A 115,343-nucleotide genomic window follows, 5' to 3' on the forward strand; every position below is an offset into this window, starting at 1 on the left:
ATCCGGTCGCCGAGGCGCATCGCCTCGTTGAGGTCGTGGGTGATGAAGACGATCGTCTTGCCGAGCTGGGCCTGCAGGTCCAGCAACTGGTCCTGCACCTCGCGGCGGATCAGCGGGTCGAGGGCGGAGAACGCCTCGTCCATCAGCATGATGTCGGTGCCGGCGGCCAACGCCCGGGCCAGGCCGACCCGTTGGCGCATCCCGCCGGACAGCTCCTGGGGCAGTTTGTCCGCCCAGCGGTCCAGACCGACCAGGCGCAGCGCCTCCATCGCCCGCTCCCGCCGTTCGGCCCGGGGCAGACCAGCCGCTTCCAGCGCGTAGCCGGCGTTCTCCAGGACCGAGCGGTGCGGCAGCAGCGCGAAGTGCTGGAAGACCATGCTGATCTTCTCGCGGCGCAGCTTGCGTAGCGCGGCCGGCTTGAGCTTGGTCAGGTCGACGCCGTCGATCTCGACCGAGCCGCCGGTCGGGGTGAGCAGGCCGTTCAGCATCCGGATCAGGGTGGACTTGCCGGACCCGGAGAGCCCCATCACGACGAAGATCTCGCCGCGCTTGACCTCGAAGTTGGCGTCGACGACGGCGGCGGTGGCACCACCCAGGTTCGCCGGAGCGTCGGGTTGGCTGGTCTTGAGGCGCTCGAGCGCCTTGTCAGCACGTTTGCCGAAGATTTTGTACAACGATTTCACGACGATTGCGGACACGATCTCCATTCCAACGAATGTCGTGACGCTGGTCCCAATCGACGCACACGGGAGGTGTTCATCGACCGAAATCGAGTCGTCGGACGGTCGGTGGGCAAGTCAAACCAGGTCTGTGGTGGGGGTTTGCACTCGACCATACCCGACGGTCTGCCACGAACGAAAAACATCCCCGTACGGGATGTTTCGGACATCTCGTACGGGGGTCGACTGAGATCAGTCCCACCATTCCAACCCGTTCCATTGTCGACGGTATCGTCACCGAATCAGGTATGTGGCGACCGGCGCGGCAAAGCCCGTACCGCGCGCACCGGCCCGAGATGCGAGGTATGACGGGGAACCTCCGGGTATCCGGGCAGGGCTGCTGACCTGCGGCGGCTCTGCCCGGGGCGCCCCGATGGAAGGCCCGTGCCACGGTTGCCGCCTCTCGTTTCATCCACCTGGATAACCGTTTCTTCGGCAGCCGGGCAAGGCCCATGCTGATCTGCGGAAAGAACGGCAGGTGAGACGGTTTACGTGGAATGCACCCCGCTGACAATTAAATCAATCGCCGAGGTGCACGCCAATTGCTGGCAGTGTGGGGGAGTGTGGCGTCCGGGAGTGCTGCACAATCGTCTCAGGTGGCCCGTATAAATGAGCGGACAGGGGTTTGTCCGGTGATGAGTGCGTGACCGTTGTCCCACGCGTACCGGTCATCGCGACGCCGCCCCCGATCGCCTGCCGCCGCCCGCCGCCTTCCCTCAGCTCGCCTACTCTGCGGCCCTTGTGCCGCTCCACCGCCCTGGCCCCTGCCCCTGCCGCACTGCCCCTGCCGCACTGCCCTCGCCCGAGGTGCCACCTCCGCCGAACCGCTGCGTCCGACACCGTCGCCCACGCACCCAAGCCGCGCTGGCTCGGTCGGGTCCGCAACCCGAAGGCAGTTTCGGAGAAAGGCATCCCTTACCTGATGGTCAAGAAAGTTGCATGATCAGTGTCGGTCGGGCACCGCGACAATCGCGGCGCCCGACCCCGCGTGGATCATGAACCGGCGGCGATCCCGATCTGCCGGGTGATCGTCACGTCGGTGATCTTGGTGTCCCTGGCCAGCAGCATGGCCTTGCTGAGGATGACAGCGAGAACGTTGTCTCCCTCGAACGGCAGGAACTCGCTGTGGCCGCCCCCCGACCGGGTCGACGTCCGGTCCGGCACGATGCACAAATAGGTGTCGTTCGGGCTCATCAGAATGTTCCCCGAACCCAGGTGGATCTTGTAGGTGCGCAGCTCACCTCGGACCACCAGGAACCGGCCGTCAATGCTGGCCTGGCCGCCCACCGCCAGCCGGGGCAGCAGCCGGGCCAGCAGATCCCGGCGGGTCTGCGCCGTCGCCGACAACTCCCCGAAACTGTAGGAAGACCAGTAGTCCCGGAACCGGCCCTGAGGGCCGCCATCGGACCAGGTCGGGTCATTGCCGACGCTGGCCACCCCGACGAACAGGTCGACGTCGCGCATCACCTCGCTGAACACCACCGGTGGCACCTGGTCCAGCGGCAGCGGCTCCGCCGGTGCTCGCTGCTCCCGCGCGCCCCACCGGCCGGCGGTGTACCCGCCGCCGGTGGCGTGCGCCTCGTTGCCGGGGGCGTCGATCGGATAGAACCGCACCTGGTCGGTGACCAGCCGCAGGTACGTACCGCTGTCGGTGGTGTCGGCACCATAGTCGTCGCCGACCCCCTCCACCCAGTACTCCGCCCGCAGCCCCCACTGCGGCAGCTGCCGTAACGTCGGCGGACAGGTGTCGTCGACCATCAACCGCAGCTTGTCCACCCAGCCCCGGGCGGCGGCGAGCGCGTGGTACTGGTGCTGGCGCAGCACGTGCCCGGCGAACCGGTTCGAGTAGCTGCCGGTCAACTCCTCCGCCGGGGTCAGCAGGTACACCTCGCGGTGGGCCTGCTTGAACGGCTGCACCACCCGGTGCCGCTCCAGCCACTCCCGCCAGGCGACCACCTCCGGCACCGGCCGGCCGATCGGATGCCACAGCTGCACCACCGCATCGTCGGCGGCGGACACCGGGGCGTCGTCGACGGTGCGCAGCGCACCGTCCGCCCAGCCGCACGCCACCCCGTTGACCAGCCAGACCAGCCGCCGGGCCAGGACGCCGACCAGCGGATGATCCAGGTAACGCTCCCGCCACGCCGGCAGGCTCCAACTGCGTCGGGCCACGAACAGCCGGTCCAGCCGGGCCGACTGCGCCGCCAGCATCCCGGAGACGTCCTTGGCCAGCGTCTTGACCTCGGCCACGACCTGCGGATGGTCACGCCGGACCGCCGTCGGCGGCGACTTCACCACCCGGCCGGCGTCGTTGTGCCAGGTCACCGCAGTGGCGCCGACGCCGGCCAGCAGCTCGACCCGGCAGCCACCGACCGTCACCTCGTGCCGACCGACGTCGGTCAACCCGTAGTCGGGGACCGCCAACTCCTCGATCTCGTCGCGGCCGATGCCGAGCGCGGCGGCCCGCGCATCGAGCGCCTTGTCGACCTCGTTGCGGGTGCCCTTGTACGTCAGCCGCGCCGACAACCGGGCCAGCTGGGCCAGCGCGGCGTCACCATCGAGCCGCCCCAGCACCCCGACCGCCGCGTTGGCGACCTTCGGGCCGGCCGGCCCGATCCCGGGCAGCCGCCGCAGCATCACCTCGACCAGTACGCCGACCTGGCGTACCTGGTCGGCGGTCGGCCCGGTCAGCTCCACCAGCCAGAGCAGACCACGCAGCACGTCCGCGTTGCCGGCGTCCGGCACCCGCTGCGGGGTGACCGACGCCGCGGCCAGCCACCGGCCCAGCACCGCACGGGCCTGGTCCGGGTCGACCTGGGTGAGTAGCTCCCGCGCGGCCTTCACCCAGGCCGCCGACGGGCGGGCGGCGGTGGCGGTGCTGGCGTGCGCCAGCAGCCGCGGCCAGGCCGGGTCGAGAGTCGGCAGCTCGGTGAGAATCTGCTCGGCCCATGGGTCTTCGGTGGACAGCGGCGCGATGCCCAGCTCGATCGTCAGCCGCCGCAGCTGAGCGTTCTCCCCGGACAGGTGGATCGCCAACCGCAGCAACGCCTCCGGCAGCGGTCCCTCGGCAGCCAACCTGCGGGCCACAACCTCCAACGCGCCGGGCGGGATTGCGCGCCACTGCCGGACCGCGAAGTCGGCGATGACCCGGGCGTCGGCCTCGGTGAGGTCGTCGGGCAGCCGCCTGGCGAGCCGGGAGATGACCTCCACAATCGTCCACGATCGCCTGCGCTGGTCGGAGGCCGCCTCGATCATGAGGCGCAACAGGCGTACCAGATCCGGCCGGGCCAGCAGACGCAGCGACTTCCACGCGTCCTTGTCGTCCAACGCCTGCTTCGAATGTGTCTGCAGGTACCACGACAGGTCGACGATCTCGCCAGCGGTGACCAGCTCACGCAGCCGCTCGATGCGCCACGGTTCGGTGTTGTTCCTGACCGACATCAGCCACCGACCAGCGGTACGAGTTTGAGGAAGGTGACCTCGGTGTCGCGGCGCAGGTCGACCTCGTCATCGAGATTCTCCACCTGGCGGTCGCCGACCAGGACCACGAACCCGTTGCGGCTGAACGCCGTCTCGGCGAGCGCCACCTGGTTGTCCGGGTCGACCCGGGGACGGCGACGGGTGGTCGGGTCGCCGTTGAGGGCCCGCTCCACCGGGGTCGGCTGCACCAGTGAGCGCGCCGGCGCCGTCCCGGCGGCCTCGGCGGCGTGGTACTCGGCCACCTCCTGATGGATCCGCCGCCGGATCAGCTCCCGCAGCGTCAGCCGCTCCTCGAATATCTGCAGCGCCCAGGCCGGGGTACGGGCCCCGGCCGTGCTCTCGTCGACAAAGGTCACCATCGCCATGGCGCCGCAGTGTAGGCCCGCCCTACGACAGCAGCTCTACGACAGCGGCGCCGCCCCGGAGGGGCCGTCCGGACAGTGTGATGTGAGGTCTCCGGCGCGTAGCCGGTAGAGCACGCTGGCGACGTCAGCGTGCCAGGACCGGAGCTCAGCGACAGTGGGTGCCAGCTCGTACGAGTGGTGGTGGGTGGCCCGGGACAGTCCGTGCCACGCCGTACGGGCGGTCGTGGCCACGTCGGCATCGGCGAAGATCGGCAGCGCCAGCAGTTGGTGACGCATCGGGCACCGGGCGACGGTGGGTGACACCCGGTCCCAGTACTCGCGCAACCCCTGTTCGAGGGCGACCCGGGTGAGGCATGCGCAGCCGCGTTGCCAGCACCGGCGCAGGCTCGGCCGGGGCTGTTCCCACAGGGCGGCGGCCTCGTCGAGATACTGCTTCGGCATCATCGCGGGCTCAACTTCCGTACGATCCGTCGGGCGTCGTCGACCAGGTCGGCGAGCGGCCCGGGGTCGGTGCCGTGTGCGCCGGTGTTGGCCGCCCTGACCACCCTCGGCGCCGCCTGGTCGAGCCTGCGCAGCTCGGCGGTCAGATCGTCGACCCGTTTGCGGTCACCGAGCAGTGCCAGGGCGAGGGTGGGCCGCAGCCCTTCGGCCTCACCGATGGCAGCCTCGGTCTCGGCGACAGAGGTGCCGCTTCGCAGGCCGGCGACGTAGACACGTTCGTGACAGGCGGATTCGAGGGCCTGGCGGATCTGGTTGCAGACAATGGTCCGCCGGACCGTGTCGACCATGTCGCGGTCCTTGGTGATGGCGTCGGCGTCGGTGAGGTAGCGGTCGGCGGGGCTGGCGTCCCGGCCGCCGGTGACGACGACCTTGGAGCAGGTGTGCCGGGCAACGGCCAGGATCCGGGCCGGAATGCCCAGGTGCCGGACGGCGGCGGGCAGCCGGTCGTCGTGGGTGAAGACCACGACCTGCCGACGTTTGGCGACGTCGGCGAGGACCTGGGCGAGCCCGTAGACCTTTGCGGGGTCCATGGACTGCACCGGGTCGTCGATGACGAGGAAGCGGAACGGGCTCTCCGGCATGGTCGCCCGGGGCAGGAACAGCGCCAGTCCGAGGGAGTGCAGCTCGCCCTGGCTCATCACGCCGAGCGCCGCACCGGGGACGCCGTCGACCGCCACGTCGAGGTCGACCCGCCGCTGCGTGCCGTTGCCGGCGAGGGTGATCGAGCCGAGTTCGACGTTGCTGTCCTGGCGCAACATGTTCCAGATCCGGGTGGCTTCCGTGGCGACCGGGGTCAGTCTGGCGTTGCGGATCTGCGCGCTGATCCGCTGCATGGCACGGATCGCCGTCTGCAGTGCCGTGTACGTCGCGGCGGCCTCCCAACTGTCCCGTGCTGTGCCGGTCCAGGTGCCGATCAGGTCGGCCAGCGGTTGCCAGGCCTGCCGCCGCCGGTCCAGCGCCGCGCGGGCGGCGGCCTGCGCCGGGATCACCGCGCCCACGAGGGCGTCGTACGCGGATCCCGCGCCGTCGACGATCGCGGTGGCGTCAACGGCGGTGAGCAGGTCGTCCCACGCCTGCCAGGCGGCGCGGGCCGGCGCGGTGTCGACCTGTTCGCTGGTCAGGTCGACGGTGAACGCCGGGGGCAGGGTGGGCAACTGTCGGCGCAGGGCCTGCCGGGCGTCGCGTACGGCGCGGTGGGCGGCGTCGAGGTGTTCGGCCTGGTCGGTGAGCTGACGCAACGCGGTGGTCGCCTCGCTGACCCAGGCCTCGTCCAGGGTGCGACCCCCGCACACCGGGCAAGGCTGGTCGGGGTGGTTCTCCCGGTGCCGCAGCGCGTCGCGCAGCAGCGCGGCGAGCTCCCGGGCCTGCGCGGCCGGGGTATCGGCCAGGTCCGCGACGCGGTCCAACCCGTCGCGGAGCCGGTCGACGGCGGCGGTGACGTCGTCACGGTTCGGCACCGGCAGTACGTCGATCTGGCGCAGCGGCTCGACGTTCGCGTCGTCGGGGGCGGCGTCGCTGGTGACCAGTGACGCCAGCTGTTCCAGGTCGGCGCGCTGGCCGGTGAGGGCCTGCTCGGCGGTGCGGGCGCGCGGGTCGGGGTGGGCGGCCAGCGCGGCTTTCAGCTCGGGCAGCGCGAGGGTGGCTGCCTTGCGGCGCTGGTCGGCTTCCCGGCGGGCGGTCTTGAGCAGGGTCTCGATCTCGATGAGCCGGCCGAGGCCGAGGATGCGCTGCAACGAGTCGTGCATTTCGCTGGGGCTGCCGCCGAGCAGGCCGCCGAGCTCCGAGTAGGACAGGAACGGCCGGTAGAGGCTCAGCGGCTGTTCCCAGCCGAGATCGGTGACCGGCTGGCGGGGGTCACCGTAGGTCTGCATGAAGCTGGTGTGTCCGGTCAGCTCCGCGTCACCGGCCCAGTGGTATTCCACTGTGGTTCCACCACGACGTCCTTCGACGCCGAGCCGTACCCGGATCCGGGGGTCGTCGGTGGTGTGCAGGTTGCGCCAGCCGTCCTTCCAGACGCTGGTGCGGCCGTGCCAGCGCATGTTGCGGCCGGTGAGGGCGAGTTCGGCCGCTTCAGCGAAGCTGGACTTGCCGGAGCCGTTGCGGCCGGTAACGACGGTCAGCCCCGGTCCGGGGGTGAGGTTGAGGGTGGCGGTGGGTCCGATGCCACGGAAGCCGGTCACTTCGATGGTGTCGAGGTAGGTGCCGACCGGTTCGGCGGTGTCGGTGTCGGTGCCGGCCGGCTGCGGGCGGCGCGGCGGCGCGCCGCCGAGGGCGGCGGCGAAGTCGTCCGCGCCGGACAGGGCGGCGAAGATGAGGCTCTCTGCCGCCTCGGGCAGTTCGGCGTCGGCGAGGTGGTCGAGGATGAGCTGGTCGACGGTGTCGGTGTTGTCGGTCATGTCATTACCTCCTGTCGGACAGCTGCGCGTTCGCGGCTACCGGCCGCGGATCTTGCGGCCGGTCTCGGTGTCGGGGTAGAGGATGGCGTCGGCGACCCGGCCGCCGGAGTCCTTGGCACCGCCGCCGAAGTTGAGGACGCCGGCGGCGTTGGCGCTGGCAGCGACGCCGTCCCAGTAGCGGGCTTCCCGCTGCCACTGGACGCCGTCGAGCAAATCGAGCAGGTCGGTGTCGGTCAGCGGGATGCCGGTGGCGGCCCAGCCGGTGGCCTGGTGGGCGGCGATGCCGATGCCGGCGAGTACGGCTGGGGCGGCGACGGCGGACCGGGCGGCGAGCTGCGGGTGCAGGTGGGCGAGCAGGCTGGCCAGCAGCGGCACGAGCCGGCGTTCGACCTGGGTGGCGGTGGTGCCGGCGGGCAGGTCGGTGGCGCTGACGCTGGCCGAGGAGAGGCCGATGCCGCGCCGGCCGTGCAGGGCGGTGACGACCAGGACGCGCAGCGCTGAGAGGGTGATCAACTCGGGGTCGGTCTTGGTGAGCTGCCGCTTGCGGGCCTGCACGAGGGTGCTGAACGGGACGATCTTGCCGTCGTGTTCGACCTTTGCGGCGTCGGCGACCCGGCGGGCAAGCTGGGTGGCGAAGTCACGCTGGTCCATGGACATGGCGAGGTTCTTGTCGACTGCGACGCCCTCGACGTTACGGTCGTAGAAGATCTGCCGGGCCTCGTCAGCGCCGAGTCCCCAGTAGAGCTCGAACGGCAGCCGTACGGTGTTGAGCTTCTGGTGGGTGATGCCGAACCGGGTCGGGTCGTCGTACAGCTCGTGCAGGGCGGTCACCTGCGTCTCACCGTCGATGGCGACGACCGGGCTGCCGGCGAGCAGGGTGATCCGGCAGATGCCGCTGCCGGGGACGAGCTCCGCGCTGACGTCGCCGATCTCGTCGGCGAGCCAGAGGGTGATCGGCGGGGTGGACCAGCCGGAGCCGTACTCACCGTTGACGCCGGTGGCGATGTAGCGGGCGTAGTCGGCGACGTTGCGGCCCTTCTGGCTCGCCTTGAGGGTGCGCTGGACCAGGGCGCGAATCTCGGCGTGGCGGCGCATCGCCCCGGAGGAGAACTTCATCGCCCGCTTGTCTTCTTCGAGCCGGGGCGACGGCACGAGCTGCAGCAGCGCCGGCAGCGCGATCGTGCCGATCACGGCGTCGGGGCGGAACGGGATGACGGTGAGCTGGATGCCTTCGACGGCGGCGGTGGGCATGGTGATGGACATGAGGGTGCTCCTCGGGGTGACAGGGGTGTTGGCGCGCAGGGCAGGTCGACCGTGACGAACCGCTGGCCGCGCCCTGCTGAATACAGACCCTAGCACACTCAGACGTGAAAGCGGTGTCAAATCTGTTTACACGCTTCGGCGTTGATGTAGCGTGTGAACGTACCAGCAGCTCAACGACAGGACAGCGATGTCACAGCCCGCCCAGGTGACCGCCGCCGAGATCTCCCGGTTAGCCGGGGTCACCCGTGCCACCGTCAGCAACTGGCGGCGACGCCACCCGGACTTCCCCGCCCCGACCGGAGGGACGGAGACCAGCCCGGCGTACGACCTGGCGCAGGTGCGGGCCTGGCTGTCGGCCCGTGGCCAATGGCCGACCAGCTCCGCCGTCGACGAGTTGCGGGTCGCGCTGCGGGCCACCACGCCCGGTCCCGATCACCGAAGCAGACTGTTACCGCTCGTGGTCGCCGCGAGTCGCGTAGCCGACAGCGAGCCGGCGAAAGCTGCCGAACTGTCCGACAAGGAGCTGTCCACCTGGGCCGGACAGACGGTCCGAGCGCACGCCGCCGACCTACCGGACGGTGACCGGGTGGCGTACCGACCGGCCGACGCCGAGCTGCTCCGGCCGGTGCTGCGCTGCCTCACCGAGACCGGAGCAGCCACCACCATCGACGTACTGACCGAGATCGACAGCCACGACGCCACGGCGAGCGGGCAGTACGACACCCCGGCGGCGCTCGCCGCGCTCGCCGCCGACCTGCTCGCCGGCCCGGACACGGCGTACCCGGAAAAGATCTTCGACCCGGCGTGCGGCACTGGCGGACTGCTGCTGGCCGCCGCAGCCCGCGGCGCCACCGCCCTTCACGGCCAGGACATCGTGCCGCTGGTAGCCGTCGAGGCCGCCGCCCGCCTCGCCGTTCAGGCACCACAGGCGGCGGCACAGGTCCGAGCTGGCGACAGCCTGCACGCCGACGCGTTCGCCGGGCTGGTCGCCGACGCGGCGCTCTGCGCACCACCGTACGGCGACCGCAGCTGGGGTCATGAGGAGTTAGCCGGCGACCCACGGTGGGTGTTCGGGCTGCCGGCCCGCAACGAGTCGGAGCTGGCCTGGTTGCAGCACTGCTACAGCCATCTGCCGCCGGGTGGCCGGGCCGTGCTGGTGATGCCCCCGGGCGCGGCGGTACGGCCGTCGGGGCGGCGGATCCGCGCCGAGCTGGTCCGCTCCGGCGCGCTGCGGGCCGTCATCGCGCTGCCGGCCGGGGCCGCACCACCGCTGCACATCGGACTGCAGCTGTGGATCGTTCAGCAGCCGCAACCGGAGGCAGGGCAGCCGTCGACGGTGCTGATGGTGGACACCGACGGCCGCCGCGCGCCGAACCGCCCGACGCACACCTCGGACGACAGCCCAGGCCGGCGTACCCCGCCGGAAGGCTGGGCCGAGGCGGCGCTGACGGCGTGGCGGGCGTTCGAGCGCGACCCCGCTGGCTTCGCCCCGGAGCCCGGCGTCTCGCTCGCGGTCGCTGTCGTCGACCTGCTCGACGAGACGGTGGATCTCACCCCGGCCCGGCACGTCCGAGCCGCCCCGGTGCCGGCCGACCCCGGCGCGGTCGCCAAACAGGTGTCCGCGCTGCACGGGCGGATGCGACAGGCCGCCGCCACGCTGGCGGCCCACGGCGACGACGCGCCGTGGCAGCCGACCGGCGACACTGCGCGCACCTGGCGTACCGCCGCCGTCGCGGACCTGTTGCGCGGCGGCGCGCTCACGTTGCTGCGACCGCCGGTGACGCCCCGCGACACCGCCGCCCACCCCGACGACGAGATCATCGTCGAGGCCGGGGACGTGCTCCTGCCGGAGCTGCTCAACGGCCCGGACCGAGCGGTGCGGGTCGCCGACGCCGACGACGCCGGCACGCTGCTCGACCGGCGACGGCTGCTGCTGCGCCCGGATCCGCAGCGGCTCGACCCATGGTTCCTCGCCGGGTTCCTCGCCGCCGAGGACAATCTCAGCGCGGCGGCGACGGGCTCGACCATCGTGCGGGTCGACCCCCGCCGGCTGCGGGTGCCGCTGCTGCCGCTGGCCGAACAGCAGCGGTACGGCCGAGCGTTCCGCCGCATCGACCTGCTCCGCCGAGCCGCGCAGCAGGCGGGCAGCGTCGCCGAAGAGACCGCCCGTACGCTGTCGGCCGGCCTCACCGGCGGCGCGCTGCTGCCGACCGCTGACCCCGACCGTCAGGACGAACCGCAGCGTCCCAGCTGACCGCGGTTTGCCAATCGGGGTCGCCAGATCGGCAAAGTTTGCCAAGAAACCCCGGTTTGCACATCACTGGCAAACCCCGGTTCCGTGGCAAAGTTTGCCGATTGGAAGGGCCGCTGAGCGCAACTGGGTGCCACGCCACGCGGGGCGTCACAGACAAGGTGTCAAGATCCCGGCCCGCTACCCTGCTCACCGTGGGGCGGGCGGCGACGCCCGCCTGGCGATGGCGCGTCGGAGGGGACCCGTTGAGCACGAGCAGACACACCGAGTTGGCCAACCACGCCTGGTCGGTCGCCGACCTGCTGCGCGGCGACTACAAGCAGTCCGACTACGGCAAGGTGATCCTGCCGTTCACGGTGCTGCGGCGGCTGGAGTGTGTGCTGGCACCGACCCGCGACAAGGTGCGGGAGACAGCCGAGCGGTTCCAGGGCCAGGACGACGTGGACATCGACCGGTTCTTGGTCCGCGCCGCCGGGCACAGCTTCTACAACGTCAGCGGCTACACGCTGAAGTCGATCGCCGCCGACCCAGCACAGACCGCCAAGCACCTGCAGCAGTACATCGGGGCGTTCTCCCCCAACGCACAGGCGGTGCTGCACCGCTACGAGTTCCCGCAGCACATCCGCCGGCTCAGCGACGCCAACCTGCTCTACCAGGTGGTGGCCCGCTTCGCCGACCTGGACCTGCAGCCGGCGACGGTCGACAACCACCAGATGGGCTACGTCTTCGAGGAGCTGATCCGACGCTTCGCGGAGCAGTCGAACGAGACCGCCGGTGAGCACTTCACCCCGCGTGAGGTGATCGAGCTGATGGTGAACCTGCTGATCGCCCCGGACGACGACGCGTTGAGCGTGCCGGGCGTGGTCCGCACGGTGATGGACCCGGCGTGCGGCACCGGCGGCATGCTCAGCGCCGCCGAGGAGCACATCACGAAGCTGAACAAGTCGGCGAAAGTCAAGGTGTACGGCCAGGAGCTGAACCCGGAGTCGTGGGCCATCTGCCGCTCCGACATGATGATCAAGGGCCAGGATCCGGAGAACATCAAGTTCGGCAACTCGTTCAGCGACGACGGCCACCGCAACGAGCGCTTCGACTACCTGCTGGCCAACCCGCCGTTCGGCGTGGAATGGAAGAAGGTCAAGGACGCGATCGAGGACGAGTACGAGCGGCTCGGCGACAGTGGCCGCTTCGGTGCCGGCCTGCCCCGGATCAACGACGGCTCGCTACTGTTCCTGCAGCACATGATCTCGAAGATGAAGCCGGTAACCGACGACGGCAAGGGCGGCAGCCGGGTCGCGATCGTCTTCAACGGCTCGCCGCTGTTCACCGGGGCCGCCGAGTCGGGCGAGTCCCGCATCCGGCGGTGGATCCTGGAGAACGACTGGCTGGAAGGCATCGTGGCCCTGCCGGACCAGCTGTTCTACAACACCGGCATCTCCACGTACTTCTGGATCCTGACGAACCGGAAGCTGCCCGACCACCGCGGCAAGGTGATCCTGCTGGACGCCCGCGAGCACTTCGCCAAGATGCGCAAGTCGCTCGGCGACAAGCGCAAGTACCTGACCGGCGAGCAGATCGCCGAGATTACCCGGCTCTACACGGCGGCGCTGCAGGTCGCCGACGACCCGGAGCATCCGCTGCACGCCAAGGTGAAGGTCTTCGCCAACGAGGACTTCGGCTACCGGCGGATCACCGTGGAACGGCCGCTGAAGCTGCGCTTCGAGGTCACCGAGGAGACCTTCACCCGGGTACGGGAATCGAAGCCGATCGGGCGGGCGGTGGACGTCGAGGCGTTCGTGACCGCGTTGAAGCCGCTGATGGGCCGATCGTGGGGCACGAAGCGGGCCGCCTGGGACGCCGCCCGGCAAGCGATGGCCGAGGCGGGCGTGCTGTGGCCGTCCGGCGCACCGTTCCAGAAAGCGATGCGCGAGGTCCTCGGGGTGCGCGACCCAGACGGCGAGGTGCAGATGGTCAAGGGTGAGCCGGAGCCGGACACCGAGCTGCGCGACTACGAAAACGTGCCGCTGCACGAGGACGTCGACGAGTACCTGCGCCGCGAGGTGATCCCGCACGTCCCGGACGCCTGGATCGACCACGACAAGACCAAGATCGGGTACGAGATCCCGTTCACCCGCCACTTCTACGTCTACAAGCCACCCCGCCCCCTCGCCGAAATCGACGCCGAACTCAAAACCCTCGAAGCCGAAATCCAGGCACTCCTCGGCGAGGTAACGCGGTGAAGACGGTGCGCCTCCGCCACGTTGCTCAGGTCAACCCACCGTCGCCTGCTTTCGACAGACTTTCACCCGACGCCGAGTTGACATTTCTGCCGATGGAATCAATCTGGCCCGATTCCCGACTAGATACATCACAACGCCGTACAAAGTCAGCTGTAGCCACGGGATACACGAGGTTTCAGGACGGCGACGTCCTGGTGCCAAAGATTACGCCAACCTTCGAAGCATGTCGATCTATCCTCGTTCGTAACCTATACAACGGCGCTGGAGCCGGAACGACGGAGCTTCACACTCTGCGCGCGGGACCAAAACTCGATCCCCGCTTTCTCCTCCACCTCACCCGTACGCACCCATTCCTGAAGCTCGGTAAGGCCGAGATGTACGGCGTCGCCGGCCAACAACGCGTGCCGGACGAGTTCATTCGGAACCTCGAGGTTCAACTTCCCCCTAAGACCGAGCAGCGACGCATTGCAGACATCCTTGATGCCCAGGCCGACCGGGTCAACAAGGTGACGGATCTTCTGAACCAGATAATCGCGCGTCTTGACGAACGTAATGCATCGGTTCTTGACACAGAACTTGATGAACTTGCAAAGACTGCAGGGACACGACCTTTCCGGAGATACATTGCCGGCTTCGACCAAGGCTCCAGCCCGCAGTGTGAAGCTGTTCCCGCAGGCAATAACGAGTGGGGAATACTGAAAGTAAGCTGCCTTCGACCAGGACAGTTCTTTCCGGATGAAAATAAGCGCCTACCAGAAGAACTAACACCGAGCCCTAGGCATGAAGTACAACCCGGCGATCTCCTCATCACCCGAGCGAATACTCCCGAACTCGTCGGCGCAACAGCCGTGGTTCCTCCCAATACTCGCGCAAAATTGCTACTCTCGGATAAGATCTTTCGCGTACGAACCTCGTCTCAAATTGATCCGTCTTATCTTGCCACCGTTGCGCGCGGACGCCGGATACGCGCTCTTTGCTCCGCCTCGTCGAACGGAGCCTCACAGTCGATGGCAAACCTCCGATTCGAGGAGGTGAAAGAATGGCCGATACCGGCGATCGACCTGGATCTACAGCGCGATCTGGTCAGCCAGACGGGTCAGAATTGGGAACTGACCCAAGCAGTACGCGAAAGGGTAAGGCGCCAGATATTCCTACTGAAGGAAAGACAACAGGCGTTTGTTACTTTGGCGATAGCAGGGAAGATCGACGTGACAAATACAGCAGCAACCACTGGAAGGTAGATTGTCACGCTACCCTTCTGGGGGCCATTGCAGTGTCGCGACAACATGCCAGCCCATCCGCCTAAACTTGGCATGTTCATTAGCGGCCAGGACTCCGATTGACGCTGCCATCCTCGGAGGCGTTGCCGTCCAGAAGACCTCGCTCCAACGCGTCAGAGCGCACGTCGAACAGGGTTACAAGCCTGCCACTCCGCCGAACCTTCCAGTAGCTCCATCCGTTCATAGTCCGCTTACCGGTTACCGCCGATCCCGCAGGGGACGGTGAATCAAACTGCTCACCCGTCGCCAACTCGAGTTTTCGCTCCGCGTTGACATGAGCGACGTAGCGAATGCCCCGATATACCAGTTGTAGCTCTTCGCCCGAGCGGAGGACTCCGGCAGAAACCAAGTGCCCAATAGTGATCCCACCGAAGTAGGCGCGGGTTCGCCGTGCGGCTGCCTCTGCAGTTGTCCGTTGGGGTACGGAGACCTGAGGTGGGACAATAAACCCTAGACGCTGCGGATGCCAAACGATCTCACACAGCCGTTGAAATAGTTGCTGGCGAGTATCGATTGCCGCCGTGTCGAACTTTTCGAACGGACGGAATAGCTTCTCCAGCCCGTTTTTTTTGATAAAACCAGTGAAAGGCTTATTTCGTTCGTGATGCACCTTGTGAAGAGATGCAGCCAGATTGTTCTGGCTGCGGTACCACTCGACTTTATCTTCATACGCCGCCGCCTGATAGGCTGCATTATGGGACTTCTGAAGCAACAACAGGGCACCAATGCGGTTCCGTTGATACCGAAACCTGTCCTCGGTTTTAACTTCCGCCTGATGCCTCTCGAATTTGTTGGCCCATATGTGCTCGATTTCAAACGGCTCCGATCGATCAAGATAACGCGCCACTTGATCAGAACGCCCAATTTCTTGTTCGACGAACGCCGTAATCCGGGCTAGCAGATATCTAACCTGTGCACGGTTGTCCGGACGCAGTCCGTATTGTCGAATGTCGGAGAACGAGGAATCGAGGACGCTGCCCTGAGCACCCAACAGGTTCTTTAACCGATCAAGGTCACCACAGACACGAATCTCGCAAAGCAGCGCGAAGAACTCGGGAGCCGCAGCATGCGGGCGATCATCTCCATTTCTAATTATGGTTTTCACGTATGCCAGATCAAGGTACCTGGCAACCAGTCCAGCTTTTTCACGAAATTGAGAATCGGTATCTTCCGGCGTAAGCGCAGCCAAAAGGAAGGGCATCTGGTCGATTTCATTGACCGAATTGAAAAACACCGCCTCCAGACCTCGCTCCAAGGTAGTGGTAGCCGCTGCGAGCGTAACGAAGCGCTCTGACAGTTTGGGAAGATCTCGCTCGATGAAGCGGGCAAAGTCGGCAGGATACTCGAGCTGAAGTCTCGATTCCGCATTAAGCTGGACCCAACCATGGAACGATATTCCGATATCCATGACGTCAGCTTTATCACTTGCGTACTTCCCAACAAGCAACGCTTGCAGGAACCGTGTCGTTGCCTGGCCACCAATGCCATGAAGCCGAGTAAGCATAGACCGCCAGATTTCACCCAAACGGCCACGGTTATGCACGTTATCGGCTCGTCGCAGCAAAAAGCTCTTAAGAAGGTCTGCCGGGCCTAACTGCACGCCGCGGTCGTTCATGGTTTCGAATATCGACCAGCCCTGACGGCGGTCCACTGCGTCGATACCTACCAGACAGACACGATTTAGGAGCCAGTGGATAAATAGCGGCAGAGCCTCGTCACGAATGACCTCAGGAAGCAGATCCTCGATATCTTCACTACGATCGAATAAGTTTACAACCGACGGACTCGCACCAATAGGGAGACTATAAAGTTTATCATCCAATATAGACTCTAGCAAAGGTGACCGCTCAGGCTCATCGATAGCGTAGGCGCGTTCGCCGTATGAAGTTCCGGCGATGAGCGGCTCAAGAGCCGCGATGTCGTTCGCGTACTCGCGGCGATTTGCTTCGATGGCCAGCCTGCGGAGGTGGAGCATGAGTAGGTGGAGTGTCGTAATACGCTGCTGCCCGTCCACGAGTGCAGCGAATCCGTTATCGCGGTAGTAGACGAAGGGGCCGAGAAAGTAGGGGTCGAATAGCCGAACGTCGCGACGCTCCTGACCTGCAGTCCAATGCTGAAGGAACCGGCTCGCAAGATCATCGATGAGGGCTTTGACATCCTGCCTACCCCAGCTGTACTCGCGCTGGAACGAATCCAGTTTAAACTGGAACGTGCTGAACAGCCCTTGCACGGTGAAGCCGTCGCCACGGATGGGCGCGTCGGACACGGCCTACCTCCCTTGCATCCGCTTTTGCGATGCCGCAAAGTGTAGCTGTGCTTTGGCTTGACCTTGAACCCGCCTCACATGTCCACAGTCGCCTGAACCGGTCGCCGCGATCACGGTTCGCACAAGACCACGAGTCATCGGTACGCCACGAACAAGCTGGGAGGACGCACGCCTGGTCAACGATCTGCCGGTCCGATCCATGCCTCACACGGCAAGGCCGCCTCTGGCGCGGTTATCAACAGTCGATCCGCCGGCACTTCGGCCATCCCGCCATTGATTCCGTCGCGTTGGGCCAGGGCAACCACCCAGTTGATCTCGGCACTACGACGTTCGGGGTGGGTTGATCGGTCAAGACGCCAGAGTCATGGCATGCGTCCGCACCCGACACGTAATGGCTGCTCCTCTTGCGCAGCCATGCGCCTTGCCGACACTCGTGTGGGTTGCGAGGCAGTGCGCCGCAGTTCTCGAGGGCGGGTACGGTCGAGGTAGCGAACCGCCGGCCAGGCCAGCGGTCGGTGGTCCGGCCCGCTATCCAGGAGGTTTGCGACAGTATGTCCGAGAAGGCCGACACCGTCGGTTCCCGGATCCGGTACTGGCGGATGCGTCGGGGTGGGATGAGCCAAGGCGTTCTCGCCGGCTTGGCTGGTGTCAGCCAGCCGTACATCTCGCAGCTGGAGTCCGGTAGCAAGAGTGTCGATCGGCGGTCAACGCTGGTCGCTATCGCGGGTGCTCTTCAGGTGACCGTGGCCGACCTGCTGGGGCAGGGCGCCGAGCCGGGGGATCCGGCGCGGGACCGGGCAGGGGCGTGTGTTCCGGAGATCTGGTCGGCGCTGATCGAGATCGAGGATGGCGAACGGCAGGCACCGACTGGCAGCGCTGAGGAGCTGGCGGGGCGGATTGCTCGTGTCGACCAGCTCAGGGCGAGCGCGAACTACCCGGCTATGGCACCGATGCTGCCTGGCCTGCTGCACGCTGCCGCCGCTGTTGGCGAAACCACGCTCGCTCACGCCGCCTATCTGACCTCGACGTGTCTACGGAACCTCGGTTACCGGCATCTCGCGCTGAACGCCGCCCGCGTAGCGGTGGCAGCCGCTGAGGAGGCCGAGGACCCGGCCTGGATTGGCGCGGCACGGTTCGCGTACACCCAGAGCCTGCCGATCGAGTCCGCCGCGCTCGCCGCACGAGCCGCCGACCGCTCGCTCGCCGAGGCCCAGGCCGCCGCCGCTGATCTGCGGGTCCGGCAGGTACTCGGCCAACTGCACCTCGCGGCCGCACTGACCTACGCTGTCAGTGGCCGGGCGGACACCGCACACGATCACCTGGCGGAAGCGGCCAGGGACGCGGCAAGCGTCGGGGATCCAGCCGACGGCGCGGGCTTCAACGGCTGTGGCTTCGGCCCGACCAACGTCGGCCTCTGGGAGATGTCGATCGCCGCCGAGCTGGGTGAGCACGGCCGCGTCATCGAGCTGTCCCGTACGGTACGTCCACAAACCCTCGTCGCCGCCAACCGTCACCAGTCCTACTGGCTCGACCTCGGCCGGGCGTTCTCGGCCAGTGGGCGGCGCGACGCCGAGGCATTGGCGGCGTTCATCCAGGCCGAACGGGCCGCGCCGGCACCGTTCGCGTTGAACCCACTCGCCCGCGAGGCGGTCGTCGCCATCATGCACCGCACCCGACGGCGCGCGGTCCCCGACGACCTGCGCATGCTGGCCGGTCGACTCGGCATCACACTGCGGCCATAACTGCAAGTAATAGATCAACTACAAGTCACTTTTACCGTCCTGTGTGGCGCATGCAACCGCATGCCCAGACAGCCAGGCGGCAGTGAGCGCAGTTCGCTCCGAGTGCCGCCGCGCACGACAGCGGAGTGCCTGTGATCGCCAGACTGCTACCGATCGTGTTCGCCGGTCTGATGCCCGGCTTCCTCCTCGGCCTGTTCGCGTTCCGGGTCAAGTCCCGGTGGTGCCCGCGCTGCGGCGCGACCACCGAGGAGATCTACCGGAGCATGCACCGATGACCGCGCCCGGCCGCCACCGCATCGCCGAACTGCCCATTGGCCGGCGGATTGCCCAACTGCGCGCCCGGCGTGGCCTGACCCAGCAGGTCTTCGCCGACCGGATCGGCAAGTCCCATTCGTGGGTCGACAAGGTCGAACGCGGCATCCGATCCCTCGACCGGATCTCCGTCGTGCACACCGTCGCCGCCGTCCTCGGCGTCACCCCCGAAACCATCCTCGCCCCCACCACCAGCAGCCGACCCGAACCCACCACCGACACCACCACGGCCGCCGTCGAACACCTCCGCGCCGCCCTCGCCCGCTACGACACCCCCACCCCCGACCAACCCGCACCGTCCGTCGAGGAGCTGTACCGCCGCATCCAGTACGCCCACAGCGCCTACCAGCACGCCCACTACCCACAACTACTCCGGACGCTGCCCGACCTGCTCACCCACACCCGCCACACCACCACCGCCCACGCACGATCCGACGCCGACCACCTGCGCACCCGCGTCTACCGGCTCACCGCGCATTTGCTGACCAAACTCGACGAACCCCACCTCGCCTGGCTCGCCGCCGACCGCGCCATCGCCACCGCCGCCGGCCACCCCCGGCACACCGCCGCAGCCGCCATCGCCCTCGCCCAGGCACTCCGAGCTCTGCACCGACCCACCCTCGCCACGCGAGCCGCGCTCACCGCCGTACCGCTGATCGACCCGGCCGCGACCAACGACGCCGCACCGGACGACCACGCTCTCGCCGGCACCCTGCTCATCGAAGCCGCCCTCGCCGCCGCCACCGGCAACGACCCCACCACCGCCCACCAGCTCACCGACCGCGCCGACAAACACGCAGCCACCAGCCACGACCAGCGGCGCCCCGACGACGGCGACACCACCATGACCGTCTTCGGGCCGACCGCCGTCGCGCTCGCCCGCGCCCAGGTCGCCGCAGCCCTCGGCAACCCTCACCAGGCCATCACCCACCACCAGCACGCCACCGCCGGTCACGGCTGGCGGGAACTGCCCGCCGAGCACCGCGCCGCCCACCTGATCGACATCACCCGCGCCTACCTCGACACCGGCAACCCCACGGCCGCCGCCCGCGCCATCATCGCCGCCGACCAGATCGCCCCCGCCGAAACCCGCACCCGACCCACCGCCCACGCCGTCGTCGCCACGCTCCTACGGACCGCACCCACCCCCGACCTGACCCGCCTCGCCACCACCATCGGCCTCACCCCACGCTGACGCGGTGATGGGGTGCAGGTCAGGCGATCGCGGCGATGTCGCCGTCGTCGAAGTAGATGGCCTGGTGAAGCCGGCCACCGAGCGCGGCGGCGTAGCGGGCGACGACATCCTGCCCGGAGATCTTGCCCTGTTCGATCTGGGAAACCCGGCCCTTGGTGACGCCCATCCGGTCGGCGACCTGTTGCTGGGTCAGGCCTCGGGCCTTGCGTACCTCGGCGAGGCGGTGCCCGACGACGGTGGCCAACAGCTCCCGCTTGCCTGCCTCGACTGCGTCCTCACCGCCGGCCCGTGTGACATAGGCGCTCCGGACGTCGCTCCAGCGCATGTAGCTCGTCATGGCTTGACCTCCTGCATGGCACCTTCTCCTCGATCAGTCCCGCAGCCGGGCAGACCCCACCACTGATCTGCTGTCAGCCTCGTCAGGCAGCGGCGTCGCGGGGCTCGAAACCGACCTTCAGGATCACTCCCAGCGCCGCTGCCAGCCGCTCCAGCACCACGAGTGTCGGCACGGTCCCGCCAGCCTCGAACCGGGCCACCGCAGACTGCGTCATCCCTGACGCCGTTGCCAACTGCGTCTGACTCCAACCGCGACGCTCGCGCAACTCACGCACCGAACGACCGAGCTCGAACGCCAAGCGCGCCGCCTCGTACGCCTCAGCGGCACCCGGCTCAGCCAACCGCCGCTCCCGCATCGCAGCCCAACCGCCACCCTCACCCATGACTAGACCTCCTCCTCGCCCTCAACCTGGTGTGCCTCGTCGATACACCGCGCCAGCGCCTGCCGCGCCCGGTCGATCTCCCGCTCCTCGCGCATCCGGGTCTTGAAGAAGACCGTCAGCAAGATGATCCGCCTTCCAGGCCCGATCCAGTAGGTGACCCTTACCGCGTGCTGCTCAAGGTGGAACCGCAACTCACGGAGCTTCCGATCAAGCTGCTTCGTGTAAGGCTCGCCCAGTAGCGGCCCCTGCTCGGCCAGCAGGTCGACGTAGAACGCGGCTCGGGCGAACAGGGCACTCGGCAGACTCTCCAACCACTTTTCTACTTCCGGCTCCAGCTCCACGACACCCCAGGACATAGCATAGATGCTATAGCAGCACGGCGGCCACAGCTGGCCCGACGCCAGCTGGACTGCACGGCCCACTTGACGCATTCCGTTATGGGAATATGATGGCTGGCGTGGCACGAGCAGCGACGACGTCGGACGTCTTCAACGCGATCGCCGAGCCGCAGCGCCGGGACATCCTGGCGCTGCTGCGGGCGGGCGAGTGGCCGGTGACCGACCTGGCCCGGGAGCTGGGGATGAGCCAGCCACGGGCGTCCAAGCACCTGCGGGTGCTCCGGGAGGTGGGGCTGGTGCGGGTCCGCGAGGCGGGCAAGCAGCGCCTCTACGGCCTGGACGCGCGCGGCCTGCGGCCGATCCACGAGTGGGTCGGCGGATTCGAGCAGTTCTGGAACGGGAGTTTCGACCGGCTGGACGCCTACGTGCAGGACCTCAAGCAGACACGACAGGAGAAATGACCGATGGCAGGAACAGAGCAGGAAACACCGGCGGAGCCGGCGACGGCCGACCGCGAGATCATGATCTCCCGGGTCATCGACGCCCCGCCGGAGCTGGTGTTCGAGGCGTTCACCGAGTTACGGCACCTGGCGCAGTGGTGGGGCCCGGAGGGGTTCAGCACCACCACGCGGTCCTTCGAGTTCCGCCTCGGCGGCGAGTGGGACTTCGTGATGTACGGCCCGGACGGCACCGACTACTCCGAATGGATCACCTGGACCGAGATCGTCCCACCGGAGCGGATCGCGCTGCTGCACGGTGAGTCCCGCGACGACCCGAACGCCTTCGAGTCGACCCTGGCCTTCACACCGGACGGCGCGGCGACCCGGATCAGCATGCGTACCGTCTTCCCCACCCGCGAGCTGCGCGACCAGGCCGTGGAGAAGTACCACGCGATCGAGGGCGGCGAGCAGACGCTGAGCAACCTGGCGGCCTACGTCGCCGACCTCGCCCAGCGGCGGCAGGAGGATCGCTGATGGCCGGCAAGGTGTTCTTCAGCGTGTCGATGTCGCTGGACGGCTACAGCGCGCCCGAGCAGCGAGAGCAGGACCCGAAACTGGAGCGCTGGATGGCGCAGTGGATGGAACTGCAGGCGTGGGCCTTCCCGCTGCGGTTCTTCCGGGAAAACCTGAAGCTGGGCGAAGGCGGCGAGCAGGGGCGCGACAACGATATCGCCCGGGAGACGTTCGAGCGCACCGGCGCGAGCATCATGGGCCGGCGCATGTTCGACCTCGGCGAGCGGGCATGGCCGGCAGAGGCGCCCTTCCACACCCCGGTCTTCGTGCTGACCCACAACAGGCGGGACCCGTGGGATCGGCCGGGCGGCACCACATTTCACTTCGTCGACGACGGCATCCACCGCGCACTGGAGCAGGCCCGCGAGGCCGCCGGCGACCGAGACGTCCGCATCGCCGGCGGCAGCGAGACGATCCTGCAGTACGTGAACGCCGGTCTGGTCGACGAGTTCTCGATCGCGCTCGCACCCGTGCTGTTCGGTGCCGGCACCCGGCTGTTCGATGGCGTGGACGCGGCCAAGGTCGCGTTGGAGCCGATCCGTTCGGAACCGTCGACACGGGTGACACACCTGACCTACGCCGTACACCCTCGGTAACGCGCGACGGCGGCAGCGCGGCCCGTTCGGTGACTGTGCGGTAACCGCGTACGCCGGTACGCTCCGGCGGTGGGTCCGGCCGGGAAACCGGGCCCGGTGCGGGAGGCAGCATGGCGGTCCACCACGAAAAGGTCTTCGGCGACGCGATCATCGCGGCGATGTGCGCCGGCGGCTGGATCGAAGGCGACTCGGCCGACTACCGGCCCGAGCTGGGGCTCGACACCCGACAACTGTTCACGTTCATCGGGGCGACCCAGCCTGACGAGTGGGAAGAACTCGTCACCTACTACGGCGGCGACCGCAACGAGGCCCAGCGCGGCTTCGCGAAGCGGCTCGACAAGGCGATCGCCGACGACGGCCTGCTCGACGTGCTCCGCAAAGGAGTCAGGGACCACGGGGTACGGATCCGGCTAGCCTACTTCCGTCCGTCGTTCGTGGAGTCCGACGCGATCCTGGACGACTACCGCAGCAACCGACTCACCGTGGTCCGCGAGCTGGCGTACGCCACCAAGCAGGCCGACCGCGGCAACCGGCTCGATCTGGCCCTGTTCCTCAACGGCATCCCGGTCGCCACCGCCGAGCTGAAAAACCCGCTCACCGGCTCCGGAGTCGAGCACGCCAAGGCGCAGTACCGCACCGACCGCGACCCCACCGAGTTGATCTTCGCCCGCCGGGTCCTCGCCAACTTCGCCGTCGATCCCGACCTGGTCTTCGTCACCACCGCGCTGCGTGGAGCGAAGACCCGCTTCCTGCCATTCAACACCGGCAGTAACGGCCCCGGCCGACCCGGCGGCCGAGGCAACCCGCCCGCCACCGGGCCGGGCCGCTACCCCACCTCGTACCTGTGGGAGCAGATCTGGCAGCCGGACAACTGGCTCGACCTGCTGGAACGCTTCGTCCACCTGCAGCAGGAAAAGGGCGTCGACGGGCGTACCCGAAAGGTATTGATCTTCCCGCGTTATCACCAGTGGCACGCGGTCAAGCAGTTGACCGCGCACGCCGCCCGGCACGGAGCCGGCCACAACTACCTGGTGATGGCCTCCGCCGGCTCCGGCAAGTCGAACACCATCGCCTGGCTGGCGCACCGGCTGTCGTCGCTGCACACCCTGGGCGACCCGGCGGCGCTCGACCCGGCCGCGCTCGCCGCCGGCGTCAAGCCCGGCAGCCCGGTCTTCGACAAGGTCGTGATCATCACCGACCGGCGCAACCTCGACGCGCAGCTGCGCGCCACCGTCGGCAGCTTCGAACAGACCGCCGGGCTCGTCGTCAAGATCGACGAGAAGTACGGCGCCAAGTCCGAGCAGCTCGCCCAGGCGCTGTCCCGGGAAACCGGCAAGATCGTCACGGTCACCCTGCACACCTTTCCCGCGCTGGTCGACTACCTGCGGCGCAGCCCCACCGAGATCCGGGGCAGCCGGTTCGCGATCATCGTCGACGAGGCCCACTCGTCGCAGTCCGGTGACGCCGCCACCGCCGTCCGGGCGGTGCTCCGGGACCTCGGCCTCGACGCCGACTCCGACGACGCCGGCGCCGTCGAAGCACCCGGCGGCACCGGCACCGGCAGCGGCAGCGGCAGCGGGGCAGCCGGCAGCGACAATGGGGCAGCGGCCGGGGCGGCCGATGTGGACGCGCTGTTGGTGGCGAAGGCCCGGCAGCGGCAGCGCAGCGCCAACCTGTCCTACTTCGCCTTCACCGCCACACCCAAGCACAAGACCCTGGAACTGTTCGGTGCCCTCGGCGACGACGGCAAGTACCACCCGTTCCACACGTACTCGATGCGCCAGGCCATCGAGGAAGGCTTCATCCTCGACCCGCTGCGCAACTACGTCACCTACGAGACGTACTGGAAGCTGGTCAACGAGAACCCCGACGAACGCGAAGTCGACTCGTCCAAGGCCAACAAGGAACTCGCCCGCTACGCGCTCACCCACGCCTCCACGGTGGCCCAGCACGCGCAGATCGTCGTCGAGCACTTCCGGGCACACACCGCCGGCCGGCTCGGCGGCCGGGCCAAGGCGATGGTCGTCACCGCGTCGCGGCACAGTGCCGTACAGATGTCCCGGGCCATCAAGCGTTACCTCGGCGACCGGGGCTACCCCGACCCGGGCGTACTCGTCGCCTTCTCCGGCACCCTCAGCTACGACGGCGAGGAAACCACCGAGCCGAAGGAGAACGGCGGGCTGCCGGAGACCGCGCTACCCAAAGCGTTCGCCTACACCCGCGCTGACGACCGGTCCGCCCGCGCCGGCACCGCCGCCGGGCAACGCGAGTACCGGATCCTCGTGGTCGCCGAGAAATATCAGACCGGCTTCGACCAGCCGCTGCTGACCACCATGTACGTCAACAAGAAACTCGCCGGGGTCTCCGCCGTGCAGACCCTGTCCCGGCTCAACCGCACCGCCGAACGCAAGAGCCAGGGCGACCTGGCGGTGCTCGACTTCGTCAACGACGCCGAGGAAATCAGAAAGGCGTTCCGGCCGTACTTCGAAGAAGCCGAGACCTTGCCCTCGGACCCCAACCTGCTCTACACCGCACAGAGTCGGGTGATGTCCGCGCAACTGCTGGTCGACGCCGAAATGCAGGACTTCGTCGCGGCATACCTGGCCGCCGAGGAACAGGCCGCCGGCAACGCCGCCAAGTGGCAGCGGCTGCACGCCGAGCTGTACCGGCACCTCAACCCGGCCGCCGAACGCTTCGCCGACCTGCTCGACAGCGACGACGACGCCGACCGGGACACCGCCGAGACCTTCCGGTCCGACCTGATGGACTACGTCCGCAAGTACGGCTTCCTCGCCCAGATCGTCCCGTACACCGACCCGGAGCTCGAACGGCTCTACCTGTACGGCCGGCACCTGCTCAACCGGCTGGAGCGACGCCGCGACGGCAGCGTCGACATCGGTGAGGTCGACCTGACCCACCTGCGGGTCGAGAAGACCGGCGAGGTCGACATCAGCCTCAACCCGGAAGGCCCCGCCGAGATGAAAGGCTTCGGCGACGGAGCCGGCGGGGCGGCCGATCCGGACAAGTCGCTGCTGTCCGAGCTGATCGAGCGGTTCAACGAACGGTTCGGCACCAGCTTCACCGACGACGACGTGGTCCGCCCGTTCAACGAGGCCGTCGCCGACCCGGCGGTACGCCTCGCCGCCGTCGCCAACGACGTCGAGAACTTCGGGCACGTCTTCGACGAGGTCTTCGGCGACAAGATGATGGACCACTTCGACTCCGTCGCCGACCTCGGCCGCCGCTACTTCGGACCCGACCGCGACTTCCGCAGCTCGCTCAACCGCAGCGCCCGCAGCGCCGCCTGGCGGATGATCCGCGAACAGGAAGGCGTCACCGACGACGCGGCCTGACCGCGAGGGTGGAGGACCGAGTGCCAGCGGCGCGACCCGAGCCGGTCAAGCGGCCCGATCCGATCCGACGACCGGAGCCGATCAACGGGCGGTACGAACTGGTCGAGCAGATCGGCCCCGGTGGGATGGGCCAGGTGTGGCGCGGCTACGACGCCGTGCTCGACCGGGAGATCGCCGTCAAGCTGATCCGCACCGACGTGATCAGCTCAGCGGAGGAGGCCGACGAGTTCGCCCGCCGGTTCCGCCGCGAAGCGCGCATCACCGCCCGCATCGGCCACCACGGCGTACCGCAGGTCTACGACGCTGTGCTCGACGAGTCGTACGACCGGGTCTACCTGGTGATGGAGTACGTACGCGGCACGTCGCTGCGCGCGTACGTCCGGCCCGACGCGCCGCTGCCGGTGGCCTGGGCCGCCGCCGTCGCCGCGCAGATCTGCACCGTGCTGTCCCACGCACATGCCATCCCGGTCGTGCACCGCGACCTCAAACCCGACAACGTGCTGGTCACCGAGACCGGCGCGGTGAAGGTCCTCGACTTCGGCATCGCGGCGATCCTGCGCACCGACGTCACCCGGCTCACCGTCACCGGCCAGCGGCTGGGCACCTACCGGTACATGCCGCCGGAACAGATCCGCGGCGGACAGGTCACCCCGCAGACCGACCTGTACGCCCTCGGCTGCCTGCTGCACGAACTGCTCGCCGGAGCGCCGCTGTTCAGCGGCGGCAACGAGTTCGAGTTGATGCAACAACATGTGTACGCCGAGCCTGTCCCGCTACGGTCGCTGCGCGCCGACGTACCCGAAGATGTCGAGCAGTTGGTGCTCGACCTGTGCGCGAAGGTTGCCGAGCAGCGACCGGCCGACGCGTTCGACGTATACGAACGGCTGCTGCCATACCTACCGCCGCCCGGAGCGCCACCGGCCGTCGCCGGCAGCGGCAGGGAGCCGGCCGGAGTGCCGGACCCGACGCTGCTGTACCGCCGCCCCAACGCGCCCCGCCCACGTGCCGAGCCGACAGCAGCAGTGGACAGCGCAGCGGCAGGTGCGTCCGTTGGGCCTGAGGTCCCGATGCCGCCGCAGGCCGGCGCAGCCGCCACCGCGCTACGGGACGCGATCAACGCTGCCATGGCGCGCTCCAACGACCTACTCGGGGAGGAGCGATACACCCAGGCCGCCGCAGCTCTCGCCGAAGTCGCTACGGCTGCTGGCAAGGCGCTCGGGCTCGAACATCCGCGTGTACTGGGGCTGCGTAAGCAGCGCGCGGCAGTCCTCGTTCTCGGTAACGACTTTCGCGCGGCGTTGCCCGAGTTCGACGCGCTCGCCGACGCGTACGCCCGTTTGAAAGGTCCGGGCAGCGACGAGGCGATGGCCTGTCTGCGGCAGGCGGCGCACTGCCGGGCCGGGCTCGGCCAGGCCACGGCTGCGCTACGCCAGTTCCGTGAGGTCCTCGCGTACGTGCGGGACGCCGAAGGCGATGCATCCGACACCGCGCTGGACCTGCGCCGCGATATTGTGCTACTGCTGCTCGCCGAGCAGGACATCGACCAGGCTGCGGCCGAGCTGGAGCAGTTGCACGCCGACCTGCGCGTGGTGTACGGACCAGAGCACGAGGACACCCTGGAAGTCGGCGACCTGCTGGCCCGGCTTCGCCTGGCCAGGCAGGGCTGCGGGCCTGCGCATCGATCAGCTGGACGCCAGCAGCCGCAAGGGCCGGATCACCGCCGTCGCTGAGCGCTCCGGTGTGGAGTATCCACTCCAGAAACGCTGCCCCGGGGCACGTTCAGCGGCTATGGGCCGGAACGTCACGGGGTTGCGGTGCGTCATCGGTTGTGACTAATGTGCGCTGTCCTCTGTAACCATCTCAGCTGATCCGCTGCTTCGACATTCCATCGGGGGAAACCGCAGTATGCCCAGAAGGACAGTCTTCGGCCGGCTTGCCGCCGGCTGCGCGGCCACCAGCCTGGCCGCTCTTTCGATCGCCACGCCGGCACAGGCCGTGGAGACCGACGAAATCGCCTGGGTCTCGCCGTCCATCGAGTACGTGACCAACATCGCGATGGACGCGACCACGCCGAAGCCGATCGAGGTCACCATCGACAACAGTGTGCCGACCCCGGCGATCGACGTGTCGGTGACGATCGACGCGTCCGCGGTGTCGGACGCGTTCCGGATCGACCTGCCCGGCGCCAGCCAGGGCTGCACGGTCGCCGGCAAGGTGGCCACCTGCACGCTCGAGGAACTCGCCGGCGACTCGACGCACGTCTACCGGGTCGACGCCCTGCCGGGTGACCTGGACGTCCTGGAGTACTCGGGTGTCATCGAGGTCACCACCTCCGCCGCGAACATGCCCGAGGAGCAGCAGACCACCGGCATCGTCCAGCTCGCCTGGCCCGGGGTCGACCTCGTGGTTGGCGACATCGACGACGTGACGCTGCAGCCGGGGGAGAGCACGAGCGTGCCGGTCCAAGCCGCGAACGTCGGCACGGTGGCCGCCGCCGGCGTCCAGGTGGTGCTGAGTACCGGCCTGGACCTCGAACTGCCGGACCGGTACGACAACTGCGAGTACAACGCCGACTTCCTCGAGCTGACCTGTCAGATCCTCGGCGAGGTCGGCCCGGGTGACGTGTTCACCCTGCACGACGAGACCCCGCTGCGGGTCAAGGTCAACGAGACCGCACCCGGCCCCTCCGAACGGATCGTCACGGTGTCGGTGCTGCCGTTGGGTGACGACGAGGTCGCGGCCCTCGGCACGATGTCCGCCCGATCCGCCGGCAACGAACTCCGCCTGGCCACCCTGGAGCCGCTGCCGGACCTCAACGACACCGATAACTGGACCGACTTCCTGGTCACCATTCCGCACCAGCCGGCCGACTCGGTGGCGATCGGCGCGACGGTGCAGGGAGCGGTCGGCGACGTGGTCGACATCGAGGTCGGCATGCGCAACGACGGCCCGGCCGACCTGATCCTGCCGGGCCAGGCGTGGGCCCCGTCCGCGCTGGTGACGCTGCCAGCCGGAGTCGAAGCGGTCGCCGTCGGTGACCGCTGCGCCCCGGTCGTCGACGGAAACCCGGTCTGGGAAGACCGCGGTCAGCCGAACGGCCTGGTCTACTTCTGCCGGCCCACGCACAGCCCGGCGGCGGGGGAGACGTTCCACTACCCGTTCCAGGTGGAGATCATCGGTACGGCCGGTGCCGCCGGCTCGATCGTCATCGACGGCGGCGTGCAGGACCCGGACACCGACAACAACACCGCCGAGATCACTCTCGGCAGCGGCGGCGAAGGCGCCGGCGGCGGGCTGCCGGTGACCGGAGCCAACGCCGGGTTGCTCGCTGGCCTCGGCGCGGTCCTCGTCGTCGCAGGTGCGGCGGCCGTGGTGCTGTTCCGTCGCCGTCGGATCGTCACCGTCGTCGACTGACCTCCATAGGAGCATCCGACCGTACGCCGTCCATTCGGACCCCGCCGGGCTCACCCGGTGGGGTCCGAATGCTGTCTGTCCAGAGCGATAGACAGTGAAATATCACTTCACGCACGTATAGCGTGATTTATCCTGGTCGTGCATCGGGCGTCGACTGATTCGGACATCGTGATCAGAGATGAACTTCGAGACAGCTGTCCTGGTCATCGGTACGACGGTCGACGCCCTCGGCGTGCTGATCATCCTCACCGGGCTGGTCGCCGGCACGGTGCTCTACCTGCGTGGCGCGTTGCGTGAGCGGAACATGCGGGCGACCTACCGTCGGTACCGGCAGGACATCGGCCGGGCGATCCTGCTCGGGCTGGAGTTCCTCGTCGCCGGGGACATCATCCGTACCGTGGCGATCTCGCCGACCTTTCAGTCCGTCGGCGTGCTGGCCATGATCGTCGCGGTGCGTACCTTCCTCAGCTTCTCCCTGGAGGTCGAGCTGGACGGCCGGTGGCCGTGGGGAAAGCGGCGTGCCACCGGCGACGACGCCGCAGCGACGGAACCGCGGGCATGACCGGCGGCATCGCGGGTATGGGATGCGGTACGGCGTGATTCAGTGCCGTCCCCGGTGCCGACGACGCCCGTGAGGAGGAACCATGGCCGCCAAACGTGAAAAGGCCGACAAGCACCAGCAGGCCGAGCAGATGCGCGACGACGTGCCCAGCACGATCGCGCGCTCAGACGACAAGGCCGTACGGACCTACAAGAAGACCCTGGAGTCGGCCGAGGAGAGTTACGGCGACCCGGCGCGGGCGCACCGCGCGGCGTACGCCTCGTTGAAGCACAGCCACGAGAAGGTCGGCGACCACTGGCAGCCAAAGGACAGCCTGGGCCCGTCCGATCCACAGGCGGCCCAGGGGACACCGCGGTCGCTGCGCGAGCCGCGCGAGACCGCCCAGGGGGTCGACGCCAACGCCAGCAAAGGTCACCTCGACGACGTGGCGCGCCAGGTCGGCATCGACCACCCGCAGGACATGAACAAGGACGAACTGGTCAAGGCAATCGAGAAGGCGAACGCGCGGGCGACCGCGAAGGCCCGAAAGAAGTGACCGCCTGACACACCTGAACGTCCGCGACTGACCGTGTGACCCGGTCCCGGCTGTAGCCGGGACCGGGTCACACGACCTTGCGGGTGGTCCGAGGGGCTGCGGACCGCCATCCCGGAATTCTTCCGGACCGGGCTCCAGCGCGTCCTCTCCCAGAATGCCGTTACCTGCCGCCCGGTCGGCGATTGTGGGCAATATTCGGCAAGCGGTGCGGTGAGTCATGCCGTATCGGCCTTGACGGTTCACCGGGGCAAGGCAACACCAAAGAAGCGTGCCGGATCGGTACTTGTGATGCTCGTAGCGCGGCGGGCCTACCGGAGGCTGCACTATCTAAATCCGGTTTGTACGGCCGAGCGAGCGGCCAAGGTCACGTGCGCGCATTTTTCGTTGCCCGACCGGAAAGAGGGAACCGAGATGATGGTGCTGGAAACCGTGAACCTCGAGATGGACGGCCCGGTGGCCACCATCTACATGAACCGCCCGGCCAAGAAGAACGCCATGAACCCGCAGATGCACCGGGACATGAACCAGGCCCTCGACACGATCGAGGCGGCCGGCAACGTCAAGGCGGTCGTGGTGACCGGCGTCGGCGACAGCTTCAGCGCCGGGATGGACCTCGAGGAGTGCTTCCTGCAGCCGTTCGACGACCCGCAGCTGTTCTACCGGACCAACCTGGTCGCGCTGAACTGGTTCAAGCGGTTGAAGGCGTTCCCGGCGGTGACCATCGCCAAGGTCAACGGGTTCGCGTTCGGCGGCGGCCTGCTGGTCACCGGCCTCTGTGACCTGGCGGTGACGTCGGAGACCGCGCTGTTCGGCCTGTCGGAGATCAACTTCGGGATCTTCCCGGCCGGCGGCGCCACCTGGGCGGCCACCCACAACCTGCCCCGCAAGCAGGCGCTCTACTACATCCTGACCGGCGACACCATGACCGGCCAGCAGGCGCAGGAGTACGGCCTGGTCAACAAGGCGGTGCCGGCCGACCAGCTGGACGCCGAGACCGACCGGATCGTGCGGAAGATCGCCAAGAAGAACCCGATCACCCTGGAACTGGCCAAGCAGGTGTACGAGCGCACCACCACCATGGACCTGCCGACCGCCATCGACTACGACCAGGCCAAGCTCTGGGAGCTGTCCCGGCTCAGCGGCAACGAGTGGGTCAACGTCGCGCTGAAGCAGTTCGAGAAGCGCGCCTACCAGCCGGGGCTGAGCACCTACAGCCGCGCGGAGGCGAAGTCATGACCACCACCACCCCGACGCCGACGACCGTCGACATCCCGGACCTGTCGCTGCCGGCGTTCGTGCTGCAGCGCGCCGAACAGTACGGCGACCGTACGGCACTGGTCGACGTGGCCGGCGGCGACGGCTACACGTACCGCCAACTGGCCTCGATGGTTCGCCGGCTGGCCGCCGGGCTGCACGCCCGCGGCTTGCGCCGGGGCGACGTGCTGGCGATGCTCGCGCCGAACGTGCCGGAGTATCCGATCGTGGTGCTCGCCGCGTCGCTGGCCGGCGGCACGGTCGTCGTGCTCAACCCGATCGACACGCCCGACGACCTGGCCGGCCACCTCACCGACGCCGGCGCGAAGCTGCTGGTGACCGTACCGTCCGAGGTGCCCAAGGCGGCGGCGCTTGCCGCCCGTACCAAGGTCGAGGAGATCGTGGTGATGGGCGAGGCGGACGGCGCGACGCCGCTGTCGGAGCTGCTCAGCGACGACCCGCCGCCGGAGGTGGCGATCGACCCGGCGCAGGACGTCGCGGCGCTGCTGCACTCCAGCGGCAGCACCGGACGTCCCAAGGGGGTGATGCTGACGCACCGCAACATCGTCGCGACCGTGCTGCAGACCAGGACGGTCACGCCGCTCGGCGCGGACGAGAAGGTGCTCGCCATGCCGCCGTTCCACCACGCGTTCGGTCTGATCATGGTGATGAGCGCCAGCCTGCTGCAGGGCGCGACGATCGTGACGATGCCGCGGTTCGACCCGGAGGGGTACGTCAAGGCGATCCACGACCACCGGATCACCCGCCTCTACATCGTCCCCACGCTCGCCGTGCTGCTGGCCCGGAGCCCGCTGCCGGACCGGTACGACCTGTCGTCGGTCCGGTCGATCGTCTCGGGCGGCGCCGCGCTCGACCCCGAGATCGCCCGGCTCTGCCGGGAACGTCTCGGCTGCCACATCGCCCAGGGGTACGGCCTCACCGAGGCGATGACGTCGTTCATGCAGCTCGAGGAGCCGTTGGTGCCCGCGTCGGTGGGCCGGACGGCGCCCAACGTCGAGTGCCGGATCGTCGACGTGACCACTGGTGCGCAGCTCGGTGCGCACCAGCGTGGCGAGATCCTGATCCGGGGTCCGCACGTGATGAAGGGTTACCTCAACGCCGCCGAGGTGACCAGCAAGGTGCTCCGGCCGGACGGGTTCCTGCACACCGGTGACCTCGGCTACCTCGACGACGACGGCGAGTTGTTCCTGGTCGACCGGATCAAGGAGCTGATCAAGTACAAGGGCCAGCAGGTCTCCCCGGTCGAGCTCGAAGCGGTCCTGATGACTCACCCGAAGGTGGCGGACGCGGCGGTGATCGGTGTGCCGGACGAGGAGGCCAGCGAGATCCCGAAGGCCTTCGTGGTCGCGAAGGAGCCGACCACCGCGCAGGAGCTCATGGCGTTCGTCGCCGAGCGGGTGGCGCCGTACAAGAAGGTCCGGCAGATCGAGTTCATCGAGCAGATTCCCCGTACCCCGGTGGGCAAGATCGAGCGGCGTCGGCTGAAGGAGCGGACGTTCAGCTCGTAGTCGGTGCCGGGCAAGCGGGGAGAAGTCCCGGCGACCAGTTTCCTGTCATTCTGGCCATGGATGGTTCCGGCCGAAGTTCTGAGGAGATCTGATGAACCCTCCGAAAGTTGTCTCCAGAGATGAATGGCTGGCGGCTCGTACAGCGCTGCTGGAGAAGGAGAAGGAAGTCACCAAGGCGCGGGACATGATTGCGGAGGAGCGCCGCAATCTCCCGATGGTCAAGGTGGAAAAGGAGTACCTCTTCGAAGGGCCGAACGGCACGCTGACGCTGCTCGACCTGTTCGAGGGGCGTCGCCAGCTCGTCGTGCGGCACTTCATGTACGCCCCGGGCGACAAGGAGGGCTGCATCGGCTGCTCGATGCAGGCCGACAGCGTCGGCGAGCTGTCGCACATGTGGGCCCGGGACACCACCTTCGTGATGATCTCGCGGGCTCCGCTGGCCGACTTCCAGGCGTTCAAGGCCCGCATGGGCTGGGAGATCCCCTGGTACTCGTCGTTCGGCAGCGACTTCAACTACGACTACGAGGTCTCCACCGAGCAGGGCGAGTCGCCCGGCGTCAGCGCCTTCTACCGCGACGGCGACGACGTCTACTTCACCTACTCGATCTTCGATCGGGGTGGTGAGATCTTCAAGAACTTCTACAACTACCTGGACATCACCCACCTCGGCCGGCGCGAGGACGAGCTCGAGCACCCGTGGGACTGGTGGCGTCACAAGGACCGGTACGACGCGGAGAACGCGGCGGTGCCGGGCACCAACTGGTGGAACGGCACCAGGTTCCAGAAGTAGCCCCTGATCCGGGCGGGACGGCTCCGGCTTCTGGCGAATCCACGGATTCGCCAGAAGCCGGAGCCGTAGGCCTGTCCCGGCCGTCCCGCGTTCCACCGGCCACCACCCAATGGCCGGTGGAACGTCGGGCCGGAGCAGCCATCCAGCAGCCACCCCATCATTCAACACAGTGGAGGAACCATGAGTGACATGTCTGGCCGGACCACGATCGTGGTCGGGGCGAGCCGGGGCCTGGGCCACGGGGTCGCCACCGCCTTCGCGGACGCCGGTGCGCCGGTGATCGCGGTGGCCCGTACCGCGATGGACTTCCCGGCGCCGGCCAACGGCGCCGGATCGATCCAGCCGGAGATCGCCGACGCCGGTGAAGCCACCGTCCCGGCCACCCTGATCGACCAGTACGAGCCGGAGGCCGTGATCCTGGTCGCCGGGGCCACCCCGCACATGCGCCCGCTGCAGGAGCAGACCTGGGAGACGTTCTCGGTCAACTGGGAGACCGACGTGCGGATCACCTTCCACTGGCTGCGCGAGGTGCTGCTCAAGCCGCTGCGTCCGGGCAGCCGGGTGATCGTGATCAGCAGCGGTGCCGTGCTCGGCGGATCGCCGCTCAGCGGCGGCTACGCCGGCGCGAAGGCGGCTCAGCGCTACATCACCGGCTACGCCCAGGACGAGGCGAAGCGGGCCGGTCTGGACATCACCTTCACCACCGTGCTGCCGAGGTTCGCGCCGATGACCGGGGTGGGCCTGCCCGCCGTACGGGCGTACGCGGCCCGCGCCGGCAAGTCGACCGAGGAGTTCGTCAACCGGATCGGGCCGCCGCTGACCCCGCAGATCGCCGGTGCCGCGCTGCTGGACCTGGTCCGGGCGGACGCCGCGGCGGTCGAGCCGGGCTACGAGCTCACCGGGGCCGGGCTGAAGAAACTGTCCTGACCCCGGACCGACGGTGATGCCCCGCGGGTAGCGTGCTACCCGCGGGGCATGTCGTGTCACCCCGGTCGGTGCCGGCGGTCAGGAGGCCGCCAGCCAGTCGGCGAGCCGCTCGCCGATCATGATCGAGGTCAGGTTGGTGTTGCAGTTGACGATCGACGGCATGACCGAGGCGTCGCCCACGTACAGGTTCTCCGTGCCGTGCACCCGCAGTCGTTCGTCGACGACCGCTTCGGCGTCGTCGGCGGTGCCCATCCGGGTGGTGCCGACCGGGTGGTAGCCGCTGTCCAGGCTGAGCCGGACGTAGTGGCCGAGGATGTCGTCGTCGGCGACCATCTCCTCGCCGAGGACGACGAACCGGTCGCCGCGGTCGACGATGCCCGGGGTCTGCATCAGCTGCCAGCAGGTGCGGACCGCGTCGACCAGGATCTTGATGTCCTGCTCGGTGGCGAGGAAGTTCAGGTCGATGTCCGGCGGTGACGTCGGGTCGGCCGAGGCGAGCACCAGCCGTCCCCTCGACTGTGGCCGCTGGTGCACCACCATCACCCCGAAGATCGTCTTCGCCGCGGCCAGCATCTGCAGCTCGGGGAAGAGCGTCAGATCGAAGTGGTTGATCATGTAGTACTGCAGGTCGTTGAACTCGTCCGAGCCCGGTGCGGTGGTGCGCACCATGGTCTGCAGGAAGGCGTCCTGCGGGTCGAACGTGCCCTCCTTCGGCACCATGAACGCGCCGGTGCGCGGGTGGTCGATCAGGGTGCCGCCGACCCCGGGACGGTCGAGGAGCACATCGATGCCGAGCCGGCGCAGATCGCTGGCCGGACCGATGCCCGAGCGCATCAGGATCGCCGGCGAGTTGACCGCTCCGGCGGCCAGCACGATGTTGCGGGCGTGGATCTCCTCGGTGCCGCCGGCCGGGTTGGTGACCTCCACGCCGTGCGCCCGGGTCCCGGTGAACAGCACCCGGTTGACCTGCGCGCCGGAGTAGATGGTCAGGTTCGCCCGGCCGCGGGCCATGCCCAGGTAGCCCATCGCGGTGGAGAAGCGGGTACGGGTGTCGTTGCGGTTCGACGGGATGGGACCGACCCCGGTGGCCTCGGGGTGGTTGTGGTCCTCCACGTCGGGGAAGCCGGCCTTGAGGGCGGCTTCGTGGAAGACGTGCTGCACCGGGGCCAGCTCGTCGGGCCGCCACCGGCGGATCGGGATCGGACCGCCCTGACCGTGGTACTCGTTGTCGAAGTCCAGGTCGTTTTCGAGTCGCTTGTAGTACGGCAGGACCTCGTTCCAGGCCCACGCCGGATTGCCCATCGACGCCCATTCGTCGAAGTTGTTCGGCGTGCCACGCAGGGCGATGGTCGCGCCGACCGCAGACGATCCACCGGTCAGTTTCCCGCGCGGGAAGATGATGCGCCGGCGGTCGGTGATTTCGGCCTTGAAGTGCCAGTCGTACGTGGACATCGACATGGCGCTGCCGTCGAGGATCTCGTCCGGTGTCTCGTCGACGGTGGCGTAGTCCGGACCCGCCTCCAGCAGCAGCACCCTGCGCTGCGGGTCTTCGCTCAGGCGGGCGGCGAGTGCGGCTCCGGCGGACCCGGCTCCGACCACCAGATAATCGAATTCGTTCATCAGCGGCGTCCTTCGGCAGTGTCGAGTTGGCGATCCTGGGCGTTTTCGCAGGAGTGGATGCGCATCCATCGCAGGGACCTTCACGTCCCCCGATGAGCATCACATTTGCCAATTCGCGGTGCTTCTCCGCCGTTGCTCAGGGTGTTACTTCTCCGGTATTGCTCAGGGCGCTGTTTTTCTGGCTCGGTGGTGCCGACGCCGCAGGCGCCGATGCCGATGCCGATGCCGACGTCGACGCCGACGCCGGCCGTGGCGGTCGGCGTCGGCGGGCCCGGGCCAGCGAGATCATGGTGGCTTCGTGTTTGTCGCCGGCGCCCACCATCAGCGAGCGCAACTGGGTCTCGAAGCACAGGTCGGCGTCGTACGGGTCGATCAGGTAGCCGCCGAGTTCGAGGGCGACCAGGCCGTGCAGCGCGATCCACATGGTCTGCCCGACGAGCAGCGGGTCGGCCGGCCGGAACCGGCCCTGCTCGGTGGCCCGGGACACGGCGTCGACCAGCGGCTCCAGGGTGTACCGGCCGTGCTGGCGGTCACCCTCGCCGAGGGCGAACCCGCCGAGTGCCGAGCTGCCGAACATGACCAGGTAGAGCTGCGGGTGGTCGAGGGCGTTGGCGCGGTACGCGTAGCCGAGCGCCATCACGTCGGCCACGGCGTCGTTGGTGGCCCGGACGGTCGCCATCCGCCGGTGCAGCCGGGCGAAGCCTTCGTGCACCATCGCCCGGACCAGGTTGTCCATCCCGCCGTAGTAGGTGTAGACGACGGTGGTCGACGTGCCGACCTCGGCGGCCAGCCGGCGGGTGGTCAGCGCCGCCGTGCCGCCTTCGGCCAGCAGCCGCGCGGCTGCTTCGAGCAGGGCGGCGGCCAGCTGCGGATCGACCCGGCGCGGACTCACATTGACATGATCTCACGCCCGGCGTACCGTCGAGACATAACGTTGTTACGTAACTGCGAAACGTAACGCTGGTGCGTAACGATGCCGTCCAGGTCGTACGGCCGGTGGAGGCCCCGATGAGCGTCGTCACCCACTCACCCCTGACCCCCGCGACCGTCCGCCGGGACAACCGGCGACCCGTCGCCTACGAGACGACCGGGAGCGAGACCGACCTCGTCGTCACCGGCCGGCTGCCCGCCGAACTCGACGGCTGCCTGGTCCGGATCGGCCCCAACCCGACCCGGCCCGACCCGCGGGCACACCCGCTGGTCGGCGACGGCATGGTGCACGGCGTGCGACTGCGGCACGGCCGGGCGCTGTGGTACCGCAACCGGTGGGTACGCAGCGACAGCGTCGCCCGTACCCGCGGTGAACTGCCCATCCCCGGCCCCCGGCACGGGCTGAGTGACAACGCCAACGCCAACGTGATCCGGCACGCCGGCCGTACCCTCGCGCTCGGCGAAGCCGGCGTCCTGCCGATCGAGCTCGACGGCGAGCTCGACTCGGTGGCCCGGACGGACTTCGACGCGACCCTGCCGCACGGCTTCACCGCGCACGCCGAGACCGACCCGGTCACCGGGGAGCTGTTCGCCGTCGCCTACTACCACGACCTGCCCTACGTCGAACACCTGGTCGTCGGCGTGGACGGCCGGGTACAGCGCAGCACCCGGATCGAGGTGGTCGGCACCCCGCTGATGCACTCGGTCGCCCTGACCGACCGGCACACCGTGCTGTTCGACCTGCCGGTCGCCTTCGACCCGGCCCTGGCCCACGCCGGATCCCGGTTCCCGTACGCCTGGTCCGCCGGTCGGCCGGCCCGGATCGGCCTGCTGCCCCGGGCCGCCGCCGGGCCGGACGTGCGCTGGTTCGAGGTCGATCCGTGCTACGTCTTCCACCCGGTGAACGCCTACGAGACCGCCGACCGGTGCGTGATCGACGTCGTACGGCACGAGCGGGTCTTCGACCGGGACCGCCGGGCGCCCGGCGAGTGCGCCCCGACGCTGTGGCGCTGGACCCTCGATCTGACCAGCGGGTCCGTGACGGCGGAACAGCTCGACGACATTCCGCAGGAGTTCCCGCGCATCGACGACCGGCGCAAGACCACCCCCTACCGCTACGCGTACACGGTGGCCATGCAGGACGGTGCCGGCGCGCTCGGCGGCTCGGCGCTACTGCGGCACGATCTGGACCGTCGGGACGTGGCGGTGCACGACTTCGGGCCGCACCGGGAGGCGGGGGAGGCCGTCTTCGTGCCGCGCGGCCCGGTCGGCGCGGAGGACGACGGCTGGCTACTCACCTTTGTGTACGACGGCCGGGTCGACCGCAGCAGCCTGGTGGTGCTCGACGCCGCCGACTTCACCGGCGAGCCGGTGGCCGTGGTGCACCTGCCGGTGCGGGTGCCCAGCGGCTTCCACGCCAACTGGCTCGCCGGCTGATTCAGCGAACAGGGCAATTTCCGCTATCCACGATGTCATATTGCCGGCTAGCTTCGCCACAGGATGTCATGCCTGTCTCACGGAAGGTATGTAAAATGGCCCATTCCGCCGCCCACCCCACCCCCCACCCCGCCCGTTCCGGGTCTACCGGCATGCTGGCCCGGCTCAACGGCGCACACCACAAGCTGGCCCTGAACGGTTTCCTCGTCGTCGTGCTCGCGCACTGGGCCGAGCACCTGGTCCAGGCGTACCAGATCTGGGTGCTCGGCAACCCCCGGCCGCAGGCCCGTGGTGTGCTCGGCCAGTGGTTCCCCTGGCTGGTCAGTTCCGAGTGGCTGCACTACGGGTACGCGATCGTGATGCTCGTCTTCCTGTTCCTGCTCCGCCCCGGGTTCACCGGGCGGGCCCGGACCTGGTGGACGATCGCACTGGCCATCCAGTTCTGGCACCACATCGAACATCTGCTGCTGCTGATTCAGGCGCAGACCGGCACCATCTTCTTCGGTCAGCCGGTGGTGACCAGCGTGGTGCAGCTGATCGTGCCCCGCGTCGAGCTGCACCTGTTCTACAACTCGGTGGTCTTCATCCCGATGGTGGTCGCCATGTACCTGCACCTGCGCCCGAACGAGCGGGAGCGGGAGCAGATGAGGTGCAGCTGCGCCGGCCATCGGTCGGGAGTCCGACCGCTCGCCCCCCATGCGGCCTGACCCCCGCCCAGGCGTACCAGCCGGCACCTTCGGGCTGACCGGCATCGTCGCGGCGGCCGCCGTGGTGGCGGTGGCCGCGGTGGCCGGCGTCGCCGTGGTCGCCGCGGTGCTGCTGGCCACTCCCGGCAGCGCCCGTGCCGACGACGGCAGGCTGCTCCTGGCGGACCCACCGGTCGACGCGGCGCTCAGCGTCGCGCCGACCGGCGTGACCCTGTCCTTCACCGACACCGTGCAGCCGGAACTGTCCCACGTCGAGGTGTTCGACGGGGCCGGCGACGAGGTCACCGACGGCGACTACCGGCAGGTCGCGCCAGACCGGGTGCACCAGCCGGTGCAGATCGGTGCCGACGGTGACTACACGGTCGCGTACCACGTGACCTTTCCCGACGGTTCGGACGTGACAGACGTCTACCGGTTCAGCGTTGGCACCGGCGTGCCGCCGGCCGCGCTGGACGCCGCGACCCGCGAGGCCCGTACGGACGCGGTATCCGAACACGCGCACGAGATCGACGGATTCAGCGCGACCCTGCTGGTCATCGACGGGCTGGTGCTGTTCGTGGTGATCGCGCTGCTGTGGCTGCGCCCGCGCGACGGCCGGCCGACGTCACTGCGCTACCGCGATCCTGACTGACCGATCAGGCAGCGGGCGGAGCGCGCCGTCCGTCGCCGTGCCAGACCGACCGATCGGCGCCGGTGGGCGGACCCGCCGGCGCCGATCAGTCGTTGGTCATGGTCAGGTCAGGGGATAGGGAAGAACGCGCGGACGAACCGGTCCCAGTTGCGGTCACCGATCGTCGCCCGCATCCGGGTCAGCAGCCGGGCGGGTATCCCGAGCCGGTACCGGACGCGCGGGTTGGGGTGGGTGACCGCGGTCTCGATGACCTTGGCGACATGCTCGGCGCGGACCGCCATCTTGCCGCGCAGCGGCGGGTTGTCGCTGAGCCGGTATGCCTGGTGCCACTGTACGAAGTAGTCCCAGAAGTCCTTGTACAGCGCCGGGTTGCCGTGCGACTGCATGCCAAGGTCGGCGACGCTGTCCGGGACGAAGCCACCGAGGATCGGCGACGGCTCGATCAGCACCACCTTGATGTCGAACCGGGCCACCTCGTGCCGCAGCGAGTCGCCGATCGCCTCCAACGCGTGCTTGGTGGCCTGGTAGTAGCCCCGACCCGGCGTCGCGAACAGCCCGAAGATCGACGACATCAGCACCACCCGGCCGCCGCCCTGCTCCCGCATCCCGGGCAGGACCATCTGGGTGAGCCGGCACAGACCGAAGACGTTCGTCTCGAACTGGGCCCGCACCTCGTCCATCGGGGTCTCCCCGATGGTGCCGTTGAGGCTGTACGCCGCGTTGTTGATCAACGTACCGACCGCGCCGTGCTCATCGGTGATCCGTTTGACCGCGGCGGCCATCGACTCCTCGTCGGTGACGTCGAGATGCATCACGGTGATGCCCTCGGCGGCCAGATCGGCCAGCGCGTCGACGTTGCGGCCGGTGGCGTAGACCGGCCAGCCGGCCCGGTGCAGGCGCAGCGCGGCCGCCCGGCCCGAGCCGGATGACATGCCGGTGCCTGACGACGCACCGGTCAGCAGGATCGCGCGGGATCGTGTCACGACCGGACTCCTTTCCGACCGGAGGTCACTCGTCGCCCTGTCGGGCGATCCGGCTGCGGTCGGTCGACGTACCCAACCCGGTCGCGTCGACCAGCCGGTTGATGAAGGCGAACAGGCTGGCGCAGAAGACCGCCTCGAGCATCTCGGCGTCGCTCCAACCGGCGGCGGCGGCCCGTTCCCAGTCGGCGTCGGTGATCTTGTACGCGCCGGTGCTGACCTTCTCGACCAGCTTCATCAGCGGCCGAGTCCGCTCGTCGACCGGCAGTTCCTCCGCGGTCGAGGCGGTCGAGACGGCCTCGACCAGCTCCTCGCTGCCGCCGAACTCGCTGAGGAACCAGCTGTGCGTGCCCACACAGTACGGGCAGCCGTTCAGCTTGGATGTCCAGGCCGAGATCAACTCTTTGAGGTCGCGGGGCAGGGTGTCGCCCTTGAAGATCCCCCCGTAGCCAGCGACAACCACCTCGAGCAGCCGGGGATTGGTCGAGGTGAGCCGGAACATGTCCGGCACGAACGGCAGCCCGGTGACCGCCTTGATCTGCTCGTAGAGTTCGGCGGTGCGGCCTTCGGCGTGCTCCTCGTCAATCAGCGGGACCCGGATTCCCGGCTGCTTTGTCGTCGTTTCCATTGAGTGTTCTCCTCAGTGGGTGAGCGGGTGCCGGGCCTGCCCGTGCGTCAACTCTCCACACCAGACCCGAACCGGGGACGACACCTGCCGTGCCAGCCGCGACGGTGGCGCACGGCGGAGCAGGCAGCACCTGTGGCAACGGTCGACAGGCATTTTGGTCGCCTCATGATGGCACGTGTGGCAGGGCGCCGTGCTCTCCCAGATTGCCTAGTCGGGGCACCATTTTGAAGACCGGCGAAAGAGGGGCGCGATCTCCGATAGCTCTGGCTACGTGGCAGTATCAACCGATAGCCTGTCACCAATCAATTGGAACGGATGAGGTCATGATGCCGGGAAGTCTGATGCGTCCGGTGCTGAGCGGCCTGGGGCTGACTCAGATTCGCTACGTCTCCGCAGTGCGGCGAGGAAGGGCGAGTGGTCTCGTATCTCAGGTGTACCGACAGATGGAAGGCGACTTCGGGGTGCTCGCGCCGCCGGTGGCCCTGCACGCTGCGGCGCCCGAGATGCTCGCCGCGGCGTGGCTGGTGCTGCGCGAGACGTTGATCGTGCCCGGGCTGGCGTCCCGGGCGGCCAAGGAGGCGGTGGCCACCGCCGTTTCGGCCGGTAACGCCTGCCCGTACTGCGCGATGATCCACAACAGCGCGCTCACCGTGCTCGGTCCGGGCCGGCGCGACCAGCCCGCGACGAATGACCCGGAACTGGACGTCGTCGTCGAGTGGGTGATGTCGGTGGATAATCCGGGCAAGCCGGTCGATCCCCAGTTTCCGGACGAGCAGTTCGCCGACCTGGCCGGTGTGGCGGTGCTGTTGCACTACCTCAACCGGATGGTGAACGTGTTCCTCCGTGACGTACCGCTACCGCCCGGGGTGCCGGAGTTCACGCTGCCGCCGGTGCTGTGGATACTCGGTCGGCAGATGGCCGCGGCTGCCCGTCAGGCGCACGTACCCGGTGCCGCCCTCGGGCTGTTGCCCGCCGCCGATCTGCCCGCCGACCTGTCCTGGGCGGCCGGCAACGACACCGTCGCCCAGGCGTACGCACGGGCCTGCGCCGTGATCGACGACGCCGGCGCCCGCGCGCTGCCGGCGAACATCCGCGCCCTGGTGTCGGACAACCTTGCCCGGTGGCACGGCGGGCCACGCGGGATCAGCCGGGTCTGGGTCGAGGAGCTGATCGCGCCGTTGCCCGCCGACCAGCGGCCGGTGGCCCGGTTGGCGCTGCTGGTCGCCTTCGCCTCGTACCAGGTGGATCCCGCCGTCATCGAGCGCTGCCGACAGGTCGGCACCAGCGACCGTACGCTGGTCGAACTCTCCTCCTGGGCGGCGATGGCGGCGGCCCGCCGGGTGGGCAATTTGCTCCCGATGCGGGGGTAGGCGACATTCCGTTCGGACAGAAAGGGCATCGCCGAGTAATGCGGGTATCCGCTACGGATGGTGATCGACGCTCGGCCATTGATAGAGCAAGAACGTCGAAATTTGGCTGCACTTATTGTTCTCGATTTATGGTAGGGTCTTAACTCATCCAGACCGGTCAGGGCCTAGATGGTGGAGCGTTGTTCGACACTTTCCTGCCTCCCGTGAGCCGTCGCGCAGCCAAGCAGCGTGTTGGTGATTACCCTCAGTGCATCACTACCGTCGCCCCCAGCCAGGGTGGTGGCGGCACGGTGATGCGCCTGAGCTGGGACAATAGGTGTGTGTCGATGCTCCCGGAATCTGTAGTGGGTGACCAGCGCGCGAGCGCACTGTTCGAGAGGCGACCTCGTCGTCTACAGCCGAATGGAGTTGATCCGCAGTGCCTAACGCCGTCGAACGGGCTATTGCCATCATGTGGGACCGCTACCACGAGCCACTCTCACTCGACGCTATGGCCGATTCTGCCTTTCTGAGTCGTTTCTACTTTTCTAGATTGTTTCGGTCCAAGACGGGCACGTCGCCCGGCCGCTTCCTGACCGCGATCCGGCTGTACAAGGCGAAACACCTGTTGCTGGAGACCGACATGAGCGTGACCGACATCGCCTACGCCGTCGGCTACAACAGCCTGGGTACCTTCATCAGCCGGTTCACCCGCAGCGTCGGCATCTCACCGGCACGCTACCGGTGGCTCGCCGAGCACGGCATCCCACAGCTGTCCCAGCCCCGGTCGGCCGGCAGCCGGCGAGCCGCCACGATCAGCGGAAAGGTCGTGCTGCCGCCGATCGACGTCCCGGTCAAGGTCTACGTCGGAGTGTTCGACAGCCCGATCGTGCAAGGGCTGCCCGCGGCCTGCGACATCCTCGAGGCGTCCGGCGACTACCTGCTCACCGACGTCCCGGAAGGCGAATGGTACCTGCGGGCCGCCGCGATCGCGCTGGACGACATCAGCGCCCGCCCGTCGACCCGACGTCCGCTCGCGGTCGGCGCGCACGAGCCGCTGTCGGTGACGGTCGGCACCGATCTCACCGTCGACCTGGAGCTGCACGCCACCGGCGTCTTCGACCTGCCCATCCTGATCGCACTGCCCGAACTCGACGGACACGTGACCGGGTCTCGGGGCCGTCGGTCCCGCAGCCGTGACGAACGGCGCGTCGCCGGTCGGACCCGGGTGGTCGGCGCGATCCGATCGTGACCCGAGGGCCTGCCCTCGCCCGGCCGGCGGCACCTGCTGCCGGCCGGGCGACCGAGCGACGTCGATACGTGTGCTCCCCGACCGCCGGGGACGAGGGATCCTCAACGACGCCTCCGGTAAGTGCTTCCGAAGACGTGATGCCGCAGGTGCATCAATATGCACCTGCGGCATCAAGCTCAGTCAGGTACCTCGACCCGGCGAGGTGACACTGCGTCCACCGGCCGAGGCAACCGCCCCGGGCCAGGCAGCGACGTCTGGCGGTGACGTCAGCGGCCGGGGACGACGAACGGTCCCCAGGTGAACGCCGCGATCCACGGTGCCGGGTCGGCGCTCCAGCGCAGCGCGCGGATCCGTTCCTCGGTCAGCCGGCCGGACATCGCCTGGTAGACGTCGTGCCAGGAGCCGGCGACGGTGATCGCCGGCGCACCCTCGCCGACCGGCCACTGGCCGAGGTCGGTCTCGACCCGCAGGGCCGGCAGGCCACGGTTGCGGGTCGACAGCGAAAGTCCTTTCGCCAGGATGCCCATCGCCACCGGCAGCGCCGGGTGCTCCGGTGCCGGCGGATCCATCCCGAGCGCCTGGCGCAGATCCAGCTCGTGGGTGAACGCGTCCATCACGAGAATGCCCCGCCGGACGGAGAACGGCTCGCCGAGGAACTGCTCGACCGGCCCGCTCAACCGCGTCCAGTCGTCGAGGAGCTCGCCGATCCCGCCAGCCGGCAGCGGTGCGGTCGCGCGGTCCGCCGGCAGCAGCGAGAACTGGATGCCGGCCGGCGGCGGTCCGCCGCCGGTGCCTTCCGCCGCCGCCTCACCCGAGACGATCCGCTCATGCACCCGGGCACAGACCTGGACCAGGTGGCTGGCCAGGTCTGCGATGCTCCAGTCCGGGCAGCCGGGTACGGCTGCGGCCAGGTCCGGCGAACCGGCGGTGAGCAGCTCGGCCACGTTCCGGCGGACCTGCCGGTACCCGGCCGCGGCCGGTCCGGCCGGGGTCGGTCCGGCGCCCGAGGCATTCGACTCGGCGCGGACGGAGTCGCTTACGGACATGCTTGCCTCCCTGGTACGGCCGTGTCGCCACGGCGGATCACTGTCGGTCGGGCAATGGCTGTCCGGCCGGGTCGGTCGACGCCCGCCCGGCCTGTTCGGCAGAAAGCCGCCCGGTCCGGTGCAGCCAGCGCACCGTGTCGGCGACCGTCCGGTCGAACGGGCGGGCGGGCGGTCCGATCAACGGCGCGTCCTGCGGCGGGTGGGCCGCGCAGGCGCAGACGTAGCAGGCTCCGTACTCGGCCGGGATGTGCCACGGCCAGACCCGTTGCACCAGGTCGGTGAGCCGGGCGAACGGCAACATCGCCCGAGCCGGCAGGAACACCGTCGGCAGCCGTCGCCCGGTCACCGCACGGACGGTGGCCACGTAGTCGCGGGTGCTGACGTACCGTCCCGGCCCGAAGTGCCGGTCCAGGCCGTCGCTCGGCGCGGTGAGCAGCGCCGCGTGCAGGGCGGCGGTGTCGCGGACGTCGCCGACCGGGAAACCGCCGGTCGGCCAGACCGGCATCATGCCGCGCAGCACGTACCGCAGCCGGGCGGTCTGGTCGCCGATCTTCGGGTCGTCCGGACCGAGCAGCGCCGGGGGATAGCTGATCACCACCGGCGCGCCCTGCTCCTGGTGCCGGCGGGCGATCCGTTCCGCCGCCGCCTTGCTGGCCAGGTAGGTCTCGCTGGCGGTGCCGACCGGCGAGCGCGGGCCGAGCGGCGAGCGCGCGCCGAGCGGTGAGCCGCCTGCCGGCAGCAAAGCACCCACTGTGGACACGTACACCGTGCGGGCCACCCCATGGTCACGCGCCGCCGCCAGCACCAGTTCGGTGCCGCGTACGTTGGTCCGCCGGGTAGCGGCGTGCCGCCGGCTGTCGAACGAGTAGACCGAGGCGGCGTGCACCACCGCGTCGGTGCCCCGGACCGCCCGGTCGACCGCGGCCGGGTCGGTGACGTCACCGACCACCACGTCGACCGCCGTGTCGGGCACTCCCAGCGGTGCCACCGCCCGGGCCACCCCGGCGACGTCGCGGGCCAGTACCCGGACCTGGTGGCCGGCGGCCAGGATGGCCGCGACCGTGTGCGCGCCGACGAATCCGGTGCCACCGGTGACCAGGACCAGCATCGGTCTCCTCCATTTCTGGAATCCACCCATGCGCCATGGTCGGATATCGTGCGCCGACCGGGCCGATAACGGCGCCTGGGCAAAACAAATCTCCCGTACCGGCGTGGAGTGCCCGCACAGGTCGTCGCTCGGTGTGTCGTACAACAATTTCGTTGGTGTCGGTCCGGTCCGATCGTGCCCCGGCGAGCGACGGTGGTCTTCTCTCATCGTGCCGTTGTTGACGCTACTTAGCCGCAGGTCACAGGGCAATCGGGAAGTGGCGCCCGCACTGCCGCGCCGGCACGATCAATGATGATGCTTGTCTGATCTGGATGAATGGGAGCGATAGGTGACCGGAATCATCCGAGGACTCCGGCAACGGGTCCTGACCCCTGACATTTCGCAGACCCGGGTATCCGTTCGCGGCTTCCACGACAAAGGGCCGGAAGCAGTTGAGGTCCTGGAATCCGTCGGTGCCGCGTTCCTCGCCGGGCTCTCCTCGGCCGCCGGCGCCCGGCGGGTCACCGACGTCGACACCGACCTCGCTCCGTTGCCGACCCGCTTCCAGGGGTTCGCCTACGAGGGCGCGGCGATGGGCTTCGCCCTGGTCGACGCGATCACCCCGGGGAAACCCCGGCGCAGCGCCGAGTTCCTCGCCGGGACCGGCGACCGGCACGTCTACATGGCGTACGTCGGCATCGGCTGGGCGATGGCCCGGCTGCCCCGGTTCCTCTGGGGCCGGGCCAGCGCCGCCGCCACCGACCCGTTGCTGCGCTGGCTGGTGCTCGACGGGTACGGCTTTCACCAGGCGTACTTCCACACCACCGAGTACGTCGTCAACCGGCGGACGGTACGCGGCTTCCCCTGGCCGGCGGAAGGCCCGACGTGGTACGCCGACCGCGTCGTGGACCAGGGCATCGGCCGGGCCATCTGGTTCGTCGCCGGCTCCGACCCGACGCGCGCCGCGGACCTGATCGACGCGTTCCCGGTCGCCCGGCACCAGGACCTGTACAGCGGTGCCGGCCTGGCCGCTACGTACGCCGGTGGCGCCACCGAGGCGGAGCTCGCCCTCTTCCTGCGCCGCTCCGGTGACCATGCCCCGTTCGTCGCCCAGGCGAGCGCGTTCGCGGCCCAGGCCCGGATCCGTGCCGGGCTGCTGACGCCGCACACCGAGCTGGGCACCGAGGTGTTCTGCCGGACCAGCGCGGCCGAGGCGGCCAAGATCACCGACGAGGAGATCCCGCCCGTCGCGGCGGAGTCCGACCTGCCGGCGTACGAGGTGTGGCGGTGCGCCGTCGCCGCACGCTTCCGCGCCGACGTCGGGGCGCAACCGTGACCGCGCTCGCCGACCAACCCAGCCGGTTGCGTCCCCCCGGGCCGTCACCCTGGTCGGCACCGGCCCTCCTGGCCCGGATGGCCCGCAACCGGCTGGACGTGATGCGGTCGGTGTCGGCCCGCTACGGCGACGCCGTCCGGCTGCCACTGGGGCCGAAGACGCTGTACTTCTTCAACCACCCCGACCACGCCAAGCACGTGCTCGCCGAGAACCCGGGCAACTACCACAAGGGGATCGGGCTGGTCCACGCCCGCCGTACCCTCGGCGACGGCCTGCTCACCAGCGAGGGTGAGCTGTGGCGCAAACAGCGCAAGACGATCCAGCCGGTGTTCCAGGCCCGGCGCATCGCCCGGCAGGCCGGCGCGATCGCCGAGGAGGCGGTCGGTCTGGCCGACCGACTGCACACCATGGTCGGCCGCGACGAACCGGTCGACATCCGGCACGAGATGACCGACCTGACCCTCGGGGTGCTGGGGCGGACACTGCTCGACACCGACCTGGGTGAGTTCGGCGGCATCGGCGACGCGTTCGAAGCCGTCCAGGACCAGGCCATCTTCGAGATGATGTCGCTGGGCGCGGTGCCGACCTGGGTGCCGTTGCCCCGGCAGCGGCGGTTCCGCCGGGCCCGCGCCGAGCTGCAGGACGTCGTCGATCAGCTGGTCGCCCGGCGCCGCGCGGCCGGCGGCATCGCCGAACGCGACGACGTGGTGTCCCGGCTGATCGGATCGACCAGCGAGGAGACCGATCCGCAGGTCGCCCGGCAGCGGATGCGCGACGAGCTGGTGACCCTGCTGCTGGCCGGCCACGAGACCACCGCCAGCACCCTGACCTGGGCGTTCCATCTGCTCGACCGACACCACGACGTCTGGGAGCGGGTGCACGCCGAAGCGGTCGAGGTGCTCGGCGACCGGACACCGGTCTACGAGGATCTGCACCGGCTGCGGTACACCGCGATGGTCGTCGACGAGGTGATGCGGCTCTACCCACCGGTCTGGCTGCTGCCCCGGATCGCCCAGGGCGACGACGTGGTGGGCGGCTACCACGTGCCGGCCGGCGCTGACCTGGTGCTCTGCCCGTACACCCTGCACCGGCATCCGGAGTTCTGGCCGCATCCGGACCGGTTCGACCCGGACCGGTTCGACCCCGACCGCGGCACCGACCGGCCCCGGTACGCGTACATCCCGTTCGGTGCCGGTCCGCGCTTCTGCGTCGGCAACAACCTGGGGCTGATGGAGGCGGTGTTCGTGATCGCCTGCGTGGCGCGCCGGCTGCGGATGTCGGTGCAGCCCGGCTACCGCCTGGTCCCCGAACCGATGCTGACTCTGCGGGTCCGGGGCGGCCTGCCGATGCGGGTCCACGAGGCCTGACCGGGCCGCCCACCTGACGCAGCCGGCGCTCGCACCTGCGAGCGCCGGCTGCGTCGTGTCCGGCCGGCGACGGGCACCCGATCTCCGGTGTGGACCCGGGCCGCATCGAAGAACGGGGTCGCATCGAAGGACCGGGCTGCAACGAAGGACCGGGCGGTCCCGCTGTGCGCGGGACCGCCCGGTCGGGTGGCGGGTCGGGTCAGCCTCGGCCGGCGACCTCGACGAACCGGCCACCGTGGAACAGCAGCGCGTCGTGGCCGTCACCGCGGCCGGTGCCGAGCACCGAACCGAGGAAGATGGAGTGGTCGCCGCCGTCGTAGACGGCGGCCAGCTTGCACTCCACCCAGGCCAGGCTGCCGGAGATGATCGGGGCGCCGGTGTGCCGCCCCGCCCAGTGGTCGACCGTCTCGAACTCCCGCTCGTCACGCGGCCGCGACGAGCTGGCGAAGTAGCGGGCCAGCCCTTCCTGGTCGGCGCCGAGGATCGACACCGCGAAGGTGCCCTGGGCCAGGACCGTCGCGTGCAGCACCGCGGTGCGCTTGACACACACCAGCACCAACGCCGGCTCCAGCGACACCGAGGAGAACGCGTTCGCGGTCATCCCGTGCGGCAGGTCGGTCCCGGACGTCACCAGGGTGACGCCGGTGGCGAACATGCCCATCACGGTGCGCAGCTCGGCGTGGTCACCCCTGCCCGTACCGTTGGATCCGGCCGCCCCGACCGTACCGTTGGAACCGGCCGTTGCGACGCCCGGCACGGTCTGCTTGTCGGTAGCCACGGTCAGCCCTCCCTGACGTCTTCGAGCACCCGGCGCTGCCCGTTGCCGTTGCCGTTACCACTGGCGACGGCGTAGTGCGACAGCGCGATCCGCAGCGGGTCCGGCACCCGGGCCGGGCGGGTGTCGGTGTTCGGCCCGCGCATGCACGCGATCCGCTGCCGGCCGCGGGCGACCAGCTCCTCGAACCCGTCCCGCAGCCGGACGTAGTCGAACGCGAAGCCGATCTGGGTCTGGGTCAGATCCTCCAACCGCATCCGGATCGACAGCTCGTCGAAGGCGCTGATCTCGGCGAAGAACTCACACTCGCACTTGAGGGTGAACAGCTTGAGATCGTCGCGGATGTCGGCCAGCACCTCCGGCGCGCGGTCCCGGAGGAACATCTCCCGGCACCGGCCCTGCCAGCGTAGATAGTTGACGTAGTAGACGTTGCCCACCAGGTTGGTTTCCTCGAAACCCACCAGGTGCCGGTACTCGTAGTAGGACTCCATGACTCACCTGCCTCCGTCGGCGGACATCGCGAAGACCACCGGGTCGTCGACGCCCTGCAGCGCGGTGGTGAAGGTGACGATCCGGGTGGTTCCGGACCGCAACGCCACCCAGCCAGCCGGTGCGTTCGGCTCAGCGGCCAGGTCGACCCGCGCGTGGCCGTTCTTGCGCAGACACTCGATGGCGCCCCACACCCGGGTCGCCGACACCGACAACTCCTCGCCGTGCTCCCGGGCGACCAGCCTGGCCAGCGCCAGGTTCTCCGCGCCGAGCAGGTCGGCCCACTCCTCGTCGGTGCGGCCGGCGGCCACCTCGACGTCGCAGCCGACCGCCGCCGGGCCGGTGACCGCCACGGTCACCCCGGCGCCGTGCGACGCCGAGATCTGCGGCCCGCCGGTGACCTCCGGTTTTCCGTCCGGCCGGTAGCGCACCTGCGTGTCGCCGCCCAGCGCCCAGCTGACCGCCTTGCGGGTCTGCTCCCGCCGGTCGGCCACCTCGGTCGCCTGCGGGTCGTCCGGGCGGACCACCACCCGCAGGTCGGTCGGCAGGAACGCGCCGACCCGCCGCTCCAGGTAGGGCCCGACCAGCGCCGGCAGCCACGGACCGGAACCGTCCAGTTTGCGTACGGCGTGCAGCCGCAACCCCACCCACCGCTCGACGAGGTTGCCGTCCGGGTCACAGACGTCCACGTCGTACAGGTAGGTGTCGCCCTCCCGGGACCGCTCCAGCGCGTGGATGGTGACGGCGTCCAGGGTGGCGGCGACCTTCGCGTCGGCCAGGTGCAGCCGTTCGATCGCCCCCGGCAGCAGCGTGGCGTCCGGTACGCAGCACTGCAGGGCGTGCATCACCGTGTCCCGGGTGCCGGGGTCACCGAGCACCAGCTCACCCGGCCGGAACCGGGCGAACCACGGCGCCACCGACCGGTTCGACACCCGCGCCACGCAGCTGGTGGCGGCCAGATCCAGATAGCCCTGCAGCCGCTGGAACCGCGACCCCTGGAACAGCACCGGCCCGTACAGCTCGTTGGCCGGGTCGATGGGCAGCAGCTCGGTGGCCGCGGGCGCCGGCCGTACCTCGGGACGGGCCGGCAGGTCGTAGCGCAGCCGGGCCCGGAAATGGTCGGCCGCGAACCCGGTGTCGCTGCTGCGGACCACCGCGTCGACGGCACCGTCCGGCGCGGCGAGCACCGCGATCCGGATGGTATTGCTGCCGTCGGGCGGTACCACGATCGGCCGGAGCAGTTCGACGTTCTCCAGTACCGGCGTCTCGATCCGCCCGGTCAGCGCCCGCGCCGCCTGGGCCATCGCCTCCATGCCGAGCACCGCCGGCAGCAGCAGGTCCCCGTCGAGCAGGTGGTCCGGCAGGTAGAGGTCGTCGTCGGCGGTCAGGTCGGCGTCGACGATCAGCTCGACGCCCGGGTAGTGCACCTGCGGCCGGTCGACGAAGCGCAGCAGCGGCAGCTCCCGCCGCTCCATGGTGACCGTCGGCAGCCCGTCGGAGCGGCTCATCACCACCATCGCCTGCGGCGCGGACGGGCTGGCCAGCACCTCCTTGAGGATCGCGATGCCGTCCTCGACCGGGATCGGGGCGATGCCGTCGCGGGTCAGCGACTCCAGCACCCCGAGCCGTTCACCCATACCGGCACCCGACCACACCGACCACTCCAGGGCGAGGCAGCGGATGTGCGGGTGGTCCTCGCCGACCTTGCGGGTCAGGTCGGTCATCCAGTCGTTCGCGGTGGCATAGTGCGCCTCGCCGCGCAGACCGGCCCGACCGATGATGCTGCCGAAGGTGATCAGCAGCCGCAGCGCCTGCGGGTCGGTAGCGGCGAGCACCGCGTCCAGGCCGTCGATCTTCGGAGCCAGGGTACGGCGGAAAGCGGCCTCGTCGAGCGCGGCCAACGGTGTCGGTTCGTTGCGTCCGGCGCCGTGCAGCACCCCGGTGACCTGGCCGAGCGCCTGCTCGACGGCGTTCACCGCCGCCTTCACCTGGTCCACCGCGGTGATGTCGGCCCGGGCGTAGTGGAACCGGACACCAGCGGCCCGCAACCGGTCCAGGTTGGCGGCCAGTTCGGCGTCGTCGGCCGGGTCGGAGCGGCCGAGCAGACCGACGGCGGTGCCGGTGTCCCGGCCCAGCGCCAACGCGCACTCGGCGGTGATGCCCTTGCCGCCGCCGGTGACCAGCAGCACGTCGTCCGGGCCGATCCCGGCGCCGCCGTTGGGCGGCAGCTGGATCGGCCGCAGCACCGGCTCGTACCGCTCACCGGCGGCGTCGTAGTGGACCTCGCTGAATCCGGTCGTCGCACCGACGTCGGCGACGAGCCGGCGCACCACCTCGTCGAGTCCCTCGTCGCGGGCCGCCGGATCGTCGTCGGCCGCCGGGTACTCCGGCAACGGCAGCAGCACCACCGTGGTGTCGATCTCCGGATGCTCCTGGTGCAGCGTCTTGGCCAGACCGGCGGCGGACCGCCGGTCACCGACCGCGACGAACCGGACCGGCCCGCCGGCGGACAGCGCCGCGCGGGCGGCCCGCAGCAGCACCGGGACGTGCTCCGGCTGACCGTCGCGGGGCAGACAGAGCAGCACCCCGTCGCCAACTCCGGCCGTCCGTAGCGCCGCCGCCAGCGGCTCGGCGAACGGATTGTGGCCGGCGGTGAAGACCTGCCAGTCACCGTCGACACCCGACCCGGCGGACGGGGCAGGCGAGGTCGGCACCAGGTCCACGGCGAACGCCCGGACCCAGGGGGCCACTCCGGCGACGACCGGCTCCGCGTCGTCGCCGGCCGGTGCGGCACCGGCGGCGTCGTCGAGGATCTGCGCGATCTCGGCCACCGTCGCGGTGGCGTAGCTGGAGGTCAGCGTCGGCGCCGGAACGTCGAGCTCGCGGGCCGCCTGGTTGACGATCTGGCCCACGGTGATCGAGCTCAGATGCAGCTCGTCAAGGGGCCGGCTGTCCGGGCGTACCGCCTCCAGCGGCAGCTCGGCCCGTTCGGCGGCGAGCCGACGGAGCACCTCGAGACTGTCGGCACCGGAGCGCCCCGCCGCTTGGTCCCGGGAGCTGTTCGCGGATCCCGGGGCGTGATCGGCCGGCTGGGCTCCGGCCTGCCGGGCGACGGCGAAGTCGCCGGCCGGGGCCGACTCGGCCGGGCTGGCGAGGAAGCGCAGCGGCCGACCGGGTTCCAGCGGTCGGGTGAACCGGCCCTGAAACAACGCATCGTGGTCGATCGAAGCGCCCAGTGCGTACGCCGCCCCGACGGCGTTGAGCAGCCCGGACAGCGACAGGCTGTCGGTTTCCAGCGAGATCGTCGGCACGTCCGGGGCGATCTCACCGGCCAGGCCCCGCAGGATCCGACCCGGGCCGACCTCCAGCAGCAGGTCACTGCTCTGCGCCAGCCGGCTCACCGCCTGGGTGAACCGCACCGGGTCGAGCACCTGCCGGCGCAGCAGGTCGACGACGTCGGTGTCGGCCGGCAGCGGCTCACCGGTGACAGTGGAGACCATCGACCTGGCCAGCGGGGTGAACGACTGACCGGCCAGGTGCTCGCCGAACGCCACCGCGGCCGGGGCGACCGCCTCGGAGTGGAAGGCGTGCGACACGGCGATCCGGGTCCAGAACAGGCCCTGTCGTTGCGCCCGGGCACCGACCTCCTCGACCGCGGCGACCGGGCCGGAGACCACGGTCTGCTGCGGACTGTTGTAGCCGGCGATCACCGCCGCCGTACCGGACAGCAGCGGCTGCACCACCTCGGGCGCGGCGGAGATGCTGGCCATGGTGCCGTCACCGGCGCTGGCGTCGGCCATGATCCGGCCCCGGGCGGCGGCCGTGGCGAGCAGCGTCGGCTCGTCCATCGCCCCGGCCCAGTGCAGCGCGGTCAGTTCACCGAGGCTGTGCCCGGCGGCGCCGGTGGCCTCGATGCCCACCATGGACAGCACCCGCAGCCCGGCGACCGATCCGGTGACGATCCGTGGCTGGGCGACCGCCGTGGCCACCAGGTCGGTGCCGGCCGGCGGCTGGTACGTCCGGTACAGCGCGTCGACGTCGGCGAACCGGCGACGCAGTGCGCCACCGTCGGCCCGCCGGCCGGCACCCTGCCCGGGGAACAGGTACCCGATGCGCGGGTTGCCGCCGGCGGCGCCGAGGAACACGCCGTCGGTGGCGTCGATCACCGTACGTTCGCCAGCGGCGACCGCCTCTGCCAGCCGGCTGAGCCGGGCGGCGGCCTGCTCCGGGGAGCCGGCGACGACCGCGGCCCGGACCGGCTGGCCGGCCAGCTGCCCGGCCAGCGCGGCGGCCAGGTCGCCGAGCTCGGCGTAGGACAGCCGGGCCACCCACGGGGCCAGCCCGCCGAGCCGTTCGCCGAGCTCCTGTGGGCTCCGGGCGTCGAACAGCAGCAGTTCGGTGTCCTGCCGGGACCGCACCAGCGCCGTCGTCGCGGTGCCGACCCGGGTCCGCCGACTGGTCTCGGCGGTCTCCACCACCACGTGGGCGTTGATCCCGCCGAAGCCCATCGACGAGACCGCGGCCCGGATCGGCTTGTCCGCCGGCCACAGCTCGGCGCTGTCCGGCACCCGCAGCGCGGGCTGCTCGACGTCGAGTTCCGGGTGGGTCTCGACGTGTCCGGTTGCCGGCGGGATCACCTGCTGGCGGACCGCCAGGATCGCCTTGAGTAGACCGGCGACCCCGGCGGCGGCCTTGGTGTGGCCGAAGTTGCCCTTGACCGTACTGATCGCGGCCGGCTCGGCCTCCGGCGCCGCCTCCCGGCGGGCCTCGGTGAACGCGCGCAACTCGGTGGCGTCGCCGACGGCCGTCCCGGTGCCGTGCCCCTCCAGGTAGGCGACCGAGTCGATGCCGAAGCCGGCCCGCTGGTACGCCCGCCGGATGGCCAGCCGGTGGCCGCTGGCCTCCGGCCGGGTGATGCCGCCCTTGCCGTCGGAGGAGTAGCCCCAGCCGGCGATGACCGCGTGCCGCCGCAGCCCCCGGGCGATGGCGTCCTCGTCGCGCATCAGCACCAGCATGCCGCAGCCCTCACCGGGCCAGAAGCCGTTGGAGTTGCGGTCGTACACCCGCATCTCGGCGGTGGCCAGCGCGCCGGTCTTGGCGAACCCGATCACTTCGAACGGGTCGATGCTCAGGTCCACCCCGCCGGCGATCGCCGCGTCCAGTTCGCCGTTGCTCAGCGCGTTGCAGGCGGTGGCCACCGACAGCAGCGACGACGAGCAGGCACCGTCGACGGTGTACCCGCCGCCCTTGAAGTCGAAGTGGTTGCAGATCCGCCCGGCGATGGTGTTGGCCAGCCCACCGGCGAGGGTGTCCTCGTCGATCGGCGGGAACGGCGCCTTGTAGCGCGGCTCCAGGTCGTCCAGGAAGGCGGTCACCGCGGTGTCGTCCCAGCCCTGCTCGCGCAGGGCCGCGCCGACCGTGCGTCGCACGTACGGCCAGCGCAGCCGCAGCAGGTTCGCCCGGCTGAACTCACCGGTCAGGGTGTTGCCGATGACCACGCCGGTGCTGGCCGCCGGCAGCCCTTCACCGTCGGCGAAGCCGGCGTCGGCCAGCGCCCGGGCGACGGTGTCCAGGGCCAGCCAGTGGGTCATGTCGGTGGACCGGAACGTGCTGCCGGCGATCCGGTACTTGACCCGGTCGAACTCGAACCCCTCCAGCACCGCCGCCTTGGCCGAGTAGAACCGGTCCGGTGCGGCCGGGTCGGGGGAGTAGTAGTCCTCGTGGTTCATCCGCTCGTCCGGCAGCCGGCGGAAGGCCCGGCGGCCGGTGAGTACGTTCTCCCACAGTTGGTTGGGGGAGTCGGCGTCGGGATACCGGCAGGCGATCCCGACCACCGCGATACGGTCAGTCATCAGATACCTTTCCTCACGCCGCCGCGCCGGCCACCGGCGCGGGGGCGGGTGCCACCGCCGCCTGCTGCTGGGCGCGCTTGCGCAGGTGAACCATCCACCAGTAGATGCCGCGGGCGCCGCAGACCACGACGACGGCGAAGAACAGCGTGTAGACGACGTTGAACAGCATCAGTACGCCGTAGACCATGGCCACCGACGACCCGAACATGAACTGGTGGATCGGCTTGACCGGGGTGGTCCCCGGGTCGGTGATCATGTAGTTGGTGAACAGCACGAACGCCACCCCGGCCATCACGCCGAGCGCGGAGAACAGCGCCACGTCCCAGATCCAGTGCCGCAGCAGCGCCTGGATGGCGAAGCCGCCCAGCCAGCCGACGATCAACGCCACCTTGCGGGTCAGCATGGCGTTGATCACCGTACCGGCGGTGACGATGATGATCGGGATCATGATCCGGAAGAAGGTGTTGGCACCCTCGGTGAACTGGTACGGCGGGGCGATCGAGATCCACGAGCCGAAGCAGACCAGGGCCGCGGTGATGCCCAGGTTGGACGGGTTCATGTAGTGCCGCATCCGGCCGTACACCGGGGCCTGGAAGACGTACTTGCCGGTGACACCGACGATCACCGCGAACGCGATCGGCAGGAACATGTCGTTGGCGTACAGCAGCATGTTGCAGGCCAGCGCGGTGATGTGGGCGGGCAGCAGGAACTCGTACAGGCCGCGTCCGCCGCGCCCGGCGTACCGGGGTGCCCGCTGCTGCATCCGGGCGCTGAAGGTCTCGAAGACCAGGTCGGTGGCGTAGCCCACCAGCACCGCCAGGATCGGCCACAGCCAGGGCTGCTCGAAGCCCAGGACGGTGTATCCGAGGATGTTGAACACGGTCATCGAGATGGCGAAGTTGCGCAGCGCCAGGTAGCGGCGGTCCGGCTCCTTCGCCGCCGGCGCTGGTGGGCCGGCGGGGGCCGTCGTCGTGCCGACGGTCTGTTGGCGTTCGGCGGTCGTGGTCATCGGTTCGGAACCTCCTGGACACGGTCGGTCAGCACGAGGGTGTGCGTGCCGGCCGACAGCTGCTGGGTGGTGCTGTGCAGATCGCCGTCGAGGTCACGCCAGCGCAGGTCGACGGTGACCGGGCCGGTGGCGTCGCCGAGCCCGAGGTGGACCTCGAAGCTGCGCTTGCCGCCGTGGCCGCTGCCGCCGTCGAGCTGGGAGACCTGCCGGCGCCCGTCTGCGGTGGTGACCGTGACGGTGGCGCCGTAGGCCGGCGTACCGGGCAGGTCGGCGTCGGTGCCGTCCAGCGTCGGCCGGTACAGCCGCAGGTTGAGGTAGTCGCCGAGGTCCGGTGCCTCGTTGGTGTAGAACGCCGGGGCGGCCCACTGCCGGGCCACGGCCAGGTCGAGCGCGCCGGTCGCCCGGGTGTCGGCGGTGGCGATGCCGCGGGTCGGGATCGGCACGTCCAGGCCGAGCTGCTCGGTGATGTTGGTGAACTCGCCGCTGTCGGTCCGGGCGAAGAAGGCGAGCGGCTGGTCACCGGCGATGTCGTCGCCGGGCTGCATGTTCGGCCACATCGCCGGGTTGGACAGCAGGTTGTCGTTGGACATCGCCATCTCCTGCAGCCACGGCCACCGGTCGATGTCGCCCTTGACGAAGCCGAGCGTCTGCACGACCTCCAGGTCGCCGTCGTTGCGGAAGTCGGCGAACTTCACGTCCCAGCCCCAGCCGCTCCAGGCCATGCCGAGCGGCCGGGCCTGCTGGATGAACGGCGCGGTACCGGCGGAGAGGCTCTGCAGAGCCTCCTCCTCGGAGCCGGCCTGGTTCACCCAGACGAAGTTGCTCTCCTCCAGCCCCCAGGCGGTGGTGATGTTGGAGACCACCATGTCGAAGCTGCCGTTGGCGTTCAGGTCGCCGAAGTCGACGCCCATCCCCTTGAACGAGTCCTTGCCCAGCTGGAACGACTTCGGCGTACCGTGGCTGCGCTCGCCGTAGACCGCCTCGAACTTGATCCGACCGGGGCGGGAGACGTTGTGCAGCAGGGCGTCGAAGGTGAAGTCGTTCGCCACGTACATGTCCGGCAGGCCGCGACCGGTCAGGTCGGCGGAGCCGAGCGCCAGGGTCCAGCCGGTGCTCTTGGCGAACGGGACCGCGCCCCGCTCCGGCACGAACGTCACCGACGGCGTGTCACCGGCGGTCGCCGCATGCCAGCGCAGCACCTGCAGCCCGCCGCCGTTGGTGGCGGTGGAGAGCGAGTCGTTCATCTCGACGTTGTCCTGGCCGTCCGGGTCGAGCACGTCGGACTCGGGGAAGTAGTTGCCGATCACCACATCCGGCTTGCCGTCGCCGTCGAAGTCGTTGACCGTGGCGGCGTTGGTGTGCCACTTAGGACCGTGGTAGCGGCCGTCCGGCGAGTCCTGCGGCAGGATCTCCTGTCGGTGGTACGCCTCGTTGGCGGGCAGCTCGGTGCCGGCCTTGCGCAGGAACAGGATCGGCACCCGACCCCAGTAGGTCACCATGATGTCCATCCGGCCGTCCAGGTTGTAGTCACCCGGTACGCAGCCCATCGGTGCCATCGTGTGGTCGATCGGCAGCGGGGCCGGGTCGAGCAGGAACGGCTCGAACCGGTCGGCGGCCGGTGCGGTCGGCGCGTAGGTGACCACCACCTCGTTGGTCCGCACGTCGACGAAGCACAGGCTGTTGGCCACCCCGTGGCCGGTCAGGTCGTTGACGGCGATGCTCGCGCCCACCGAGGAGATCCAGGACCGGATCTTGTGGTACGACTCGTTGACCTCACGGATGTTCCGTTTAGGTAGTTGGTCGTAACCCTCCGGATAGTCGATCTCAAGCTCGGTGAACCGGTACTTTTGGGCAACCTCGTCAGCGCCGGCCACCGACACGCGAGCGTCGATGACGAAGAACATCACGGCGAGGAGTAAAATCGCCGCTATTCCGGGGCTGATCGAGCGCAGGCGTTGACCCAGCACGGTCTGGTCTCCTTACTGCGGGAACCATCGGCTGTTGTCCAGGCCGACGGAGTTGACAGGGCGGACGTCGTTGCCGCAACGCCGATCCGATGAATTTCCGGAAATGGCGTGCGGTGAACGGGAGCCCTTGTGGCTCCCGGCTCGCCGGGGATCCTCCTGAAGCCGAGGGTGGGTGGAGATGGGGAGGCCGCACGGCACGGTCGGCCACCGGGATCATCGTCCGACGGTCGTACGGCGGAGCGCTTCTTTCACATTGCCTCCGATGATTCGCTGCATTCCCTGGATCTGTCACAATCCGTCGACGATCCGGTCGGACGGAAAGACGGCAATATTGCGAAACCCTCGGCGGCGGGAGCTGGCTAGCCTGAGTGAGGTGTCGCATGACGCGTCATCCGGACACCGTGCACCGTCGTATTGCGGTCGGCTGTCCGGCTCACCGCGCAGAGAAGGAGCCGTCGTGTCTGTCGAGGGATTCTGGAAGGTCGCCGTGGCCACCCCGCTGGGTACCCGGCACACCGTGCTCGAATTGTTCACCAAGGACGGTGCGCTGCAGGGGATCTCCCGTGGGGAGAAGGAGGAGTTGGTACTGCAGGACCTGCAGCTGGCCGGCGACCGGTTGTCCTGGTTCCAGTCGATCACCAAGCCGATCCGGATGAACCTGGTGTTCGACGTGGTCGTCGACGGTGACGAGATGTCCGGCACCGCGAAGGGCGGCCCGATGCCGCCGGCGAAGGTCAGTGGCCGGCGCGAACCGGCGACCCAGGCGGCCTGACCTCGGCCGCAGCGGCGATCCCGGGCGCCCGGCCCGTCCACCACGGCTGGGTATCCGGGTGCCCCGGGTCGTCCACCGTGGCCCGGCGACCGGGATCCCCGGTGGGGCCGCGCAACCGCCCCTCGGACGGTCGTCGATGATCCGTACGACCGATTGACTTATTCTCATTTATCATTAAAAGTCATGGATATTCCGACCGGGGAGAGATCCATGACCGACGCGTCGCCCGCGACCATCCACCATCGGTATCTGATCGTCGGCGCCGGCCCGGCCGGCTTGCAGCTCAGCTACTACCTGCAGCAGGCCGGCAGCGACTACCTCGCGCTGGAGCGGTCCGACGCTCCCGGGGAGTTCTTCCGGCGGTTCCCCAGACACCGCGGCCTGATCTCGCTGAACAAGGTGCACACCGTCAGCACCGACCCGGAGATCCGGCTCCGCTGGGACTGGAACTCGCTGCTGCACGAGCCGTTCGAGCTGCCCTTCTCCGACTACAGCCGGGAGTACTACCCGAGCGCCGACGACCTGGTCCGCTACCTGGCCGACTTCGCCCGGCACCACCGGCTGGCCATCCGGTACGGGGTCGGCGTCGACCGGGTCGAGAAGACCGACAAGGGCTTCCTGGTGTTCGCCGGCGACCAGACGTACAGCTGCGAGTGCCTGGTCGTGGCCACCGGCTGGGGCCGGCCGAACATCCCCGACGTGCCCGGCATCGAACACGCGGTCGGCTACGAGGCGATGAGCACCGACGCGGCGGACTACGCCGGCCACCGGGTGCTGATCCTCGGCAAGGGCAACTCCGCGTTCGAGACCGCCTCGGCGATCCTCGGCCACGCCGCCATGGTGCACCTGGCCAGCCCGCGGCCGATGCGGCTGGCCTGGAACACCAAACACCCCGGGGACGTACGCGGCCACCACGGCGCGGTGCTGGACAGTTACCAGTTCAAGACCCTGCACTCGGTGCTGGACTGCGTCATCGACGAGATCCGCCCGGTCGGCGACCGGTACGAGGTGCACCTCACCTACACCCACGCCGACGGCGAGACCGCGGTGATGGAGTACGAATCGGTGCTGCGCTGCACCGGCTTCGCCATGGACACCTCGATCTTCGGTGACAGCGCGCGGCCGAGGCTGGTCCCCAGCGGCCGGATGCCGGCCACCGACCCGGACTGGCAGTCGGTCGACGTCGACGGGCTCTACTTCGCCGGCACCCTGGCCCAGGACCGCGACTTCAAGAAGGCCTCCTCGGCGTTCATTGACGGGTTCCGGTACAACCTGCGGACCCTGACCGCGTTGCTGCGCGAGCGGTACGAGGCGGCGCCGCTGGACTTCGACAAGGTCTCCGCCGACGCCGACTCGTTGACCCGGGCGGTGCTCGACCGGGTCAACTGGAGCTCGGCGCTGTGGACCCAGTTCGAGTTCCTGGTCGACGCCCTGGTCGTCGACCAGGCCACCGGTCACGTCCGGCACTACCACGACCTGCCGGAGGACTACGCGGTACGCCGATTCGGCAGCGAGAGCCACTACTACACGTTCGGGCTGCGGTGGGGGCGGGACGACTACCCGGACGTCTTCTCGATCGAACGCCATCCGCAGCCCGACCGGGCGTCGGAGAGCGCCTTCATCCACCCGGTGGTGCGCCGCTACCGGGGCGGTGAACTCGTCGAGGAGCTGCACCTGCTGGAGGATCTGCTGGCCGAGTGGCGTCGACCGGACCGGCACGTCCAGCCGCTTCTCCGGTTCTTCGCCGCCGACCTGCACCGCTGACACCAGGGAAGCTGCCATCCGGCCACCAGGGAGCCGGCGTCGCTGCCGGCTACCGGTGGACCAGGACCTCGGACAGCGGCTTGCGGGTCAGCTGCGGCACGGTCACCCCGGCCGCCGGGTAGCCGACCGGCATCACCACGCAGGCCCGTTCCTCGGCGGGGCGGTCGCAGATCTCGTTGAGGAACTTCATCGGGCTGGGCGTGTGGGTGAGGGTGGCCAACCCGGCCAGGTGCAGCGCGGTGATCAGCACCCCGGTGGCGATGCCGACCGACTCCTTGACGTAGTACGGCTTGGGTGAGTTGGGGCCCCGGTGCACCTCGAACACCACGATGACCACCGGGGCGGTCTCCAGGAACGGCTTCTGCCAGTCGGTGCCCATCGGGGCCACCGCCCGCAGCCACTCGGCGGACGCCCGCCGGGTATAGAACTCCAGCTCCTCCGCCTCGGCGGCCTGACGTAGCCGGCGTTTGCGCTGCGGGTCGGTGACCACGACGAACCGCCACGGCTGCAGGTTCGCCCCGCTGGGCGAGCAGGCCGCCGCGCGTACCGCCTCCTCGATGACCTCAAGCGGCACCGGGTCGGGCGCGAAGTGCCGCACCGAACGGCGGCTGGCCATCTGGTCGGCGAACCGGCGGGCGGTGGAACCCATCGCGGCCGGGTCGAGCCGGTCGAGATGGAACGGGACCGTCGCGACGTTCTGCACGGGGACCTCCAGGGCCGGTCGGGCTGTCCTTCAAGGATCACCCACCGTGGGCCCCGATAGTTGCCACCGATTGCCGTTGTCGCCGCTGTCGTTGTCGCTGCCGCCGGCCCGGTCGCGCGTGCGTGCGTCAGCTGGACGTGCGCTCGGCGAGGTAGTCGACCACGGCGGCCAGCCCGCCCGGTCGTTGCGCGGCCAGCCGCTGCCGTCGCGCGCCGGTGCCGTCGGCCAGCAGCCGGTCCACCCCGTCGACCACCATCCGGTGGGCGCGTTGGGCCCGTAGCTGGCCCTCCACCGCCGCGACCAGGTCACCGACCAGGTCGGCGGCCGGCCGGAGCCGGCCGGTGGCCGGATCCAGGCCGGCGCCGTCCAACCCGTCGCGCGCCGCCCGCCAGTACGCCACCCGCAGCAGCTCGTCCGGTACGTCGGGCGCGGGCACACCCTGCTCGACCAGCGCCGACAGCCGGGTCACCAGGGCGCGGACCACGGCCGCGTACAGCGCGGTCTCCTCGACGGTGAGCGCGGCGTCGGCGACCCGGACCTCCACGGTCGGGCTGTGCTCGGACGGGCGGACGTCCCAGAAGATCGTGCCCCGGTCGACCAACGCACCGGCGGCCAGCAGCGAGTCGACCACCCGGTCGTAGTGCGCGGCCGAGTCGAACCGGGGCGGCGGACCGGCCACCGGCCAACGCGGCCAGGTCATCGTCCGCCAGCTGGCGTAGCCGGAGTCCCGGTTGTCCCAGAATGGCGAGTTCGCCGTGAGGGTCAGCAGCACCGGCAGGTACGGCCGCAGATGGTTGCCGACCTGCACCGCCCGCTCCCGGTCGGGCATCTCCACGTGCACATGCAGCGCGCAGATGGCCAGCTCGTCGTGCAGGCCGCGGAACGTCTCGATGCCCCGGTCCTGCCGTGGCCCGGTGGTGATCGGCGGCGGCACCGGCCCGGCGACGGCGGCCGAGCCGGTGGCCACCAGCCGCAGTCCGCGCTCCCGGGCGCATCCGCCAGCGACCTTGCGGGCCTCGGCCAGCTGCGCCGCCAGCTCGGTGTGCCCGACGCACGGCTCGGTACGGGTCTCCACCTGCAGCGGGGTGATCTCGCCGGCCACCCGTCCGGGCAACCGGGACGCGGCGCTGGCGACGACCTCGGCGGCGCGCGGCACCGGAGCCCGGGTGACCGGGTCGACGACGAGGAACTCCTCTTCCACCCCGAACCGCGGGGCGATGTCCGGCTGGCGGTTGGTCGGACTCATGGCGGCGGAGACCTCCACGGCTGGCTCGACGTCGGCCGCGATCCCGGGCCGTCCGGAGCCTAACCGGTCGGCGCGTGGTCCCGCGCCGTCGAAAGTGCACTAAGCCGATGATCGTCCAGAATGTCGATCATCATGGCAGCCAGCAATGCCGTCCTGTCCGACATCTGTGACAGGTCAGCCCATTCGCTACGGGCGTGCGACCCGCCGCCGACCACCCCCAGTCCGTCCAGCGTAGGTATGCCCATCGAGCCGGTGAAGTTCGCGTCGGACGCGCCCGGCGCGCGTACCCCGACCAATGGCGGCAGCCCCATCCGCCGGCCGACCCGCTGGGCCACCTCCAGCAGCGGCACCGCTACCGACTCGGGCAGCGGGTACCGGTTCACCCCGCCGTCGACGTCGAGCGTGGCCTCGGCCAGCCGCGCCGGCAACGCCCGGATCATCCGGTCCACCCGGTGCAGTTCGTCGCGGGTCCAGGCCCGTACGTCGACACTGAACTCGGCGGACTCCGGCACCTGGTTGGTCATCGCGCCGCCGTGCAGCACGGTGGGTGTGACCGTGGTGCCGTCGGCGGCCAACGACCGTACCGCCAGCACCTGGTGGGCCAGCTCGACCGCCGCGTTGACCCCGCGGTGCGGCTCCACGCCCGCGTGCGCGGCCCGGCCACGGACGGTGATCCGGTAGACGGAGCCGCCCTTGCGGGCGACCTTGAGCCCACCGTCCTCGCTGCTCGGCTCGCCGACGAGCACCGCTCCGGATCGGCCGGCCTGCTGCTCGATAAGCTGCCGGGAGGTCGGCGACCCGCTCTCCTCGTCGCAGGTCAGCAGCAGCCCGACCCGGGACGGATCGGGCAGCAGCGCGAGCGCGCCGAGCAGCTGCACGATCCCGCCCTTCATGTCGCACACGCCCGGCCCGGTGGCGATCGGGCCGGACACGGTGAACGGCCAGTCGGTGACGGTGCCCGCCGGCCAGACCGTGTCGTAGTGGCCGAGCAGCAGGATCCGCTGATCGACCGCCGGCCAGAGCAGATGTGGCAGCCCGTCGCGGACGATCCGGCGGGCCGGTCGGCCGAGCACCTCGCTGCCCCAGGTGTCGAGCAGGTCGGCGCAGTCGTGCAGCAGCCGTACCGCGCCGGGCGGGGACTCGGCGGCCACCAGTGTGCCGAGTCGCCGTACCATCTCCGTCGCCTGGTCCCCCGCAGCGCGTCGGAGCTTGTCCAAGTCAGCCATGCGGCGATCGTGGCATCGGCTGATGGCCGGCGTCATCCGCCAGCGTGCCCACCTCGTCGCTGTCCGTGCCCAAGTTGGATGGTGTGGCCGCCGGGCGACAGTCGGGGCACTTTGGAAGAACCTCGTCGATCGAAGTTGCGGCATCATCCCGTTGGGACCGTGCCGCCGACCGACGGCGGACGACCGCCTCAGGAGGCCGCCGGATGGCGCACATCGATCTTGGTCTGGACGAGACGGAACACCCGGGAATCACCGGCCTGTTCCGGTACCGGCCGGAGACCGCCGCCCCGCTCGGCGCGCTCGCCGAGGTGCTGCTGCACGCGCCGCACCCGACACTGACCCCGGGCGAGCGTGAGCTGATCGCCGCGTACGTGTCGCAGCGCAACGAGTGCTCGTTCTGCTCCGCGTCGCACTCGGCGTTCGCCGCCGAGCAACTCGACGGTGGAATGCCGATGGTGCAGGCGGTCCAGGTGGACGTCGACGGCGCCGCGATCACGCCGAAGCTGCGCGCCCTGCTGAAGATCGCCGGCGCCGTCGCGCGGTCCGGCCGACAGGTCGACGCCGCGCTGGTCGACGTCGCCCGGGCGGCCGGCGCCACCGACCTGGAGGTCCACGACACGGTGCTGATCGCGGCGGCGTTCTGCATGTTCAACCGCTACGTGGACGGACTCGGTACGGTGCTGCCGGCCGACCCGGGCGTCTACGCCGAGCGGGCAAAGCAGGTGGCCGCCAACGGATACGGCGGTTGACCCTGCGCACGCGTCAACCGGTCACCGCGGCCGCCGGCAGGTCAGCGGCTGTTGTACGGCATGGTGGGGAACCAGCCGTAGTCGAACATCGCCGGCAGTCGCACGTCCCAGTAGACGACCATGAAGACACCGAGCGCGATCAGCAGCCCGCCGGTGACCGCGGCGGTGCGGGCCGGATCGCTGGCCAGCCAACGGATCAGTCCGCCCCGGGTGACCACGACCAGCAGCGCGAACACCGCCGACACGATGACGATGTTGCCCAGCGACTGCAGGACGAACGCACCGGCCCCGTACAGCGGGTTGCCGCTGTCGACCGCCCAGATGAACAGCTTGTTGAACAGCGGGTACGGCCGGCCGATCAGGAACCCGCCGACGAGCGCGCCCAGGGTGACCACCCGGGCCACCGGGCGGCGGGCGAACGGGTCCGGCAGTACGCCGAGCGCCGCCAGCCCGAGGTAGGCGAAGGCGAGCCCGATCAGCCCGAAGACCACCATCGACTGGACCAGGCGTACCGGCAGCCCGCCGACCGAGCCGGTGGACAGTTGCGGCAGCCGGTCGCCGATCAGCACGCCGACGAAGCCGTACGCCCCGGCGACGGCGACCATGCCGAGGGTGAGCCAGCCGATCGGCCGCAGCAGGCTGCGCAGCCCGGCCCGGGTGGCCGCGCTGCCGCTGGCCTGGCTCATCGGCCCGATCGACGCGGCCATCGCGACGTTGCAGGCGGTGAAGGTGCCGGCCAGCCCGGTGACGAACGCGAACACCAGACCGGCTACGGTGCCGCCGATCGCGGTCGCCTTGGCGTCGTGGCCGAGCAGCGCGTTCGCGACGTTGTCACCGATCACGTGGTCGACGAACTCGTACGACCAGAGCACCGCGAGCAGCACCCCGGCAGCGGCGCCGATCAGCGCGATCCGGGTCCGGGAGGCCGCGGCCGGATAGCCGGACGCCGGTTGGATGGTCTGGGGCTGTGGAGATCCACTCCTGGATATAGTCATGCGTTGATCATTTGGGCGGCGGGAAGTGGTGTCCTCTCAGATCTTGCCCCACTGCGGTGCCGGTCGATGCGGATGACGCCCAAGACGGCAATCCACGACAACTTCGCGACAGCGGGGAAACCCAGAATGAAGTCATGTCGGTCACCTCGGACCAGTGGCGGTGCGCCGCCACCTCCGCCCCGGACCTGTCGCGACGGCTGCTCACCCTGGTGGACGGACTGCCCGCCGACCATCCGGTGACCGCCGACTGGAGCCTCGCCGACACGATGGCTCATCTGGCCACCATCACCGCGATGGACATCGCGCTGGTCACCGGCGGCGTCCCGAACCTGCCGGTGCCCGAGATCAACGAGCTGCGGGCGAACACGACCGTGGACACCGTCGCCGAGATGAACCGGCGCGTGCTGGCGCAGTTCACCGAGCGCGACGTGCCGGCGCTGTCGGCCCGGATCCGCGCCGACGTCGCGGAGCTGACCCGACTGGCCGACTCGGTCGACCCGCAGCATGAGGTGAGCTGGCTCGGCGCCGCTCAGTTGCCGGTCGCCGGCCTCTACTCCCATCTGCTCAACGAGATGAACATCCACGCCTGGGACATCGCCCGGTCGGTCGGTGCCCGGTGGCACACCGACCCGCACCAGGCCGCCCTGTTCGTCGACGTTTTCCTGGCCGGAGTCACTCGCTGCGGCTACGGCCGGCTACTCGACCACGACCGGCCGGTCCGCGCCGGGCGGATCTCGGTGACCTTTCACCCGCGTACCGGTGGCCCGACCACCCTGGCCCTGGTCGACGGCCGGGTACTGCTGGAGCCGGTCGACCCGAGACCGGACGTGCGGCTGCGCTACGACCCGGCGACGTTCAACCTGATGCTGTTCGGCCGGGTGGGCCGGCTGCGGGCGGCGCTCGGCCGCAAGGTGGCGGTCGGCGGTCGGCGGCCGTGGCTGCTGCCCACGTTCATGTCGACGATGCGACTGCCGTCCTGACGTCAATCCGTCACGGTCGCGCTGACCGCGCCGCGTAACAGCCTTGACGCAGACGCGTAGTGTGACGTACACAACCATCGCTGTTTGTCGATCATGGTGGGAGTCACCGTGATCGGCGGCGGAGGGAGCGTACGCCCATGTCTGACCAGGCGCCGTACAGCCGGCGCTCATTTCTCAGTGGAGTGATCGCCACCGGGACCCTGGCGGCGGTCGCCACCTACGCGGCCCCCGGCGGCCGGCTGCAATCGCGGGTCGAGCTGCGACTGTCCACAGGCGGAGACCCGACCGGCGCCCGGGACCTGCTGGTGAGCATGTGGAACGAGACCAACCCGCAGACCATCGTACGGGTCGACCCGATCGACAGCGGCTCCGGCGACGAACGCCGGATCATGCTGGAGAAGGCCGCCGCAGGTGAGGCCGATCTGCTCAACCTCGACATCGTCGACGTGCCCGAGTTCGCCACCAAGGGTCTGATCGAGAAGATCCCGCCGACCGGCGGGCGGCAACTCATCACCCCCCTCGACCAGGTCAGCCGGGTGCCCGACGAACCCGGCGCGTACTGGGCGGCACCGTTCAACACCGACGTCGGCATGCTGTTCACCCGGCTCGACGGCGACTCCACCGAGGCGCCGCCCCGCCGGCTGCCCGACCTGCTCGCCACGATCCCGGACGGGTCGCAGCAGTTCGTCGGCCAGCTGCGCCCCAACGTATCGGCGTTCTACGAGGCGTTCGTGGTCAACGTCCTGGAACACGCCGTCGCCGAGCGGCCCGCCGTACTGAAACCACTGGGTACGCCCGGTGTCGAACGGCCCGCCGACCGGATCTCCACCGACGTCGAACTGTGGAAGGCCGCGCTGCAGCCGTTGAAGGATGCGATCGACGCCGGAAAGGTGCTGACGTCCGGCGGCGAGCCCGAGTCACTCGAGGCGTTCGGCGCGGCCGACTCCACGATCCGGTACCTGCGCAGCTGGCCGGTCGAGTACCGCAAGCTGCAACTGGCCGGCAACCGGGACGTGGCAACCGGACGGATCCGGGTCGACCCGCTCAGCCAGGGCATCCTCGGCGGCCAGAGCCTGGCCGTCGTCGCCGATTCGCGGTACGTCGACCGCGCCCTGGCGTTCATCTCGTTCGCCACCAGCGAAGGTGCGCAGAAGATCCTCGCCTCGCACGGCATCGCGCCGACGGCGATCGGCGCGTACAACGACCCCAACCTGCGGGCCTCGATCCCGCACCTGGTCAGAGTGCGCGAGGCGGTGGAGAACTCGCTGCCCCGGCCGGTGCACCCCGGTTACCGGCGGTTCTCCGACGTGGTCAAGGAGCATGTCGAACGGTTTCTCTACGAGGACCAGGACCTGTCGCCACAGTTCACCACGGAGATGGCAAGTGCGCTGGCCTGACCCCGGGGCTGGCGGCATGGTCCGGAGAGGTACGTCGTGCAGATAGAACCATGGCACGTCCCGCTGCTGGTGATGGCGGGCATCATCGTGCTCGAACTTCTCGCCGTCCTGGTGCTCCGCGACGCCGGACCGGCGGTACGGCAGTTCCTGCGCACCGCCGGCCTCGGCACGCTCGCCCTGGTGCTGCTGGTCGTCGTCGTGGTCAGCATCGGTCCGTCGCTGGCCGACCAGCTGGCCAGCGTCGCCGCCGCGATCGCCGGTATCGCCGCGCTGTGGCTGACCTACCGGTCACACCGTCCGTCGGCGGAACGCGGCGGCGGGCAACGATCCGCCGGGGAGGACGGCCGCGACCGTCAACAGGTGAGCTGACCCGCCCGTGGGCTACGCCGCCGCGCTGTGGGCGGTGCGCAGCGCGGACGCGAACGTCTCGACCGGCTGGGCCCCGGAGATCCCCCACCGGTCGTTCAGCACGAAGAACGGCACCCCGGTGGCGCCCAGCCGGCGGGCGGCCCTGGCATCGGCGTCAACCTCGGCGGCGTACCCGTCGCCGTGGACCACCTGCTCGGCGGCGGCCCGGTCCAGGCCGACCTCGACGGCGAGCCGGACCAGGGTCTGCGGGTCGTCCAGCACCGCGGCTTCGGCCAGATGCGCCCGCATCAGCCGCTCGTGCAGCGGCCCGCCGAGCCCGTTCGCCGAGGCGAACTGGTTCAACCGGTGCGCGTCGAAGGTGTTCACCGAGACCGCGCGGTCCAGTGCGTAGGTCAGGCCCTCGGCGGCGGCCAACTCGCTGACCCGCTGGGTCATCGCCCGGACCTGGGCCGGTGACCCGCCGGTCCGGCGGGCCAGCATCTCGGGCACCGGCAGCGGCTCACCGTGCGTGGGGTCCAGCTGGAAGCTGCGCCAGCGCACCTGCACCCGGTCGGCGTCCGGGAACTGCTCCAACGCGGTATCAAGCCGTCGCTTCCCGATGTAGCACCACGGGCAGATCACGTCGGACCACACGTCGACCCGGACCAGTGGGGTGGCGGCGGCGTCGGCCCGGCCGCCGGTCGTTGAGGTCGTCATCGTCACCTTCCAGGCACGGGTTGGTCCCGCCGAGGCTAACCGGGTGCCGCGTCGCCGCCGGGGGCAACGTGCGAGACACCCTCGTCGGTGACACCCCTCGGGACACATTTTTGGGGTACTGCCCAGTAACAGGTGGAGCGGCCGGCGCCCGGCTGACACGATGACGGCGCGTCAGGTGGGTATGGGTTGACCAACTGAGCCATGTGCAGCGGGTAGTTTATCGACCGCAGTGCGCGATAACCGGGCCTGAAGTGGGAACAACCGGGCCGAAGCAAGCAACAACCGGGTCGAAGCAAGCAGAAAATGGACTGCCGAATGAGCAGTCGAGCCGGGCAACGTACCTTTTGTGGAGACTGCCAGCATCACCAGCGTTGCCCGTACGGAACCCGGCCTGGCAGCCGGCGCCGACCCCGACCTGATCGGTGGGCTCCGGCTCCGGCCCGACGCCCGGGCCCTGCAGCTCGACCGGTACGGCCGGGTGGTGCGCGTCTCGGCCGGCCTGACCCGGTGGATCGGCTGGTCGGGCGCGCAGCTCGCCGGACGTCCGTTCGAGCTGGTGCTGCACCCGGACCGGCGGGCCTGGTTCCGCCACCGGTTCAGCATCCTGCTGACCGACGCGTACCCGCACTTCGTCGGCCTGGCCGAGGTGACCACCACCGACGGCCGCCTCGCCTCCAGCCACATCACCGCCGTGGCGGTACGCGGGACGGAGCCGCCGGCCGACTCGGTGCTGGTGCTGCTCACCCCGGAGAACCGGGTACGCCGCCCGCAGCTGACCGAGGTCGGTGCCCGGGTGCTGGAAGGGCTGGCCGGCGGCGCCTCGACCGCCGAACTGGCCGCCAGTCTGCACCTGAGCCGCAAGGGCGTCGAGTACCACGTGACCGCGCTGCTGCGCCAGGCGCGGGTCACCAACCGGACCGCGTTGGTCGCCTGGGCGTACCACTGCGGGGTCCTGGTGCCCGGCAGTTGGCCACCCCGGCTGGCACCCGAGGCCCGGGAGCAGGTCCGGCCGCGCGCCCGGACCTCAGCCGCCGCCCAGCACGGGTAGGCCGGCAGCGCCGACGGTCGGGCCCGGCTCAGCGGCGGCCCGGTCAGAGTCGGACCGGCTCAGCGTCGGCCGGGCGGCGCCAGCGGTGAATAGCGGATCCTCGGCCCCGGGGCCTGCTTCGCTCGGGTCTGCTTCGGTCTGATCTGTTCCGGGTGTGCCTGTTCCGCGCGCGTGCGGGTCTGCTCCGGGTGGCGGGCTGCCCGGTGCCGCATCAGCAACCAGACGCCGAGGCCGCCGAGCAAGGCCCCCATCAGGACCGCCAGCACCAGCCGCACCGTGCCGCCGAAGACGATCTGCCCGAGCGCCGCCCCGACGATCCACCGGGCAACCCACGCGCCGACCGTCGACTCCGTGACCGAACTGGTGTCCGCTGCAACCGGCATGACCGCCTCCCCTGACCACGGTATCGATCCTTGGCGTTCCCGTGCGGGGGCAGCGGAAACCGTGTCGGCAACTTGACGGCGGTCACACCCCTGCCGGCCGGACTATCCGGCCGTACCGTAGATGGTGTCCTTCAAGGAACGTACCTGGGCAAACTGGTCGCGGATCAACGCGGTGGCGGCCTGCTGCACGCGTACGGAGAATTCGTCCTCCCGGAACCGGCGCAGGCTGCCCGGCACGATCCGCACCGTCCAGTCCCGCATCCCGCGGACCTCGATCTGCACCGAACCGTCGTCGGAGCGGCCTTCGGCGACGATGCCGCCCCGGGCCGATTGGTAGTCGACGTCGCGCGGCCCGACCGGTGGGTCCTCGCCGGACACCGAGGTGCCGAGCGCCTCGCTGACCGCCGCCCAGTACGCCTTCATCCTGCCCGCCCACAACAGCCGGCCCAGCCCGGCCAGTTGCTGCTCGACGTAGCGTTCGTCCAGCCACTGGTAGCGGCCGGCGGCGAAGGTGACCCGTACGCAGTCGCGGCCGCGCAGCTCACCGGAGATCGCGCCACCCGGCGCGACCGCCGTCACGTGCATGTTGTCGAGCCGGTCTGCCAGCAGTCCCACGATCCGTTCCCCAGTCATTGTCGTCGTCGAAGTGGGCGTGTGGAGGGTCGTTGTGGATGGTCGAGCTAAACGGTCGAGGTGAACGGTCGCCGTCAGGTCGAGTAGCCCATGAACAGCGGCCCGGTCACGTCAGACTGGGTCGCGTCGGCCAGCGCCGGCCGTTTCGCGACGAAGCTGTCCCGCTGCTGCGCCACGGCCTGGCAGCAGTTGGTGAGCGCGTCGGCGATCTTCTGCTCCTGCTCGGCGATGTAGCCGTGCAGCAGGCGGATGGCGTCGCGCATCGAGTCGACGACCGCCGGCGCCGTCTCACCCTGGAACCGGACCGCCGGCGGGTCGTCGGGCACCCCGGCAGCCGCCACCTGCGACGAGGCCCCGACGGCGGTCAACCCCAGCGAGAGCCCGAAGCTGACCGGAGCGAGCGCCACGCCGGCCACCGCCGCCACCGACGACACCACGGTGAAGGTCATCACCCACTCGTTCTTGCCGCAGTCGTCCATCCGGTCCAGCGCGGTGATCGTGTCGTGGGCGATCTTGTCGATGTCGTCGCGCGCCCGGACCCAGATCTCCCGCTCCGCGTCCAACGCCGCCCTGAGGACCGCGATCCCCATGAACTGGTTGTAGACGATCGACGGGAACGGGGAGATGAAGTTGCTCTTGAACTCCATGGCTGCCCGACCCGTCCAGCTCTCGATGTGGCTCTCCGCGTCAAGCATCTCGTCGAGATCGTGGTTGGCGCGGTAGCTTGCACGGGTCACCGGATCCTCGGAGATCCATCCCGACGACAATTGCTTGAGCGCTTGATCGACAACACTGATCCGGCTGCTGAACGCTGCCGGGTCGGGCATCTCGGCGAACGCCTGGAACAGCTCCGGAATGTCGCCGAACATCTGCTCGACCCGATGGCGGGTCTCCTGCTCACCGTGCCGCGGTGCCAGCTGCGGTTCACCGGCCGGGGCAGCCGGGCGCGCTCCGGACTCGGTCAGCGCCTTCAACGTGGCCTGCTGCCGGATCTCGTACGCGTGCTGCATCAGGTTGTCGAAGCTCATCCGATGTCGGCCCTCGGCTCGCCGTTGACCTCCAGCAACCGGGCGAACTCACTGGCCGCCTCGTAGTCGGCACGGGCGTACTCGACGGTGGCGACGCAGAGCGCGTCCGCCGTCGCTTCGATGTTGTCGGCCGTGTCGTGGCAGATCTTCGCCAGGATGTCGTGCAGCTCGACCCAGGGTTGGTACGCCGGACCGTACGGCACCCCGGGCAGATTGCCTGACCGGACGAACGCCCCGGCGACGCCGACGGCGGCAGCGTCGAGGGCGTCACCAGCCGCCGAGTAGACCGCCGCCACGGTGGGGAGATTGTCCCGGCCGGCACACCAGAGCCCGTACAGGTCCGCGCCCAACCTGGTGCCGCTGTTGGGCTCACTGTTCGTCACGTGATCCTCCCTCTGCCCGTCGAGTGCCCGTCGAGTGGCCGACCCTGCCAGCCGGTTAGTTGAAGGGAGCTGCCGTCGACCACCCCGGCGAACTGGGCGCGGGGCCGAAGTCGCAGTACGGGTAGCTCTCGGTCCGCGAGTCGTCGATGTTCGACGGGATGCCGGTGTCGATGTACGTCACCTGCTCGCGCTGGTCAGTGCCGCACCGGCCTGGCCCTTTGTCGCCGTCGATGCTGCCGCCGACGATCTGGCCGGTGGCGTCCCGGAAGATGGTGCCGACGCCCCGGGTGAACAGGCCGGTGCAGTACGGCGACACCATCCGGTAGTACACGATCCCACTGTGCGACTCCGCGTCGACAATGGTGGTGCGGTCGTGAGTGGTGGTGACGCCGGCGACCTCGTCCGGCCGGTGCTCGACCCAGGTGGTGGCACCGAGGGTGGTGTCCACCTCGACCCGGTCGGCGGTGCCGGCCGCTCCGTCGACGTACACGGCGGTGCCGACGCCGGACCGGGCACCGGGCAGCAGCAGCGGCACTTCCAGCAGCACCGTCCCGCCGCCGTCTCCGATCACGACGGTGTCACCGACGCCGTCGAGCACGTCAAAAGAGACCCGGGTGCGGTAGGCGACGTACCCGCTGGTGTTCTCGACGATGACCCCGATGCTCGCGGTCGCCGAGCCGAGTCGTCGCACCGGTGGGACGATCGTCACGCCGGATTCGACGACTCGCAGCCCGCCGCCGTCTGGTGCCTCGGCGGACGGGCCGGCGGTGCCGGTGAGCGGGCGGTCGGGTGCCTCGATACAGGAGGCTGCCGGGTCGGGCTCCGAGTCGGGTGAGCAGGCGGCGGTGACAGCGGCAGCCGCGACCAGGACGACGGCGAGCGCCGCCGGCACGGTTGGCCGGAGCCGGATCGATGCGGGCATGGCGCGCCTGTTCCCCACTCTTGAGCCGATGGACTGCCGCGGTTACCCCAACGTACTACATGGACACATTCCGTACGTGGCGCAGGGAGGTTGCGGTGACTCTAGGTGAGGATGATCAGTCTGCTGAGCTCCTGTCGCCAATCCGTCACTTTCCGGTACGGCTCAATCGGCGATCGCCTGCTGGCCCTGCCGCAGCGCGGCGGCCATCGCATCCCGGTATCCGGACAGTTCGGCACCGTGCCGGTCGACCGCAGCGTCCAGCGCCTTCTCCCACGCCAGCCGCTGTGCCTCACGCAGGCCGGTCCGGTCGGCACATCCGGCGTCTGCGACGGCGAGCCCGATCTCCTTCTCCCGAGCCACCTCGGCCGGCCACGGGCCGCCCTCCGGCACCGGACCGCCCGGCCGCTCACCGACCGGGTAGTGGAAGTACTGGGCGAAGCGCCGGGCGTCCGCCGGGTCGAGCAGCTGCGGCTGGCCGGCCTGCTGGAGGCAGTCCGACCAGGCGGCCGTCGCCGAGGTCACGGTCGGATCGGCGGCGTACCCGGCGCGCGCCGCCTCGTCGATCACGGTCACCGGGCTCGGCGGTGCGGCGACCTCGCCGTACACAGCGGATCTGGCCTCGCCGACGCAGCCGCCGAGTGTCGGGTTGCCGGCGTCGTCGGTGAGCGTCTCGCCGTCCGCTGCACCGGTCAGCGCCTCCTGGTAGCGACGCTCCTCGGCCGGTGACGGCCAGGTGAACCGTTCGGTGGTGGCACCGGCACCGGCACCGGCGTCGGCGTCGGCCTGGTCGGCGGTCTCGGCAGCTCGGATGCCGTACCCGTTCGCTTCTGCCTCGTCCAGCGTCGGTGACTGCTGCGGTGGCACGACCACCGGCCCGGGAAGCCCGGCCGGGAGCTGGGCGGGAAACCGGTCGATGCCGGCATCGCGCAGACACGCTTCGGTGAGCCGGCCGACGACGGCACGTACCTGCGGGTCCATCTCCAACGCGGCGGCGAGCAGCGGATGCTGGCCCGACGCCGGATCGGCTCCGGCGGGCTGCCCGCCCGAACCGGCCGGCGGCTCGGCTGCCTCGTCGGATGTCGACGGCTCCGGTGAGCAGGCCGCCAGCATTGCCAGTACGCCGACCATCGCGGCGGTGGGCAGCAGCTTGCCGAGGCGTTCGTGGTGCAGCATGTTCAGACCGTCTCCGTTGATCATTGTTGCGGGTCGTCAGGGGGCGCGCAGTGCTGGTAAACCTCGGTCCGGGTGTCGGCTGCGGCCGGCGGCAGACTGCTCGGCAGCAGCGTCGACCCGGGGTGCTGGCCGGGCAGGCAGGCGGACGGCGAGACGGTGGGGTCGAAGCCCCCGCCGACCACCGTGCCGGCGTCGTCGCGGAACACCGCGCTGGTGCCGACTGAGGTCCACTTTCGGCAGTACGGTGAGTGGACCTCGTAGGTGACCGTAGCGTCGATCTGGTCCGTACCGTGCCGCCGGGTCTCCAGATGCCGGGTGGTGATTCCGCCGGCCGTGTTTGCCGCAGCGTCTACGGCCGTGTCCGCGGCCGCGGCCCGGGTCGCATCTGGCGTGTTTGCCGTCGCCGTCGCGGTCGCGGTCCAGTTCGCGCCGGAGACGGTGGCGTTCACCCGGGCGACCTCGACCCGCTGGCCGTCCTCGGACCGGATCCAGAACTGGCCGCCCACGCCGACGCGTTCGCCGGGGAGGATGACCGGGATCTCCCGAGGCTGGTCGAGGATCGTGGTGAGGACTGCGGACTCACCCGCACTGTCGAGGACGTCGAAGGTCACCAGGGCACGATGCGCGGTGTGCGTACTCGTGTTGGCGACGACGGCGCCGATGCTGACCATGGAGTTGCGGGTGATCGGCGCCGAGCTGCTGCCGAGCTGGGTGAAGCCGGACTCGACCACGTCGAGCCCGTTGCCGTCCGGCGCGGCAGTCGCTGTCGCTTCCTCCGCCGCCGATGGTGCCGCTCGATCCGGCGGTCCGACGCACGGCGCGGTGGGGGTTGCGGTCGCGTCCGGCTGGCCTCGCATCTGCAGGGCGACAGCCGCACCGGCGGTCACCACCGCGACGAGCACCACTACGGACAGAGGCATGAGGATCTTTCGCCTTAGTCGGCTGGGATCAGGGGCATCCACGGTCGGTGTGGCCATGAAGCGTACTCCCACTTTCCAATGCGGACTGAAGGCGGCTCTGCCACGGTACAGCTTGGCAACCGTCGATGCCGACCGCCGCGCGACCGGCTGCTCGCCGCCGCCGGTCGCAGGTGCGGGTGGGCGGCGTGCCGCTCGTCATGGCTCCCGGGGCAGATGTCGCCACAGTCTTGATGCCACAGGTGCATCAAGATGCACCTGTGGCATCAAGCCCGAGAAGCACACCAGCCCGGTAGTCGGTAACGCTGCGTACAAGTTTCGGGCGGGCCGGGGTGGTCCGTCGGTCAGCTGACTCCGTACGCCACCGGCCCACGGGCCGGTCTCGGCTGCGAGCGCCAGCGTGGCGTGGAGCTCTCCGTGTACGACCTCGCCCTTCACCGACTTGAGAAGTCGATCTCCGTCGGGGGCGGGCGGCTGCTGTTAGTGCCGGACGACGCGCACCTACGGACAGCGATATCCGGCCCCAGAGCCAATCAAGTCATAGTGGCTCAACCGCGAGCGCCGGCCGCCTCGCCAGGGTGGCTGGCGAGGCGGCCGGCTGCGGGAATAGCAGCAGGGGGGTCAGTCAGCGGGCGGGGTGTGGGTGAGGAAGCTGGTCCAGGCGGTGGGGGAGAAGGTGAGGATGCCGCCGTCCCGGTCCTTCGAGTCGCGGACCAGGACCCGACCCGGCAGATTGCCGGCGACCTCGACACAGTCGCCACCAGTGTTAGTGGAACGGCTGGACTTGCGCCACCAGGCGGCTACCTCCACACAGTTGCCACCGGTGTTGGTGGAACGGCTGGACTTGCGCCACCGCAGGCCGTCAGGAGTCGTCATGGCGTCAGCCTATATTTGGCGATGATGCTCAGCGATTCACTCGTGGAAGCGGCGTCGCCGAGCAGGCTGTCCCACTGGCGGTTCAGTAGGTCGATCGTCTCCTCGTCGTCGGCGACCTGGCCCTTGGTGGCGGTCTCCAGGTAGGCGATCGGGTCGAGGTCGGGTAACTGGGCGAGAGCGAAACCGCCGCCGAGCGCGGCATGCGCGCCAACTCCAGTCGGCAGGATGTGGATCCGCACGTTTGGTAACTTGACGGCCTCCTGCAGGTGCTGAAGTTGCCGGTCGAGGATGGCGTGGTCGCCCACGGGGCGGCTCAGAGCACTTTCGTCGATGATGAAGATGCACTCGGGCGGTTCGTCGCGGGTCAGCAGCTCCTGCCGCTCCATCCGGACCCGGACCAGCTCCTCGGCCTTGGCCGGCGTGTGCAACCGGCCGCCCGCGATGACTGCTCGGGCGTACTCCTCGGTTTGTAACAGGCCCGGGATGACCGTCGGTTGGAAGGTGCGGAGGCGCTTGGCCTGGGCTTCCTGTTTGCGCCAGGCAAGGAACCAGGCGGGGGTGCGTTGGCGTTCGGCGCGGTCCAGCAGCTCGGTCAGCAGGCCGCCGGTGTCCAGAGCTACGTCGGCTTCTTCGGCAAACTTGAAGGTCGGCTTGCGTCGGCCGGTCTCGATCGCGGCAATTGTCGACGCGCTCCAATTGATCTTCTCGGCGAGCCCGTCCTGGCTTACTCCGGCAGCGACCCGCGCTGCTTTGAGCGCGCGTATCCACATGATCATGTCCACCGCTTACCCCTCCGTACGTGAGTGATTTCACGGGTATGCCGATCCATCCTTACGGGAGAGTGCCGGCGGAGTCCAGAGTGTTCGCAGGACAAGTTTCCGAGGATCAGCGGAGGGCAGAAATGAGTGTCTTGGTACCAGGTTCCCAACCGCCGGCCATCCCCGAGTTGAGCGAGGAGCAGACCCGTGACGTCGCCATCCGGTACGCGACGAGCGTCGTCACCGATCACTGGCCTTCAACGGAGTGGGCAGGCTGCCCGGTCTGTCTGACCGACGGATGCCGCCCGATGGACACCGCGCTGCAATTTCTACGTGTGGAAGACTTCAGGGCGTACGAGCGGTTCGCCGAGTTGCTGCGCGACGGCAAGCCGGTGGAAATGATCAACAATGAGAAATGATCCGCTGGTCAAAGTCGGCGACACGGTTTCGCTGAATACCGGCGACTACTGCTACGGCCTCGGCCGACTCGTGCTGCGGGTCACCCGGGTCGACGACGGCGTACAGCATCCGGGGATCGAATGGGTCCACCTGGTCGGGGTCGAGGTCGTCGGCGGTGAGGATCAACGCTTCCGCTCGATCGTCGTACGGGCGGACGCGCTGCGCCCCCCGGCGCGGTGACCCGGCCGGCCCGTCGCCGCCCGTGAACTTGTCGAGTGGAGGGCTGGGGTACCTAACTTGTCGAGAATTACGTACCCCAGCCCTCCACTCGACGCGCCGGTGGCGCAGCGGCGGTGCGACTACGCGGACAGCCGCTGCGAGAAGCGGATGTTGTTGCCGGACGGGTCGCGGACACCGCAGTCGCGTACCCCGTACGGCTGGTCGATGGGCTCTTGCATGACCTCCGCCCCGGCGGCCCGGACCCGCTCGAACGTCGCGTCCACGTCGTCGACCAGGAAGATCAGCCCACTGAGCGAGCCCTTGGCGAGCAGCAGCTCCAGGGTCTCCTGGTCGGCGGCGCGACCCATCGCGGCGACTTCGAGCACGATCTCGACGTCCGGCTGTCCGGGCGGGCCGACGGTCAGCCAGCGGACGCCCTCGAACGGCACGTCGGTGCGGACCTCCAGGCCGAGCACGTCGCGGTAGAACTTCAGCGCCTCGTCCTGGTCGCGGACAAGCAGGAACGTGTGGGAAAGCTTGATTGTCATGCCAGCGACGCTACGCCGGCCGGCTGACCTGGGCTTCTCCAAACCGACTTGATACTCCACCCGGGCGGGTCGGGCGGGTGACGGCCTTGACGTAGCAAGCCGGGATGGCCGCACCGACCGTATGTGACCTGGCCCGGTACGCGCTGGGCGTCTCACCGACCAGCTCGGTGAAGCGGGAGCTGAACGAGCCGAGCGAGGTGAACCCGACCGCCATGCAGACGTCGGTGACGCTCAGGTCGCCACGGCGCAGCAGCGCCTTGGCCCGCTCGACCCGCCGGGTCGACAGGTAGCCGTATGGGCTTTCGCCGTAGGCGGCCCGGAACAGCCGGGTGAAATGCGACGGCGACATGTACGCCGCCCGCGCCATCGCCGGTACGTCCAGCGGGCGGGCGTACTCTCGGTCGAGCAGGTCCCGGGCGCGGCGCAGTCGGACGGCTTCCTCGACGTTCACCCCGTCAGGGTGCCACGCCCCACCGACGGACTCTCCCCGGTTTCAACCTCTCACCGGGGTCGGACCTCGGTGACGTTGGGTCGACGAAGGGCCCGGGAGCGGGCGGCGCGCCACCCTGGGCCGACGACCGCCACCAGGCCGATGGCGCCGACGCCACCGAGCCACGCTGTGGTGATCGTTCGTCCCGCGTCCCGCCCGGGGATACAGGAGGTGGTCAGCGGCTCTCGCGTCCGGTGATGACGACCGTCGTCAACCGGCTGGGCCCGGTTACCGGAAGCTGCGCGAGCGGGCCAGATGGCGGCGACCACGTAGGCGGCTGCAGCTGCCCACAGCACCAGGACCGCCGTGACGAAGGCGAGTCCCGGTTCCTGGCCCAACAGGAAGCCGCTGAGCAGAGTCAGCAGCACCGCTGCGCCGAGCCACAGCATCGCCATGCTGCCGATTGTCTGCGCTGCCGGGCCTGCCGCGCCAGGGCAGCCGGCCCAGCGCAATGATCAACGTCAGCTATCTGACATCGTGCACAGATTCAGGCCGTACTCCGTTGTTCTTGACCGCCATACCTCGCTTTCCCGGCACCACCACCTGTCCGTCGGTGACGAGCATGAACCGCTCCAGGCCGGGGACGAAGATGTTGACCACGGCCAGGTTGCCGGTGACGTAGTGATCACGCTGCAACGGTGTGAAGCCGTGTCTGGCGAGGGCGTCGACGAGCGCGTCGAAATGGCCGTCGGCAGTGTCCGGCGCTTCCGTCTCCGCGTACGGCACAAGGGTGGCGTCGGCGAGCCGGGTGCTGAAGTCGCTTCGGTAACAGGCCTGGAGCGCGGGATAGGGTGTCGTCCAATCGTGCCGGGTGGGCGTCATGGCGGCGAACGCGGAGTGGATGTTCCCGAGCGAGGAGGCCAGGTGGACCTGGACCAGCTCGCTCACCGCACGGGCGACCGCATAGTGGCGGGAGAGTGAGGCGCCGCAGCCGCGAATCCGGGCCGGTTCGCCGCCGGGCGTGGGAAGGTAGGCGAAGATCGCCGGTACGCCCAGGTCGGTGGTCATGTCGATCAGGTACAGCCGCTGACCGGTGATGGTTTCCGCCGCCGACACCAGGGCTGCGAGGTCGTCCGGCAACGTGTCCGCCTCGATGAGGATCAGCGGTGACCTGCGCCGCCCCAGGAACTGGTCGACCAGCAGGAGGGAGAGGGCATCCCGCTCGATGGTCTCGTTGAGCGCGTGGACCGCCGCCTCGACCGGGTCGGTGCCCGCCGCCCAGCCGTTGTTGCAGGAGTAACGGCTCACCCCGGTGTAGTCGTAGTGGTCACCCAGACTGTCCCGCAGCGGGTCGGCTTCCTCGTCGAGGTAGTCCGGCACGGAAAGGAACAGCGGCACGTCAATTTCGGCTCCGCTGGTCACCACCCGGAAGGGCAGGCATCCCAGCGGCCCGTCGGGCAACTCCCCGAGCAGACCGAGCGCCACGTCCTGGCTGAGCGTCACGTCGCGGGAGATCTCACCCGCGCGGCGCAGCGTCGTCCCGCCGCCAGCAAGGCCCTGCAGCCCACTGAGGTGGTGCTCCAGCGCTTCGAAGATCGCGCCGACCCGCGCCGCCGCCGAGTTTCCCTTGCCGAGTCCCAGCCCGCTGGGCACCGGGTCGTCGCCACGCCACAACGTCGCGGTCCAGACTGCCGGATCACCGTCGAGCACCGCCGTGCAGTCCACCCGGAGATCGAGCTCGGCCGCCGCCGCCAAACCCCGCAGGTGGGCCTCGGACAAGCTCAGCGTCCGCTCACCGTCCTGGACCACCGAGCCGGCCGCAAGATCCGTTCCCGACATCACTGCACCTCCGAGTCACTCCACCTGAGACTTGACGCACTGCGGGACCGGGTGGGGCCGGGCGGGCGAGCCGCCCGGCCCCTGTGACGTCGACTCAGCCGGCGGACTCGGCCGCCGCCACCTCGGAGTCCTGGTCACGCTCGGCCAGCTCGTCGAGGACCAGCTGCTCGGTCTCGGCGAGTTCCGGCTTGTCCTGCTGGGCCCGGTAGATCGCGTCGTGCAGTCCCATCTGCTTCCTCCTTCATCGAGAGGTGCCTTGGATCGAGCTTCGGGTACGCCGATAGACACCGGATACGCGATTTGATATATCCGCAGTCAGGCACTGCTGTCGATCGATGCCGCCGTCATCCACGCCCCCGTCTATGGGTTCACCTACAGCCGGGTCCGCCGGCCGCTCTGGTTTGCCAGGATGGCGAGATGAGGGTGGATTTGCGGTACGCCGCCGACGCGATCGTCTGCGGTTGACATGGAATCCCTTCGATTCAACCTGCTCGGCGTGGTGCGCGGCCGCCGAGGCTCCGTCGATCTCGACATGGGAAGCCCGCAGCAACAGGCGCTGCTCGTCGTCCTTCTGCTGCGGCCGGGACAGGCGGTGAGCGCGGCCGTTCTGATGGAAGCGCTGTGGGGCGACGACCCGCCGGCCACGGCGACGAAAAGCCTTCGCACGTACGCCTGGCGCTGGCGCAAGGTGCTGGAGAACGACGTTGCCGAGCCCCGGCTCCTGACGACCGTCGGTGACGGCTACCGCCTGGAGGTGCCCGAGGACGCGGTCGATGTGCGGTACGCCGAGGCGCTGGCCCGTCGCGCCCGTCGCGCCCGCCGGGCCGGCGACGCGAGGAGCGCCCGCGCGATGCTGGCCGAGGCGCTTGCCCTGTTCAACGGCGAGCCGCTGGCCGGGGTGCCCGGCCCGTTCGCGCAACGGCATCGTCGCCGGCTGAGTGAGCTGCACCTGGACCTGCTGGAGGCGCGTCTGGCGTTGGACATCGACCTCGGCCGCGCCTCCTGGTGCGTGCCCGAGTTGCGGGCGCTCACCGACGAGAACCCGCTGCGGGAAAGCCTTGTCGTGCTGTTGATCCGGGCGCTGCACGCCAGTGGCCGGACGGGGGAGGCCGCCGCGGTGTTCCCGGCGGCTCGCCGCAGGATCGTGGACCGGCTGGGGCTGGAACCCAGCGCCGAGCTTGCCGACGCCCACCGGCGGCTTCTGGCCAGCGAAGGGCCCGCCGCCCTGCCGCTGCGGAGGAAGGAACCGGCGCGCACCGACGTGCTGACACGCACAAAGGAGCTGGCGCGGGGTGAGGAACCAGCAGGCAGTGAGGAACCAGAAGGCAGTGAGGAGCCGGCGGGCAGTGAGGTGGCGGCGCCACGGCCGGCTCAGGTCCCGGCCACCACAGCGGACTTCACCGGTCGCGAGGCGGTGGCCCGTCTGATCACCAACGCGCTTATCCGGCCCGACCGCGATTCGTTGCCGATCGTCGCCGTGGCCGGCATGGGCGGCCTCGGCAAGACCACCCTGGCTCGGCACGTCGCTCACCGGCTCGGCGCGCACTACCCGGACGGTCAGCTGTACGCGGAGCTCAGGGGCGGAGACGCCAGGCCGGCATCGCCGCAGGACATCCTGGACGGTTTCCTCGCGGCACTCGGGGTGGAGTCCGTCCCGGACTGCCTGGACAGCAGGTCTGCGCTGTTTCGTTCGGTGACGTACGACCGCCGGCTGCTCGTGGTGCTGGATGACGCGCACAGCCTGACCCAGATCACCCCGTTGCTGCCGGGCGCCGCGACCTGCGGCGTGCTGGTCACCTCCCGATCCCGGCTGGCCGGCCTGAACGGTGCCGTGCACGCCGATCTCGAGGTGTTCGACGAGACCGAGGCGATCGAGCTGTTGAGCCGGGTGATCGGTCACGACCGGGTGGCCGCCGAGCGCGAGACGGCGCGGGAGCTCGTGGTGGCCTGCGGCCTGCTGCCGCTGGCGGTTCGCATCGTGGCGGCCCGGTTGGCCGCCCGGCCGGGCTGGTCGATCGGCATGCTTCGCGACCGGTTCACCGGGGAGCGCCGGCTGGGCACGTTGCGGGCCGGTGACCTTGACGTGAGCGCGACTTTCCTGGCCAGTTGGCGGCAGCTCACTCCGGAGCAGCAGCGTGCGCTGGTCCTGTTGGCCGTCACCGACATGCCGCACTTCGCGCTGCCCATCGCGGCGCGGATGCTGGACCGGCCCGAGTCGGACAGCGAAGACCTGCTGGAGGAGTTGGTCGATCTGGGGTTGCTCGAGTCGGACACCGCCGGGCGGTACCACCTGCATCCCCTCGTGCGGTCGTTCGCCCTGGCCCAGGACATCGCCGGATCGGCCGGAGCAGCCGAAGCGGCTGGACCGGCCGGATCGGTCGGGGAGATCGCCGCCTCCCGGGGGCGGCTGCTCGACGCTCTTCTCAACACCGCGGTCAACGCGTTCCGGTGGGCTGCTCCAGACGACCCGGTCGCTGATGCCCTGGCTGCGGACGGGGCCGCCGGGCAGCCGTTGGACAGCCTCGCCAGCGCCCGGCGCTGGGCAGCCGTGGAATTGCCGAACATCGTCGCGCTGGTCAGGCAGCTGGCGGCCGACGAGGCGGACCTTCTTCGTCGTTCGGTGGATCTGATGATCGCGATGTCACCGTTCGGGCCGGATCCACGCGCCGAACCGACGACCGAGTTGTTGTCCGTGCTGTGCGCGGCGGCGGACCGCGCTGGCGACGGGAAGGTGGCCGGGCGCGCGCACTTCCTGCGCGGCAACCTGGCGATAGCGACGGTACGCCGCCAGGAGGCCGAGCGCGAGCTCAGGATCGCCGCCCGCCTGTGCGCCGAGCACGACGACATCCCCATCTTGCGGCAGGCGTTGGACACCCTGGGGTTGCTGGCGCTGCGTCTCGGTGACTTCGACGGTGCCGTCACCCATTTCGAGGAGGCGATCGGGCTGGCCCGCCGGCTTCGCCACCGCACCGGCGAGTTCATGTCGATCGTCAACGCGGCACTGGCCGAGATCTACCGTGGACGGTCTGCCGAGGCGGAGGCCACCTGCCGGGAAGCCCTGGACTCGTTCGACGATCAGTCGGACGACGACGCGACCGCGTACGCGTGGTATGTCATCGGGCTCGCGGTGTTCGACCAGCAGCGGTACGAGGACGCCGTGTCATGGTTCGGCCGGTGCCTCAATCTGTGTGTGTCGGCGGGTCTGCACGTGCGGGAGGCGAGGGCCCGCTACCGGCTGGCGGACGCCTTGCGGGAGAGCGGCGAGCTGGAGCTCGCTCTCTGGCATGCCCGACTGGCGGCCGGTCACTGCGAGCGGCTCAGTGACCAGCGAGATCAGGCCTACGCCTATGCGGTGCTCTCCCGGGTGCTGCACGCGCTCGGCGCCGACCACGAATCCCGCGAACAGCTGATCCTGGCCCACGACCTGTTCACCGTGCTCGGCCTGCCGGAGGCCACCGAGACCGGACGGCAACTCGCCCGGCGTCCCTGACCGACCGCAAGCGACCGGGCTAGCCGCGCAGGACGACGGTGTCGAGTACGTCGAAGCGGGTCGGGGCGTCGCGACGGCTGCCGACCAGGAACGCCACCTCGCGGCCGGGCTGGCACAGCGGCCCCCAGAACTCGCCGGCCAGCGCGCGCCGCAGCGGCAGCCCGCAGTAGCGCTGCCGCTGGCGTTGGTAGGCCACCACGTCCCGGTCACGCAATTCCTGTACGTGACTGCGGCAGACCGGATGGTGGCAGTGGTAGCGGTAGGCGACGGTGAACGGCGGCCGGCGCAGCAGGTCGCGCACCACCGGGCGGAACAGGTCGGGCTCGGTGCGGCGCCAGGTGGCGGCGGACCAGCGTTCGGCGGGCGGTGCCACCGGGGTCCGGTTGACCCGCACGTAGCGCAGCTCGGCGACCCGGATCAGGGCCAGCGACTGGGCATCGGGGCGCCGCGCCGCCGAGTCTTCCAGGTCGCACATGGACCACTCGGCGTGTCGGTGCAGGATCGCGGCGCGGCCGCGCCACCGCCGGGCTTCGTGGCGGACCCGCAGAGTTCCGGCGTGGACCCGCCAGCTTTCCGGGCGGGGGTCGTCCGGGTCCGGCTGGGCGACAGCCGTGACGATGTCGTAGCGCCGTACGGGCGCAGCCTGGCTGAGCGGGTGGGCGGGGATCTCGTCGAACCGGATCCAGTGCTGGGGGCCGTCGAGGCGGAGGCCGACGAGGGTGGTCATCGCGCCGTGTGTCGCGGACGGCACCGGCGGGGTGACGCCGGTGACCAGTACCTGCATCCGGGTCGCACCGCTGTCCTTGCCCGGTGGTGGTTCGTAGTGTGGCGTCCGGTACAGCTCGCTCACGCACGCCTCCGGCTGAGGGGTAGCCATTGGTGATTGGGCGACTACTCATTGCGAACAGGGTTGCACGGGTGGGCCCTCGAATCCAGAGCTGATTTCGCGGACCGGGTTGGCGTGGTAGCGTGTTGGTCATTCGCCCAGTGCAAACGTTCAGGGCGAGCGCCCAACGGCTGCTGCCCCGGAGGTGGGAGATGACACAGACCGCCGCCGAACGCGGCCGGCAGGTGCGGGCCCGGCTGCGCGCCGCCGCTGTCGCGTTGATCGCCGAGCGCGGCTGGGCCGCGGTCAGCACCCGGCTCGTCGCCGAGCGGGCCGGGGTCGCCCCCGGGCTGGTCCACTACCACTACGCCTCGGTGCGGGCGCTGCTGATCGAGGCGGCCACCGGCACGATGACCGACCTCGTCGGCGAGCTCGACACGCTGCTGACCGGGGCAGCCAGCCCCGAGGCCGGCGTACGGGCCCTGCTCGCCGCTCTCGACGGCTATTCCGGCACCGACCCGACCTCGCTGCTGTTCGCCGAGGCGTACCTGGCCGCCGCCCGCGACGCCGAGTTGCGCCAGGTGCTGACCGGCATCCTCGACGGGCTGCGCGGGCGGACCGCCGACTGGCTGGCCGGCCACGGCGTCGCCGACCCGGCGGGCAGCGCCGCCGTGCTGGCCGCCGCCCTCGACGGCCTCATGTTGCACCGTCCACTGTCATCCGACCTCACCTCGGACGCGGTCGCCGGACTGCTGATCCGCCTGGTTACCACCGACACACCAGCATGAGCGCCACGGTCAGATCAGCATGAGCGCCATCGACAACGCCACGACGGAAGGGGACCGACAGTGAAGGCGGTCATCTGCGGCGCCGGGATCGCCGGGCTGGCCCTGGCCCACCGGCTGGACGCCGCCGGCTGGGCGGTGACCGTCCTCGAACAGGCGCCGGCACCGCGTACCGAGGGCTACATGATGGACTTCTTCGGGCCGGGCTACGACGCCATCGAACGGATGCGGCTGCTGCCGCAACTGCACGAGTACGGCTACCAGGTCACCGCGCTGACCTACCGGGACGACCAGGGCCGTCGGCGGGCCAGCCTCAGCTACTCCCGGTTCGCCGACCTCGTCGACGGTCGGCTGGTCAGCATCATGCGTCCCGACCTGGAACGGATCCTGCGCGAGGCGCTGCCCGGCCGGGTCGCGCTGCGCTTCGGCAGCCGGCTGGCCCGCATCGACCACCGCGCCGACCGGGTCGACGCCACCACCGTCGACGGCACCGTACACCGGGCCGACCTGCTGGTCGGCGCCGACGGCATCCACTCCACCGTCCGCCGGCTCACCTTCGGCGACGAACGGCACTTCCTGCGCCACCTCGGCTTCCACACCGCCGCCTGGGTGTTCGACGACCCGGCGGCCCGCGACGCCGTCGGCGACGAGTTCGCCCTTACCGACAGCACCCGGCGCCAGCTCGGCTGCTACGTGCTGCACGACGGGCGGATCGCCGTCTTCGCCGTGCACCGGACCACCGACCCGCAGCTGCCGGCCGATCCCCGGTCGGCCCTGCGCCAGGAGTACGCCGGCCTCGGCTGGATCGCGCCGCAGGCGCTCGCCGCCTGCCCACCCGCCGACGACATCTACTACGACCAGGTCGCCCAGATCGAGATGCCGGCCTGGAGCCAGGGCCGGGTGGTCCTGGTCGGCGACGCCTGTCAGGCGGTGTCCCTACTCGCCGGGCAGGGCGCCTCGCTGGCCGTCGCCGGGGCGGAAACCCTGTCCGCCGAGCTGACCCGGGCGCTCGACCCCACCGCCGGCGCCGACCCCGGCGTCCTGGCGATAGCGCTGCGCCGCTACGAGACCGCGATGCGACCGGTCGTCACCGACAAACAGCAGGTGGCCCGGCGGGGGGTCCGCTGGTTCGTGCCGGAGCACCGGTGGTGGCTGCACGTCCGGCGGGCCGCGCTGGCCGCCGCCGGGCTGCCCGGCATGGACCGGGTCATCGCCGGAGCCATGGTCGGCAAGTCCAGCACCTGACCCGCGGCAACGGCCGCCGGGTCGGAGCACCTGACCTGGGTACGCTCGCAGCATGCCGGTGCCGACTCCGACCCCGCCGAGCTGGATGATCCGTGGCCGCGAGCTGCTGTTCGACCTGGCCATCGTCACGGTCGTCGGTTCCGCGTCGGTGCTCGCCAACGGCCCGTACGGACTGACCGGCATCGGCCACGGGCTGCTGATGGCGGCCCCGCTGCTCGCCCGCCGCCGCTTCCCGGCCGCCACCTACGCCGTGGTCGCCCTGCTCGCCGCCGCCCAACTGCTCGCCGGGGACAGCTTCGCCCTGCTGCCGCACGACGTGGCGATCCTGATCGCGCTCTACTCGGTGGTCAAGTACGCCCGGCAGGCCTGGATCGGGTTCGCCGCCCTGGTCACCACCCTGTTCGGCGGCTTCACCGCCGCCGTCCTGCTCAGCCCGGCGGTGCAGTGGGACGACGGCAGCGGGACGTGGTTCGACCGGTACATCTTCCTGCTGGCCAGCTCGGTCGCCATCGGGGTGTGGCTGCTCGGCCTGACCGTACGAATCCGCCACCTGTACGTCCGCAGCCTGGAGGAGCGGGCCGCCACCGCCGAACGGGAACGGGACCACCTGGCCCGGATCGCCGTCGTCGAGGAACGCGCCCGGATCGCCCGCGAACTGCACGACATCATCGCCCACTCGCTGTCGGTCATGATCGTGCACGCCGACGGCGGCCGGTTCGCCCTGGACCGCGACCCGGACCGCACCCGCAGCGCGCTGACCACGATCGGGGCCACCGGCCGGGAGGCGCTCGGCGAGATGCGTCAGCTCATCGACGTACTGCGTCATCCGCAGCGCTCCGCCGAAGCGGTGGTGGACCGCCCGCGCGGCAGCCTCGACCAGGTGGGCGAGGCGGTGGCCAAGGCGCGGGCCGCTGGGCTGGCTGTCGAGTTCACCGTGACCGGCGCCGTGCCCGAGGTGCCCGACGGGGTGGCGCTCGCCGTCTACCGGATCGTGCAGGAGTCGCTGACCAATACTCTGCGGCACGTGGGGGAGCGGGCCCGGGCGCGGGTGGCGATCACGTACGCCCGGCAGGCCATCGCGATCGAGATCGTCGACGACGGCGGCCGCCGGGCCGCGACCCCGGCGTTGAGCAACGTCACCCCGCTGCCGGTGCCGGCCCCCGCGCTGCCCGCTGGCGGGCACGGGCTGATCGGCATGCGCGAGCGGGTCGGGCTGTACGGCGGCGAGTTCAGCGCCGGGGCGCGGCTCGACGGCGGCTGGCAGGTGCGGGCGTCGATCCCGCTGACCCTGGCCGCAGCGGCATGACCGGCGACCCGAGCGCCGGCGCGGCCGGGACCGGCGACGCCGCCATCCGGGTGGTCCTCGTCGACGATCAGGCCCTGGTCCGGGCCGGCTTCCGGATGGTGCTCGACTACTCCGGCGACATGACCGTGGTCGGTGAGGCCGCTGACGGCGCGGAGGCGCTGCGGCTGCTGCGTACCGTCGAAACCGACATCGTGGTGATGGACGTACGGATGCCGGTCCTCGACGGCGTCGAAGCGACCCGCCGGATCTGCGCCGCCGGCCCCACCCCCCGGGTGCTGGTGCTGACCACCTTCGACACCGAGGCCGACGCGTTCGCCGCGCTGCAGGCCGGTGCCAGCGGATTCCTGCTCAAGAGCGTCCCGCCGGAGGAACTGCTCGCCGCGATCCGGGTGATCGCCGCCGGCGACTCGGTGGTCGCGCCGCGGATCACCCGCCGCCTGCTGGACCGGTTCGCCGGCCAACTCGTCGCCGCCGGGCCGGCGGCCCCGGCCGTGGACGGGCTCACCGACCGGGAACGCGAGGTGCTGCTGCTGGTCGGCCAGGGGCTGTCCAACGCCGAGATCGCCGGCCGGCTCACCGTCGCCGAGGCCACCGTGAAGACCCACGTCGGGCGGATCCTGGCCAAACTGGGGCTGCGCGACCGGGTCCAGGCCGTCGTTCTGGCGTACGAGACAGGTCTGATCCGCCCCGGCACTACGACTTGAGGCGTACGCCGGCCGGCGGCTGCGACCAGCGGCGGACCCGCAAGTGAGGCGCCACGGTGGACGCCGCGCGCTGCCCGCGTCCCTAGCGTTTCCGGCATGTCTTCGACCACTACGACCACGGCTGCGGCGGTCACCGCCACCGGCCTGACCAAGGTGTACGGCACCGGCGAGGCGGCCGTCACCGCGCTGGACGGCGTCGACGTCGCCTTCGACGCCGGCCGGTTCCACGCGATCATGGGCGCCTCCGGGTCCGGCAAGTCGACCCTGATGCACTGCCTCGCCGGCCTGGACCGGCCCACCGCCGGCTCGGTACGCGTCGGCGACGCCGACCTCACCCGGCTCGACGACCGGCGGCTGACGACGCTGCGCCGTGACCGGATCGGGTTCGTCTTCCAGCGCTACAACCTGCTGCCGACGCTCACCGCGCTGGAGAACGTCACCCTGCCGCTGGCGATCGCCGGCCGCCGGGTCGACGGCGACTGGCTGAACCGGGTGGTCGCCGCCGTCGGGCTCACCGACCGGCTCGGGCACCGCCCGGCTGAACTCTCCGGCGGGCAGCAGCAACGGGTGGCCGTCGCCCGCGCGTTGGTCACCCGACCGTCGGTGATCTTCGCCGACGAGCCGACCGGCAACCTGGACTCCCGTACCGGCGCAGAGGTGCTGCGCCTGCTGCGCGACGCCGTCGACCAGCTCGGGCAGACCGTGGTGATGGTGACCCACGACCCGCTCGCCGCCACCCGCGCCGACCGGGTCACCTTCCTCGCCGACGGACGTCGAGTCACCGACCTGGACCGGCCCGACGCCGACGCCATCCTCGACGTGATGTCCCGGCTCGACGGCACTCGCGTGGGTGGGTGAGGTCAAGTGCTGCGGCTCACTCTGCGTTCGCTGCGCGCCCACGCCAGCCGACTGCTGCTCTCCTCGCTGGCGATCGTCCTCGGCGTCGGCTTCGTCACCGGCACCTTGATCTTCTCGGACGGGCTGACCGCCGCCACCGAGCAACGCGCCGGGCTGCTCGACCGCTTCGTCGACGTCGAGCTGACCCGCGACTTCGACGTACCGGCTGGCGAGGCCGGCGCTCCGGACGTCGATGGCGAGGTGCTGCCGGCCACGCTCGTCGACGCCGTCCGTCAGGTCGACGGGGTCGCCGCCGCCGAGGGCACCTTCAGCTGGTACGGCGTCGGGCTGCTCGGCCCGGACAGCCAGTCCATCCCAGGCCTGAACAACCTGGTCACCGTCCCGGCGGACCCCCAGCTGGCCGGTCTGCCGCTGGCCGCCGGCCGGCTGCCGCAGCGTCCCGGGGAGGCGGTGCTCGATGCCCGGACCGCCGCCCGGCGGGACATCGCCATCGGCGACCGGGTGCAGGCCGCCGTCACCGACCGGCAGCCGCAGCCGTACCAGGTGGTCGGTCTGGTCGACGTCGCCGGCACCGGCGTCGACTCCGGTGGCGCGCTGCTCGGCCTGGTCGACGCCGACGCCCGCCAACTCACCGGCCGCACCGACCTGGACCGGGTGCTGGTCGTCGCCGAACCGGGGGTCGGCCAGGCCGAGCTGGCCGAACGACTGCGTTCGGCCGTCGGCGGGTACGTCACCACCCGCACCGGCGAGCAACTGCGGGCCGCCGCGTTGGACTTCACGGTCGGCAACGGCGAGCAGTTCACCCGGCTGCTGCTGGCGTTCGCCGCGATCGCGGTCTTCGTCGCCGCGTTCGTCATCGCCAACACGTTCACGATCCTGCTCGCCCAACGCACCCGGGAGACGGCGCTGCTGCGCCTCGTCGGGGCCACCCGGGCGCAGCTGTTCCGGGCCGGCGTCGTCGAGGCCGCCGTCGTCGGAGCGATCGGCGCGGTCTGGGGACTGCTGCTCGGGGTGGTGGCCGCCGCCGGGCTGCGTCAGCTCTACGCCGAACTGGGCAGCGGGATGCCGAGCGGCACGGTGGTCAGCCCGCGTACCGTCGTCGTCGCCCTGGTCTGCGGCGTCGGGGTCACCGTCGGCGCGGCGCTGCTGCCGGCCTGGCGCGGCACCGCCGTACCGCCGGTCGCGGCGCTGACCGACGCGGCGCTGACCGTCGCCCGACCGGTCGGCCGGGTGCGGCTCGGCGCCGGCCTGCTGCTGATCGTCGTCGGCGTGCTCGGGCTGGTCGCCGCCGGCCGGCTCGAGGACCTGCTGGTGGTGGTCGTTGGTGGGATCCTGACCTTTGTCGGTCTGGTGCTGGCCAGCCCGTTGATCGTGCCGGCGGTCACCCGGCTGCTCGGCCGACTGACCGGGTGGGCGGCCGGGCCGACCGCCCGGCTCGCGGTCGCCAACGCGGTACGCAATCCGCGTCGCGCCGCTGCCACGGCGATGGCGCTGGTGATCGGCATCGGGCTGGTGACAGCGTTCTCGGTCGGCGCGCACAGCGTCAAACGTGCCGTGGAGCGGGAGGTCGACGCCCGGATCGGAGCCGCCTTCCTGATTGAGTCCGATCTGGACCCGGTGCCGCCGGAGCTGATCGACCGGCTTCGTGACCTGCCGGAACTCGGCGTGGTGCTCGGCGGCGCCGAGGTGTACGGCGCTCCGGGCGGGTTCGACGTGGCCGCCAGCCACCCCGACCTGCTGGCCAAGGCGAAGCTGGCAGTGGCCGACGGGGACGTGCGGGACTTCGGGCCGGGCCGGGTGATCGTCAACGAGGCGACTGGGTTCGCCGTCGGCGACCGGTTCCGCCTGGAACCCGTTCCCGCCGTTCCCGTCGAGTCGGCTGACTCGGCTGACCCGGCCGAGCCCGTCGGCCCCGTCGGCCCGGTCGGGCAGGCGCGCGACGTCGTCGTTGTCGCGGTCCTCGCCGACCCGAGCGGCGGCGACCAGTCGGCCACCGGCCGGGTGCTGGCCGTCGAGGAGGACGTCACCGCCGTCTACCCCGACATCGACACCTGGCTGGTACAGCTCGACCCGGCAGCCGGCGTCGGCGCCGAGGTCGCCCGCGAGGCGGTGGAATCGATGGTCGTCAGCTACCCGTTCGTGACGTTCGTCGACCGGGCGGCGTACGCCGAGGCGCGTACCGGCACCGTCGACACGGTGCTGCGGTTCGTGCTGGCGCTGCTGGCCCTGGCGATCCTCATCTCGCTGCTCGGGCTGGCCAACACCCTGACTCTGTCGGTGGTCGAACGGACCCGGGAGAACGCCCTGCTGCGGGCTGTCGGCGTGACCCGGGGCCAGTTGCGCCGGATGCTCGCCGCCGAGGCGGTGCTGACGGCGGTCAGTGGTACGGCGTGTGGCATCGCGATCGGGGTGGCCGGGGCGGCGAGCGCGCTCGCCGTGCTCAACAGTGCCGAGGACGACATCTTCCGGCTGGACCTGCCGTGGACGCAGCTCGGGGTCGTCGTCGCGGTGGCGGCGGTCGCCGCACTGGTCGCCTCGGTGCTGCCGGCCCGCCGGGCGCTGCGCCAACCGGTCGTCGAGTCGCTGGCGGCCCACTAAGTCGGCACCTGTTGATCGCTGATTGCCAGATCAACGCTTTCCTGGATCGGTAACTGCCCGGAGTCGCTGCGGGGGCGACTCCGGGCAGTCCGACAAAAACAGATATCTATAGACGATCATTGATATCCGGACCAATGGGTGCGATAGTCGGGTGGAAGCGCTCCCGCACCCGTATGAGCGCCCAGGAACGGAGGACGAACCGTGCGTTCACGCAACCTCGACCAACCCGGTCGGCGATCCCGACCGGCCGCCCGCCAGCCTGTTCGAGCGCTTGTTCTGCTGCTCGCCCTGATGGCCGGCATGCTGCCGTTCACCGGCGCGGCGCAGGCTCACGGCACCATCGTCAACCCGGCGAGCCGCGCCTACCAGTGTTGGCAGGACTGGGGACACCAGCACATGAACCCGGCCATGCAGCAGCAGGACCCGATGTGCTGGCAGGCCTTCCAGGCCAACCCGGACACCATGTGGAACTGGATGAGCGCGCTGCGCGACGGACTCGGCGGCAACTTCCAGGGCCGTACTCCCGACGGGCAGCTGTGCAGCAACGCGCTGTCCCGAAACAACAGTCTGAACCAGCCCGGACAGTGGAAGAAGACCAACGTCGGTCGGAACTTCACGATCCAGTTGTACGACCAGGCCAGCCATGGCGCCGACTTCTTCCGGGTCTACGTGAGCAAGAACGGGTTCAACCCCGCTACCCAGCGGCTCGGGTGGGGAAACCTCGACTTCATCACTCAGACCGGCCGGTACGCGCCGGCACAGAACATCAGCTTCAACGTTTCGACCTCCGGCTACACCGGACACCACATCGTTTTCGTGATCTGGCAGGCGTCCCACCTCGACCAGGCCTACATGTGGTGCAGTGACGTGAACTTCGTCTGATCGACAGGGCCGACGAACGACGGCACGGCACTCCCGCCGGCCCGGGACATCCGCGTCCCGGGCCGGCGGTCCTGCACACTCGGGGGCTGTCCGGCCCCCGCCCGCACCGGTACGGTGTGCCGGGTCTGCCGACCCGGGGAGCGTGCACATGGCCGACATGTCAGCGGAGATCGCCGCCGAACAGGCGTACTTCGACGCCGCCGCCCGGGAGCGCGACCGGCGGGTGGCCGCGCTCGGCTCGCTGGCGAGCAGCGGGGCCGACCGGGCCACCGCCGCCCGGCTGCGCCGCCACGCCGAAGCCGTCACCCGGGCCCTCGGCGGCGCCGCCGACGCGGTCGCGTTCGGCCGCATCGACGACGAGTCCGGCGAGCAGTACTACCTCGGGCGGCACCTGATCGGCTCGCCCGACGGCGGCGACCCGCTGGTGATCAACTGGCAGTCGCCGGCCGCCGCCCGCTACTTCACCGCCAGCCCGGACGACCCCCAGGGCCTGGTGCGTAGACGCGGATTCCAGTGCACCGGCAACGTCATCGACCACCTCGACGACGTCCTCTTCGCCGAGATCGCCGCCGGGATCGCGGGCGGGTCGGCCGACGGGGCAGGTCGGGCCGACGTCGACGCACACCTGCTCACCGAGCTGGCCCGGGGCCGCACCGGCACGTTGCGCGACATCGTCGCCACCATCCAGGCCGCCCAGTACGAACTGATCCGCGCGCCGCTGCAGCAGGTCCTGGTGATCGAGGGCGGCCCGGGCACCGGCAAGACCGCCATCGCCCTGCACCGGGTCTCCTGGCTGCTGTTTCAGCATCCCGAGCTGACCGCCGACGACGTACTCGTGGTCGGCCCGCATCCGACCTTCATGCGCTACATCGGCCAGGTGCTGCCTGGGCTCGGCGACGCCGAGGTCGAGCTGCGCGACATCAGCCGGCTCGCCCCGACGGTACGGCGTGGCCGGGCCGAGCCGGTGGCGGTGGCCCGGCTCAAGGGCGACGCCCGGATGGCCGGCCTGCTCGACCGGGCGCTGCGCAACCGGATCGGCACCCCGGACCCGGCGGAGCGGCTGCTGCTCGGCAGCCGGTTCGTCACCCTGCCCGGCGAGCAGGTGCAGCAGGCACTCGACGCCGCCGCCGGAGCCGACCTGCCGTACAACGGTCGCCGTCAGCTGTTCCGTGACCGGCTCGCCGACCTGGTCCACGACCGGTCCGGCGTCGACCCGCGCGGCGAACCGGCGTTGGTGAACCTGGTCGAGCGGCTCTGGCCGCAGCAGAGCCCGGCGGCGTTCCTGCGCGGCCTGCTGGCATCCCGGCCCCGGCTGCGCGCCGCCGCCGGCCCGGCTGCTGCCGCCACTGGCTCGGCCGCCGACGGGTTCACCGCCGACGAGTTGGCGCTGCTGCACCGGCGCGGCGCCGACCGGATCTCCGAGGAGATCTGGTCCGCCGCCGACCTGCCGCTGCTCGACGAACTGGACCAGCTGATCGACGGCGGGCCGTCGCGCCGGTACGGACACGTGGTGGTCGACGAGGCGCAGGACCTGTCACCGATGCAGCTGCGGGCGGTGGCCCGACGTAGCCGTACCGGCTCGTGCACGGTCATCGGCGACCTGGCCCAGTCGACCGGCGGTTGGGCCCGGGACAGCTGGGACGAGGTGACCCGACACCTGCCGACGACCTGCCCGGTGCGGGTCGCGCCGCTGCGGTACGGGTACCGGGTGCCCCGCCAGGCGTACCAGTTCGCCGCCCGGCTGCTGCCGGTCGCCGCGCCCGGGGTGACACCACCGGAGGTGGTCCGGGACGGCCCGGCCGAACCCGGCGTGCACCGGGTCGGGCTCACCGAGCGGGCCGGTCGGGTCGTCGCGGTGGCCGGCGAGCACGCCGCGCGAGGCGCGTTCGTCGGCGTCGTCTGCCCGCCGCGCTGCCGCCGCGAGGTCGAGGCGGCGCTCGCCGACAACGGGCTCGCCTGGAGCAGCGCCCAGCAGGGCGACCTCGGCGCGGCGATCAACCTGGTCAGCCCGGCCGAGGCGAAAGGCCTGGAGTTCGACGCCGTGGTGGTCGTCGAGCCGGAGCAGATCGTCGCCGACGACGAGCGCGGCCACCGGATGCTGTACGTCGCGTTGACCCGCACCACCGGCCACCTGGACGTGGTCTGTGTCGGCGACCCGCTGCCGCTGACCACGCCGTACCGCCCGGATCCGGGTTCGGCCGACGACCAGCCCGACTTCACCGAACGGTCCGCCCGCCTGCTCGCCGAGCACCTCGCCGGTCAGCTGCGCGCCGGTGCGCCGGCCGCGCACTGGGCGGAAGTCCTCGACGAGGTACGCCGCCAGCTCGACAACCGATCCACGGTAGGGGATCAGTCGCCGGAGTCTCCGTCAAAGCCGGCGCTGGAGCCTTCCCCGACCTCCTGACCCGTATCGCCCACCAGGGGGGCTCCGACAGGGCCACCCGGTGCCCGCGTCCAGGGCGGGATCAGGCTGCGTCCGTTGAACCGGAGGTAGGGCAGGGAGGCAATCCAGAGGCAGGCCAGCCCGGCCACCGGAAAGATGATCCACCGCCAGGCGATGCTCTCCGCCACACCCAGCCCCATCGCTGCCCGGCCCAGGGGAACGGCCACCAACCAACCGAATACCAGGCCCACAGGACTCAGGACGAACAGTGATCCCGGCAGGCGTGCGACCACCACGTCGAACGCTCCCGTGAGGTCTTCGCCGACGATCCTGGCGACGATGGTGAGGAACACCATCGCCAGCAACGTGAGCACGGGTACGGCCACGGCCACCCACGTTGCCGCCGTGAGGTACGCCGAGTCGTCGTCGGGAAGTCGGAACAGGATGCTCCAGGCAAACATGCAGAGGCTCCCGTTGAGACCCATCAGGACCATCGCCCAGATAGGCATCGTGGGCATGAAGATGCGATCGAACAAGTCGTCGTCAGGTGCCGGCCGTCTCCTGGACATCGTCTCCCCAGCGTCTTCCGTCACGCCACTCCGCGAGGCGCGCGGGCGAGCTGCCGTGCTCTCCTGCAAGGTATCGAAGGAGTTCCATCACGACCGGTGGTGGTGACCGCTGTCGGAGGCTGCTGTCAGGAGCTGCTGTCAGGAGCTGCTGTCAGGAGCTGCTGGCGGGGCGGCTGAGCACCGCCGAGGTGAGCCGCCGGCCGACGGTCGCCTGGACGATGTTCTTCTGGATGACGGCCTTCGTGGCCCGGCTCGGCAACGCCACCCCGAGTTCGGTGGCCAGGGCCCGTAGCTCGGCGACCTTCAGCCCGAGATCGTCGAGGTAGCGTCCGGCGGCCACCCGGTCATCGATCGCCGCCAGGTCGGCGCGGATCCGGTCGGTGTCGACGACGACCGCCGGCTTCGCCGCTTTGGCCCGGCTCCGGCGGGCCGGTGCCGGTGCCGCAGGCTGCTGCGGCCCGGACGCGGCGGTGGCGACCGTCAGCTGCGCGGTGCCGTCAGCGAGTGCGGCCAACTGCTCCGGCGGCAGGGTGCGAAGGAAGTCCGCGACCCGGATCAGGACGGCGTGGGACAGGTCGGCGGCGCTGGTCACGTGACTCTCCTACGGGCGGATCTTGGCGAGGAACTCGCTGGCGAGCTGTTGCAACTCGTACTGGACGTTGACGTTCGCGTCCGGCATCAGGACTGCGGGCAGGCCGTGCTCACCGGCGGAGGCGAACACCGTCTTGTTGTCGCGGATCATCTGCTGGAAGCGCGGAATCTCGATGGTCGCAGGATGGCCGATGAAGTTGCGCAGCGCCAGCAGTGGCCCGTGCCCGGTGTACTGGACCATCGTGAAGACGATGCCGAGGATCTCCGGGCTGATCTGGTCGGTCCGGCCCGCCGCGACCCGGTTGTAGTCGGTCACCAGCTCGGAGACCTTCTTCCGCAGATAGTCGATGCCGAGCGTGGACAGGTAGTCCGGCCGGGCCGGGATCAGGATGTGGTCGCTGGCGACCACCCCGGTGCGGGTGACCATGGTGAAGTTCGGTGGGCAGTCGACCAGGACGACCTGGTAGTCGGTGAACGCGGGTGCGGCGAGCGCCTCGGCGAGCGCGCGGTGCAGGGACAGGAAGCGCGGGCTGCCGTGCTGGAACCGCGATCCGCCCAGGCTGGCGGCGAAGTCGAGGTCGGCGTCGGTGAGCATCAGATGGGACGGCACCAGGTCGAGCCGACCTTCGCTGTGCTGACCGATCACTTCGTTGACGGTGGGCGGGGTGAGCACGTAACGGTCCAGCGGTGCGGCACCGCCACGGTCCAGCACGTCACCGAACCACTGCAGGATGGTCCGCTCGTCGGCCAGTTCCCGCTCCCACATGGTCGGTTCGACGAAGGAGAAGGTCAGGCTGGCCTGTGGGTCGAGGTCGATGAGTAGCACCCGGTGCCCGCGGTACGCGAGTTCAGCCCCGATGTTGGCGGTGAGGGTGGTCTTCCCGACGCCACCTTTGTAGTTGATGACGGACACCACGGTCATCGGCCGCTCCGCACACGCATGGTCAGCAGCATGCCACGTGACCCGATGGTTGTGTGCGGTGAGCCTGATGCCACAGGTGCATCAAGATGCACCTGTGGCATCAGCCTCGTCCAGATCAACCAGCCCATCAGCCGGGCTGCCCGACGGCTCTGGTGCGACCCGGTCTCCCGCCACGTCACCAGTGGGTTCAGGCTGTCGTTGGGCGCCAAAGGTGACGCTGCGCGCGCTGAGCGTGTGCGGTTCCTGAGGCTCAGCCCGGCTGAGGCTTAGCCCGGCTGAGGCTCAGGCCGGCGCGGAATGATCCGGTGGGCGGGGTCGTTGTGCATGGTCGCGCCACGCACTCCGGCCCGCAGCCGCCGGGCGGTAGTCAGGCTCCGGCCCGGCCGGGCGGGCAGCCTGGTTGGTGGACTTGGTCGGCCCGGTCAGTGGGTCGGGTCGGTGGACCCGGTCGGGAATCGTCGGCGGGTCGGCGTGGTTGTACATGGTCACGGCGCGCAGCAGCGCACCCGCGCCCCACCCCCCTTCGGGGCGTGCCGGAGCCGCCCGCGAGCCGACATCGCACGTCTCACCCCGTACCACCCGGACGACCGTTTACCGCACACCCGCCCGTGACAGGTGTGGTGTGCCCCCTCGGCAAACGGAAGGTGGACCCCCCATGACCACGATCATCACCCGTACCCTGCGTACCAGCCTGCGCACCACCGCCCTCGGCATCGCCGGGCTGACCCTGGCCGGCGGCGCGATCGCCGCCCCCGCCCTGGCCGCCGACCACGCCCCCACCGCCCTCGCCGCACCCGTGGCCGCCGCCAGCAGCGTGGACGCCGGCAAGCTGACCCCGCACGGGGTGCAGGGCGAGCAGTCCCGAATCGACCTGTCCGGCGAGCAGACCGACAACGTCAAGGGCATCATCGCCGCGACGAAGAAGGCCGGCATGGACGAGCGGGCCGCCGTGGTCGCGATCGCCACCGCCCTGCAGGAGTCGAAGCTGGAGAACCTCGGCCACCTGGGTGACCGCAACGACCACGACTCGCAGGGCCTGTTCCAGCAGCGCCCGTCGTCGGGCTGGGGCACCGTCGAGCAGATCACCGACGTCGAGTACTCCACCACCGCGTTCCTGAACGCCCTCAAGGCCGTCGACGGCTGGCAGGACATGCCGCTGACCGAGGCCGCCCAGACCGTCCAGGTGTCGGCGTACCCGGACCACTACGCGCAGTGGGAGACCCAGGCCGCCGAACTGGTCGCCCAGCACTGGAACAGCTGACCCACCGCACCAACCCCAACAGCACAGAGCAGCTCAGCGTGAGGGCCGGACCCCGTACCCGGGGTCCGGCCCTCGACGCATGCCCGGCCAGGTCAGCCGGGGCCGGCCCCTCCACCGGTGAACGGGTCCGGCAGGTTCCGCCAGCCGGCCTCGCCGTCGGCGAGTTCGGCGTCGGTGAGCAGGCAGCCTGCCAGCCGCCGGTGCAGGTCGACCGGATCGAAGTCGACGCCGACGAAGACCAGGTTGCTGTGCCGGTCGCCGTAGTACGGGTCCCAGTCCAGCGCGGCCGCCAGCCGGCGCTGCGGGCTGGCCTGCTCCCACTGCTCGTCCGGCAGGTCGACCAGCCATCGGCCGAGGGTGTGCAGGGTGAGGCCACCCCCGGCGGACTCCCAGCCGATCACCGTCTCCGGCCGGCTGGCCAGCCAGAGGTGCCCGCGGGACCGCAGCGGACCTGCCGTGACGTCGGCCAACGCGGCGTGCAGCCGGGCGGGGTGCAGCGGGCGGCGGGCGCGGAACACCGCGGAGACGACGCCGCAGTCGGCGACCGGCTCGTGCACGCCGATCAGGTGACCCTCGACGCCGCGATCCAGCACCGCCGGCGTTTCCGGCCGGTGCCGGTCGGTGTGCCGTAGCTGGCCGGCGAGCCGGGTGGCGTCGATCGTCGGCTGATCGCCGGCCCGCAGCTGCACCGCCCACGGGGCCATCCGGGACAGCAGCACACCGAGCCGGTGCGTCTCGAAGGCCTGGTCGGTCGACCCACCCCAGAGCACGACAGTGTCGGCGTACTCGATCTGCCGGGCGATCACGTCGGCGAGCCGACGGTGGTCGCCGGGGGCGGCGGCGATGCCCAGTTGACTCAGGTCGTCGGTGCTGGCCAGGCCGTCGAGCAGGTGGTCCGCGGCGACGACCGTGACGTACGAGTCGAACCGGACCAGGTCGCCGACTGGTGGCCCGGCGGGCTGGTCGGTCAGCTGGCCGGGTGCGCAGGCGGCGGCGAGCGTCGCCGGTTCGACCACTTCGGGCAGGACCAGCACGATGTCCCGGCCGGGTCGGGCGGCGGCGAGCCGGACCAACGTGGCCGGTGCGTCCGCGCGCAGCGTGCAGCAGACGCAGCCGTCGACGAGGTCGAGCCGGACGTCCTCGACCGGGCCGGTGCCGTCGCGGAGCACCCGGTGCGGGACGCCGTCGTGTGCCGGGCCGACGTCGTAGCGGACGACGAGCAGGGACGGGTCGGCGGCGAGCAGGGTCCGGGCGACGGCCATCGTGGCGGCGGGCCAGAAACCGGACAGTACGGTGACCGCCGGGCGGGTGGTGGTGGCCCGGTGGGTGGTACGGCCGGCCGGAGCTGACGGTGACGGCATGCACGCCCCCTCGACTGAAATGAAAACGGTTGTCATTATAGCCGAATGGGCGCCACCCTTCGAGCCCGCCTCATGGACCTGCTGGAGCACCTGGCCGGCGAGCAGGTGCCGACCGGATCTGGGGGCACCGGCGATCCGGGCCGCGCTGCATCGACGTACACATCCGCCGGCTGCGGGCCAAGCTCGGCGACGGCCTCCCCGTGGTGCGGACAGTCCACGGAGTGGGACACCGCCGGGACGGCGGCTCTCCGGTCATCATCGCCCGACTGGCCGGCCCCGACGACCCGATCGGGAGCCACGCCGGTGACAGTCGGGTAACGTGGGGATTTGACTGATTGGTGGATCTCCGGCACGGTGGGCCGTAGACGGCCGCTGACCGACCCAGTCCCTGGAGCTTCCGCCGCCCGCCCTGACCGCCCGCCGCGCACTGTCCGCCGCGCCGTCAGCCCCAAACCCGACATTGCCGCTGAGCCGCCTCGCCGCGTCAGCCATCACCTGTTTCCGGTAGTTCCAAAATCCGATCAAGGAGTTGTCATGCTGACCATGACCGACAACGCGGTCTTCGTGATTCGCGAGATCACCACTCAGCAGCAGGCACCGGAGAGCGCCGGCCTGCGGATCTCGGCCGACCCGACCGCCGGGTCGCTCACCCTGACCGTCGCCGAGCAGCCGATCGCGGGCGACCAGGTGGTGGATTCGTCCGGCGCCCGCGTCTTCCTCGACGCCGAAGCAGCCAACCTGCTGCAGGACAAGTCGCTCGACGCCGCAGTGGACGACGACGGCGGTGTGCGCTTCGGGATCGCCGAGCAGCCGGCCGGCTGAGCGACCAGGACGTCGCAGAGCCGTTGGCGGGCACCGTACCGACGGGTGTCCGCCAACGGCTGACCGGCCGTGATGGAAGGTCCACCTGGTCAGGTCCCTTGTAAACTCGCCGACAGCCTGCCTTGCGGTATCCGTCACGGACGATAGATTCCGCCGGTGGCAGCAGACAGACCTGGCGGGGCGCGTCGATGGGCCGTCGTCGCCGGGGTCCTGACAATCACCGTCGAGGCGGGGTGGCTGCTGGCGACCGGCCCGGCCGCCGCGCTGGTCAGCGACCTCGGCGCGATCATCGTCGCCAGTTGCGCCGCCACCGCCTGTGGGATCGCTGCCCGCCGCCATCCGCCGCAGCTGCGCCGATTCTGGGTGCTGCTGGCGACGACCATGGCCCTCGCCGCCATCGGCCGGGTCGTCTGGACCGTTGGCCGGCTCACCGCCAACGCACTGCCACACACCCCACTGATCGGCCTGATCTTCTTCGCCGGCCTCGTCACCGGAACCGCTGCGCTGCTCAGCGCGGTCTCCGCACCGCGTAGCGCGGTCGGCCGGGCCCGGGTGCTGCTGGACGGGGTGATCGTCGGGCTGGCGCTGCTCCCGGTCGCCTGGGTGGTGGTGTATCGAGAGATGGCCAGCGCCGAACTGGACGGCACGGCGACCGCGCTCGGCATGCTCTACCCGATGCTGGACCTGATCCAGCTCGCCGTACTGATCTCGGTCGCCGGACCGGCCCGACCGCTGTGGCCGGCGCTGACCCTGCTCGGGGCCAGCCTCGCGGTGCGGGCCGGGGCCGACGCCGTCTACGTTTCGATGATCGCCCAGGGCACCTACCAGCCCGGTCACCCGGTGGACGTCTGCTGGCCGCTCAGCTACCTGCTGGTGGCGATGGCCAGCCGGCACCCGCCCCCGGCCGACCTCGATCAGGTCGACGAGACCGCCGAGCCGCCGCCGCTGCCGTGGTGGCGGGTCGCGCTGCCGTACCTGACTGTCGGCGCGGCGATCGCAGCGGTCCTCACCGCCGGCGAACCGTCGTCGGTGATCTACGCCAGCGGTGTCGCGCTGCTCGCCGCGCTGGCCGTCCGGCAGGCCCTGGCCGCGAACGAGAACCGCCGGCTGGCCGCCCGGCTGCGCCGGCTCGCCTACACCGACCAGTTGACCGGGCTGCCGAACCGGCTGCTGTTCACCCGCCGGCTGCGCCAGTCGATCGCGGCGTTGACCGAGCCGAGCCGCGTCGCCGTCCTGCTGCTCGATCTCGACGGGTTCAAACAGGTCAACGACCGGTTCGGTCACGCCACCGGGGACGCGATGCTCAGCGAGGTGGCGGCCCGGATGCGGTCCGCCGTCGGGGATGCGGGGCTGATCGCCCGGCTCGGCGGCGACGAGTTCGCCGTCCTGCTCGACCCGGCCCACGACCCGGCTCACGACCCGGCCCGGCTGGCCGACCGGCTGCTGGCGGTGCTCGCCGACGGCACGGTCACCTCGGCGAGCATCGGCATCGCCGAGTACGGTCCGCACCACTGCGGCGACGCCGATCTGCTGCGCGACGCCGACATCGCGATGTACGCGGCGAAGGCGGCCGGCAAGTCCGCGTACCGGTTCTGCACGCCGCAGCTGCGGGAGGCGGCGGTGGACCGGGCCGAACTGATCGCCGACCTGCGCCGGGCGGTCGACGACGGCGGCCAGTTCGAGCTGGCGTACCAGCCGATCGTCGACGTCGGCACCGGCCGGATCCGGGGCGCGGAAGCGCTGGTGCGGTGGCGGCACCCCCGGCTCGGGCTGCTCAGTCCGGCCCGGTTTCTGCCGCTGGCCGAGGAGACCGGCCTGGTGCTGCCGCTGGACCGCTGGGTGCTGGCCACCGCCTGCCACGACGCGGCAGACTGGCAGCAGCTGGCGCCCGGCACCGCGGTGGCGGTCAACCTGGCGCCGGCCCAGCTGCGCCGTGCAGATCTGATCGCCATGGTGGACGGCGCGGTGTCGGCGGCCGGGCTGGCCGCCCCCCGGCTGACCCTGGAGCTGACCGAGACTGCGCTGATCGACAGCACCGACGAGGTGCTGTCCCGGCTCGCCCAGCTGCGTGAACTCGACGTACGGATCTCGATCGACGACTTCGGCACCGGCTACTCGTCGCTGAGTTACCTGCACCGGTTGCCGGCCACCGACCTGAAGATCGACCGTTCGTTCGTGGACCGGCTCGACTCGCCCGACCCGAAGGCCTACGCCACGGTCGAGATGGTCACCCGGCTGGCCGACGCGTTCGGGCTGGTGGTGGTCGCCGAGGGGGTGGAGACCGAGGTGCAGCACGGCGCGGTCGCGGCGATCGGCTGCCCGCGGGCACAGGGCTACCGGTACGGCCGGCCGCAGCCCGTGGCCCAGCTCCGCGAGCTGATCGTCGCACGGTGACCGGAACTTCCACATGCGAGCATGGTCATGTTGATCTGCCGTGGTTATGCTGGCAAGCCGTCGAATACGCCCGATCCGTGAGGGATACTACAGATGGTCGATGAATCCGCTGGCGGCTCGCGCCCGGTGCCCAGGTTGGACACCTCGGTGCCGCAGACGGCCCGGATCTGGAATCATTGGCTGGGCGGCAAGGACAACTACGCCGTCGACCGTGCGGTCGGTGACCAGATCAAGGCGGCGTTCCCGCAGATCGTGGAGAATGCCCGGCTCTCCCGGGGCTTCCTGGTCCGGTCGGTGCGCTACCTGACCGGGCAGGTCGGGATCCGGCAGTTCCTGGACATCGGCACCGGCCTGCCGACCGCCGACAACACCCACGAGGTGGCCCAGGCGGTGGCTCCGGAGACCCGGATCGTCTACGTCGACAACGACCCGCTGGTCCTGGTACACGCCCGGGCGTTGCTGACCAGCACGCCGCAAGGCGCAACCGACTACGTCGACGCCGACCTGCGCGACCCCGCGTCGATCCTGCGCGAAGCCGGCCGTACCCTCGATTTCAGCCAGCCGATCGGTCTGATGCTGATGGGCATCCTCGGGCACATCGCCTCCGACGACGAGGCCCGCGACATCGTGCGCAGCCTGCTCGATGTCCTGCCGTCCGGCAGCCACCTCGCGCTCTACGACGGTGGCGACACCAGCCCCGGGGTGGTCGAGGCCGCCCGGATCTGGAACCAGTCCGCGAACCCGCAGTACCATCTGCGCAGCCCGGATCGGATCGAACGGTTCTTCGACGGGCTCACTCTGGTGGAGCCGGGGGTGGTGTCGGTGACCCGGTGGCGGCCGGAGCCGGAGCAGGCGCACGTGCCCGTCATCGACCAGTACTGCGGCGTCGGCCGTAAGCCGTGAGCCGATGAGCGTCGTCGGGCACCAGGAGTACGCCGCCGGCGGACCGACGGTCCGCCGGATGCAGCTCGGTGCCCGGCTGCGCCGACTACGCGAGGCCAAGGGGATCAGCCGGGAGGACGCCGGCTGGACCATCCGGGCCTCCGAGTCGAAGATCAGTCGGATGGAGCTGGGCCGGGTCGGGTTCAAGGAACGCGACGTGGACGACCTGCTCACCCTCTACGGCGTCGCCGACCACATGGAACGCGGCGAGCTGATCACCCTTGCCCGGGAGACCAACCAGCCGGGCTGGTGGCATCCGTACGGCGACCTGCTGCCCACCTGGTTCCAGTACTACCTGGACCTGGAGTCGGCGGCCAGCCTCATCCGCACCTACGAGATCCAGTTCGTGCCAGGGCTGCTGCAGACCGAGGAGTACGCCCGCGCGGTCATCGACATCGGATTCAGTGAGTCCGGTGTCCGTGAGGTGGACCGGCGGGTCGAGCTGCGGATGGCCCGCAAGCGGGTGCTGGACCGGGCCGGCGCACCCCGCGTCTGGGCGGTGGTCGACGAGGCGGTGCTGTGCCGGCCGATCGGCGGGCCGCAGGTGCTGCGCGGGCAGATCGAGGCGCTCGCCGAGGCGAGCGAGCAGCCGGGCGTACGGCTGCAGGTGGTCCGGTTCCGCAGCGGCGGGCACGCCGCCGCAGGTGGGGCCTTCAGCATCCTGCGCTTCCCGGAGCAGGAACTGCCCGACGTGGTCTACCTGGAGCATCTGACCAGTGCGCTCTACCTGGACAAACGGGAAGAGGTCGACCGGTACGCGGCCGCCGTCGGGCGGCTGTTCATCGAGGCCGACCCGCCGGACCGGACCCGGGACGTGCTGCACCGCGCGCTGCGTGACCTGTGACGGTGACCGGCCGCCCGAACCGGACCGGCACACCCGGGGAGTAGAGGACACTCACCGGTGGGCCGTCCGGTGCCGGTAGCCCGCCGGCGGCGACCAGGTCGTCGGCCAGCTCGACCAGCTCGGCCCGGTGCAGCGGCCAGCGCGGATGTTCGTTGGGCAGATAGCGGGTCGCGCCGTAGACCCGTTCGTGCAGCCCCCACCGGGCGGTGAGGAAATGCTCCAACGGGGTCGGCTCGGCAATCGGCGCGCCGACCCGGACCACCATCCGGTTGTGCGCGCCGCGCGGCCCCGGCCAGCGCCGCCGGCTGTGGTATGTCATCGTGTCACCGTCGCGGTCGAGCCGCATCCGCGACCACAGGTACGGCAACCGCAGGCTGGCCATCGCCACCAGAACCGGCAGCAGCCGGGCCGCGTCCAGGGAACGGAACACCACCCCGCGCCGACCGGCGTCGTCGACCGAATAGAGCCGCACGTTGGTCTCGCAGAAGGTGCCCAGGTACGGGATGCCCGGACCGGGACCGAAACCGACGCCGACCATCCGGAACCCGATCAGCCCGACGTAGCTGGTGCCGTCGAAGGTGTCCGGCCGGGTGCCCGGCGGCAGCAGTGGGGCGACCACCGCCGGGTCCACCGGCCAGTGCAGGAACGTCAGATCGTGCCAGCCCTGCACCAGGACCGGCCGGCGGACCGGGCGCGGCGCGGTGACGGTGACCGGCTCCGGCGGCGGCATCTCGGTACGGCTCATATGATCATCCTGGCAGCCCCGCACACCCGCGTCCGCAGCTGACTGCGGCGAACCCGAGGAGCCGTACCGTGGCACGCGCCATCGCGACGAACACCCGCGTCGACCGGGCCGGCCTGGTCGACTTCCTGCGGACCCGGCACCGGGCGGTCCTGATCACCACCCGCGCCGGCGGCCGCCCGCAGGCGTCGCCGGTCACCTGCGGGGTCGACGCCGACGGTCGGCTGCTGGTCGCCACCTACCCGGACCGGGCGAAAGCGGTGAACATCCGCCGGGCCCCGACGGTGTCCGCCTGCGTCGTCTCCGACGATTGGAACGGTCCGTGGGTGCAGCTGGACGGGGTGGCGGCGGTGATCGACATGCCGGACGCGCTGGACGGTCTGGTCGACTACTACCGCTGCGTCGCCGGCGAGCACCCGGACTGGGACGAGTACCGCGCGGCGATGCGCCGGCAGGACAAGTCGTTGATCCGGATGGTCGTGGACCGGTGGGGGCCGATCGCCACCGGCGGTTTCCCGCCGCGCCTCGCCGACGACTGACAGCGCACCGTGCCGGTCACGCGGACAGCCCGGTCACGCGGACAGCCCGGTCACGCGGACAGCCCGGTCACTCGGACGGCTCGGGGAGGTCGCAGTCGATCTTCGGGTTGACGCCGATGTAGTTCAACGGTCCGGCGATCACCGTCACGATCGTGGTGCCGGCGTGGGCACAGTTGGTGTCGTCGCGTTCGAAGTAGCCGCGTTGCACCGCCGCGACCACCCCGATCACCAGCCAGATGAGCACGATCACGCCGGATATCGAACCGCCACGCATCACTGCCTCCTCAACTCGTCGACGCCGTACCGGCCCCGCCGCACCTGCTGGCAACGGGATCCGGTCGGCGGATGGGCAACCTGGTACCCAGTGACGTCGCCGAGGTAACCGTCCTCACGGCCCGGCCCGGCGCCAGAACTGCCGCCGCCCGGCCTGCGGCACCTGCTCGTCGCGGACCACGACGTCGAGCCTGCCCAGTTCGGCGCGGAGCAGTTCGGCCTCGGCCCGGTCACCGCGCTCGACCGCCCGCTGCCGGGCCGACAACAGCGGATCCGCGCCGTCCGGCAGCTCGGGCAGGCCCGGCACCCACAGCCGGTACGCCGCACGGTACGGGTCGCCCTCGGGCCGCCACCGGTAGCCGTGCCGACGCAGCGCCGTGCCGAGCCGCTCAGCCGGCAGGTCGCCGGACCGGGAGCAGAGCTCCTCGCCGCGGTGACCAAGCACCACCAGGCGGGCGCCGTCCAGAAAGACCGCGGCGACGGCGGTACGCGCGATGGCCACCCGGCGCTGCCCCTGCCGTACGGTCAACTCGTCGCGGTCGACCGTGACGAACAGTTGCTCATCGGCGGCCATCCCGGCCAGCACCAGCCCGGCGAGCAGGCCGACCGCCGTACCACCGGTCAGGGCCGGTAGCCACGGCACCGCGTCGATCAGCCGCAGCGGGCCGGCCAGCGGCACCCAGGCCAGACTCAACGCCCAGCCGGCGAACGGCTTCAGTGCCGCGCCGAGCCCGGCACCGGCCGCGACGAACAGGGCCGGCACCCCGTACCGCTCGATCGCGCCCGGACCGACGACCACCCGGTCACCGCCGGTCGGATCAGGCGATGTCACGGCGCTCGATCCGCAGCATCCCGGCGACCAGCGGCAGCAGCACCCAGACCGCCACCGACGTGGCCAGCCGTGCCCACTGCCCGGCGGTGACGTCGGGGGAGAGCAACGGCTCGGTGGTCAACGACAGGTCCAGCCACTGCGCCACCGGTCGCAGCCGCTCGACGACGCCGCCGAGGACCGTCCAGGCCGTCGGCAGCAGCAGGAGCAGCACGATCGCGACCGGCGTGTTCAGCAGCAACATGCCGAAGGCCAACCCCATCACCACGTTGATCACCTGGAAGAGCGCCGCGTAGCCGATCAGCGCCGCTTCGATCCGCCAGCCGCCGGTCCCGCCGGTGGCCGCCGCGACGGCCGTGCCGGCCGCGGCCGCAGCCAGGCTGGCCGGCACCGAGGCGATCGCCGCGACCAGCGCCGCGACCAGCTTCGCCGCCAGCACCCGACGCCGCACCGGTTCCAGCGCGAAGGTGGTCAGCGCGGTCCGCTGCGACCACTCGGTGGTGACCAGCATTACCCCCAGCACCGGCAGCAGGAACGCGACCGGCAGCGACGCCAGCACGAAGAACGTCCCGAAGGTCTGCTCGGCCGGGTCGGCGAACAGCACCAGCACGGCGACGATCGCCGCCGTCGACAACCCGATCGCCCCCAGCAGCCAGGCGCCGGCCCGGGTGTCCAGCATCTTGCGCAGCTCGACGAGGATCAGCCGCCACCATCGGATGCTCACTTGACCGCCTCCCGTACCGACTCGCCCGCCGTCAGGGCGAGGAACATCTGCTCCAGTCCACCGGTGTCGGCCGGCCGCAGCTCCAGCAGGACGGCGCCCGCCGCCGCCGCGACCTCGCCGACCGTCTCCGGCGGGGCCGACACCAACAGCCGGCCGTCGACCGTGCCGACCTGGTGGCCGGCCCGGTCCAGCGCCGCCCGCAGCGCCTGCTGGTCCCGGGCCCGGACCAGGGTGCCGCCGTCGCCGGCCAGCAGTTCGTCCTTGTCGCCGGCGGCGACGACCCGGCCACCCCCGATCACCACCAGCCGGTCCGCCACCGCCTCCACCTCGCGCAGCAGATGCGACGAGAGCAGCACCGTGCCGCCCCGGTCGGCGAAGTCACGCAGCAGTCCGCGCATCCAGAAGATGCCCTCCGGGTCCAGCCCGTTCGCCGGCTCGTCGAGGATCAGCACCTGCGGCTCGCCGAGCAGCGCGTGCGCCAACCCCAGCCGCTGGCGCATGCCGAGCGAGTAGGCCCGCACCCGCCGGCCGGCCGCCGCCCGGTTCAGCCCGACCAGGTCGAGCAGTTCGCCGACCCGGGCCCGGGACACCCCCATGGCGAGCGCCGCGACGGTCAGCGTCTCCCGGCCGGTGCGGCCCGGGTGCATCGCGGCCGCGTCCAGCAGTACGCCGACCACCCGCCCCGGGTCACGTAGCCGCCGGTACGGCAGCCCACCGACGGTCGCGGTGCCGGCCGAGGCGGTGGCCAGGCCACAGATCATCCGCAGCGTCGTCGACTTGCCGGCCCCGTTGGGCCCGAGGAAACCGGTGACGGTGCCGGCGGCGCAGCTGAACGACACGTCGTCGACGGCGAGCTGCCGTCCGTACCGTTTGGTGATATTGCGTACCTCGATCACCGCTTCAGCGTCGTGCCCCGGCGACCGGCGGCGCAGCGGCCGTCGGTCGGTGCCGGCCGGACTCCGGTCGATCGTCGGATGATCCTTGGTCGATCGTCAGTACCGACTTTGGTAGCTGTCCGCGACCGCCACCCCTTCCGTACGCTGGCCGGATGAGTGCGGTGCCGGCTCCCGACAATCCCTGGCTGCTGCCCGGCGCGCTGGTCGCCGAGTCGCCGGGGACCGGTCGGCGCAGCACCCGCGACTGGATCGTCGATGGTGTCGCGTTCGGGCTGGCGGTCAGTTATCTGCTCTTCGCGGCCTGGGATCTGCGCCAGCCGCAGCCCAACCTGACGGCGACCGGTACGAGCCAGCCCTGGCTGCTCCGGCTGGATCTGCTGCTCGGGCTGGTCTGCTGCGCGCTGGTCTGGCTGCGTCGCCGATGGCCGGTCGCCGTCGCCCTGGTCGCGCTGCCCGCCGGGGTGCTGTCGGTGAGCGCCGGGATCGCCATCGTGATCCTGCTGTTCAGCGTCGCGGTGCACCGCCCGTTCCCGGTCGCGGCGGCGGTGAACGCCGCGCACGTCGCTGTCGCGCCCGGGTACTACCTGCTCTACCCGGACCCGGACCTTAATCTGCCGGGCGCGGTGCTGTTCACCGGGATCATCCTCGGCACGGTGCTGGCCTGGGGGATGTTCGTCCGCGCCCGCCGGCAGCTGATCGTGTCGCTGCGGGACCGGGCCCACCGGGCGGAGGCGGAGCAGCAGCTGCGGGTCGGCCAGGCCCGGCAGCTGGAACGCACCCGGATCGCCCGGGAGATGCACGACGTGCTGGCCCACCGGATGTCGCTGCTCAGCCTGCACGCCGGGGCGCTGGAGTTCCGCCCGGACGCTCCCCGCGAAGAGATCGCCCGGGCCGCCGGAGTGATCCGGGTGACCGCACATCAGGCGTTGCAGGAGCTGCGTGAGGTGATCGGCGTGCTGCGGGCCGAGCCGCCGGCGACCGGCGTCGTCGACACCGACCCGGGGCCGGGCGACCGACCGGCCGAACCACCCCAGCCGACCCTGGCCGACCTGCCGGCCCTGGTCGACGAATCCCGCCAGGCCGGTGCCCGGGTGAGCCTGGTCAGTCGGATCGACCACGCGCAGGCGCTGCCGGCCGGGCTCGGCCGGGCCGCGTACCGGATCGTGCAGGAGGGTCTGACGAACGCCCGCAAGCATGCGCCGGGCGCGGCGGCGAGCGTCGCGGTCACCGGTCGGCCGGGTGACGGGCTGACCGTCGAGGTCGTCAACCGCCGCCCGGTGGCCCCTGCGGCGGCGATCCCGGGAGCGGGGACCGGCCTGGTCGGACTGGCCGAACGCGCCAGCCTGGCCGGTGGGCGGTTGAGCCACGGCCCGACCGAGTCCGGCGACTACCGGCTCACCGCCTGGCTGCCGTGGCCGACATGACCGCAGAGCCCGGCGTCACCGACCCGGCCGGCGGGTCCGATCGGGCCCAGGTGCGGGTCCTGATCGTGGACGACGACCCGCTGGTCCGGGCCGGCCTGTCGATGATCCTCGGCGGCGCGGCCGACCTGCTGGTGGTCGGCGAAGCCGGCGACGGCGGTGAGGTGCCGGCGGCGGTCGCCGCGTGCACGCCGCACGTGGTGCTGATGGACATCCGGATGCCGCGGGTCGACGGACTGACCGCCACCGAGGCGCTGCGCGCCCGGCCCGACCCGCCGCACGTGGTCGTGCTGACCACGTTCGACGCCGACGAGTACGTGCTGCGCGCGCTGCGGGCGGGGGCCAGCGGTTTCCTGCTCAAGGACACCCCGCCGATGGAGATCGTCACCGCGGTTCGTCGGGTGCATGCCGGTGAGCCGATCCTCTCCCCGGCGGTCATCCGACGGTTGATCACCCACGTGGCGGGCCAGCCGCCGGCCCCGGCCGACGTGCGGCCGGGACCGGACGCGGACCAGGTCAGGCGCCGGGACCGCGCCCGCCGGGTCCTCGACGGGCTGAGCCCACGGGAACGTGACGTGGCCGTCGCGGTCGGCCAGGGATGGTCGAACGCGGAGATCGCCGCCGAGCTGTTCATGGGCGTCGCCACCGTCAAGGCGTACGTGTCGCGGCTGCTGTCCCGGCTGGAGCTGAACAACCGGGTGCAGATCGCCGTACTGGTGCACGACGCCGACCTGACCTGAGTACGGGGTCGGCGGTCAGGCGTCGAGGACCCGGCCGGCGAGGTCACCCCGGTCGAAGGAGACGAACACGTCGCCGAGCCGGTCCAGCAGGTACCGCCGTTCGTCGGCGGTGAGACCACCGACGAAGTCCTGCACCGTCTCGGCGATCACCGCGGTCTGCTGGTCGCCGCCACCGGTCAGCTTCGCGGCGACCTGTTCGAAGGTGTCGTCGAGCAGCGAGGTCAACGCGTCCGGGTGGTGCATGAACCAGTAGGACCGGGCGGTTGCCGGGTCGGTGAGCACCTTGTCCCGCAGGTAGCCCATCTGCTCCTGCTCCAACTGCTGCCGCAGCCGCTGCATCCGCAGCTCCCGGGTCAGCTTGTCGACCGTCTTCGTGTCCTGCTCGGCCTGGGCGTCCACCACCAGGCTGACCGTGCAGCCCAGCAGCCGCAGGTGCGAGGCGGTCAGATCCATCTGCGGCAGCCGGGTGTTCAGCTCGGCCTCCAGCATGGTCCGCTCGGTGACCTTGCGCGGGGCGGCGATCCGGCGGGCCGCGTCCAGCATGCACCAGCGGACCGTGGCGGCGGCCCGGTCATGCTGGCGCAGCGGCTGCCACGCCGTGGTGAACGTGGCGACGAACTCGGTGCCGGGCAGCGCGGCCGGCAGCCGGTCGGTGAACACGTCCTGGTCCGGACCGGGCAGCACCGGTACGGGGTTGCTACGGAACACGTCGAAGAAACCGGGCATCACAACTCCTCGGCGGCACTGGGAAGCAGAGACGACAGCAGCGGTGCGGACCGTGGGCGGGCCGCGATCGGGTCCGCGCGGCGCAGCTGGTCGACGAGGTGCCGGCGGAGTTCCGCCTGACGTGCCGGGTCGTCGGTGGCCGGCCAGGCGGTCAGCAGTGCGCGCAGCCGGGCCACCCGCCGGGCGGCGGCGGGACCGGCGGTGACGGTGCGGCCGAGGACGTGGGTGAGCGCGTCGACCAGCCCGGGGTCGGCCGCCGCGTCGTCGAACCACCGGTGCAGCAGGGTTTCGACGCTGCCCGGCAGCTGCCGGACGTCCAGCGCGCGGCCCAGCGCCACCCCGATCGCGTCCTGGACCACCGGGGTGGCCGCGACGAGTTCGGCGAGCACCCGGTCGGGCTGCCGGACCAGCGTCTGCGGCCCGGCGAGCTGGTCGGCCGGGCGGTGAGCCGGGGCGTCGGCCGGGTCGACTGGGCCGTGCGTCAGGCCGTCGCCGGCCCGAGGCAGCTCCGGCCGGCCGAGTAGATTCAGCGCGACGGCGGCGAGCGCGGCCCGCCGGGGCTGGTCGTCGGCCAGCCAGTACGCCAACCGCAGCAGCACCGGCTGGCGCAGCGCCGGCCGCCGCCACAGTGCCGCCAGCGCGGTGAGCACCGCCTCGTCGACCTCGGCGATGTCGTGCCGGGCCAGGTGGCCCAGCCGGACCATCGCCTGTTCGACGTAGAAGTCGGCGAACTCGCCACCGCAGACCTCGGCCACCGCGATCAGCACGGCCGGGTTGCCGCTGCCCTGCGCCCAGCGGTAGAGCTGCTGGCGGACCGCGGCACCGATCTCCGGGCTGAGCGCGGCGATGCCCAGCACGTGCACCAGCGCGCCGCGCAGCCCGGCGCGTCGGCTCCAGGCCGGTGCCACCTGGCTGAGGATCTCGGGGGTACGCCGCCGGAGCGCGGTGTGCAGCACCAGCTCGGCGCTGCGGGTGGCCAACGCACGGTCGACGGGACCGCGTCGCTGGCCGCCCCGCAGCGGCAGCTCGGACACCCACCGCCACAGTTCGCGCTGGAACGTGTCGGCCCGGTCGGTGATGACGAAGTCGAGCACCGCCTCGGCGTACCGGGCCCGGCGGTAGCGGACGGTGTGACCGTCGTCGAGGTAGGCGTCGACGGCCTCGACGAGGGTACGGACGCCGGCGTGTCCGAGGCCGGCCGGTGGCGCGTCGGTGCCGGCGAGCCGGGCGTCGAGCGCCTCGGCGGCGCCGAGTACCCGTCCCGCCGGGGCACCCTCCAACGCTGCGGCGGCGACCAGGAACGCCCGGTGGCGCGGGTCGGGATGGTGGTGGAACCAGGCGGTCAGCTCCACCTCCCAGTTGTGGTACGCCGAGACCAGCGCCTCGACCAGTTGCCGGCCGGCGTCGGATTCGGCGGTGACCGGCGGTCCGGCCGGGCCGGGCTGGGTGGTCAGCACGTCGGCGGCGAGCTGGGCCAGCCGGACCGCTTCGGCGGGTGACGCGTCGACCAGCAGCTCGGCGATCTGCGGCTGACCGGCCAGCCAGTCGAGCGCCAGATCCGGCCGGAGCTGACGCAGCCGCCGGCCGAGGACCAGGTCGGCGGGTGGCGCTGCCACCTGCAGCACCGGACCGTCGCGTACCGCGCCGAGCTGCTCCCACGTCGTACCGGTGACGGTGACCGCGATGGCCGAACCCCGCCGGGCCAGGCTGTCGCA

At 70.4% G+C, this 115,343-nt stretch carries 104 protein-coding genes (2 of these 104 cut by a window edge); 52 read left to right on the forward strand and 52 right to left on the reverse strand.

All coding sequences use genetic code 11. From position 1 onward, the window contains the following. From O7629_RS32125 to O7629_RS32150, 6 genes are all read right to left on the reverse strand, one after another. Positions 1-707, reverse strand: partial view of a glycine betaine/L-proline ABC transporter ATP-binding protein gene (locus O7629_RS32125; protein ID WP_278174033.1) — the 5' portion only. It extends 634 nt beyond the left edge of the window; only the first 707 of its 1,341 coding nucleotides appear in the window; its start codon is at positions 705-707; its stop codon lies off the left edge, out of view. 1,005 nt (positions 708-1,712) lie between these two features. Continuing rightward, positions 1,713-4,160: a DUF4132 domain-containing protein gene (locus O7629_RS32130; protein ID WP_278174035.1), complete on the reverse strand. Its 2,448-nt coding sequence runs from the start codon at positions 4,158-4,160 to the stop codon at positions 1,713-1,715. Continuing rightward, a complete protein-coding gene (locus tag O7629_RS32135) occupies positions 4,160-4,564 on the reverse strand; it encodes a hypothetical protein (protein WP_278174037.1) in 405 nt (134 codons plus the stop codon). Before O7629_RS32135 ends, O7629_RS32130 begins: the two co-directional genes overlap by 1 nt. 36 nt (positions 4,565-4,600) lie before the next feature. Continuing rightward, positions 4,601-5,005, reverse strand: coding sequence for a hypothetical protein (locus O7629_RS32140; protein WP_278174039.1), 405 nt, complete (start codon positions 5,003-5,005; stop codon positions 4,601-4,603). Further along, the gene (locus O7629_RS32145; protein ID WP_278174041.1) at positions 5,005-7,461 is read right to left on the reverse strand and encodes an AAA family ATPase; all 2,457 of its coding nucleotides are present in this window, start codon (positions 7,459-7,461) and stop codon (positions 5,005-5,007) included. Before O7629_RS32145 ends, O7629_RS32140 begins: the two co-directional genes overlap by 1 nt. A gap of 36 nt (positions 7,462-7,497) precedes the next feature. Continuing rightward, the gene (locus O7629_RS32150; RefSeq protein WP_278174042.1) at positions 7,498-8,724 is read right to left on the reverse strand and encodes a DNA sulfur modification protein DndB; all 1,227 of its coding nucleotides are present in this window, start codon (positions 8,722-8,724) and stop codon (positions 7,498-7,500) included. A gap of 187 nt (positions 8,725-8,911) precedes the next feature. Here O7629_RS32150 and O7629_RS32155 point away from each other — a divergent pair, with 187 nt between their 5' ends. From O7629_RS32155 to O7629_RS32165, 3 genes are all read left to right on the forward strand, one after another. Then, entirely contained in the window at positions 8,912-10,978 is a 2,067-nt protein-coding gene (locus O7629_RS32155; RefSeq protein WP_278174045.1) for an N-6 DNA methylase, read from the forward strand. A 242-nt stretch (positions 10,979-11,220) separates the two neighbouring features. Further along, the gene (locus O7629_RS32160) at positions 11,221-13,215 is read left to right on the forward strand and encodes a class I SAM-dependent DNA methyltransferase (RefSeq protein ID WP_278174047.1); all 1,995 of its coding nucleotides are present in this window, start codon (positions 11,221-11,223) and stop codon (positions 13,213-13,215) included. Then, entirely contained in the window at positions 13,212-14,456 is a 1,245-nt protein-coding gene (locus tag O7629_RS32165; protein ID WP_278174049.1) for a restriction endonuclease subunit S, read from the forward strand. Before O7629_RS32160 ends, O7629_RS32165 begins: the two co-directional genes overlap by 4 nt. A 79-nt stretch (positions 14,457-14,535) precedes the next feature. Here O7629_RS32165 and O7629_RS32170 read toward each other — a convergent pair whose 3' ends face one another. Further along, entirely contained in the window at positions 14,536-16,761 is a 2,226-nt protein-coding gene (locus tag O7629_RS32170) for a DUF262 domain-containing protein (protein WP_278174051.1), read from the reverse strand. 551 nt (positions 16,762-17,312) lie between these two features. Here O7629_RS32170 and O7629_RS32175 point away from each other — a divergent pair. The 3 genes from O7629_RS32175 (at position 17,313) to O7629_RS32185 (ending at position 20,010) form a co-directional block, all read left to right on the forward strand. Further along, a complete protein-coding gene (locus O7629_RS32175) occupies positions 17,313-18,503 on the forward strand; it encodes a helix-turn-helix transcriptional regulator (protein WP_278174052.1) in 1,191 nt (396 codons plus the stop codon). A 131-nt stretch (positions 18,504-18,634) separates the two neighbouring features. After that, complete coding sequence (locus O7629_RS32180) at positions 18,635-18,778, forward strand: hypothetical protein (RefSeq protein WP_278174054.1); 144 nt, start codon at positions 18,635-18,637, stop codon at positions 18,776-18,778. Then, positions 18,775-20,010 carry a helix-turn-helix domain-containing protein gene (locus tag O7629_RS32185; protein ID WP_278174056.1) on the forward strand — a complete coding sequence of 412 codons (1,236 nt, stop codon included), beginning with the start codon at positions 18,775-18,777 and terminating at the stop codon, positions 20,008-20,010. Before O7629_RS32180 ends, O7629_RS32185 begins: the two co-directional genes overlap by 4 nt. A 19-nt stretch (positions 20,011-20,029) precedes the next feature. Here the strand turns inward: O7629_RS32185 and O7629_RS32190 are convergent, their stop codons facing one another. From O7629_RS32190 to O7629_RS32200, 3 genes are all read right to left on the reverse strand, one after another. Then, positions 20,030-20,347: a helix-turn-helix transcriptional regulator gene (locus O7629_RS32190; protein ID WP_278174057.1), complete on the reverse strand. Its 318-nt coding sequence runs from the start codon at positions 20,345-20,347 to the stop codon at positions 20,030-20,032. A gap of 82 nt (positions 20,348-20,429) precedes the next feature. Beyond that, positions 20,430-20,729 carry a helix-turn-helix transcriptional regulator gene (locus O7629_RS32195; RefSeq protein WP_278174058.1) on the reverse strand — a complete coding sequence of 100 codons (300 nt, stop codon included), beginning with the start codon at positions 20,727-20,729 and terminating at the stop codon, positions 20,430-20,432. Between the two features lie 2 nt (positions 20,730-20,731). Beyond that, positions 20,732-21,085 carry a type II toxin-antitoxin system RelE/ParE family toxin gene (locus O7629_RS32200; RefSeq protein ID WP_278174059.1) on the reverse strand — a complete coding sequence of 118 codons (354 nt, stop codon included), beginning with the start codon at positions 21,083-21,085 and terminating at the stop codon, positions 20,732-20,734. Between the two features lie 101 nt (positions 21,086-21,186). Between O7629_RS32200 and O7629_RS32205 the strand changes: the two genes are divergently transcribed. From O7629_RS32205 to O7629_RS32260, 12 genes are all read left to right on the forward strand, one after another. Then, positions 21,187-21,528 carry a metalloregulator ArsR/SmtB family transcription factor gene (locus O7629_RS32205; protein WP_278174060.1) on the forward strand — a complete coding sequence of 114 codons (342 nt, stop codon included), beginning with the start codon at positions 21,187-21,189 and terminating at the stop codon, positions 21,526-21,528. Between the two features lie 3 nt (positions 21,529-21,531). After that, positions 21,532-22,041, forward strand: coding sequence for an SRPBCC family protein (locus O7629_RS32210; protein WP_278174061.1), 510 nt, complete (start codon positions 21,532-21,534; stop codon positions 22,039-22,041). Next, complete coding sequence (locus O7629_RS32215) at positions 22,041-22,676, forward strand: dihydrofolate reductase family protein (RefSeq protein WP_278174062.1); 636 nt, start codon at positions 22,041-22,043, stop codon at positions 22,674-22,676. The genes O7629_RS32210 and O7629_RS32215 overlap by 1 nt, the downstream gene beginning before the upstream one ends. 110 nt (positions 22,677-22,786) lie before the next feature. Next, complete coding sequence (locus tag O7629_RS32220) at positions 22,787-26,029, forward strand: type I restriction endonuclease (RefSeq protein ID WP_278174063.1); 3,243 nt, start codon at positions 22,787-22,789, stop codon at positions 26,027-26,029. A 20-nt stretch (positions 26,030-26,049) separates the two neighbouring features. Then, positions 26,050-27,759 carry a serine/threonine-protein kinase gene (locus tag O7629_RS32225; protein ID WP_278174064.1) on the forward strand — a complete coding sequence of 570 codons (1,710 nt, stop codon included), beginning with the start codon at positions 26,050-26,052 and terminating at the stop codon, positions 27,757-27,759. Positions 27,760-27,934: 175 nt separating this feature from the next. Then, positions 27,935-29,443 (forward strand): LPXTG cell wall anchor domain-containing protein, encoded by a 1,509-nt coding sequence (locus O7629_RS32230; RefSeq protein ID WP_278174065.1) that lies wholly within the window; start codon positions 27,935-27,937, stop codon positions 29,441-29,443. A gap of 178 nt (positions 29,444-29,621) precedes the next feature. After that, positions 29,622-30,005: a DUF1622 domain-containing protein gene (locus O7629_RS32235; protein ID WP_278174066.1), complete on the forward strand. Its 384-nt coding sequence runs from the start codon at positions 29,622-29,624 to the stop codon at positions 30,003-30,005. An 82-nt stretch (positions 30,006-30,087) separates the two neighbouring features. After that, positions 30,088-30,540: a ChaB family protein gene (locus tag O7629_RS32240; protein ID WP_278174067.1), complete on the forward strand. Its 453-nt coding sequence runs from the start codon at positions 30,088-30,090 to the stop codon at positions 30,538-30,540. Positions 30,541-30,969: 429 nt separating this feature from the next. Further along, positions 30,970-31,776 carry a p-hydroxycinnamoyl CoA hydratase/lyase gene (locus tag O7629_RS32245; protein WP_278174068.1) on the forward strand — a complete coding sequence of 269 codons (807 nt, stop codon included), beginning with the start codon at positions 30,970-30,972 and terminating at the stop codon, positions 31,774-31,776. Continuing rightward, entirely contained in the window at positions 31,773-33,323 is a 1,551-nt protein-coding gene (locus O7629_RS32250) for an AMP-binding protein (RefSeq protein ID WP_278174069.1), read from the forward strand. The genes O7629_RS32245 and O7629_RS32250 overlap by 4 nt, the downstream gene beginning before the upstream one ends. A 91-nt stretch (positions 33,324-33,414) precedes the next feature. After that, the gene (locus O7629_RS32255; protein WP_278174070.1) at positions 33,415-34,113 is read left to right on the forward strand and encodes a DUF899 domain-containing protein; all 699 of its coding nucleotides are present in this window, start codon (positions 33,415-33,417) and stop codon (positions 34,111-34,113) included. Positions 34,114-34,293: 180 nt separating this feature from the next. Next, entirely contained in the window at positions 34,294-35,040 is a 747-nt protein-coding gene (locus O7629_RS32260) for an SDR family oxidoreductase (RefSeq protein ID WP_278174071.1), read from the forward strand. A 78-nt stretch (positions 35,041-35,118) separates the two neighbouring features. Here the strand turns inward: O7629_RS32260 and O7629_RS32265 are convergent, their stop codons facing one another. Continuing rightward, positions 35,119-36,660 (reverse strand): GMC family oxidoreductase N-terminal domain-containing protein, encoded by a 1,542-nt coding sequence (locus tag O7629_RS32265; RefSeq protein ID WP_278174073.1) that lies wholly within the window; start codon positions 36,658-36,660, stop codon positions 35,119-35,121. A 136-nt stretch (positions 36,661-36,796) separates the two neighbouring features. Then, positions 36,797-37,552 carry a TetR-like C-terminal domain-containing protein gene (locus O7629_RS32270; RefSeq protein WP_278174074.1) on the reverse strand — a complete coding sequence of 252 codons (756 nt, stop codon included), beginning with the start codon at positions 37,550-37,552 and terminating at the stop codon, positions 36,797-36,799. A gap of 116 nt (positions 37,553-37,668) precedes the next feature. On the opposite strand from O7629_RS32270, the gene O7629_RS32275 reads away from it, so the two are divergent. The 3 genes from O7629_RS32275 (at position 37,669) to O7629_RS32285 (ending at position 40,365) form a co-directional block, all read left to right on the forward strand. After that, the gene (locus O7629_RS32275) at positions 37,669-39,027 is read left to right on the forward strand and encodes a carotenoid oxygenase family protein (protein ID WP_278174075.1); all 1,359 of its coding nucleotides are present in this window, start codon (positions 37,669-37,671) and stop codon (positions 39,025-39,027) included. A 152-nt stretch (positions 39,028-39,179) separates the two neighbouring features. Further along, positions 39,180-39,734: a hypothetical protein gene (locus O7629_RS32280; RefSeq protein ID WP_278174792.1), complete on the forward strand. Its 555-nt coding sequence runs from the start codon at positions 39,180-39,182 to the stop codon at positions 39,732-39,734. Next, entirely contained in the window at positions 39,724-40,365 is a 642-nt protein-coding gene (locus tag O7629_RS32285; RefSeq protein WP_278174076.1) for a copper resistance CopC family protein, read from the forward strand. Before O7629_RS32280 ends, O7629_RS32285 begins: the two co-directional genes overlap by 11 nt. A gap of 107 nt (positions 40,366-40,472) precedes the next feature. Here the strand turns inward: O7629_RS32285 and O7629_RS32290 are convergent, their stop codons facing one another. Together O7629_RS32290 and O7629_RS32295 are read right to left on the reverse strand one after the other, a co-directional pair. Beyond that, on the reverse strand, positions 40,473-41,348 hold the full coding sequence (locus tag O7629_RS32290; RefSeq protein ID WP_278174078.1) for an SDR family NAD(P)-dependent oxidoreductase: 876 nt from the start codon (positions 41,346-41,348) through the stop codon (positions 40,473-40,475). A 25-nt stretch (positions 41,349-41,373) separates the two neighbouring features. Next, entirely contained in the window at positions 41,374-41,973 is a 600-nt protein-coding gene (locus tag O7629_RS32295; protein WP_278174080.1) for a carboxymuconolactone decarboxylase family protein, read from the reverse strand. 443 nt (positions 41,974-42,416) lie between these two features. Between O7629_RS32295 and O7629_RS32300 the strand changes: the two genes are divergently transcribed. Together O7629_RS32300 and O7629_RS32305 are read left to right on the forward strand one after the other, a co-directional pair. Continuing rightward, positions 42,417-43,343 carry a carboxymuconolactone decarboxylase family protein gene (locus O7629_RS32300; protein ID WP_278174081.1) on the forward strand — a complete coding sequence of 309 codons (927 nt, stop codon included), beginning with the start codon at positions 42,417-42,419 and terminating at the stop codon, positions 43,341-43,343. A gap of 418 nt (positions 43,344-43,761) precedes the next feature. Further along, complete coding sequence (locus O7629_RS32305; protein ID WP_278174082.1) at positions 43,762-44,574, forward strand: helix-turn-helix transcriptional regulator; 813 nt, start codon at positions 43,762-43,764, stop codon at positions 44,572-44,574. Positions 44,575-44,840: 266 nt separating this feature from the next. Here the strand turns inward: O7629_RS32305 and O7629_RS32310 are convergent, their stop codons facing one another. Both O7629_RS32310 and O7629_RS32315 read right to left on the reverse strand, forming a co-directional pair. Then, positions 44,841-45,620: a maleylpyruvate isomerase family mycothiol-dependent enzyme gene (locus O7629_RS32310; RefSeq protein WP_278174083.1), complete on the reverse strand. Its 780-nt coding sequence runs from the start codon at positions 45,618-45,620 to the stop codon at positions 44,841-44,843. Between the two features lie 37 nt (positions 45,621-45,657). Next, the gene (locus O7629_RS32315; protein WP_278174084.1) at positions 45,658-46,728 is read right to left on the reverse strand and encodes an NAD-dependent epimerase/dehydratase family protein; all 1,071 of its coding nucleotides are present in this window, start codon (positions 46,726-46,728) and stop codon (positions 45,658-45,660) included. Between the two features lie 328 nt (positions 46,729-47,056). Here O7629_RS32315 and O7629_RS32320 point away from each other — a divergent pair, with 328 nt between their 5' ends. Next, positions 47,057-48,043, forward strand: coding sequence for a DUF1702 family protein (locus O7629_RS32320; RefSeq protein ID WP_278174086.1), 987 nt, complete (start codon positions 47,057-47,059; stop codon positions 48,041-48,043). Further along, the gene (locus O7629_RS32325) at positions 48,040-49,410 is read left to right on the forward strand and encodes a cytochrome P450 (protein ID WP_278174087.1); all 1,371 of its coding nucleotides are present in this window, start codon (positions 48,040-48,042) and stop codon (positions 49,408-49,410) included. Before O7629_RS32320 ends, O7629_RS32325 begins: the two co-directional genes overlap by 4 nt. A 199-nt stretch (positions 49,411-49,609) precedes the next feature. On the opposite strand, the gene O7629_RS32330 is transcribed toward O7629_RS32325, so the two are convergent. The 5 genes from O7629_RS32330 to O7629_RS32350 are packed head-to-tail and all read right to left on the reverse strand — an operon-like array spanning position 49,610 to position 59,439. Next, positions 49,610-50,188 (reverse strand): flavin reductase family protein, encoded by a 579-nt coding sequence (locus O7629_RS32330; RefSeq protein WP_278174088.1) that lies wholly within the window; start codon positions 50,186-50,188, stop codon positions 49,610-49,612. A gap of 2 nt (positions 50,189-50,190) precedes the next feature. After that, positions 50,191-50,676 (reverse strand): acyl-CoA thioesterase, encoded by a 486-nt coding sequence (locus O7629_RS32335; RefSeq protein ID WP_278174090.1) that lies wholly within the window; start codon positions 50,674-50,676, stop codon positions 50,191-50,193. A gap of 3 nt (positions 50,677-50,679) precedes the next feature. Beyond that, positions 50,680-56,526, reverse strand: a complete 5,847-nt coding sequence (locus O7629_RS32340) for a type I polyketide synthase (RefSeq protein ID WP_278174091.1) — start codon at positions 56,524-56,526, stop codon at positions 50,680-50,682. A 13-nt stretch (positions 56,527-56,539) separates the two neighbouring features. Continuing rightward, on the reverse strand, positions 56,540-57,535 hold the full coding sequence (locus O7629_RS32345) for an enediyne biosynthesis protein (RefSeq protein ID WP_278174093.1): 996 nt from the start codon (positions 57,533-57,535) through the stop codon (positions 56,540-56,542). Further along, complete coding sequence (locus tag O7629_RS32350) at positions 57,532-59,439, reverse strand: CRTAC1 family protein (protein ID WP_278174793.1); 1,908 nt, start codon at positions 59,437-59,439, stop codon at positions 57,532-57,534. Before O7629_RS32350 ends, O7629_RS32345 begins: the two co-directional genes overlap by 4 nt. Positions 59,440-59,959: 520 nt before the next feature. Between O7629_RS32350 and O7629_RS32355 the strand changes: the two genes are divergently transcribed. Together O7629_RS32355 and O7629_RS32360 are read left to right on the forward strand one after the other, a co-directional pair. Beyond that, complete coding sequence (locus O7629_RS32355; RefSeq protein WP_278174094.1) at positions 59,960-60,274, forward strand: hypothetical protein; 315 nt, start codon at positions 59,960-59,962, stop codon at positions 60,272-60,274. 210 nt (positions 60,275-60,484) lie between these two features. Next, entirely contained in the window at positions 60,485-62,038 is a 1,554-nt protein-coding gene (locus tag O7629_RS32360) for an NAD(P)-binding domain-containing protein (protein ID WP_278174095.1), read from the forward strand. A gap of 49 nt (positions 62,039-62,087) precedes the next feature. Here O7629_RS32360 and O7629_RS32365 read toward each other — a convergent pair whose 3' ends face one another. From O7629_RS32365 to O7629_RS32375, 3 genes are all read right to left on the reverse strand, one after another. Continuing rightward, positions 62,088-62,687 (reverse strand): nitroreductase family protein, encoded by a 600-nt coding sequence (locus O7629_RS32365; RefSeq protein WP_278174795.1) that lies wholly within the window; start codon positions 62,685-62,687, stop codon positions 62,088-62,090. Positions 62,688-62,868: 181 nt separating this feature from the next. After that, positions 62,869-63,987, reverse strand: coding sequence for a glutamate--cysteine ligase (locus tag O7629_RS32370; RefSeq protein WP_278174096.1), 1,119 nt, complete (start codon positions 63,985-63,987; stop codon positions 62,869-62,871). A gap of 59 nt (positions 63,988-64,046) precedes the next feature. Then, positions 64,047-65,213, reverse strand: coding sequence for a M20/M25/M40 family metallo-hydrolase (locus O7629_RS32375; protein WP_278174098.1), 1,167 nt, complete (start codon positions 65,211-65,213; stop codon positions 64,047-64,049). A 203-nt stretch (positions 65,214-65,416) separates the two neighbouring features. On the opposite strand from O7629_RS32375, the gene O7629_RS32380 reads away from it, so the two are divergent. Then, positions 65,417-65,962 (forward strand): carboxymuconolactone decarboxylase family protein, encoded by a 546-nt coding sequence (locus O7629_RS32380; RefSeq protein WP_278174100.1) that lies wholly within the window; start codon positions 65,417-65,419, stop codon positions 65,960-65,962. A gap of 41 nt (positions 65,963-66,003) precedes the next feature. Here O7629_RS32380 and O7629_RS32385 read toward each other — a convergent pair whose 3' ends face one another. After that, positions 66,004-66,957 carry a hypothetical protein gene (locus tag O7629_RS32385; RefSeq protein WP_278174101.1) on the reverse strand — a complete coding sequence of 318 codons (954 nt, stop codon included), beginning with the start codon at positions 66,955-66,957 and terminating at the stop codon, positions 66,004-66,006. A gap of 134 nt (positions 66,958-67,091) precedes the next feature. On the opposite strand from O7629_RS32385, the gene O7629_RS32390 reads away from it, so the two are divergent. The 3 genes from O7629_RS32390 (at position 67,092) to O7629_RS32400 (ending at position 69,703) form a co-directional block, all read left to right on the forward strand. Next, positions 67,092-67,937, forward strand: coding sequence for a hypothetical protein (locus O7629_RS32390; RefSeq protein WP_278174102.1), 846 nt, complete (start codon positions 67,092-67,094; stop codon positions 67,935-67,937). Between the two features lie 137 nt (positions 67,938-68,074). Then, the gene (locus O7629_RS32395) at positions 68,075-69,334 is read left to right on the forward strand and encodes an extracellular solute-binding protein (protein WP_278174103.1); all 1,260 of its coding nucleotides are present in this window, start codon (positions 68,075-68,077) and stop codon (positions 69,332-69,334) included. A 36-nt stretch (positions 69,335-69,370) separates the two neighbouring features. Next, a complete protein-coding gene (locus tag O7629_RS32400) occupies positions 69,371-69,703 on the forward strand; it encodes a hypothetical protein (protein WP_278174105.1) in 333 nt (110 codons plus the stop codon). 12 nt (positions 69,704-69,715) lie between these two features. Here O7629_RS32400 and O7629_RS32405 read toward each other — a convergent pair whose 3' ends face one another. Then, entirely contained in the window at positions 69,716-70,399 is a 684-nt protein-coding gene (locus O7629_RS32405; RefSeq protein WP_278174106.1) for a DsbA family oxidoreductase, read from the reverse strand. Between the two features lie 346 nt (positions 70,400-70,745). Between O7629_RS32405 and O7629_RS32410 the strand changes: the two genes are divergently transcribed. Beyond that, positions 70,746-71,447: a LuxR C-terminal-related transcriptional regulator gene (locus O7629_RS32410; protein ID WP_278174108.1), complete on the forward strand. Its 702-nt coding sequence runs from the start codon at positions 70,746-70,748 to the stop codon at positions 71,445-71,447. A gap of 59 nt (positions 71,448-71,506) precedes the next feature. On the opposite strand, the gene O7629_RS32415 is transcribed toward O7629_RS32410, so the two are convergent. From O7629_RS32415 to O7629_RS32455, 9 genes are all read right to left on the reverse strand, one after another. After that, positions 71,507-71,830, reverse strand: a complete 324-nt coding sequence (locus O7629_RS32415; RefSeq protein ID WP_278174110.1) for a hypothetical protein — start codon at positions 71,828-71,830, stop codon at positions 71,507-71,509. Positions 71,831-71,932: 102 nt separating this feature from the next. Continuing rightward, entirely contained in the window at positions 71,933-72,445 is a 513-nt protein-coding gene (locus tag O7629_RS32420) for a hypothetical protein (protein ID WP_278174111.1), read from the reverse strand. 92 nt (positions 72,446-72,537) lie between these two features. Next, a complete protein-coding gene (locus tag O7629_RS32425) occupies positions 72,538-73,491 on the reverse strand; it encodes a hypothetical protein (RefSeq protein WP_278174112.1) in 954 nt (317 codons plus the stop codon). Next, positions 73,488-73,874 carry a hypothetical protein gene (locus tag O7629_RS32430; RefSeq protein WP_278174114.1) on the reverse strand — a complete coding sequence of 129 codons (387 nt, stop codon included), beginning with the start codon at positions 73,872-73,874 and terminating at the stop codon, positions 73,488-73,490. Before O7629_RS32430 ends, O7629_RS32425 begins: the two co-directional genes overlap by 4 nt. 55 nt (positions 73,875-73,929) lie before the next feature. Continuing rightward, positions 73,930-74,796 (reverse strand): hypothetical protein, encoded by an 867-nt coding sequence (locus O7629_RS32435; protein ID WP_278174115.1) that lies wholly within the window; start codon positions 74,794-74,796, stop codon positions 73,930-73,932. 162 nt (positions 74,797-74,958) lie between these two features. Then, the gene (locus O7629_RS32440) at positions 74,959-75,969 is read right to left on the reverse strand and encodes a hypothetical protein (protein WP_278174116.1); all 1,011 of its coding nucleotides are present in this window, start codon (positions 75,967-75,969) and stop codon (positions 74,959-74,961) included. A 20-nt stretch (positions 75,970-75,989) separates the two neighbouring features. Next, the gene (locus O7629_RS32445) at positions 75,990-76,889 is read right to left on the reverse strand and encodes a hypothetical protein (protein WP_278174118.1); all 900 of its coding nucleotides are present in this window, start codon (positions 76,887-76,889) and stop codon (positions 75,990-75,992) included. A gap of 618 nt (positions 76,890-77,507) precedes the next feature. Beyond that, the gene (locus O7629_RS32450; RefSeq protein WP_347403709.1) at positions 77,508-77,762 is read right to left on the reverse strand and encodes a DUF397 domain-containing protein; all 255 of its coding nucleotides are present in this window, start codon (positions 77,760-77,762) and stop codon (positions 77,508-77,510) included. After that, complete coding sequence (locus tag O7629_RS32455; RefSeq protein ID WP_278174799.1) at positions 77,759-78,538, reverse strand: helix-turn-helix transcriptional regulator; 780 nt, start codon at positions 78,536-78,538, stop codon at positions 77,759-77,761. Before O7629_RS32455 ends, O7629_RS32450 begins: the two co-directional genes overlap by 4 nt. Before the next feature lie 170 nt (positions 78,539-78,708). On the opposite strand from O7629_RS32455, the gene O7629_RS32460 reads away from it, so the two are divergent. Then, positions 78,709-78,939: a hypothetical protein gene (locus tag O7629_RS32460; protein ID WP_278174119.1), complete on the forward strand. Its 231-nt coding sequence runs from the start codon at positions 78,709-78,711 to the stop codon at positions 78,937-78,939. Continuing rightward, a complete protein-coding gene (locus O7629_RS32465) occupies positions 78,929-79,159 on the forward strand; it encodes a hypothetical protein (protein ID WP_278174121.1) in 231 nt (76 codons plus the stop codon). The genes O7629_RS32460 and O7629_RS32465 overlap by 11 nt, the downstream gene beginning before the upstream one ends. A 119-nt stretch (positions 79,160-79,278) precedes the next feature. Here the strand turns inward: O7629_RS32465 and O7629_RS32470 are convergent, their stop codons facing one another. From O7629_RS32470 to O7629_RS32490, 5 genes are all read right to left on the reverse strand, one after another. After that, complete coding sequence (locus O7629_RS32470; RefSeq protein ID WP_278174123.1) at positions 79,279-79,686, reverse strand: VOC family protein; 408 nt, start codon at positions 79,684-79,686, stop codon at positions 79,279-79,281. A 10-nt stretch (positions 79,687-79,696) separates the two neighbouring features. Then, a complete protein-coding gene (locus tag O7629_RS32475) occupies positions 79,697-80,137 on the reverse strand; it encodes an AraC family transcriptional regulator (RefSeq protein ID WP_278174124.1) in 441 nt (146 codons plus the stop codon). Between the two features lie 50 nt (positions 80,138-80,187). Continuing rightward, positions 80,188-80,571 (reverse strand): hypothetical protein, encoded by a 384-nt coding sequence (locus O7629_RS32480; RefSeq protein ID WP_278174125.1) that lies wholly within the window; start codon positions 80,569-80,571, stop codon positions 80,188-80,190. Between the two features lie 70 nt (positions 80,572-80,641). After that, positions 80,642-81,955, reverse strand: coding sequence for a YcaO-like family protein (locus tag O7629_RS32485; RefSeq protein ID WP_278174127.1), 1,314 nt, complete (start codon positions 81,953-81,955; stop codon positions 80,642-80,644). Positions 81,956-82,049: 94 nt separating this feature from the next. Beyond that, the gene (locus O7629_RS32490) at positions 82,050-82,184 is read right to left on the reverse strand and encodes a hypothetical protein (RefSeq protein ID WP_255500488.1); all 135 of its coding nucleotides are present in this window, start codon (positions 82,182-82,184) and stop codon (positions 82,050-82,052) included. Between the two features lie 237 nt (positions 82,185-82,421). Between O7629_RS32490 and O7629_RS32495 the strand changes: the two genes are divergently transcribed. Further along, on the forward strand, positions 82,422-85,445 hold the full coding sequence (locus O7629_RS32495; RefSeq protein WP_278174129.1) for a BTAD domain-containing putative transcriptional regulator: 3,024 nt from the start codon (positions 82,422-82,424) through the stop codon (positions 85,443-85,445). A 19-nt stretch (positions 85,446-85,464) separates the two neighbouring features. Here O7629_RS32495 and O7629_RS32500 read toward each other — a convergent pair whose 3' ends face one another. Then, positions 85,465-86,295 (reverse strand): hypothetical protein, encoded by an 831-nt coding sequence (locus O7629_RS32500; protein ID WP_278174130.1) that lies wholly within the window; start codon positions 86,293-86,295, stop codon positions 85,465-85,467. A 188-nt stretch (positions 86,296-86,483) separates the two neighbouring features. On the opposite strand from O7629_RS32500, the gene O7629_RS32505 reads away from it, so the two are divergent. The 8 genes from O7629_RS32505 to O7629_RS32540 all read left to right on the forward strand — a co-directional run bounded on the left by O7629_RS32505 (position 86,484) and on the right by O7629_RS32540 (position 97,053). Continuing rightward, a complete protein-coding gene (locus O7629_RS32505) occupies positions 86,484-87,059 on the forward strand; it encodes a TetR/AcrR family transcriptional regulator (protein WP_278174132.1) in 576 nt (191 codons plus the stop codon). Positions 87,060-87,119: 60 nt separating this feature from the next. Next, positions 87,120-88,301 (forward strand): FAD-dependent oxidoreductase, encoded by a 1,182-nt coding sequence (locus O7629_RS32510; RefSeq protein ID WP_278174133.1) that lies wholly within the window; start codon positions 87,120-87,122, stop codon positions 88,299-88,301. A gap of 52 nt (positions 88,302-88,353) precedes the next feature. Further along, positions 88,354-89,607: a histidine kinase gene (locus tag O7629_RS32515; RefSeq protein WP_278174135.1), complete on the forward strand. Its 1,254-nt coding sequence runs from the start codon at positions 88,354-88,356 to the stop codon at positions 89,605-89,607. Further along, positions 89,604-90,311: a response regulator transcription factor gene (locus O7629_RS32520; RefSeq protein WP_278174137.1), complete on the forward strand. Its 708-nt coding sequence runs from the start codon at positions 89,604-89,606 to the stop codon at positions 90,309-90,311. Before O7629_RS32515 ends, O7629_RS32520 begins: the two co-directional genes overlap by 4 nt. A 96-nt stretch (positions 90,312-90,407) precedes the next feature. Then, positions 90,408-91,169 (forward strand): ABC transporter ATP-binding protein, encoded by a 762-nt coding sequence (locus O7629_RS32525; protein ID WP_278174139.1) that lies wholly within the window; start codon positions 90,408-90,410, stop codon positions 91,167-91,169. A 6-nt stretch (positions 91,170-91,175) separates the two neighbouring features. Then, positions 91,176-93,767, forward strand: a complete 2,592-nt coding sequence (locus tag O7629_RS32530; protein ID WP_278174141.1) for an FtsX-like permease family protein — start codon at positions 91,176-91,178, stop codon at positions 93,765-93,767. Positions 93,768-93,968: 201 nt separating this feature from the next. Then, positions 93,969-94,649 carry a lytic polysaccharide monooxygenase gene (locus tag O7629_RS32535; RefSeq protein ID WP_278174143.1) on the forward strand — a complete coding sequence of 227 codons (681 nt, stop codon included), beginning with the start codon at positions 93,969-93,971 and terminating at the stop codon, positions 94,647-94,649. Positions 94,650-94,797: 148 nt separating this feature from the next. Then, entirely contained in the window at positions 94,798-97,053 is a 2,256-nt protein-coding gene (locus O7629_RS32540) for an ATP-binding domain-containing protein (protein ID WP_278174144.1), read from the forward strand. On the opposite strand, the gene O7629_RS32545 is transcribed toward O7629_RS32540, so the two are convergent. From O7629_RS32545 to O7629_RS32555, 3 genes are all read right to left on the reverse strand, one after another. Then, positions 96,999-97,625 carry a hypothetical protein gene (locus tag O7629_RS32545; RefSeq protein WP_278174146.1) on the reverse strand — a complete coding sequence of 209 codons (627 nt, stop codon included), beginning with the start codon at positions 97,623-97,625 and terminating at the stop codon, positions 96,999-97,001. The two genes, O7629_RS32540 and O7629_RS32545, sit on opposite strands and share 55 nt — an antisense overlap. 127 nt (positions 97,626-97,752) lie before the next feature. Beyond that, complete coding sequence (locus tag O7629_RS32550; protein WP_278174148.1) at positions 97,753-98,193, reverse strand: hypothetical protein; 441 nt, start codon at positions 98,191-98,193, stop codon at positions 97,753-97,755. 9 nt (positions 98,194-98,202) lie between these two features. Beyond that, complete coding sequence (locus O7629_RS32555; protein WP_278174150.1) at positions 98,203-99,114, reverse strand: ParA family protein; 912 nt, start codon at positions 99,112-99,114, stop codon at positions 98,203-98,205. 679 nt (positions 99,115-99,793) lie between these two features. Here O7629_RS32555 and O7629_RS32560 point away from each other — a divergent pair. Next, positions 99,794-100,375, forward strand: a complete 582-nt coding sequence (locus O7629_RS32560) for a hypothetical protein (RefSeq protein ID WP_278174801.1) — start codon at positions 99,794-99,796, stop codon at positions 100,373-100,375. A gap of 92 nt (positions 100,376-100,467) precedes the next feature. On the opposite strand, the gene O7629_RS32565 is transcribed toward O7629_RS32560, so the two are convergent. Further along, positions 100,468-101,736 (reverse strand): GTP-binding protein, encoded by a 1,269-nt coding sequence (locus tag O7629_RS32565; protein ID WP_278174152.1) that lies wholly within the window; start codon positions 101,734-101,736, stop codon positions 100,468-100,470. A gap of 116 nt (positions 101,737-101,852) precedes the next feature. Here O7629_RS32565 and O7629_RS32570 point away from each other — a divergent pair, with 116 nt between their 5' ends. From O7629_RS32570 to O7629_RS32590, 5 genes are all read left to right on the forward strand, one after another. After that, a complete protein-coding gene (locus O7629_RS32570) occupies positions 101,853-102,071 on the forward strand; it encodes a winged helix-turn-helix domain-containing protein (protein ID WP_278174802.1) in 219 nt (72 codons plus the stop codon). A gap of 199 nt (positions 102,072-102,270) precedes the next feature. Further along, positions 102,271-102,558, forward strand: a complete 288-nt coding sequence (locus O7629_RS32575) for an adhesin (protein ID WP_123603598.1) — start codon at positions 102,271-102,273, stop codon at positions 102,556-102,558. 156 nt (positions 102,559-102,714) lie between these two features. Further along, entirely contained in the window at positions 102,715-104,952 is a 2,238-nt protein-coding gene (locus O7629_RS32580; RefSeq protein WP_278174155.1) for an EAL domain-containing protein, read from the forward strand. Between the two features lie 93 nt (positions 104,953-105,045). Then, positions 105,046-105,855 carry an SAM-dependent methyltransferase gene (locus O7629_RS32585; RefSeq protein ID WP_278174157.1) on the forward strand — a complete coding sequence of 270 codons (810 nt, stop codon included), beginning with the start codon at positions 105,046-105,048 and terminating at the stop codon, positions 105,853-105,855. A 4-nt stretch (positions 105,856-105,859) separates the two neighbouring features. Then, entirely contained in the window at positions 105,860-106,738 is an 879-nt protein-coding gene (locus tag O7629_RS32590; protein WP_278174159.1) for a helix-turn-helix transcriptional regulator, read from the forward strand. Here the strand turns inward: O7629_RS32590 and O7629_RS32595 are convergent. Further along, entirely contained in the window at positions 106,674-107,483 is an 810-nt protein-coding gene (locus tag O7629_RS32595; RefSeq protein ID WP_278174160.1) for a DUF2071 domain-containing protein, read from the reverse strand. The genes O7629_RS32590 and O7629_RS32595 overlap by 65 nt on opposite strands. A 68-nt stretch (positions 107,484-107,551) precedes the next feature. On the opposite strand from O7629_RS32595, the gene O7629_RS32600 reads away from it, so the two are divergent. Continuing rightward, positions 107,552-108,019 (forward strand): PPOX class F420-dependent oxidoreductase, encoded by a 468-nt coding sequence (locus O7629_RS32600; RefSeq protein ID WP_278174161.1) that lies wholly within the window; start codon positions 107,552-107,554, stop codon positions 108,017-108,019. A 67-nt stretch (positions 108,020-108,086) separates the two neighbouring features. Here the strand turns inward: O7629_RS32600 and O7629_RS32605 are convergent, their stop codons facing one another. The 4 genes from O7629_RS32605 to O7629_RS32620 form a co-directional block, all read right to left on the reverse strand. Then, entirely contained in the window at positions 108,087-108,293 is a 207-nt protein-coding gene (locus O7629_RS32605; RefSeq protein WP_278174162.1) for a hypothetical protein, read from the reverse strand. Positions 108,294-108,407: 114 nt separating this feature from the next. Next, complete coding sequence (locus O7629_RS32610; RefSeq protein WP_278174163.1) at positions 108,408-109,124, reverse strand: hypothetical protein; 717 nt, start codon at positions 109,122-109,124, stop codon at positions 108,408-108,410. Further along, entirely contained in the window at positions 109,111-109,845 is a 735-nt protein-coding gene (locus O7629_RS32615) for an ABC transporter permease (protein ID WP_278174165.1), read from the reverse strand. The genes O7629_RS32610 and O7629_RS32615 overlap by 14 nt, the downstream gene beginning before the upstream one ends. After that, positions 109,842-110,741, reverse strand: coding sequence for an ATP-binding cassette domain-containing protein (locus O7629_RS32620; RefSeq protein WP_278174167.1), 900 nt, complete (start codon positions 110,739-110,741; stop codon positions 109,842-109,844). The genes O7629_RS32615 and O7629_RS32620 overlap by 4 nt, the downstream gene beginning before the upstream one ends. A 152-nt stretch (positions 110,742-110,893) precedes the next feature. On the opposite strand from O7629_RS32620, the gene O7629_RS32625 reads away from it, so the two are divergent. Further along, positions 110,894-112,165 carry a histidine kinase gene (locus O7629_RS32625; RefSeq protein WP_278174168.1) on the forward strand — a complete coding sequence of 424 codons (1,272 nt, stop codon included), beginning with the start codon at positions 110,894-110,896 and terminating at the stop codon, positions 112,163-112,165. Beyond that, on the forward strand, positions 112,162-112,902 hold the full coding sequence (locus tag O7629_RS32630) for a response regulator transcription factor (RefSeq protein ID WP_278174170.1): 741 nt from the start codon (positions 112,162-112,164) through the stop codon (positions 112,900-112,902). The genes O7629_RS32625 and O7629_RS32630 overlap by 4 nt, the downstream gene beginning before the upstream one ends. Positions 112,903-112,917: 15 nt before the next feature. Here O7629_RS32630 and O7629_RS32635 read toward each other — a convergent pair whose 3' ends face one another. Then, entirely contained in the window at positions 112,918-113,628 is a 711-nt protein-coding gene (locus tag O7629_RS32635) for a hypothetical protein (protein WP_278174172.1), read from the reverse strand. Next, positions 113,628-115,343, reverse strand: the 3' portion of a protein-coding gene (locus O7629_RS32640) for a hypothetical protein (RefSeq protein ID WP_278174174.1). Its footprint extends 600 nt past the window's final position; only the last 1,716 of its 2,316 coding nucleotides appear in the window; its start codon lies beyond the right edge, outside the window; the stop codon is at positions 113,628-113,630. Before O7629_RS32640 ends, O7629_RS32635 begins: the two co-directional genes overlap by 1 nt.

The organism is Solwaraspora sp. WMMD792 (genome assembly GCF_029626105.1).
Lineage (GTDB): Bacteria > Actinomycetota > Actinomycetes > Mycobacteriales > Micromonosporaceae > Micromonospora_E.

Bases quoted from the DNA above. Each gene is read 5' to 3' on its own strand.
- O7629_RS32315 (WP_278174084.1), bottom strand. From the start codon at position 46,728: ATGCTGGTCCTGGTCACCGGTGGCACCGGATTCGTCGGCGCGCACACG.
- O7629_RS32335 (WP_278174090.1), bottom strand. From the start codon at position 50,676: ATGGAGTCCTACTACGAGTACCGGCACCTGGTGGGTTTCGAGGAAACC.
- O7629_RS32590 (WP_278174159.1), top strand. From the start codon at position 105,860: ATGAGCGTCGTCGGGCACCAGGAGTACGCCGCCGGCGGACCGACGGTC.
- O7629_RS32235 (WP_278174066.1), top strand. From the start codon at position 29,622: ATGAACTTCGAGACAGCTGTCCTGGTCATCGGTACGACGGTCGACGCC.
- O7629_RS32585 (WP_278174157.1), top strand. From the start codon at position 105,046: ATGGTCGATGAATCCGCTGGCGGCTCGCGCCCGGTGCCCAGGTTGGAC.
- O7629_RS32340 (WP_278174091.1), bottom strand. From the start codon at position 56,526: ATGACTGACCGTATCGCGGTGGTCGGGATCGCCTGCCGGTATCCCGAC.
- O7629_RS32275 (WP_278174075.1), top strand. From the start codon at position 37,669: ATGAGCGTCGTCACCCACTCACCCCTGACCCCCGCGACCGTCCGCCGG.
- O7629_RS32285 (WP_278174076.1), top strand. From the start codon at position 39,724: ATGCGGCCTGACCCCCGCCCAGGCGTACCAGCCGGCACCTTCGGGCTG.
- O7629_RS32540 (WP_278174144.1), top strand. From the start codon at position 94,798: ATGGCCGACATGTCAGCGGAGATCGCCGCCGAACAGGCGTACTTCGAC.
- O7629_RS32575 (WP_123603598.1), top strand. From the start codon at position 102,271: ATGCTGACCATGACCGACAACGCGGTCTTCGTGATTCGCGAGATCACC.
- O7629_RS32385 (WP_278174101.1), bottom strand. From the start codon at position 66,957: ATGACTATATCCAGGAGTGGATCTCCACAGCCCCAGACCATCCAACCG.
- O7629_RS32495 (WP_278174129.1), top strand. From the start codon at position 82,422: ATGGAATCCCTTCGATTCAACCTGCTCGGCGTGGTGCGCGGCCGCCGA.
- O7629_RS32555 (WP_278174150.1), bottom strand. From the start codon at position 99,114: ATGACCGTGGTGTCCGTCATCAACTACAAAGGTGGCGTCGGGAAGACC.
- O7629_RS32145 (WP_278174041.1), bottom strand. From the start codon at position 7,461: ATGACCGACAACACCGACACCGTCGACCAGCTCATCCTCGACCACCTC.
- O7629_RS32370 (WP_278174096.1), bottom strand. From the start codon at position 63,987: ATGAGTCCGACCAACCGCCAGCCGGACATCGCCCCGCGGTTCGGGGTG.
- O7629_RS32605 (WP_278174162.1), bottom strand. From the start codon at position 108,293: ATGCGTGGCGGTTCGATATCCGGCGTGATCGTGCTCATCTGGCTGGTG.
- O7629_RS32525 (WP_278174139.1), top strand. From the start codon at position 90,408: ATGTCTTCGACCACTACGACCACGGCTGCGGCGGTCACCGCCACCGGC.
- O7629_RS32395 (WP_278174103.1), top strand. From the start codon at position 68,075: ATGTCTGACCAGGCGCCGTACAGCCGGCGCTCATTTCTCAGTGGAGTG.
- O7629_RS32345 (WP_278174093.1), bottom strand. From the start codon at position 57,535: ATGACCACGACCGCCGAACGCCAACAGACCGTCGGCACGACGACGGCC.
- O7629_RS32565 (WP_278174152.1), bottom strand. From the start codon at position 101,736: ATGCCGTCACCGTCAGCTCCGGCCGGCCGTACCACCCACCGGGCCACC.
- O7629_RS32155 (WP_278174045.1), top strand. From the start codon at position 8,912: ATGTCACAGCCCGCCCAGGTGACCGCCGCCGAGATCTCCCGGTTAGCC.
- O7629_RS32130 (WP_278174035.1), bottom strand. From the start codon at position 4,160: ATGTCGGTCAGGAACAACACCGAACCGTGGCGCATCGAGCGGCTGCGT.
- O7629_RS32280 (WP_278174792.1), top strand. From the start codon at position 39,180: ATGCTGGCCCGGCTCAACGGCGCACACCACAAGCTGGCCCTGAACGGT.
- O7629_RS32230 (WP_278174065.1), top strand. From the start codon at position 27,935: ATGCCCAGAAGGACAGTCTTCGGCCGGCTTGCCGCCGGCTGCGCGGCC.
- O7629_RS32175 (WP_278174052.1), top strand. From the start codon at position 17,313: ATGTCCGAGAAGGCCGACACCGTCGGTTCCCGGATCCGGTACTGGCGG.
- O7629_RS32195 (WP_278174058.1), bottom strand. From the start codon at position 20,729: ATGGGTGAGGGTGGCGGTTGGGCTGCGATGCGGGAGCGGCGGTTGGCT.
- O7629_RS32505 (WP_278174132.1), top strand. From the start codon at position 86,484: ATGACACAGACCGCCGCCGAACGCGGCCGGCAGGTGCGGGCCCGGCTG.
- O7629_RS32450 (WP_347403709.1), bottom strand. From the start codon at position 77,762: ATGACGACTCCTGACGGCCTGCGGTGGCGCAAGTCCAGCCGTTCCACC.
- O7629_RS32210 (WP_278174061.1), top strand. From the start codon at position 21,532: ATGGCAGGAACAGAGCAGGAAACACCGGCGGAGCCGGCGACGGCCGAC.
- O7629_RS32150 (WP_278174042.1), bottom strand. From the start codon at position 8,724: ATGTCCATCACCATGCCCACCGCCGCCGTCGAAGGCATCCAGCTCACC.
- O7629_RS32295 (WP_278174080.1), bottom strand. From the start codon at position 41,973: ATGGAAACGACGACAAAGCAGCCGGGAATCCGGGTCCCGCTGATTGAC.
- O7629_RS32490 (WP_255500488.1), bottom strand. From the start codon at position 82,184: ATGGGACTGCACGACGCGATCTACCGGGCCCAGCAGGACAAGCCGGAA.
- O7629_RS32635 (WP_278174172.1), bottom strand. From the start codon at position 113,628: ATGCCCGGTTTCTTCGACGTGTTCCGTAGCAACCCCGTACCGGTGCTG.
- O7629_RS32470 (WP_278174123.1), bottom strand. From the start codon at position 79,686: ATGACAATCAAGCTTTCCCACACGTTCCTGCTTGTCCGCGACCAGGAC.
- O7629_RS32595 (WP_278174160.1), bottom strand. From the start codon at position 107,483: ATGAGCCGTACCGAGATGCCGCCGCCGGAGCCGGTCACCGTCACCGCG.
- O7629_RS32405 (WP_278174106.1), bottom strand. From the start codon at position 70,399: ATGACGACCTCAACGACCGGCGGCCGGGCCGACGCCGCCGCCACCCCA.
- O7629_RS32630 (WP_278174170.1), top strand. From the start codon at position 112,162: ATGACCGCAGAGCCCGGCGTCACCGACCCGGCCGGCGGGTCCGATCGG.
- O7629_RS32445 (WP_278174118.1), bottom strand. From the start codon at position 76,889: ATGCCTCTGTCCGTAGTGGTGCTCGTCGCGGTGGTGACCGCCGGTGCG.
- O7629_RS32380 (WP_278174100.1), top strand. From the start codon at position 65,417: ATGGCGCACATCGATCTTGGTCTGGACGAGACGGAACACCCGGGAATC.
- O7629_RS32455 (WP_278174799.1), bottom strand. From the start codon at position 78,538: ATGATCATGTGGATACGCGCGCTCAAAGCAGCGCGGGTCGCTGCCGGA.
- O7629_RS32260 (WP_278174071.1), top strand. From the start codon at position 34,294: ATGAGTGACATGTCTGGCCGGACCACGATCGTGGTCGGGGCGAGCCGG.
- O7629_RS32520 (WP_278174137.1), top strand. From the start codon at position 89,604: ATGACCGGCGACCCGAGCGCCGGCGCGGCCGGGACCGGCGACGCCGCC.
- O7629_RS32215 (WP_278174062.1), top strand. From the start codon at position 22,041: ATGGCCGGCAAGGTGTTCTTCAGCGTGTCGATGTCGCTGGACGGCTAC.
- O7629_RS32425 (WP_278174112.1), bottom strand. From the start codon at position 73,491: ATGAGCTTCGACAACCTGATGCAGCACGCGTACGAGATCCGGCAGCAG.
- O7629_RS32300 (WP_278174081.1), top strand. From the start codon at position 42,417: ATGGAAGGCGACTTCGGGGTGCTCGCGCCGCCGGTGGCCCTGCACGCT.
- O7629_RS32480 (WP_278174125.1), bottom strand. From the start codon at position 80,571: ATGGCGATGCTGTGGCTCGGCGCAGCGGTGCTGCTGACTCTGCTCAGC.
- O7629_RS32485 (WP_278174127.1), bottom strand. From the start codon at position 81,955: ATGTCGGGAACGGATCTTGCGGCCGGCTCGGTGGTCCAGGACGGTGAG.
- O7629_RS32255 (WP_278174070.1), top strand. From the start codon at position 33,415: ATGAACCCTCCGAAAGTTGTCTCCAGAGATGAATGGCTGGCGGCTCGT.
- O7629_RS32515 (WP_278174135.1), top strand. From the start codon at position 88,354: ATGCCGGTGCCGACTCCGACCCCGCCGAGCTGGATGATCCGTGGCCGC.
- O7629_RS32440 (WP_278174116.1), bottom strand. From the start codon at position 75,969: ATGCTGCACCACGAACGCCTCGGCAAGCTGCTGCCCACCGCCGCGATG.
- O7629_RS32625 (WP_278174168.1), top strand. From the start codon at position 110,894: ATGAGTGCGGTGCCGGCTCCCGACAATCCCTGGCTGCTGCCCGGCGCG.
- O7629_RS32365 (WP_278174795.1), bottom strand. From the start codon at position 62,687: ATGGGTTCCACCGCCCGCCGGTTCGCCGACCAGATGGCCAGCCGCCGT.
- O7629_RS32250 (WP_278174069.1), top strand. From the start codon at position 31,773: ATGACCACCACCACCCCGACGCCGACGACCGTCGACATCCCGGACCTG.
- O7629_RS32135 (WP_278174037.1), bottom strand. From the start codon at position 4,564: ATGGCGATGGTGACCTTTGTCGACGAGAGCACGGCCGGGGCCCGTACC.
- O7629_RS32240 (WP_278174067.1), top strand. From the start codon at position 30,088: ATGGCCGCCAAACGTGAAAAGGCCGACAAGCACCAGCAGGCCGAGCAG.
- O7629_RS32415 (WP_278174110.1), bottom strand. From the start codon at position 71,830: ATGCCGGTTGCAGCGGACACCAGTTCGGTCACGGAGTCGACGGTCGGC.
- O7629_RS32200 (WP_278174059.1), bottom strand. From the start codon at position 21,085: ATGTCCTGGGGTGTCGTGGAGCTGGAGCCGGAAGTAGAAAAGTGGTTG.
- O7629_RS32140 (WP_278174039.1), bottom strand. From the start codon at position 5,005: ATGCCGAAGCAGTATCTCGACGAGGCCGCCGCCCTGTGGGAACAGCCC.
- O7629_RS32265 (WP_278174073.1), bottom strand. From the start codon at position 36,660: ATGAACGAATTCGATTATCTGGTGGTCGGAGCCGGGTCCGCCGGAGCC.
- O7629_RS32465 (WP_278174121.1), top strand. From the start codon at position 78,929: ATGAGAAATGATCCGCTGGTCAAAGTCGGCGACACGGTTTCGCTGAAT.
- O7629_RS32190 (WP_278174057.1), bottom strand. From the start codon at position 20,347: ATGACGAGCTACATGCGCTGGAGCGACGTCCGGAGCGCCTATGTCACA.
- O7629_RS32350 (WP_278174793.1), bottom strand. From the start codon at position 59,439: ATGTTCTTCGTCATCGACGCTCGCGTGTCGGTGGCCGGCGCTGACGAG.
- O7629_RS32360 (WP_278174095.1), top strand. From the start codon at position 60,485: ATGACCGACGCGTCGCCCGCGACCATCCACCATCGGTATCTGATCGTC.
- O7629_RS32390 (WP_278174102.1), top strand. From the start codon at position 67,092: ATGTCGGTCACCTCGGACCAGTGGCGGTGCGCCGCCACCTCCGCCCCG.
- O7629_RS32185 (WP_278174056.1), top strand. From the start codon at position 18,775: ATGACCGCGCCCGGCCGCCACCGCATCGCCGAACTGCCCATTGGCCGG.
- O7629_RS32435 (WP_278174115.1), bottom strand. From the start codon at position 74,796: ATGCCCGCATCGATCCGGCTCCGGCCAACCGTGCCGGCGGCGCTCGCC.
- O7629_RS32310 (WP_278174083.1), bottom strand. From the start codon at position 45,620: ATGTCCGTAAGCGACTCCGTCCGCGCCGAGTCGAATGCCTCGGGCGCC.
- O7629_RS32375 (WP_278174098.1), bottom strand. From the start codon at position 65,213: ATGGCTGACTTGGACAAGCTCCGACGCGCTGCGGGGGACCAGGCGACG.
- O7629_RS32220 (WP_278174063.1), top strand. From the start codon at position 22,787: ATGGCGGTCCACCACGAAAAGGTCTTCGGCGACGCGATCATCGCGGCG.